The sequence below is a fragment of the Comamonas thiooxydans genome, from assembly GCF_002157685.2.
In the GTDB taxonomy this organism is placed as follows: Bacteria; Pseudomonadota; Gammaproteobacteria; order Burkholderiales; family Burkholderiaceae_C; genus Comamonas; species Comamonas testosteroni_H.
Genome location: NZ_AP026738.1, coordinates 1,945,484 through 2,060,826, shown reverse-complemented (window position 1 = coordinate 2,060,826; position 115,343 = coordinate 1,945,484). Strand labels below are relative to the sequence as shown.

The window sequence follows — 115,343 nt, the reverse complement described above, 5'->3', positions numbered from 1 at the left end:
CCCTGGCCGCTGAGCAGGTCCTCGAAGCAGTCCAGCATGATGTCGTCCACGGGCTCGCCAGTCTTTTTGCTGTCCACACCGAAGTCGGCGTTGAGCGCGGGGCCGGCCCAGGTGACCGAACCGGTCTGTGCCAGCATGGCCAGCTGAAAGGCCGTGAAGTCGCTGAGGCCGACAAACTTGGTGCCGCCCGCAATCGCCTTGGCCACGGTCTTGTACTTGATGCCCGGCAGGATGCGCGTGAGACCGTAGCCGCCGCGAGAAATCAGCGCCACATCGGCTCCGCTGGCGGCGGCGCGATGGATGGCCGCCAGACGGGTGGCGTCGTCACCCGCAAAGCGCTGGCTGCTGGCCAGCGCATCGGTGTCGACCTCCACCTCGTGACCCAGGGCCTCCAGCTGCTTGATGCCGCGCTTGAAAGCCGCCTTGTCGCGCACCGCCCCCGAGGGAGAATAGATATAGACATGCTTGCCGCCATGGCTGTGATCATGGCCGCAGCAGCTGCCATCGGCGCTGTGCACATGGTCGTGATGATCGTGGTGGCCGTGCTCGTGGCTGCAGTGCTCGTCATGCACATGTGCCTGCTGGGCTGGCTCCTGCCCGTGCGAGTGGGCATGGTGCAGCGGATCTTGGTGCTGGGGCGTTGTAGTGGATGCCGGGGATTTGCGCGAGGTTGCCAAAGCCTTTTCATGCGGCCATCGGCCGCATGCTCCGTGAAAAGTGGGTGAATCCGCAGATTCAGAAGTTCATACGACTTACGCAAAACAGGTTCAGACAGGACGACTGCCTCAGAAAGCGAGCCCTTGTTGCATTCTTGTTTGCGTAAGTCCTAGTTCAGATTCTTGCTCCGCCGGTCTGGCCGATCGGGCTACGGCGCAAAGTATTCCACAGCCGCCGCACCGCCGCCCTGCACTGCTGCAGGAACCGGAGCGCCAGGCCGGGTTTGCCGCCAGACCCCGGCTTGTGCCGCCAGCTGAGGCACGGCCTGCAGCCAGGCTGCCTGCCATTGCGCGGCAGACACGGGTTGCTGCGTGGCTGCAGGCTGCAGCCACAGACTGCCGGCCTGCGCCCATTGCTGCAGCAGATCGGCGGGCGGCGCAGCCAGCTCGGTCTGCAGGCGCGGCCAGGCCTTGAGTGCGGCCCGGTGGCCGGGTTGCGCAAACGGGGCATTCCAGGCGCGCGCCTCTTCAGGCCCTTGGGCATCCACGGCCTTGTGCAGCCCTTCCAGCTCTGTCATGGCCTTGGCCACATCCCAGCCCGGCTTGCGTGCAACCTGTTCAAACCATTGCTGACGCTGCTGTGGCTGCGTGTTCAGCGGCCAGGTATCGATCAGCCACGCGCCGACAAAGCGCTCTGGCAGGGCTTGCGCTGCGGCCAGACCCAGGCGGCCGCCATCACCCTGCCCGACCAGTATCAGGCGCCTCAGGTTGAGCGCTTCGATCAGCTCGGCGATGACTTGCAAATGCCATTGCGCGCTGTGCTGCTTGTCTTTCTTGGGCTGGTCGCTGCGGCCGAAACCCGGCAAATCGGGCACCACCACACGATGACCGGCGGCCAGCAAATCGGGCAGCAGATGCCGGAAGCCATAGCCCCAGCCCGGGCTGCCATGCAGACACAGCCAGGTCAGCGCAGCATCCTCCGGCCCTTCATCGACCACCGCCAGACGCAGGCCCTGCAGCGCCGGCAGATCGCTGCGCCACTGCGGCTGCCAGGGCCAGGCGGGCAGGCCGGCAAACGCCTCATCGGCATTGCGCAGCGCCCAGTCCCTGAGCGGATGCGGCTGCTGTGCCTTTTTTTCCTGGCGTCGCAGCTGGAAGAAGTCCGCCATCAGTGCCGAGCATTGCGCAGCCAGCACGCCGCGCACCACCCGCGTCTGGTGATTGATCGCGGAGTAGCCGAAGACATCGAGCACCGATCCCGCCGCACCGGTCCTGGGTTCGGCCGCACCATAGACCACGGCGTCCACGCGCGCATGCAGCATGGCGCCGCTGCACATGGTGCAGGGCTCCAGCGTCACATACAGCGTGCAGCCCTCGAGCCGGTAATTGCCGAGAGTCCGTGCCGCCTCGCGCAGGGCCAGCACCTCGGCATGAGCCGTGGGGTCCTGGGCCGAGAGCGGGCTGTTATGGCCGCGGCCTATGACCTTCCCGTCCTTGACGACCACGGACCCCACCGGCACCTCGCCGCAGGCGGCGGCGCAGCGCGCCTGCTCCAGCGCCTGGCGCATGAAGTGCTCGTGCACGGAAACATCAAGATTCATAGCTCTATGCGCCTGACAGACAAGGGCCGGATGACAATTGCTTGAAAAGACCAGCGCCGCTCAATGGCCGCTGATCACCAGCTCCTTGCGCTCGCCGGAGTCATAGCCGTAGAGCGTGACGCGAGGATTCTGCAACTCACCCTGCGAATCAAAGGCAATCGTGCCCGTCACCCCCTCGTAGCGAATCTGGCGCAAGCGGGGCAGATAGGCCTCGGCCTGGGCTGAATCGGCGCTCAGCATGGCCTTGGCCAGCACCATGGTCGCGTCATAAGCGTAAGGGCTGTAGACCTGATACTGGCCGGGAAAATGCTGGTCGTATTTCTGCTTCCAGAGCAGGCCGCCGGGCATATTGCCCAGGGAGCTGCCGCTCATCACGCAAACCACGTTCTTGAGCGCCGGCACCTTGTCGGCCATGGCGGGCAGGCGCTCCGAACATTGCGCATCGCCGCCCAGAAACTTCACCTGATTCATGGCCAGCTGCGACATCTGGCGCAGCATCAGTCCGGCCTGTGCATCGAGCCCGCCAAAGAAGATCGCATCGGGTTTGCGGCCTTTGATGGCGGTGAGGATGGACGAGAACTGCGTGGCCTTGTCGCTGGTGTACTGCTTGTCGACGATCTGCACATCGCGCTCGGCCGCTGCGGCTTCAAACAGCTTGACGATGCCCTGTCCATAGGCCGTGCGATCGTCCACGATCGCGATGCGTTTGACGCCCTGGTGCTTGACGGCATAGTCCAGCAAGGCATTGACCATGGCCCGGTCATTGGCGATGACGCGGAAGGTGTCGTCATAGCCAGCCTCGGTAATCGCGGGATTGGTGGCAGCAGGGGTGATATTGGGAATGCCGCAGTCGTTGTAGATCTTGGCCGCCGGCAAGGTCGTGCCCGACTGAAGATGCCCCACCACGGCCGCCACCTTCTTGTCGCAGAAGCGGCGTGCCAGCGCCGTGGCCTGACCGGGGTCGCCCACATCGTCGCCGGCCTCCAGCTTCCAGTGCACGGGACGGCCGCCCAACTGCAGCTTGCGGGCGTTGAGCTCGTCAATCGCCATGCGCACGCCATTTTCCTCATCCTTGCCCAGGGCTGCGATGGGACCCGAGACCGGGCCGCCATGGGCAATGCGCACCACCAGAGGCTTTTCCGCATCCGCCGCGTAAGCGGACGACAGGGTCAAGGCGACCAGCGCCAGGCTCAGGGCAGACGAGGTGCGAACACGGCGGCTCTGGGCCGAGCGATCAGTCATGGACATGCTTTCTCCTTGATGAAGCGGAAGGCTGTGGCATGCAAGCCTACGCCAGACCGGAGCCTGCTGCGTGTCGGCAAACCTTGCATACCACGTCAATGTGCAACCGAGAGGCAGTCCCTGGAGTGGATCTCCATGGCGGGAAGGCTGCAGAGCTGTATCTGGCTCGGGTCTGCTGGCACTGAGCACAGACTCCGGTTGCTGACGATAGGGCTGCTGAACCTGGCGACTTCGCTTGCGCGCCGCCGCTCCGTCAGCGCTTTGATTGTGCCCCGTTGACGGCGACGGCGTCTGCCGCAGCGGATTTTCCTGGCTGCAGGACAAGCTTTTTCACCCTCCTGCACGAGACAGGCAGCAGCCCCAGAGCGCGCAGACCCCGAGCCGCTTTCGCGATCTCCGCCGAGGCGGCATGGGCCTGTTCGCGGAATCTCGCGATCCAGATGCATCAACAAGGCGCCGCAGCATTTGCCGCCAGGAGCCTTTAGCCAGCCAGCACCTGACTCAGCGCATGAACGGACTGCGCCAGCGCGCGAATCTCGGCCTGCTGATGCAGTCTTTCCAGCCAGTGCGCAGGGATGCCGCTGCGGCCCCAGAAGGCACCCGCAATCTGGCCGGCAATGGCCGCCGTGGTGTCGGCATCGTCGCCCAGATTGGCCGCCTCCAGCACGGCGGCTTCAAGGCTCTCGTGTCGGTCGAAACACCACAAAGCAGCTTCCAGACTGTGCACCACATAGCCCGAGCTCTGGATCTGCTCACGGCTTTTGCTGCGCCAGCCGCCTCGCGCAATCTCGGCGATGCGCGGGCTGCCAAACGGCAGACCGGCCAGATCCAGCACCTGCGCCTTGTTGGCACCCAGCAGGGCGCGGCTCAATGCCACGGCAAACAGACGGCAGGCATCCAGACACTCCGCAGCCGCATGGGTGGTGCGAGAGCTCAGCGCCGCCATCTCCTGCACTCTCTGTTCATCATGGGCATACGCCATGGCCACCGGCGCCAGCCGCATCAGCGACCCATTGCCGGCGCTGCGCGCAGCTTCACTTCCCGCCAGCGCATTGCCGGTACGCAGGTATTGCTGTATCGCCTCGCGTGTTGCCATGCCGATATCAAAGCATTGTCCGGTGGAGCTCCAGTAACCCCACTGATACCAGTTGGCGTAGCGCGTCATCTGGTCCCCGGGGTCGCAACCTTCCTTGACGACCAGGCTCTCGGCCAGGCACAAAGCCATGGACGTGTCATCCGTCCATTGTCCGGCCCTCAGTGAAAACGGCCCGTCCCCCACCATGTCGGTCAGCGGCGCAAAGCTGCCGCGCGTCCGAAACTCCAGCGTCGTGCCCACGGCATCGCCGCAGGCCAGGCCCAGCAGAGCGCCTTCAAAATGGTCCAGCGTGTTCATTGTCCGCCCCTCAGCTGCGCACGCGCGGCCATCAGCGCGAAACCCAGCAGGTTCTGTCCGCGCCATTTGCGCGGCTGCTCGGCGTCGGGATTGGCCGCGCCCATGCCGATGCCCCAGATGCGGTCGCGCGGACTGGCCTCGACCAGTACACGCTCGCCGGTTCTCAGCAGAAACTCTCCCATGGCCGGGTTCTGGGAAAATTTGGCGACATTGGCGCTCACCACGATGTCGAAGCACTCCGCCTTCCAGCGTGCCTCGTCAAAATTGCGCACGCTGCGCCCTATCTGCTTGGCACTGGCCGGAGACGGCGCAGCCAGCACCTGAGCGCGCGCCTCTTCATCCCCGAACAGCCGCGCCTTGGCTGCCATCATGAAATGCTCTGCCGTGGCAAAGCGATCCCCCTCGACGGTGAATGGAGCAGAAAACCACTGGCTCAGGCAGCCTTTGCCCACCGAGCCATTCCTTTCGGCCTGATGGCCCCAGAAACAAAGGTATTTGGGACGGTAGCCCTGGTCAAGCTGAGCCACCAGATCGGCAACGGATCGAATTTCGTAATCTCGGTTCATGTCTGTTCTTCTTGATATTGGTTCAGCCACCAGCGGGAAAAGTCCGCCAAAGTGGCGTGAGTGGAGTCAATAGCCTGCAGACCCGGCCCCGTATTGGGTGACCCGCCTTGCTCGCGCAGCACCAGCGCCTTATGAATCCGGGCATCCACGCCGTCGAAATACGGCAGAAAGTCATCGACAAATGCCAGAGGTCTCAACTGCGCCAGGGCTTGCGCCTTGGGGCTGGGACCCGGATCGGCACGGCCGCTGGTGGCGATCACACGCGAGATCGGAAAACCCAGCCGCCGCAGATTGGTCTGCCGGGCCTCGGCGAACTGCGGCTGGATCGCCGACACACAGACCAGTTCATACCCCGCAGCGCACAATTGCTCGCAAGCCTGGAGCGCACCTGCAATCGCCGGTATACCGGACCAGAACTGCGCATCAAAACTGGCGCGAAAACGGTTCAGAGCCTCGCCCTGCAAGTTGGCGACACCCCATCGCTCCATGGCCCAGTAGGCGTCAGGTTGCCTCAATACAGGCCGCTCGCCAAATACCCGCTCCCAGGCTGAGGCATAGGCGAGGTTGTAGTCCAGCAGCACGCCATCTGCATCGAGGGCTATGATTTTTGAAACTTTCATGACGGCAGCTTCAGCAGATACCGGGCCGGGACGACATCGGTCAGCCACACACCGTTGTCGGAGCGATAGAACACATGGCCCTCGCCCTGCATACGCGCGGCGTCCACCTGCAGCAAGGCCAGCTTGCCGTGACGACTACCGACCTGAGCAGCCACTGCCTGGCTTTCGGACAAGTGGACATGGTGGCGTGACTGCCGGTTCAGGCCCTCATGAAAAATCGCGTCCAGAAAACGCGTGGCTGTGCCGTGGTAGAGCACTGCCGGAGGACTGCTGGCTTCAAGGCCCAGTTCGACCTTGATGGAGTGGCCCTGATTGGCGCGTATGCGCTTGCCATCCGCACTGAAGGAATAGCGTTGCTTGTTGTTGTCAGCCACCATGGTCTGCAAATCCATCAGACTGGTGGGTCGACCGGAACGTGCCAGGCAAGCCAGCAGCTCATCGGTCCAGGCCCAGCCCGCCTCGTCGAGCTTGAGGCCTATGGTCCCGGGACTGTGTCTCAGCACCAGGCTGAGGAATTTGCTGCGTGCGGTGGTGTTTGGATTTTTCATTTTCTTGTTTTCTTTTTCTCTTTGTTCCAGACGGCCTGTCTGGCTATCGGCAGGTGCTTGCACTGCAGGGCAGCCAGAGCCTGCCTGGGCTTCACTGCATAAGTTGCATTGAACAACTTATGTGAGTTGTACAATACAACCCAATATTCATCCCGTCAAGCCTGATTCATGAGCGTTACACAGCGTCACTCCAAGCCAGCGCCGGACTTTCCCCGTCCCTACACCACGGTGGATGTGGTGATCTTCACGATTGCGCAAGGTCGCTTGAATGTATTGCTGGTGCAACGCCCAGGCCATGAAGACGATCCATTTCCCGGCCTCTGGGCCTTGCCCGGAGGGTTTGTGAATGTGGATCTGGATGCCGATCTGCAAGCCTGCGCCGCGCGCAAGCTCAAGGAGAAGACGGGGGTGGACAGCCCTTATCTGGAACAGCTTGGCAGCTGGGGCGGCGCGGCACGTGACCCGCGTGGCTGGTCGGCCACCCATGTGTACTTTGCGCTGATTCCCGCCCATGAGCTGCAACTGACCAAAGGTGCCAATGCGGCCGATGTGGCCTGGTTCGAAGTGGATGAATTGCTGCACCGGCCCGCACTGGCGTTCGACCATGGCAGCATCCTGCAGGCGGCGGTGGAGCGACTGCGCAGCAAGGTCGAATACACCTCGCTGCCCGCTTTTTTGCTGAGAGAGCCCTTCACCCTACCCCAGTTGCAGCAAGTCTATGAAACCGTGCTGGGGCGCAGCGTGGACAAAAGCGGCTTTCGCACCCGCATGCTGGCAGCGAACTTTTTGGTCGAAGCCGGCCATGTGGAAGGCGTGTCGAACCGCCCCGCCATGGGCTACCGGCTGGCGGACCGCAGCGGGCCCGTGGTATTTCCGCGCACATTCAGCCCACGCGGTCATTGAACCAGGCGATTACCCGCCGCTGTGCCGAAACCGGGGCTTGCTGAGATAATCCTGCCCCTATGTCTCTCCTGCCCCACCAGCTCGAACTCCTGTCCCCGGCGCGCGACGCCGATATCGGCATCGAAGCCGTCAATCACGGCGCGGACGCCGTCTATATCGGCGGCCCGGCCTTTGGCGCCCGCGCGACGGCAGGCAACGACATCCGCGATCTGGAGCGGCTCATCAAGCATGCCCACCGCTTTGGCAGCCGCATCTTCATCACGCTCAACACCATCTTGCGTGACGATGAGCTGCAGGGCGCGCGCGATATGGCCTGGCAGATCTACAACGCCGGAGCCGACGCACTGATCATCCAGGACATGGGTCTGCTGGAGCTGGACCTGCCCCCCATTCAGCTGCACGCTTCCACCCAGACCGATATCCGCACGCCCGAGAAGGGCCGCTTTCTGCAGGACGCCGGTCTGTCGCAGATCGTGCTGGCGCGCGAGCTGGACCTCCAGCAGATTGCCGCCGTGCGCGCCGCGACAGACCCGAGCCGCACCACCATCGAATACTTTGTGCATGGCGCACTGTGCGTGGCCTACTCGGGCCAGTGCTTCATCAGCCATGCCCACACGGGGCGCAGCGCCAATCGCGGCGACTGCAACCAGGCCTGCCGCCTGCCCTATGAGGTGACCGATGCCAGCGGCCGCATCATCGCGCATGAAAAGCATGTGCTGTCCATGAAGGACAACAACCAGAGCGACAACCTGCGTGCCCTGATCGATGCCGGCGTGCGCAGCTTCAAGATCGAGGGCCGCTACAAGGACATGGGCTATGTGAAGAACATCACGGCCCATTACCGCAAGCTGCTCGACGAAATCATCGAGGAGCGCGAGTTCTCCGATCAGCCGCTGGCGCGCTCGTCGTCAGGCCGCACCACTTTCTCGTTCGAACCCGATCCGGACCAGAATTTCAACCGCGAGTTCACCGACTACTTCGTCAACGGCCGCAAGGATGACATCGGCGCCTTCGACACGCCCAAGACACCGGGTCGTGCCATAGGCTGGGTGACCCAGGTCGGCGACAAATGGTTCGAGATCGAAACCAGCGACAAGGCCACCGAGCTGCACAACGGCGACGGTCTGTGCTACTACGATCTGCAAAAGGAACTGGTGGGCGTGCACATCAATCGTGCCGAATGCGTGAGCGCCAAGAAAGGCATCTGGCGCGTCTTCCCCAAAAACGAGATTGCCGAGTTCAAGGATCTGCGCAAGGGCCTGGAGATCAACCGCAACCGCGATATGGACTGGGTGCGCACGCTGGAGAAAAAATCCAGTGAACGCCGCATCGGCCTGTGGGCCGAGTTCAAGGAAGCTGCTGCCGGCTTTGCGTTGACGCTGACCGACGAGGACGGGTTTGTCGGAGCTGCCGCCATCGAGCATGAGCACCAGAGCGCCACCGACCCAGCCAAGGCAGAAGCCACGCTGCGCGAGCAGTTGGGGCGCTTTGGCGCGACGGTTTTCGAGGTGAACGATATTTCACTGAGCCTGAGCCAGCCCTGGTTTGTCCCGGCATCGGTGCTCAACCAGCTGCGTCGCGATGCCGTAGCTGCATTGGAGCAGGCCCGCGCCGACGGCTTTGTGCGTCTGCCCCGCGCCAAGCCCGTGGAGCCGCCCGTGCCTTTCCCTGAAGACACGCTGACCTATCTGGCCAATGTCTACAACCAGAAGGCCCATGACTTCTATGTGAAGCATGGCGTGAAGATCATCGACGCTGCCTACGAGAGCAAGGAAGAAGAAGGCGAAGTCTCGCTGATGATCACCAAGCACTGCGTGCGCTTCTCGATGAGCCTGTGTCCCAAGCAGGCCAAGGGCGTGATCGGCGTTAAGGGCACCATCAAGGCAGAGCCGCTGCAGCTGATCAACGGCAAGGAAAAGCTCACGCTGCGCTTTGACTGCAAGCCCTGCGAGATGCATGTGGTGGGCAAGATGAAGAAGTCAGTGCTCAACCAGCATGCCAAGGAAATGCAAGAGTCTCCCATGCAGTTCTACCGCACACGCCCCACACCTCAGCAACTTTCCTGAGCACGTTTGAGCCCACAAAAAAGCCCGCTACCGGCAACGGTTGGCGGGCTTTTTTACAGCCTCAGAACCACTAGCAAAAACCCTCGATTCAATCCCTTTGCTCAAATCGTCTATTTTTTAGGCAATCCGTGCAAATCACCATCTGGCGCGGGTTTCAAGGCTTGAAAGCATAGTTTTCCACAAGAGCGTCCACATGATGCGGGGATAAAACTGAGGCATCCATCACACATGACTGTATACATGAACAGTTGCATGTATCAGGCTTGTCCAACAGCCGATATCTTGCCGAAAGACAGCTTCGCACAAGCCTCTTGCAGCAACTTTGCCACTGCCGGCACCAGGGTGCTGAAGTTGGCAAACCCATGCAACATGCCTTGCGCACGAAGGCTGGAAACGGCTACGCCGGCCTGCTGCAGGCGCAGGCCAAAGGCCTCTCCTTCGTCGCGCAATATGTCCAGCTCCGCCGTCACCAGCACCGCTGCCGGCAAGCCAGCGAGATCGGGGTACTGCATGATGGAGGCCAGTGGATGTGCAGGCATGGCAGGGTGATAGTGATGCCACATCGCGGCCATGGCTTCGGTGGTGAGAAACGGCATCTGCCCATAAAGCGCATGCGATGGCGCATCCATATGCGCATCGCAGACCGGATAGAACAGCAGTTGCTGGGATATGCCTCTCCAGCCGTCTTCTTTTGCGCGCAGGCAGGTGGCGACGGCCAGATTGCCCCCCGCGCTGTCGCCCGCCACCATCAGCTGCCGCGCATCGCAATGCAGCTCGGCCGCATGCAGTGCCACCCAGCGCGTGGCGGCATAGGCGTCGTCCAGCGCGGCGGGAAAGACATGCTCGGGAGCCAGCCGGTAATCGACCGACACAAGATTCATGCCGGTCAGGCGCGCCAGGTGGCGGCACAGGTTGTCATGCGTTTCCAGCGTGCCTATGCACCAGCCACCGCCGTGGAAATAGACCATGACCGGCGCTGCCTGCGCGGTGCCGGGACGGTACAGGCGCAGCTTGAGCGGCTGGCCATCGCCACCGGGAATGTCTATCTCGCGCACCTCATGCATGGGCAGGTCGGCAGGCGGGAAGGCCATGTGGTCCATGAGCTTGCGGATTTCGGGCACCGGAGTGGCCACAAAATCAATGGGCGGAGCATCCTTGAACTGCTCCAGCACGGCAGCCATTTCGGGGTGTATCTGCATTGGGACTCCTTGAAGTTGATGAAGCGCGCCCGACCGGGACAGGCCAGGACGGGCGCAAGAGGGCACTCAGGCCACAAGCTCTTCGGTCTGGTGGTGGATATAGTCCTGCCATACCGGCGCACTCATCTCCTGCCTGAAGCGCGACTGCGACCAAGGCCATGTGTTGGGCACACCGTTTCTGTCCAGGTACCAGCTGTTGCAGCCCGAGCCGAAGACCGAGCCTTTGGCGGCCTGCAAGCGCTCCTGGTCGTACTGAGCCAGGGCTTCGGGCCTGGCCGAAAGCCCTGCTACACCGGCTTGCTGACCACGCTCTATCAACTGCGAGATATAGCCCCACTGCATTTCCGAGGTATCGATCAGGGAGAAGTTGCCCACGGGAGAGGTCGGCCCGTTCATGAAGTAAAAGTTGGGAAAGCCCGGCACCGAGATGGACTTGTATGCGGTGGGCACATCGCTCCAGGCCTGCTCCAGCGTGGCTCCGTTCAGGCCTGTCACATTCATGGGGCGCACATAGCGGTCGGTCTTGAATCCCGTGGCTAGGACGATGATGTCCACCTCATGCAGCACGCCGTCGCTGGTACGCACTCCCTTTTTCTCGACCTTGGCAATAGCTTCGGTGATCAACTCGGAATCGGGGTGCTGGATCGCCTTGTAATAGTCGGGCGAATAAATCAGGCGCTTGCAACCAGCCCGGTAATGAGGCTGCAGCTTTTCACGCAAGGCTGCGTCTGCAACAGAGCCATCCAGGTTGTCCTGGCAGATTTTCTGAATTTCCTGAATCTGCTCCGAATTCGGATCCAGCACACCCTCGGTAAAGCGTTCAACATTGGCCACATAAGTAGGTTCGCGCTGCAGATAAATCAGCAGATCGCGGTTGCTGCGGAATTCGGCGCGCTGCTCTTCGCTGAAAGCTGGATTCTCGACCGGAAAAATCCATTGGGCCGTGCGCTGAAAATGCCTCACCCTGGCACGCGACGCCAGTGCCGAGACAATTTGCACGCCCGTTGATCCCGTGCCGATGACGGCGATCCTCTTGCCGTCCAGCGGTACCGAATGATCCCAGCGCGCACTGTGAATCGTGTTCCCCTCGAACTCCTCCAGGCCCTTGAGCTGCGGGTAGTTGGGGTGGTGCAGCACACCTGTGGCGGCAACCACCACCTTGCCCTGATATTGCTTGCCATGCTGATCCTGCAGCGTCCAGGCATCGCCCGTCCATTCGGCACGCGTGATTTCGGTGCCGAACTGCGAAAAATCGGCAATACCGTATTTCTGGAACACGCCTTCGAAATACTGCTGAATCTCGGCTCCGGGCGGAAGTACCCGAGACCATTCGGGGTTGGGTTCGAAAGAATAGGTGTAGGCGTGCGATGGCACATCGCAAGTCAGGCCTGGATAAGTATTATCCCGCCAGGTTCCCCCCAATGTCCCGGCCTTTTCAAGAATAATGAATTTCTTCCCGCTATTCTTCAGATGAATACCAGCCAGAATTCCGGACATTCCGCAACCAATCACTATGACATCATATTTCATTGGAATTCCTTAAATATTAATTACTTTTGCTGCAGAGAATCCGCCATCTACCGGAAGATTGACCCCGGTAATAAATGAAGAAATATCGGAAAGCAAAAATGCCACGGCATTACCCACCTCTTGCGGCCTGCCCGCCCGCTTGAGCAAATGCATGGCCTCGAAAGCCTGGCCTACAGGCAGTTCATCAAGCATGGTGGTCATGGGCGTATGGATATAGCCGGGGCTGATGCTGTTGACCCGCACCCCGTGAGGACCGAGATCCGCGGCCAGACTGCGCACCATCTGGATCACAGCCCCCTTGGAGGTGCAATAGGCCAGATTGGTCGGGTTGCCCAGCATGCCGTTGATGCTGGCGATGGTGACGATGGAGCCCTGACCGCGCTGTTTCATGTGGCTGGCCACGGCACGAGCACTGAGCATGGTCCCCGTCAAATTGACCTGCAGTACCTGCTCCCACTCCTGCAAGGGCATGCTCTCCAGATCACCCACGCGGGAAATGCCAGCCGAAGTCACCAGCCCATCAATATGCCCATAGCGGTCCAGCATGTAAGCAACCAACTCATTGGTCAGCTTCTCGCTGCTCACGTCAAGCTTGCGAAATTCGCAGCCCTGCGGCAAATCCTGGCTTTGCTGCAGATCGGCACACACCACCTTGGCTCCGCTGGCTGCCAGGGCCTGGGCGCTGGCCAGGCCTATGCCCGAGGCACCACCTGTGACCAGAACCACTTTTCCTTCCAAACCACTGATGAATGGATTCATTTTCAAACCTCAATACTGACTGACCGCCACCAATTGGCGATGAGGATTGAGATTCTTTGTTCTTTTCAAATTCAAATCACTCTGAGTTTTCCTCTTTACAAAATAAGTTTGTGTTTACAGTCCCTAGTGAAAACCATTAATTCATTCGGACGTACTGTGCCCGGATTTTTTATATGTCAAGCAGGTCTTTCCATTTAATCAATCAATAAAGACTGTAAACACCTTCAATAACTGTCAAGCGGGAATTCGTGAGAAATATAGATAAGCTGGAAATGCTTTAATCCATTCGTATTTAGCCAATGAGGAAATCATGAAAGTTGCAGTCATCACCGGCGCCGCCAGTGGAATTGGTGCAGGCCTTGCCAGAAAGGCAGTCACTCTTGGAATGAAGGTCGTGGTTGCAGACCGCGACCAGGCGGGTCTTGAGAAAGTCGCGCTGGAACTGGGAGATCAGGCATTGGCCGTGGCCACCGATGTCACCAGCCAGGCGTCGCTGGATGCGCTGGCCGACAAGGCCTATGCAGCTTTCGGTCAGGTCGATCTGCTGTTCAACAACGCAGGCGTTCTCAGCACCGGCAATAGCTGGGAGATCAGCGATGCCAAGTGGCAGCAGGCCTGGCAGGTCAATGTCAACGGCATCGTCAACGGCCTGCGCGCTTTTGTGCCGCGTCTGCTCAGGGCCAACCGGCCTGCCCGCATCATCAACACAGCATCGGTAGGCGGCTTTCTGCCCAGCGCCATGATGGCTCCCTACTCCGCCACCAAGTTCGCAGTGGTCGCGCTAACCGAAGGTCTGGCTGGCGAACTCGCGGCCATTGATCCGCAAATCAAGGTCTCGCTGCTGGCACCAGGCCCCGTCAGGACAGCCATCTTCCGAGAAGCACCTGACGCGGCGTCGGCAAAGTTTCACGGCATGATGACCCATTTGCTCGACGAAAACGGTATGGACACCGAGGAGTTCGCCAACCGCGTCTTTGCAGCCATTGACCGTGGTGAATACTGGATCGTGCCTCAGCCGGAGATGCTGGACCCGCTACTCAAGGCTCGCAACAAGCTCATCGAGACGCGCGCCGACCCGGTACTGTCCTGGGCGCAGGAGACCGCAGAGTGAAACCAGGGCCTGCTTTTGCAGGCCCTGGCAGCATTTGCGGGGCACGCCCGGATATCAGGTGCCCCAAAGCTCTCTGGCCACCTGCTCGAACTGGCGTCGCATCACGTTTTTCTGCACCTTGCCCGTCGCCGTGGACGGGAAGGCCTCCACGAAATGGACCAGTTTTGGCACTTCAAAGCCGCTGAGATGATTGCGGCAATGGGCCAGTATCGACTCCGAATCCACTTGAGCCCCCGGCTTGCGCATGACAAAGGCACAGACCGCCTCGCTCCAGTGGGGATGCGGCAGACCGAACACGGCGGCGGCCGCCACTTCCGGATGCGCCAGCACCACGGCTTCAACCTTCACGCTGGCCACGTTCTCGCCGCCGGTCTTGATCATGTCCTTCTTGCGATCTATGAACTCCATGCGCCCCTGCGCGTCCCACATGCCCAGGTCGCCGGTATGGTGCCAGCCAAACTTCTGTGCCTCTGCCGTCGCCTTGGGGTCCTTGAAATAACCCAGCATGGCATTGGGGCCGCGGTGCACGATCTCACCGACCTGGCCCGCTCCCAGCAGATTGCCATCGTCATCCATAACGGCGGTCTCGCAAGTGCTCAGAGAGCGCCCCCAGAAATTGGCATCGCATTCGGCGTTGAGCAAGGGGTAGAAAGTCATGGTAGCCGGATATATCTCGGTCTGTCCCGTGGCCAGGGAGATATTGCGGCACATGCGCTGCGCAATCTGGGCGATCAAGGGTTTGGGAATGGGCGCCATGGCATAGATGCACTGCCGGATGGTGGTGGGCGCAAAACCCGGATCGGCCAGCACCGCGGCATACATCAGGGGCAGTCCGACAAAGATCGTCACACCTTCCTTCAGCACCAGTTGCCCAACCTCCGCCGGTACAAACTGCCGCGTGAGCACGGTGCAGGCGCCTGCCGCCAGCGCAGTCTGCACCAGCGCATGCTGGGCGCAATGAAACAGAGGCAACCAGCCGCTGAGCACATCAGCCTCGCCATATTTCATCTCGTCGATATTGCCCTTGACCGCCGCATATACCGACAGATGGGAATGCACCACGCCCTTGGGATTGCCCGTAGTGCCGCTGGTGTACATGAGCAAGGCCGCCTGGTTGTCGTCAATATCAACCTCGGGCAAAGCATCGGACTGGCCTGCCTCGGCCTGTGTCAGCGATATGCCCGGCAGCACTTGCTGCACTTGCCGGCGAGTGATGATGAGCGGCACCTGCAATTGCTGCAGAATTTCGGCCAGCCCGGGCAGGGCCAGCAACTCCTGATCGACCACCACTGCCGACACCTCTGCATGCCGCAGGATGTAGTCGATGCTCGATACCTCCAGCTTGATATTGACAGGCACCCACACCTGCCCCGCCTTGTGAATGGCATTGCAGGCCACCACCATGTCTATGGAATTGGCGCACAGCATGCCGATCTGCTTGCTCGTCCCCAGCGTCGAGAGCAAATAATGCGCGAAGCGCGAACTTCGCGCATCCAGCTCGGCATAGCTGATGCGCTCAGCACCATCGACCAGCGCCGTACGGCTGCCAGACTTGCGCGCCGTGCGGTAGAGCAGGTCGCCCAGCGCAATGCGCCGGATGCGCCGTGCCTCCTTCGTCAGACTCATCTCGATCATGGTTTGTCTCCTTGATAGTGTGCAACCCGGAACCCATAACCCACGCTTTTTCTTGTTGTGTCTCTAATCCTGCTGCGGCATTGCCATGGCGGCGGCAACCATGGGCGAGAGCTGGCCCTGCGCCCCGCCGTCACAGGCAATGACCGTGCCGGAGATATAACTGGCCGCATCGCTGCCCAGAAACATGGCCAGTCGGGCAATATCCGCGGTCGTACCCATGCGCCCCAGCGGCACCATGCTGCGCACCAGAGCGTCTCCTTCTGCCCCCTGCGGGGCCAGCCGGCGCATGCCTTCCGTGCCCTCGATGGGGCCGGGGGAAATGGCATTCACACGAATGCCCCTGCCACCCCACTCCAGCGCCAGCACCCGCGCCAGATGGTCCACTCCTGCCTTGGCTGCACAGACATGGGCCTGGTACATCATGGGCACGGTGGACTGGGGCGCGGTGATGAAGATCAGGCTCGCCCCCGGCTGCCGCAAGTGCGCCAGAGCCTGACGCGCGACATGAAAGCTGCCCAGCAGATCGATGTCCACCACCACCTTGAAGGCGTTGGACGACATCTGCTCCGCAGGTGCGAGGAAGTTGCCTGCCGCACCAGACACCAGCACGTCAAGCGGCCCATGGCAGGCCACGGCCTGCGCCAACGCCGCAGCCACGGCCTGCTCATCGCGCACATCGGCCACCACGCCAAAGGCCTGCGCACCCAACGTCGCCAGGGCCGCATCCACATTGGCCTGCTTGCGGCTGACGACCGAGACTCGGGCTCCTGCCATCGCGTAGTGCTGGGCAATACCCAGGTTGATGCCTGTGGTGCCGCCAAACACCATCACATGGCGGCCCGAAAAGTCGAATTGCACATTCATGGACAGCACTCCTCTGTTCGCAACAAGGCTTTCTGGATCTTTCCTGCCGGGGTCAACGGCAGCTCGGTGCGAAACACCAGCTGGCGCGGCAGCTTGTAGTCAGCGAGCTGCTGACGGCAATGCGTGAGCAGTTCCTCCTCGCTCACGCTGGCATCAGATCTGATCACGATGTAGTAGCGCCCCACCTCGCCCAGCACGGGGTCCGGCACGCCTATGCCGGCGACCATCAGCACGCCTGCATGACTGGCAATCACGCCCTCCACCTCGCTGGGATAGACGTTGAAGCCGCCCTGTATGAACATGTCTTTTTGCCGCCCCTTGAGGTGGATCAGGCCCTGCTCATCGACAAGCCCCAGATCACCCGAATGAAGCCAGCCGCCGGCAAAAGCATCTTCGTCCTGCTGCTGCCCAACATAGGCCGGAATCACCCCAGCACCACGAAACCACAGCTCCCCCACCTCGCCGCTGCGCAGCTCTTCACCATCGACCCCGGCCACGCGCAGTTGCGCCCCTTGCAGCGGCTTGCCTATGCTGTGCAGCAGGGCTTGTTGATCTGTCTGCCAGGGCGTCATAGCGATGGCCCCGGAAGTCTCGGACAGACCATAGAGATTCATGATGTTCACGCCCGGAAACTGCTGCTGCAGCCGCTGCAGCAACACCGGCTCCACATTCGATCCGCCCACCACAATCAGGCGCAACCGGCTCATATCCACCTCTGCCAGAAGCGGATGCATGAGCAGCAGCGTCAGCATGGTGGGCACGCCCACCAGCCAGGTCGGCGGATGCTTTTGCGCCATCCTCAACACGGATTCGGGGCTGAACATGGGCACCAGCTCGCAGCAACCGCCCGCCAGCAACATGGTCAGCACGCCGCAGGTAATGCCGCCCACATGATTGAGCGGCATGGCCAGTTGCACCCTATCGTCCGCCGCAGCCCTCACATGCGCATGCTGAGCCAGCGCTGAACCCAGTTGAGAGCGATGCGTCAGCCCCGCTGCCTTGGGCCTGCCCGTGGTGCCCGAGGTGTAGATGATCATCAGCAGGTCATCCGGTGCAGGACCGACGCCTTCATGCAAGGCTTTCGCGCCGGACTGCAGCGCTTGCTCGAATCCTTCATCCACCCACAGCAGATGCTCCAGCGCCGCAAAACGCCGACGGGCCTGCGCCAGATAGTTCTGGTAGTCGAAGCCGGCAAACTCGCGCGGCGCAAGCACGGCCTTCACCTGGCTGTCCTGCAGCATGAAGTCCAGTTCGGCATCGCGATATCGGACGCTGAGGCCCACCACGATCAGCCCCGTCTTCGCCGCCGCAAGATAGCTCAGCACCCAGGGCAGACCGTTGGGCAGGATGATGCCGATGCGTTCACCGGGTCGCAGGCCCAGCGAGGACAGATGGGCAGCCCAGGCGCTGGCCATGACATCCACCTGCTGCCAGCTGTAGCTGCGTCCCTGGTCGATATAGGCGGTCCTGTCTGGATGCGCGGCCACGGTCTGCGCCAGTGCCTGTGCCACGGTCCGGGGAGGAATACAAGCGTTCATCTGTGACTTCTCCCCGATTCAGGCCGCCAGGTGCAGCATCTGCCTGGCCTCCCGGGGAGTGGCAACTTCACGGCCCACATCACGCGCATAGCGAGCCAGCTGCTCGATCAGCGGAGCGTTGGAGGTGACCTTGCTGCCGTCGGGCAGATAGAAAGTGTCTTCCAGTCCGCTGCGCAGATGTCCGCCGAGCTCTGCCGTGCGCAGATGGGTGGGCCAGATCTCGCTGCGCCCGATCAGCGTGGTCTGCCAGGGCGCATCCTTGATCTTGAGCCTGAGCAGTATGGGCAGCAGATCGGGGTCTGCCGGCATGCCGGACTCCACGCCCATCACGAAGTTGTATTCGGGCAGGCCGCGGTACATGCCGGTTTCCACATACATGCCCACGCAGCGCACGATGCCCACGTCAAAGCACTCGAACTCGGGCAATGTGCCGGTCTCTGCCATCACATCGAGAAAGTCCTGTACCTTGGCAGGCTGATTGTCGAACAGCATGGGCGGCCAGGCCCAGCTTCCGTTGCTGCGGGTCTTGAGATAGTTCAGCGAGCCCGCATTGCAGGCCGCCATCTCGGGTCGCGTGGCACGCAGGCAATCCAACGGTCCCTGGTAGTCGGGACCGACCACGCCGGTGGTCTGATTGATGATCAGGTCGGGGCAGGCTGCACGCATGGCATCCACGCAGGCCCTGGCCACTGCAGGGTCCCAGCTCGGCAGATGACCCTTGCCCTCTTCCTGGCGCCTGAAGTGCACGTGTACCACGGAGGCGCCCGCATCATAGGCTCGGCGGGCTTCCTGCGCCAGCTGCTCTGGCGTCACCGGCACATGGTGCTGATTCGGATCGGTCAGCACCCCGGTAATGGAACAGGTAATAATGGCTTTATCGGACATATCGCTCCTTAAATAGAAGCTGATAACGCTTTACACATAAGCGTTTCAGGCTGATTTCGCTCAAACTTCCCGGCAACGGCTGAGGCCGCTGCGACAGCCGCGCTAGATACGCCACTGGCGCGCGGCCAGCTCTTTCATGATTTCCTCGGTGCCGCCGCCAATCGTCAGCACCTTGACTTCGCGGTAGATGCGCTCGCTCAGCGTGCCGCGCATAAAGCCCATGCCACCCAGAATCTGCACCGCCGTATCGGCGCAGAACTGCATGGTCTGGGTGGCGTGGTTCTTGAGCACGCAGACCTCTCCCACCCAGTCCGCCCCGCTATCGCCGCCATCGGCACGTGCGCAGACCGCGTTGATCCAGGCTTCGGTGCTGCGCAGGCGCTGCTGCATGTCCACCAGCTTGTGACGTATGACCTGATGCTGATTGAGCGTCACGCCAAAGGTCTGGCGCTGCTGGGCCCAGGCCAGCGCCTCGTCATAGCAGGCCTGGGCAAAGCCCAGTGCAGCGCAGGCAATACCCAGGCGCTCGCCGTTGAAGTTGTGCATGATGGCGCGAAAGCCCTCACCCTCGGCTCCGAGCAAATGACTGGCCGGCACGCGCACGCCATCAAAAAACAGATGGGCCGTGTCCGAGCATTGCCAGCCCATCTTGTGCAGCGGGCTGCGGCGCAGTCCCGCGCTGTCGCCCGGCACCAGGATCAGCGAGATGCCGGATGCACCTCTTTGCTCGCCCGTGCGCACCGCCACCGTGATCCAGTCCGCACGCATGCCCGAGGTGATGAAGGTCTTCTCGCCCTCGATCACATACTCGTCACCCTCGCGCCTGGCCCGGGTACGCAGCGCCGCCACATCCGATCCGCCGCCGGGCTCGGTAATCGCCAGCGCCGCGATCTTGCGGCCCAAGAGAACATCGGGCACCACCTGCTGCTTGAGCGTATCGCTGCCCAGAGCCACCACGGGCGGCAGGCCGATGTTGTGCGACAGCAGACTGGCCAGCACGCCTCCACTTCCGCCGTAGCGGCACAGCGCCAGCCACAGGGCTGCGCGCAGGCTGTGCGTGGCCGGGGTACCACCGAGCGCCTCGGGATAGCCGATGCCCAGCAGCCCCAGCTCGGCGGCCTGGCTATAGAGCTGGCGCGGGAACTCGCCCGCCTCGTCCCAGGCCGTGACATGGGGGGCGATTTGCTCGCGCGCAAAGCGACGCACCAGGTCATAGAGCATTTCGCGTTCAGGGACATCCGTCATGCGGGACCTCCAGACATGGGCGCCAGTTTCAGCAGCACCTGACCCGGCGCCACCTGCTGGCCGGCATGGACCTGCACCGCCTCCACCCGGCAGTCGGCCTTCACGCTCAGGCTGTGCTCCAGCTTCATGGATTCGATGACCACGACCACATCGCCGGCCTTCAGCGCCTGCCCGGCCACCGCGCCCAGTTGCACCACACGGCCGTTGAACGGGGCGCGCAGCTCTGCGGTCTGGCCCGCTGCTGCGGCATTCTCGGGCGGGGCATAGCTTGCATCTTCGACCCACCAGTCCACGCCCCCGGCCTGCAGATGCCAGCGCGAGCCGCCCTGCCCGGCGGGCAGCTCTACGGCCTGCACGGTCTGGCTCAGGCCCGCCGATCTCGCGCGCCAGCCATGGGCCAGCAACTCGTCGACCTGCAGCAGCTCAGGCTCGGCGCCGTGCCGCTGCAGCAACCAGCTGTCTGCGGTCTCGGGCCGCAGCATCAGCTCCTGTGTCCGGCCCCGGTGCTGCAGCTTGCGCAACTGGGCATAGCTGCAGGCCAGCGGCCCCGGCCTTTGGCCCACGGCGCACAGTGCTCCCCAGTGCTGGTGTGCCAGAGCTTCCTTTTCCCGCAGCAGTTGCTGCAAGCGTGGCGCATCGCCCGCCAGATAGGAGATCAGAGCCTGGCCCCGCCTGAACACCTCGTCGTTCAGGCACTCAATCAGAAAGGCGCGATTGGTCGGCAAGCCCAGCACCGAGAGGCTGCCCAGCGCATGAATCAGCCGATCGATGGCTTGCTCTCGCGTTGGCGCATGGACAATCAGCTTGCCCAGCATGGCGTCGTAATAGGGAGTGACTTCGCTGCCGGTATGCAACGCGTGGTCAAAGCGTAGCGGCGCACGGCTGAAGACGGCGGCCTCGGGTGCCGAGAAATGCCGTACCACGCCGGTATGGGGCTGAAAGTTCTCGTCTTCGGCGCACAGCCGCACCTCGATGGCATGGCCGTCGAGCCGAACCTGCTGCTGCGTCAGCGGCAAAACCTCGCCGCACGCCACGCGAATCTGCCACTCGACCAGATCAAGGCCCGTCAATGCCTCGGTCACAGGATGCTCGACCTGCAGTCTGGTATTCATCTCCATCAGATAGAACTGCCGGCCTTCGACCAGGAATTCCACCGTACCCGCACCCACATAGCCTGCGGCCCTGGCCAGGGCCACGGCGCAGCTGCCCATCTGCTCTCGCAGCTCGACATTGACGGCCGGACTGGGGGCTTCCTCGATGATCTTCTGGTGGCGGCGCTGAACCGAGCAGTCGCGCTCCCCCAGATGAATCACATGGCCATGCCCGTCGGCAAACACCTGCACTTCCACATGACGCGGATGCATGACGGCACGCTCCACCAGCAAGTCACCATTGCCGAAACCAGCCAAGGCTTCGGAACGTGCACTGTTCAGAGCGGCATGCAGTTGCTGGGCACTTTCCACCAGCCGCATGCCGCGCCCGCCGCCACCGGCCACGGCCTTGACCATGACGGGGTAGCCAATCATGGCGGCTTCGTCGGCAAAGCGCGCATCGCTCTGGTCGTCGCCTTCATAGCCCGGCAGACAGGGCACTCCATGGGCCTTGGCCAGTTGCTTGGCGGCGGCCTTGCTGCCGAGCTGGCGAATCGCCGCCGGCGGAGGGCCAATCCAGATCAGGCCCGCTTCCTGGACGGCCTCGGCAAAGCCGGCATCCTCGCTGAGAAAGCCGTAGCCAGGGTGTACGGCATCGGCTCCTGTGGCCTTGGCGGCCGCCAGCAGCTTGTGCATGTCCAGATAGCTCTGGGCCGATGTCAGCCCGCCCAGTGCATAGGCCTGCGTGGACTGTTGCACATGGAGGCTTTGCGCATCCGCATCCGAGTACACCGCCACGGTCTCTATGCCCATGCGCCTGGCCGTGGCCATGATGCGCAGCGCAATCTCGCCACGATTGGCAATCAGAATGCGCTTCATGATGCACCTCCTGCAATGCAGGTCCAGGGAGCGGGCTGCTTGCTGGAAAAGGCCTTGAGCCCTGCCCCCGCTTCAGCGCTGCGCAGCGCACTGGCAAAGGCCTGCGCGCCCTGGTTCAGCGATGCATCCAGACTTTGTCCGCCAATGGCTGCCAGCAGCTTTTTGGTCGTAGCCACCGCCTGCGGTGCGGCCTGCGCGCAGATCTCGAGCTGCTGCTGCAGCTGCTGGCGCCAGTGGGCAGCATCTGCGGCCTGTATCACGGTCTGAACCAGACCTGCCTGCTGTGCCTGGCTTGCGGACCAGCGCTGGCCGCCCAGCAGCCATTGGCGCGCCAAGCCGTCGCCCAGCCTGCGCAGCACAAACGGCGCAATCTGCGCGGGCACAATGCCCAGCGTCACCTCGGGTGTGGCAAAGACGGCCTGCTGATCCGCCACCACCCAGTCGGCCACGCAGACCAGCCCCACACCGCCGCCCATGGCCGCGCCCTGCACGGCAGCGATCAGCAGTTGGGGCAGCTCTGCCAGTTGCTGCAGCAGCTGACCAAACTCGCGGTTGACCTGAACCAGCGGGTCCTGCGCCCCCGCAGGCAGCGGCGAGCCTATGCTGCTGGCAAAGCCGCCCAGGCTCCCACCCGCGCAGAAATGCCCGCCATTGCCGCACAGCACGACCACGCGCAGCAGTGAATCCTTCTGCGCTCTGGCGGCGTGATCGCGCAAGGCTTGCACCACCTCATCGGTCAGCGCATTGCGGGTTTGCGGCGAGTTCAGTCGCCACCATTCCACAAAGCCGTTGCCTAAGGGAAGACGTTCGATTTCAAGCACCTGAGTCATGCGCCGCTCCTCAGTGCGCCTGGCGCTTGATCAGCCCCATGGTCTTGCCAATGATGCCCAGCATGACCTCGTCGGCACCGCCGCCTATCGAGCCCAGACGCCCATCGCGGTACAGGCGCGAGACACGGTTGTCCCAGGTAAAGCCCATGCCGCCCCAGAACTGCAGACAGGTATCGGCCACTTCGCGCGTCAGCCGCCCCGACTTGAGCTTGGCCATGCTGGCCAGCTGCAGCGCATCCTGGCCCGCCATATACATCTGGGCTGCACGATAGGTCAGTGCGCGCAAAGCCTCGACCTCGGTCTGCAACTCGGCCAGCTTGAACTGCACCCATTGCTGATCGATCAGAGTGCTGCCGAACATCTGCCGCTGCTGTGCCCACTCAATGGTCTGCTGAATACAGTCCTCCATGGCGAGCAGGCCGCTGGCCGAGGCCCAGAGCCGCTCCTCCTGAAACTGCTGCATCTGATAGATGAAGCCCTGTCCCTCCTGCCCAACCAGATAGCGCTGCGGCACGCGCACCTCGTCAAAGAACAGCAGGCCCGTGTCCGAAGAGTTCATGCCGATCTTGCGCAGCTTCTGCGCCACTTCCACGCCCCTGGTCAGCTTGCCGCGCGGCCCCTCTCGCAGCGGCACCATGATGAGACTTTTGTTCTTGTGCACCGGTCCATCACCGGTGTTGACCAGCATGCACATCCAGTCCGCCTGAATGCTGTTGGTGATCCACATCTTCTGGCCGCTGATGATGTAGTCATCGCCATCCTTGCGGGCATGGCTTTTGATACCCGACACATCGCTGCCCGCACCGGGCTCGCTCACGCCTATGCAACCCACCATATCGCCCGCGATGGCGGGCGCCAGAAACTGATCGCGCAAGGCATCGCTGCCAAAGCGTGCCAGTGCGGGCGTGCACATATCGGTCTGCACGCCAATGGCCATGGGCACGCCGCCGCAGCGGATATGGCCCAGAGTCTCGGCCATCATCAGGCTGTAAGAGTAATCCAGACCCGCGCCGCCATAGGCTTCGGGCTTGGTCAGGCCCAGCAGGCCCAGATCGCCCAGCCCCTTGAACACCTGGTGCGCCGGGAAGATCTCCTCCTGCTCCCATTCATCGACATGAGGATTGATCTTCTCGTCGATATAGCGCTTGAGGGTCTTGCGCACTTCCAGATGTTCATGGGTCCATTGCATGGCTTGTCTCCGTCGAGTCCTGTTTGGAAGAAAAGGGAAAAGGTGCGGCACTACATGCGCGCGACCCCGAACTGCACGGGGCGCACCGTGCGCTGCTGCGCTTCGTACAAGGTCTGCAGGCAGAACGAGAGCACTTCTCGGGTGTCGCGCGGATCGATCACGCCGTCGTCCAGCAGCAGCCCGCTGGTCACCAGCGCATCGGCCTGGGCCTCGAACATGGCCACGATCTGGTCGTACTGCTTTTGCATCAGCTCGGCATCGACGGGCAGACCCTTGCGTGCCATGGCGGCCTCGGTGACCTGGCGCATGGTGCTGGCCGCCTGCTCGCCGCCCATCACAGCCGTCTTGGCGCCGGGCCAGCTGAAAAGAAAGCGCGGCGCATAGCCTCGGCCGCACATGCCGTAGTTGCCTGCTCCGAAACTGGCCCCGCACTGGATGGTGATCTGCGGCACGGTGGCGTTGGTCACGGCCTGAATCATCTTGCTGCCGTGCTTGATCATGCCGGCCTGCTCGCTGTCCTTACCCACCATATAGCCCGTGGTGTTCTGCAGATAGATGATGGGGTGGCCCAACTGGCACATCCATTGAATGAAGTGCGCGGCCTTGCTGGCACCGGCCACATCGATGGGGCCGTTGTTGGAGATCAGGCCCACGGCATGGCCTCCGATATGCGCCTGCGCGCACAGCGTGGCCGCACCGTAGCCGGACTTGAACAGCAGCAGCTCGGAGCCGTCCACCAATCGCGCCATGACCTCATGCATATCCACCGGCTCGCGGTGGTGCGCCGGCATCAGCCCCAAGAGCTCATCGGCCTCGTAACGCGGCTCGACAACTCCTGAACCAATAGCATCTCGTTTATATATATCAAGTGCTTCAGGCCTTTTCCACTGGGACAGCTGAGACACCACGGCGCGTGCCATGCCCAGGGCTTGGCGGTCGTCCTCCGCCAGATACTCGCCCAGCCCCGAGACACTGGTGTGCATCTCGGCGCCGCCCAGCTCTTCCTCGGTCGCGATTTCGCCTGTCGCCGCCTTGAGGAGAGGCGGTCCAGCCAGAAAGGCACGCGAGCGACCGCGCACCATGATGACCACATCCGACAACCCCGGCATATAGGCTCCGCCGGCCGTGCCCGAGCCATGCTGCACGGTGATGACCGGCAGACCTGCCGCAGACAACCGCGCCAGGTTGCGAAACAAGGCTCCGCCCATCACAAAGCCCTCGACGCGGTAGCGCATGAGGTTGGCGCCTGCACTCTCCACCAAATGAATGAAGGGCAGCTTGTTCTGCAGCGCAATCTCCTGCACACGCAGCATCTTGTCCAGGCCTTTTTCCTGGATGGCTCCCGCTTCGATGCCCGAGTCGCTGGCCACGACCATGCAGCGCACGCCGCTGACAAAGCCGATGCCCGCCAACATACCGCCTCCGGGAACCGACTTGGAGGGATCTTCATGGTCCAGCATGAAACCCGCCAGCGTGCACAGCGGCAGCCACGGCCGGCCAGCATCGAGCAGCAGGGCCACTCTTTCGCGCGGCAGCAACTGGCCGCGCTTTTCAAACTGCGGCTTGGCCCGCTGCGATGCCTGGGCCGCCCGCTGCTCCAGCTCACGCAGGGCGGCGATGCGCGCCAGCGTGGCGGCCCGGCGCTGCTGCGCCTGCTCGCCGGCGGCATTCCATTGCGATGCAAAGACGCTCATGACTGAAACACCTTGGGAGTCTGGTAGAGAGAAAAGCCATCAAATGCACGCACTGCGCCGCGTTGCTGCACCTCGGCACTGGCGGCTACCGGACCCATGCCCATGCGCACCTGGGGACGGGCACCATCGACGCGCAAAACCGTGCCGCTGATGAAACTGGCTGCGGGACTGAGCAAAAACACGATGGAGGCGGAAACCTCGGCCTCGTTGCCAAAGCGCCCCGCCGGCACGGTAGCAGGCATCTTGCGCAGCATGGCTGCCGCTTCGGGTGGGTAGTGATCCATGCCGCTGGAGGCGATGTAGCCGGGGGCGATGGCATTCACACGCACGCCATGGGGCGCCCATTCCGCAGCCGCCGTCTCGGTCAAGCTGACCATGCCTGCTCGCGCCGCACCGCTGTGCCCCATGCCCGGCATGGAGCCCCACATATCGGCCACCATGTTGACGATGGAGCCGCCATGCTCTGCCATGTGTTGCACAAAGCATTCGCGCGCCATGAGGAAGCCGCCGGTGAGATTGGTGTCCAGCACGGCCTGCCAACCCTTGGCTCCGATGCTGGCCAGGGGGGCGATGTACTGCCCACCCGCGTTATTGACCAGGGCGTCGATGCGCCCGTGGCGGGCCAGAACCTCGGCCACCAGCGCTTTGACGGCAGCCTCATCCCGTATATCCGCTCTGTGACGGCTGACTCTATCCTCCGGTACTCCGGCCTGCTGCAGCTCGGCTTGAACCGCAGCCAGCTTGTCCTGATTGCGTCCCACCAGGGCAACTGTGGCCCCCAGGGATGCCAGCTCGTGCGCAACGCAGCGGCCGATGCCCGAGCCGCTACCGGTCACCACAACCACCTGCCCCGCAAACAATGCGGCACGGAATACGGATTGGTACATCAACGCTCTCCAATGAATAAGGCCAGGGCCTGCTCGGTAAGCTCATCCAGCGTCAGCCCACGGCCTTCGGAAAACCATTGAGCCGTCCAGTTCAGCGCACCGAAGATCAACAGGCGCGCAATCTCGGGACTGGCCTTGAGCTTTCCCGTGTGGTGCAGGGCTTGCAGTGCGGGCATCCACTGCGCCTCGTATTCGTCTTTTTGCGCTCCCACATCCACGCGCTGCTCATCACTGAGCAGCCTCCATTCATAGAGCATGACGGGAATGAAGTCGCTCTCCGGACCGACCATGATCTGCAGGTGATTGCGCACCAGGGCCCGCAGGCGCTGCACACCGCTGGCACGCGCCGTCAGCCCATCGAGCGCAGCAGCCTGGCTCGCGGCAGCCTGTGCCATCCCATCGCGCATGACCGCATGCAGGATGGACTCCTTGCTCTCGAAAAAATAGAACAGGGAGCCTGGCTGCATGCCAGCAGCAGCAGCAATATCTCGTGTACTGGTGCCGTGAAATCCGCGCTGCCTGAACAGCTGCGCCGCGACCTTCACCAGCTCGCCACGACGCATGCTTTCATTGCGCTCATCGGCCGACTTCGGAGGCCTGCCACGACCGCGCTTTTTTACTATGACTGCTTCATGACTTGTTTGCATGAGACGCAGCATATCGGCCTTTTCTATTTTTACCAATCATTTGCTTTGTAAAAATAACTAGGGCTTGTACGCAAGGGTTTTCAAGCAATCAGCTCTCGACCGGCCTGGCACGGTAAAGGCCGGGCGAGCTGCCCGTCCAACCCTTGAATGCACGCTGAAACGCCGCTGCGTCGGCAAACCCCAGGTCTGCCGCCAGCTCTGTAAAACTGACTTTGCTGGTTCCCAGTCGGGAGACCGCTATGTCCCGGCGAAGCTCATCCTTGATGGCTTGAAAGGAGGTGCCCGCAGCAGCCAGCTTGCGCTGCAGCGTGGGGGCCGACATGTTCAGCTCGGCAGCCGTGGCTTCCAGCCCCGCCCATCGCGGACGCGACTGCAGCAAATGAGAATGCACGCGGGCATCCACACCTTCTCCGGTACGCGGCGGCATGATGGCCGCCGCCGGCCAGCTGGCCACAAAGGTCTGCAACGCCTGCTCGTCGCGACTGCAGACGCGGGCGAGCTTGCGCGCATCAAACCAGAATGCCGAAAACGGCAAACCGAAATGCAAAGGCGCCGGAAAGGTATCGCCATAGTCGTTGGCGTAATCAGGCTGCCCGAAGGCAAAGTCAAAGTGCTGCACCTTGAGCGTACCGCCCATCAGCCAGGCAGTAAGCCGCCACAGCACGCGCAGGGAAAACTCATAGAGGAAATTGGGCAAGGGCTCATATCCCACCGGGCGCAGCACAATGCCCGCCAGCGCTCCATCACGCACCAGTTGCACATCCACCTGATCCTGCAGCAGCACATGGGCCTGGCACATGCGCTGCAACGCTATCTCCATCCCGTGCCCGGACAGGGCCTGACGCGCAATCAGCTCCAGACTGCCGCGCTTGAGCGGTCTGGAGAACTGGCACATGGCCTCATCCCCCAGCATCTCCACCACTCGCCACATCAGCGCCACATACTGGTCTGCCGTGACTCTGGCGCCATCCTGCGCCAGCAGCAGAGGGGCTATGCCGGCACGCAGCAGCAGCTCCTCGCAGTCATGCCCGTGTCTTCTTACCCCGGCAGCAATACCCCGCACCAGCGCCATGGAGATCGTGAAAGGAACGATGGAAGCAGCAGCCATGAACAGATCACCTTGAGGTCTTTTGACATACGAAAGATGCGCTCGGCAATGGGTTTGCGCATCGGTAATTCCTACGATGGCTCTCATTGCTCGACACCTGTTTGCCACTTTCCCAAGGAGCCCCAATGAGTCGCGATGTGTTTGTTGCCGGCGTAGGCATGATTCCATTTGCCAAACCCGGAAAGAGTGATCCCTACTTCCAGATGGGCTCCAGTGCCACGTCCCTGGCGCTGGCAGATGCAGGCCTCGCGTATGACGCAGTGCAGCAAGCCTATGCAGGCTATGTCTACGGTGACTCCACCGCTGGTCAGAGAGCGCTGTATGAGGTGGGCATGTCCGGCATTCCCATCATCAATGTCAACAACAACTGTTCCACCGGCTCCACCGCACTGTTCCTGGCACGTCAAGCCGTGGCCAGCGGTGCTGCCGACTGTGTGCTGGCCCTGGGGTTCGAGCAGATGACCCCTGGCGCACTGGGCTCGGTCTTTAGCGACCGGCCCAGCCCTTTTGACCGATTCGAAGCGGAAACCGATGCCCTGGTCGGCGACAACGGCGTGCCACTGGCCCTGCGCTACTTCGGCGGAGCAGGCAAGGCGCATATGGACCAGTACGGCACGCAGCTTTCCACCTTTGCCAAGATCCGCGCCAAGGCCAGCCGCCATGCAGCGCGCAATCCCCTGGCCCTGTTCCGCACCGAGGTGTCAGAGGAGGAGGTCATGGCCTCTCCCGTGATGTGGCCGGGCGTCATGACCCGGCTCATGGCCTGCCCACCGACCTGCGGTGCGGCGGCGGCCCTGCTGGTGTCCGAAGCCTATGCGCTCAAGCATGGCCTGGACCACAGCGTGCGCATCCGCGCCCAGTCCATGACCACGGACAGCCTCAAGACCTTCGAGGCCCACGATATGCGCGAAGTGGTGGGCTTCAGCATGGCTCAGGACGCTGCGCGTCAGGTCTACGAACAGGCCGGCATCAGTCCCCAGGACGTTGATGTAGTGGAGCTGCACGACTGCTTTGCACAAAACGAATTGCTGACCTACGAGGCCCTGGGCCTGTGCCCTGTGGGCGGTGCGGAAAAATTTGTCTGCGACGGCGACAACACCTACGGCGGCAAGTTTGTGACCAATCCGTCGGGCGGTCTGCTATCCAAGGGACACCCGCTGGGCGCCACCGGTCTTGCCCAGTGCACAGAATTGGTGCAACAGCTGCGCGGCCGGGCCGATCAGCGCCAGGTTGCCAATGCCCGCCTGGCGCTGCAGCACAACCTCGGCCTCGGTGGCGCCTGTGTGGTCACCCTCTACGAGCGCGTTTGAAGGAGCGGCCAATGATTGACACCCAATGGATAGGGCATGCCCTGCCCTCTTCCGAACTCAGCCTGGATCGTAGCCGCCTTCGTTTCTTTGCCAAGGCCATCGGCGAAAACAGCGCCGTCTATACCGACCTGGAAGCCGCCCACGCAGCGGGCTACCCAGACCTACCTGCGCCCCCCACCTTTTTGTTTGCGGCGGAGATGGACAGCGGTGCGTCCGACCTGCTCCTGCAAACCCTGAACATCCCGATCGCCAAGATCCTGCACGGCGAGCAAAGCTTTTGCTATCACCGAAGCGCCTGCGCCGGAGACCGTATCACAGTGCAGTCCAGGATCGATGACATCTACAGCAAGAAGAACGGTGCACTGGAGTTTGTCGTGAAGTCATCGCGCGCCGTCAATCAGAACAACGAATTGGTGGCCGAGATGCGCTCCGTCATCGTCGTTCGCAACTAGAAAGGGCTGGCAATGAACACCCCTCGCTACGAGAAGGTCCAGGTTGGAGATGCACTGCCGGCCCTCGACCTTCCCCCGATCAGCCGCACCACGCTGGCCTTGTTTGCCGGAGCCTCTGGCGACCACAACCCGATTCATATCGACACCGACTTTGCGCGCAAGGCCGGCGTGCCCGATGTGTTTGCCCACGGCATGCTGGGCATGGCCTGGCTGGGGCGGCTGCTGACGAACTGGGCGCCACAGTCCAGGCTGCGCCACTTCGACGTGCGCTTTCAGGGCATTACCCATCTGGCCAATGCGATCTCATGCACGGGCCGCGTTATGGAAAAACGCGATGCGGACCGCAGCGTCCGCGTCGAGGTGCAAAGCACCAACCAGCATGGCCAGACCAAGATCGCGGGCGATGCCTGGATCAGCCTGCCCTGAGAACGTATTGATTCGCCCAAGGAGACAGCAATGACAAGAAAACTCGACGGCAAAGTGGCCCTGGTTTCAGGATCGGGCCGCGGCATAGGCCGCAGCATCGCCCTCAAGCTGGCCGGCGAAGGCGCACGCCTGGTCATCAACGACCTCGATACGGAACCCGCCAATGAGACCCTGGCCTTGATACGCGAGATGGGCGGCGAGGCCATTGCCTGCGTGGGCAATGTCACCCACACCGACTTTGCCGAGCGCTTTGTCGGCGCCGCCGTCCAGCAATACCAGGGACTGGACATCATCGTCAACAACGCCGGCTACACCTGGGACAACGTCATCCAGAAGATGAGCGATGAGCAGTGGTACGCCATTCTCGACTGCCATCTGACGGCGCCGTTTCGCATACTGCGTGCGGCCCAGCCTGTTATCAGGACCTTATCCAAAACCGAGCTGGAAGCTGGCCAGCGCGTCATGCGCAAGGTGGTCAATATTTCCTCGGTGGCTGGCCTGTTCGGCAATGCGGGCCAGACCAACTACTCCGTGGCCAAGGCCGGCATCACGGGCATGACCATGACGCTGGCCAAAGAGTGGGGACGCATGAACGTCAATGTGAACTGCGTGGCATTCGGGCTCATCAAGACCAGGCTGACCAACTCCGCCGCCAATGGCGAGACGGCCCACATCGAAGGCCGCGACATCAAGGTAGGCGTGAACCCCGGTCTGATGGCAGCCATGGAACAGACGATTCCCCTGGGTCGCGCCGGCACGCCCGACGAAGCGGCGGGTGCGGTCTACCTCTTTTGCCAACCTGAGTCGGACTACATCAGCGGCCAGACCTTGATGTGTACCGGCGGCCTGACAGGGGTCTGAACATGCTGCTGCCCAAACCCTTTCAACATGCCTGGATGAATGCAGATATCGATGCTTTCAGAGAGCAGGTACGCCGCTACATAGAGCGCGAACTGGCACCCTATGTACCCGCCTGGCGCGCTCAAGGTTACGTGCCGCGCGAGATCTGGCGCGGCTTTGGCGCATATGGCTTTCTGCTGCCCGAGATGGACGAGCAATGGGGCGGCGGTGGCGGCAATCTGGCTTACCAGCTGGTAGTGCAGGAAGAGCTGACCAAGGCCGAGGTACATGCCATCACCAGCGTGCACACCATCGCCTCGCACTATCTGCTGGCCTACGGGACGGAGGAACAGAAGCAGCGCTGGCTGCCCAGGCTTTGCAGTGGCGAGTTGCTGGCCGGAATTGCCATGACCGAACCCAGCGTGGGCTCCGACCTCAAGGCCATGCGCACACGGGCCCAGCGCGATGGCGAGCACTACGTCATCAATGGCTCCAAGACCTTCATCACCAATGGCTACACGGCCAATTTGCTGGTGGTGGCCGTGCGCACCGGAGATGCCGGAAGCGGCGGCGTATCGCTGGTGGTGCTGGAGACGGAGAACCTGCCCGGCTTTCGCGTGGGCCGCAGGCTAGGCAAGATCGGCCAGCATATTTCGGACACCGCCGAGCTGTTCTTTGAAGACCTGCGCATACCCGCCAGCCACTTGCTGGGAGGCACCGAGGGGCAAGGCTTCAAGCAGCTGATGAGCCAACTGCCCTATGAACGCATGCTACTGGGGGTCAGCGCCGCTGCAGCCATCGAGATGGCTGTTGCACTGACCGTGGACTACACCCAGCAACGCAAGGCATTCGGCCAGACGATTGCAGACTTCCAGAACACGCGCTTCAAGCTGGCCGAATGCGCCACCACGGCCCATGTGGTGCGCAGCTTTGTCAACGACTGCATACAGCGCCTGCTCGACGGCACTCTGGATAACGAGGCCGCCTACATGGCCAAGTGGTGGTGCAGCGAGCAGCAGTGCAAGGTGATGGATGAATGCCTGCAGCTGTTCGGCGGCTACGGCTATATGGAGGAATACCCCATCGCGCGCCTGTACACCGATGCCCGGATCCAGAAGATCTACGGCGGCGCCAATGAAATCATGAAGGACCTGATCGCCAGACGCCTTTTCGCCCAATAGCCTCGCATTGATCGCTTTCTCTGTTTCAAGAAAGGCCACCCATGTATCTCACGCAAAGCTTGCGTCGCGCCATGCAGCAGACGCCCCATGCCACAGCCAGCATCTACAACGGTCGCAAACGCAGTTTTGCGCAGCTGGGGGAGCGGGTCGCCCGCTTCGCTGGTGCGCTGCAGGCGCTGGGCGCCCAGGCCGGGGACCGGGTCGGGATTCTGAGCCTCAACTCAGACTGGTATCTGGAGTACTACATGGCCTGCTACTGGGCAGGCGTGGCCGTCAACCCCATCAATATCCGCTGGAGCGCCAACGAGATCGCCTACTCCCTCGATGATTGCGACACCCGCCTCCTGCTGGTGGATGACAGCTTCGTGCCGTTGATGCCCGAGATACTCAAGCTGTCCCGCTCTCTGCAGACGCTGATCCATCTGGGCGATGGTCCCGCCCCGCAGAACATGCTTTCCTACGAAGCACTGGTGGCAGACAGCAGCCCGGTTGAAGACGCCATGCGCAGCGGCGACGACCTGGCCGGCGTCTTCTATACCGGCGGCACCACGGGTTCCCCCAAAGGGGTCATGCTCTGCCACCGCAATCTCTATACCAATGCCATTTCGGGTGTGTCGTCACAGATCGTGCGCGCAGGCAGCATCGGTCTGCACGCAGCCCCCATGTTCCATCTGGCTGACGGTGCGTTCATGAATGCCCTGTTTGCCGCAGGCGGCTGCCATGTCATGGTGCCGCGCTTCGACCCCATCGCGGTGCTGCAGGCCATCGCCAGCACCGGTGTGACCGATACGCTGCTGGTGCCCACCATGATTCAGATGCTGGTGGACCATCCCGATGTGCACAAATACGATCTGAGTTCGCTGCGTCAGATGACTTATGGTGCATCTCCCATTTCCGAGGGTCTGCTGGACCGCGCCATGCGGACCATCCCCGATGTGAGCTTTTTGCAGGCCTATGGTATGACGGAGGTATCCCCTATTGCCACCATTCTTTCCCCCGAGATGCACCGCGAACCAGGCCGGGCCAGGGGCCGTCACCGCAGCGCCGGACGCGCCACGGCCTGCACCGAGGTGCGTATCGTCGATCCCGAGGGGCGGGAAGTGCCGCGAGGCGAGGTAGGTGAAATCGTGGTTCGAGGTCCCGGCGTGATGTTGGGCTACTGGAACAAGCCCGCCGAAACCGAAGCTGCCATCCGCGATGGCTGGATGCATACGGGTGACGGCGGTCGCATGGACGACGAAGGCTATGTCTTTGTGGTGGACCGCATCAAGGACATGATCGTCACAGGTGGCGAGAACGTCTACAGCGTCGAGGTGGAAAGCATCATTGCCACCCACCCTGCCGTGGCCTCATGCGCTGTCATAGGCATTCCCCATGAGCACTGGGGTGAGCAGGTCCATGTCTTCATCGTGCTTAAGCCCGGACAGAGCCTGGAAGCCCAGGAACTGATCCACTTCTGCAAGGAGCGCATCGCCGGCTACAAATGTCCCCGTGATGTTTCCTTTGTCGAGGCCATGCCGCTATCCGGTGCAGGCAAGATCCTCAAGACCAGCTTGCGGGCCCCTTTCTGGGCCCATCATGAAAGAAAGATCGCCTGATGTCTGATTTGGTTCTCTGGAAAGTTCGCAACGGCGTAGGTCATATGGTTCTGAACCAGCCCGAGCGGGGCAACGTGATCAGCACGGACATGGCTCACAACCTGAAGACGGTGGTAGAGCGGGCCTGCAACGCGGATATCGGTGCCCTGCTCATTTCCGCAAGCGGTAAGCAATTCTGCGTCGGGGGAGACATCAGCGAGTTTGGCGAACATCGCGAGCGACTGGCACCGCTGATCGACGCCATGCTGGATGTGCTCAATCCGGTCATGCATCAGCTGGCCAGCCTGCCGCTGCCAGTCATCAGTGCCGTGCAAGGCCCTGTCGGAGGCGGCGGCATCGGGCTCGCACTGTGTGCGGACCTGGTACTGGCCAGCCGTCACATGTTCTTGCGCGGTGGCTATTCGGCCATCGGTCTGAGCCCGGATCTGGGTGTATCGGCCTATCTCACCCGCCGTGCCGGTGCTGCCAAGGCCAAATACATTCTGATGAGCAACCGCGCCATCGCGGCCGAGGACTGTCTGCGCATGGGCCTGGTCGACGAGCTGCACGAGCCCGAACAGCTGCTCACTGCGGCAACCGCACTGGCCGAGGAGCTTGCCGGCGGCCCCACCAACTCCCTGGCGGGCATCAAAAACCTCTGTGACTCGGCACATCGGCAGGACCTTCAGCAGCAACTGGGTGCCGAGCGTGAAGCCATGCTGGCCTGCGCCCTCTCCGGCAACAGCCTCGAAGGCGTGACTGCCTTCTTGCAAAAGCACAAACCCGTGTTTCAGCGTCGCTGAATCGATTGCCTATTTTTTAGGCGCCACATGCAAAGCCTTGCCAGTCAAGGCTTTGCGCATTTATTCCGATATTTACCCACAGGCCAGACCACATGTTCTGGGGATAAGCACGAAGCTGGTGTGTAATCACCGGCATGCCCCGATTGATTGCACCCAGCAAGGACGAAAGTGCCCTGCTCCCTCCGTTTCTGGAATTGCCCGAGCATGCAATCCACATACCGCAGTCCGAAACCGAATTTGAAGCCGCCTTCAAGGCCATGAATGCCGAGCCCGTGCTCGGCTTTGACACTGAAAGCAAACCCATCTTCAATATTGGCCAGCAAGACAGCGGCCCTCATCTGGTGCAGCTTGCCACGGCCAGTCAGGTCTGGCTGCTGCAACTGCACAGGCCCATGGCTCTGGAAGTGTCGCGCATGGTGCTGGCTGCAGAACATATCTGCAAGGTCGGCTTCGGGCTCGATAACGATAAACACTCCCTGCCCCGCAGGCTGGGGGCGCCGCTGATCAATATTCAGGATCTGGACAGCCGCTTCAAGCGGCTCGGCTACGGCCCATCAGTGGGTGTGCGCGCCGCCGCGGCGCTGGTACTCCAGCAGAGCTTTCGCAAGTCCAAGCGCACCACCACCTCCAACTGGGCTGCCACGGAACTCAGCCCGGCCCAGCGGCGTTATGCCGCCAATGACGCCCATGCTCCGGTCGTGATCTATGCCCACCTGCCCGCCTGGGAAAGCACACAACCCGTCCTTCCCCGACGCGGCCCCAGGAGTCCGAGGTCGTGAATGTTCAGCCCTCAAATCGCGAAAAGAAGCCAATCGTCAAAGCACCATAGACTCGGCCCCCGACAACGGGATTCAGGCAATCATTCTCCATTGCAGCTCGCTCTCGTCCTGCGCAGAGCTCATGACACAGTCCCGCCCTGCCTTCTTGGCCTGGTATAGCAGCGCATCGGCCCGAGCCAGTGCCTGCTCGAAATCCTGTGCGGAACTGAGTGCAGCAATGCCAAAACTGGCTGTTACCCTGAGTTGCTCAGCCAATCCTCCGAGCATCTGGCTTTGCAAGCGCTCACGCACACGCTCCACAATGGCTTGCGCTTCGAACAGCTGCACTCGGGAGAGCAGCAAGACAAACTCCTCTCCGCCGAAGCGGGCAACCAGATCGCAGTCTCTGACCTGCTGAGTCAGCAACTGTGCCAGTTGCTGTAGCACCTGATCGCCGGCCGCATGGCCCCAGTTGTCGTTGATGTATTTGAAATGATCGATGTCCACGGCAACCACGGCCCAGGGCATCAGCCGCTGATCGGCCAAGCGCGACTCTGCGGCCTCCATGAAGGCGCGGCGATTGAGCAGGCGCGTCAAAGAGTCCCGGTTGCGCTCTTCGCGCAATGTCGTCAACACATCCCTGACCGAGCAGGCCAGCAGTCCTACGGCAAACCACATCGCAAACAGAAGTGCTATGGCCTGGGTGAGCAGCCAGTATCCGGACCGGGTCAGCTCCTGCACTTCGTGAACGGGCAACAGACTGACGGCTGCCGGCCTGAACAAGGCATAGCAGACGTTGAGCCCATAGGCCCAGCGCACGCCACGCTCCAGCCAGTCCTTTGACGAATCGGCCTTGAGAAACGCCGGCATGGCTAGGGTCAGCTGAAAGGCCATGGCCAGAGCCAGGCACTGCACGCGGACCCACAAATCATTCTCGATCCGGGAAAAATAGAACAGCACGGACAGAGCGACGACGGCGACCAGAATGCCGCAGGGCACACTCGCCCCGGCAGCCCCCAGCCTCAGGGATACCCCTTGCGCCAGCGACCAGGTCCCCAGCAGATACAGACATGCCGTGGCGATTGCAAACTGGCTCAGCTGCGCATTGCTCATCAGGCTTTGCGCAGCCAGAGCCGTCGCGAGCAGCACATAACCGCCCACCAGCCAGAGCAAAAACAGCGCACGCGGCTGTCGGCGCTGCACATACCAGCAAGCCAACAAGGCAAACCCGAACAACACCACGCAAGCCGGCGCGATCAAGGCAAAGTACAAATCTGCAGGCTGGCCCAATTGAGGTTCTCCGCGCAGGAAACTGTGAATTCAACGTCTTCCATTCTCCGGCGAGAAGTATCTCCAATATTCCGATACAGCGCTCGCTTTCACTCTGGCATAAGCACATAGCCATTAGGTCGTTCTCCTGAGTCAGCGTCCTGCCCATAATCAATGACGCCAAAGCCCGGGCTGTGGCGTTCGAATAACTTGCCAAAGAGACACACACATGCGCATAGAGACACTCGCCGTACATGCCGGCTATTCCCCCGACCCCACCACCAAGGCCGTGGCCGTACCCATCTACCAGACGGTGGCCTACGCGTTTGACAGCGCCCAGCATGGCGCCGATCTGTTTGATCTGAAGGTCCCGGGCAATATCTACACGCGCATCATGAATCCCACCACCGACGTGCTGGAAAAGCGCGTCGCGGCGCTCGAAGGCGGCATTGCCGCACTGGCCGTGGCATCAGGCATGGCTGCCATCACCGCCGCCATCCAGACCCTGGCCGAAACGGGTGACAACATCGTGTCGGCCAGCACACTCTACGGCGGCACCTACAACCTGTTTGCCCACACCTTCCCGCAGCAAGGCATCGAGGTGCGCTTTGCCGATCCACGCGACCCAGCCAGCTTCGGCAAGCTGATCGACGCCAAGACCAAGGCGGTATTCATCGAGTCCATCGGCAACCCATTGGGCAATGTGACCGATATCCGCGCTCTGGCCGATGTGGCCCACCGGCACGGCGTGCCGCTGATCGTCGACAACACCGTTCCCTCTCCCTATCTGCTGCGCCCGTTCGAGCATGGCGCCGACATCGTCGTGCATTCGCTGACCAAATACCTGGGCGGCCACGGCACCAGCGTGGGCGGGGCGATCGTGGACAGCGGCAAGTTCCCCTGGACGGAGCACAAGGCCCGCTTCAAGCGCCTGAACGAACCCGACGTCAGCTACCACGGCGTTGTCTATACCGAGGCCCTTGGCCCCGCCGCATTCATTGGCCGCGCCCGCGTCGTGCCGCTGCGCAACATGGGCGCTGCCATCTCGCCGCAGAACGCCTTCCAGATTCTGCAAGGCATCGAAACCCTGGCCCTGCGCATGGACCGCATCTGCGAAAACACACAGAAGATTGCAGAAACGCTGCAAAAACACCCCAAGGTGGAATGGGTGCGCTATGCAGGCCTGAAAGACCACCCCGACCATGCCATCGTGCAAAAACAGTCTGGAGGCCGTGCATCGGGCATTCTGTCGTTCAGCCTCAGGGGCAGCGAAGGCCGTGCCGCCGGAGCACGCTTCCTGGACGCCTTGCAGCTGTTCACGCGCCTGGTCAATATCGGCGATGCCAAGTCGCTGGCCACCCACCCTGCCTCCACCACGCATCGCCAGTTGGACGCCGACGAGCTGGCCAAGGCCGGCGTCACCGAAGGCATGGTGCGCCTGTCCGTGGGCATCGAACATATTGACGATCTGCTGGCCGACCTGACCCAGGCGTTGGAACAGGTCTGAAGCGGACTGGGACTCCGGCGCGCGACTTCAGACATCGCGCGCCAGGCGCAGCCCCGTCATCTGCCAGCGAGCCGTTGCCGGAAAGAAGTTGCGATAGGTCAGCCGCGCATGGCCGGCAGGCGTGAGGCAGGAGCCTCCGCGCAGCACATACTGGTTGACCATGAATTTCCCGTTGTACTCACCCACGGCACCCTCGGCCACGCGAAAGCCCGGGTAGGCGGCATAGGACGAATGCGTCCACTCCCAGACCTGGCCTGTTGCCACCCCATGATGAGCGCCTGAGACTTCAGGATGCAGGCTGGCATGACCCACTGACGAGGACACAGGCCAGTCATGCGCACCCATTGCCACCTCCCACTCCATCTCCGTCGGCAGGCGCGCGCCGTCCCAGCGCGCATAGGCATCAGCCTCGAAATAGGAGATATGGCAGGCAGGCCTGAGCGCATGCAGAGCCGTCACGCCATACAGGCTGAACTCCTGCCAGCCCGTATCTCCCGCACCATCTTCAGCTTGCCTCCAGTACCAGGGGTGGCCCAGTTGCTGGGCCTGGCACCAGTCCCAGCCTTCGGCCAGCCACCATTGAGGCTGACTGTAGCCGCCATCCAGCACAAAGCGCAGAAACTCGCCATTGTTCACGGGCCTCGATGCAATCTGCGCAGCTTGCACATAGACGCTGTGCCTGGGCATTTCATTGTCAAACGCAAAGCTGCCGCCGCCATGACCTATGCTGTAGATGCCCGCCTCAAGTGGCAGCCATGTGAGATCGGCATAGGCCTGCACGGAATTCTCCTCTGCGACCCCATCTGACGCATAAGCAGGCCAGAGCGGGTGACAAGAGAGCAAATGCTTGATATCGGTGAGCATCAACTCCTGATGCTGCTGCTCGTGCTGCATACCCAATGTAATGAGTTGGGCCACCGCCTGCTGCGTCGCCAGCGCTCTCTCTTTCATGGCCGCCATCAGCGCCAGCATCTGCTCATCCACCGCAGCGCGATAGGCCATGACCTGCGTCAGAGCAGGTCTGGTCAGCAAACCCCGTTGGGCTCGCGGATGGCGTGCCCCCACCTGCTGGTAGTACGAGTTGAACAGCATCCGATAGCTGGCATCGAAAACCTGATGCCCTTGCTGATGCACGGCCAGTACAAAGGTTTCGAAGAACCAGCTGGTATGGGCCAGATGCCATTTGGCAGGACTGGCGTCCGGCATGGATTGCACGCAGGCGTCTTCTGCAGACAAGGGTGCAGCCAGCTTTTGTGTGCAGGCCCTCACCCGCTCGAACTGCTGCGCCAGCACTATCCAGTCCCTGGCAGCAGGTGCCATGGAAAATGACCGCGCCATGGTTTCAGGCATGGGCATGAATGACGGCAAACCATTGCTGCTCATCGGTCCAGACCCTGGGTTCGGCAAATCCCGCGCAAGCCAGCATGGAGAGAAAGTCGGACAGCGGGTATTTGTAGCTGTTCTCCGTATGGATCGTCTCGCCCTGAGCAAAATAGCGCAGGCCCTGAGGCCAGCACACCATGACGGGGCGACGGGCGCGCAAATGCATCTCTATCCGTGATGTCCGGCTGTCGAAGCGCGCCTCATGCGCCCAGTCCTGAAGATTGAAATCGCTGCCAAGCAGACGGTTCACATGATTGAGCACATTGAGATTGAATTCGGCTGTGACGCCCTGCTCATCGTCATAGGCGGCTATCAGAACCGGTACCGGCTTGGGCAGATCAATGCCAATCAGCAGCCCGCCGTCGCCACCCAGAAGTGAATGCATATGTCTGAGCATATGCAAAGCCTGCCGCGTATCGAAGTTGCCGATCGAGGAGCCAGGATAGAACAGCTCACGCCGCGTCTGTGGCACGCCTGACGGCAAATGCCAGTCCCCCGTGAAATCCGCCGCAACTGCACGAGCCGTAAGCCGCGGGAAGTCATGCTCCAGCCTGGCCACAGCGGCCTGCAGAAACTCGACCGCAATATCCACTCCCAGAAACTGCTGCGGCCCCACGCTGCGGCACAGGCGTCGCACTTTTTCGCAATTGCCCGCTCCCAGCTCTATCAACACCTGGCAACCCGCCATGGCCTGGGCGATCTCCAGGTCGTAGCGGGCCATGATGGCAGCCTCGGTTCTTGTGGGGTAGTACTCGGGCAGCTCGGTTATCTGCTCAAACAGGGCGCAGCCATGCGCGTCATACAGGAACTTGGGAGAAATCTGCGCCTGCCGCTGCATCAGCCCCTGCGCCAGTTCATAGCGCAGATGCGTCGGGGGGGTATACGCGTCCATGAAGGTGCAACTCTCGCCCTGAAGCGGTGGAGGTCTCAACGAGGACGCCAGAGGCAATGGAATACGCCCTGCGCGTGATGCAAACTCTATCGGTGCTGCCTGCCTGTCCGGTGTCGCGCGCATGCTGATCCTCCTGATGAGCTGATCGCGCGCTGCAGCCATTGCCCGCGCCATCACTGCCAAGCCTGCTTTAGACCCTCAGCCTAGCGCGGCCGGCAATCGGCAGAAGTAGGACTGAAGCCAGCGATTCTTTTACTGCATGCGCATGCAGCAATGCTGACAAAGTCAATACTGGTCAAAGAATTCAGCAAAAAAAATCGGTACCCCGCGCAGGCGGAATACCGATCTAAACATACACCCTAGCCTCCGAAATCATCAGGCCATGCCGACCTGCTGACTCCGATGCACCGCAGAGCCTGCGGTGCGTGACTCACCTGCGGGAAGAAGGCCGCAGATGAGAGCACTCTTTGCCGTGAAGCTATCAGAAGCGATAGCCCACGCCCACACCCACCAGCCATGGGTCAACCTTGAACTTGGTATTTTCAAAAACGCCTGCACCTGTGACCTTGGTACCCAGATACACCTTCTTGATGTCGAAGTTCAGTGACCAGTTCTTGTCCAGCGCATAGTCGAAGCCAACCTGCAGCGCACCGCCAAAGCTGTTCTTCTTCACGGTCACGGCACCATCCAGGATGTCCACGTTCGAGAAGCGTGTGTAGTTCACGCCTGCCCCCACATAAGGCTTGAAGGCCCCGAAGTTGGTGAAGTGGTACTGCGCCAGCAAGGTGGGGGGCAGATGCTTGAGCGAACCGATCTTGCCGCCATTCAGGCGCACATCATGCTTTTGAGGATAGGTCAGCACCAGCTCTGCCGCGATGTTGGGCGTGAAGAAGTAGGACACGTCCAGCTCGGGCATCCACTTGTTGTTGATGCTCACACCTGCGTCTCCGGCAGCGCCACCGTTGTCGCTGTCCAGATGCAGAGCGCGCACGCGAACCTGCCAAGGGCTGGAGCCGTCAAACGAAGATTGGGCAAAAGCGGAACCGGCCGTCAGGGCGCTGGCAACAGCAGCAATCGCGATCAGAGTCTTTTTCATGGGTTCTTTCCTTGAAGAATTGGGTGAGTGCAATGCTTTGCATCCCTTGGCATCCATTGAAACAAAGCCCCTGCCACACGGGTTTGTCCCAGGTCAACCCCCACACCAACACCGCAAAGAAAAAAGCGGACGTTGCCCATCGGCCACGTCCGCCCAGGATACTGATGAAGCGCAAAAATCTGCGTCAGCAGTGATGGTAGTCGTCAATTCGGATGAGCCACCCTGGCTGGTCGCAGCTTGTGCCACAACGCCACGCACACCACAACCGCACCGCCAATGACGGCCCCAACCAGCACATGCACCAATACCGGTCCCAGCGCTGCAACAATACCGCCCGTGGGCACAATCACCTGCTCTATCCAATGTTCGACCGGCTCTATGCCGTGCACCAGCAAGCTACCGCCCACCATGAACATGGCAGCCGTGCCCACGATGGACAGCCCGCGCATCAGCCACGGGGTAAAAGCAATCAGACCACGGCCCATGGCCTTGGCAGCGCTGCTGCTCTTGGCCATCAGCCAGCCGCCCACATCATCCATGCGCACAATGCCGGCCACCAATCCATAGACGAACACGGTGATGGCCAGAGCTACAGCGATCAGCACCGAGGCCTGCTCCCAGATGGGTTTGGCGGACACCGTACCCAGCGCAATCGCCATGATTTCGGCCGACAGGATAAAGTCCGTGCGCACGGCCCCCTTGACCTTCTGCTTTTCGTACTCCATCGGGTCCATCTGCTTTTCACGCGCGGCACGCACCGATGAAGGCGCAACACCTTGATGGGCCGCCTCCTCGGCATCCACCACGGCGTCATGCGCATCATGCTTTTGGTGCCTGTGAAACAGCTCAAGGATCTTTTCCACGCCTTCAAAGCACAGAAAAGCGCCCCCCACCATCAGCAAAGGCGTGATCAACCAGGGCACAAAGGCGCTGATCAACAGCGCAGCCGGCACCAGGATGGCCTTGTTCAGCAGCGAGCCCTTGGCCACAGCCCAGACCACGGGCAGCTCCCGGTTGGCCTTCACTCCCGTGACCTGCTCGGCATTGAGTGCCAGATCGTCGCCCAGCACGCCGGCCGTCTTCTGCACCGCCACCTTGGTCTGTGTGGCCACGTCATCGAGAATCGCCGTACTCTTGCCTGCCGCGGTCTTGGTCATCAAGGCCACGTCGTCCAGCAAGCTAGCAATATCGTCTAGCAACATCAAAAGGCCGGCACCTGCCATCGCTTCTCCTGGTGGTTTGCAAAATCGCCATCATGCCTGCAAACCGTGCCACGATTGCGACAGGAAATTGCCAATCAGCTGCGCGCTCGGCACGGCACTGGCTTTGCAGCGACAATGAGCGCCCTCATCGAACGGAAACCCTGTGACTCAAGCCATCGCCCATGCCGAACTGATTGCCAGCTACCGCAAACTTGCCGCAGAGGCCGCCAAGAAGGCGGAGCTGGTCAAGGCCGCAGCGGGCAAAGGCCCCAAGACCATTGCAACGGTCAGCGAAACCGCTGCCAAGGCCGCGCGCCGCCGCGATGTGATGGCCGCCAGGCTGGCCAAGCTCGGCGTCGCTCTGCCGGACTGAGCCTCAACAAGCAGTCTTCTTCGGGCAATCTTCCTATTTGCTGGTCTTGAAGCCCTGCGTCGCGGCCCAGGCGGCCACATCGTCGCGGCGGATGGCAGCGGCCATGAGCTGCGGAAAGGCGTCGGGGGTGCAGGCAAACGAGGGCACGCCCAGTGCTGCCAGCTTGGCCGCCAGTTCCGCGTCATAGGCCGGCGCACCCTCGTCGCTGAGCGCCAGCAGCGTGATGAACTGCACGCCTGCTTCCACCAGTTCGTTGGCGCGGCGCAGCAGGCCCGACTCCACACCGCCTTCGTAAAGGTCGGAGATCAGCACCAGGATGCTGTTGCGCGGCTCGCTGATCAGCCCCTGGCAATAGCCAACCGCACCATTGATATCGGTGCCGCCGCCCAGTTGCACGCCAAACAGCACATCGACGGGGTCGTCGAGTTTCTCCGTCAGATCGACCACGGCCGTATCGAACACCACCAGCTTGGTGGCCACGGCCGGCAGGCTGGCCATCACCGCACCGAAGATGCTGGAATAGACCACCGAGTTGGCCATGGAGCCGCTCTGGTCAATGCACAGGATCACCTCGCGCTGTGGGCGGCGCGCCTTGCGCCCATAGCCAATCAGCGTCTCTGGAACAATGGTCTTGTACTCGGGCTGCCAATGGCGCAGGTTGGCGCGTATGGTGCGATTCCAGTCGATCTCGGCATGGCGCGGACGTCGGTTGCGCTGGCTGCGGTCCAGTGCACCTGCCACGGCACTGCGCATGGGCTCCTCGAGTTTCTTCATCAGCTCGTCAACCACCTTGCGCACCACCAGCCGCGCCGTGGCCTTGGTGTTCTGCGGGATCACCGAGCCCAGTGAAATCAGGTCCGCCACCAGATGTACATCGGGCTGCACGTTCTCCAGCATTTCGGGCTGCAGCAGCAACTCGCGCAGATTCAGACGCTCCATGGCATCGCGCTGCATGACCTGCACGACCTGGCTCGGAAAGTACTTGCGGATATCGCCCAGCCAGCGCGAGACCGAAGGCGAAGAGTTGCCGCGCCCGCCCTTGCGCGATGCCAGCTTGCTGTCTTCCTCATACAAGGCGGCCAGCGCCTGGTCCATCTCCTGCAAGCGGCCCGTCACACCGCCGCAACTGGCATCAGCGGGGCTGCCCAGCACCATGCGCCAGCGCTGCAGCCGCGTGGTGGGCTGCAGCTCTTCGGACTCCTGTTGCGGCTCGGTCGCCAAATTTGCTGTTTGCTTCATCGTCACACCTTGGCCGCGGCCGCATCAAAATCGGTAGCTGCCTGGGCTTGTCCCATCAGCGCCTGAGGCAGATTCAAGCCCAGCAACTCATTGAGCACGGGCAAGGCCAGCAAGGCACGCGACTCATCCCAGGGCGCGGCATCGTCCGCAGCGCCCACAGCAGGATCGGATGCCGCTGCGCCTCCCACAGGCGTTCGCCTGACCTTGTCGCCCAGGCTTTGCCGCTCGTGATTGCTGAAGCTCGAGAAGCTGCGCCGCACCAGCGGCAGAATCTGTGCAAACTGCACCTCGCCCAGACCGCTGAGCCAGGCATCGACAGCCCCCCAGATGGATTCGTCATGCAGCAGCACCAGCGCCTGCCGGTTCAGGAAACCGTCCAGCCAGGCCGCCACATCCATGGGAGCCGCACCCAGCGAAAGATTGCGGTTGAACTGACGCACGATTTCAGCGCTTTCCAGCAACTGCTCGTCCAGCAGCAAACGGCAGGCCATGCCGCGCAGCAACGCCGCTGCGGCATCCCCCATGGCCAGGCTGCGCAGCGCCAGGCGCCAGGCATCCACCGCCTGCTGCGCCTCGCCGTCGCTGGTGCGCAGCCGCAGGGCCTCGTGCGCCGCCAGCACCTTGGTCTTCATGGCAGCCGCAGCATCCTCATCCATGGCCATGCAGGCAACAGGCAGACCGATGGCGGCGCGCAGCACCAGCGAATCGATCACGCCGGCCAGCAAGGCGGTATCCGTCTGGCGCACACTGCCATAGCGATAGACATTGGCCAGCGGCGGCAAGGCCTGCAGCAGCTGGGCCACATCGCCCGTGGTGGCTGCACGCTGGGCCAGCGTGGCGATCAGTGCCTCGACCAGCTGCGGCAAATCGGCCAGCAGCGCATCGTCGATGGCCTGCGCTATTTCGGGCAGCGAGGTCTCGGGCGTCAGGCTGGAGCGCAGCTTGGCCGTGGTGGCCTGGGCCACGGTGGCGCCGTGCACGCTGGCCTCGATGATGCGCACCGCCAGCTCGGGCTCCCACTGCACCTGCCAGCTTTCGCGGAAAGTGCCTCGATTGCGTTGGGCATCGGTGGCGCGCACGCCCCAGTCGATGCCCAGCAGGCGCAGACGGTGCAGAAAATGGCTGCGCGCCAGATCCGTGTCCTTGCGCAAATCCAGCGCCAGCAGCTTGCTTGCCGCTTCGGGCTTGAGGCGCAGCGACTTCTGTTGCTGCTCGATATCGCGCTGCAGCGGCACCTGGGGAACATCGGCGGGCACCTGGCCCAGCACATGACCGACGGTCAGTTCCTCATCGATCAACCTGAGCGGTGCGTCCTCGCCCATGCAGATCACGGTGACGATGGCTTCGTTGATTTCTTCCAGGCCGGGCATGGGCTGACCGCGCAGCGCCGCCAGGCCCTCGGACAGCCGCGTGGCCTCGATGATGTGAGCGCTGGAGCAGTCCAGATCCTTGTCGCGCAGCAGATGGGCTACGCGTGTCAGCCAGCCCGCCGTGCGCAGCGTGGCCGGAGAAACCACGTTTTTGATAGCTGCTTGCGCTTTACCATCAAGCATTTGAGGCTGATATGACTCCAAATCCGGAGGCGGCTGATAGCACTGCCACAAATGCTGGTACCAGCCCGGCGAAGTCACGCCCGCGCCATAGCCGCTGCTGCTGGCCAGGTTGCGATAAGTCCAGGGAGCCCAGGTCGCCAGCACCTTGGCCTTGGGCAAGCCCTTGAGCAGGGCGCTGTCGGCCTTGGCCGTCACGCTGGCCTTGAGCGCCGGCACATGCCAGGCACCGCAGACCACGGCAATGCGCTGGTGACCGGCCTTGCTCGCCTCGCGAATGCACTGGCGCATATGGGCTTCGCGCAGTGCTTCGCGCTTCATGTATTCCTCGCCGCGCCAATGTTCGCCGTCCTTGGACAGTTCTTCGCGCGCCGCAGTCATCACCTCGCCAATGCTTTCAAACAGCGCTTCGCTGTCGCCGCGCTCCTCGACCAGACGGTTCCACCAGCTCTCGCCATCGTCAAAGCCTGCGGCATGGGCCAGCCAGTCCAGCGGATCGCGGTACAGGTGTTGAGGAGCCGATGCCGGGAGGTCCAGTTGCAGCTCATGCTCGTCGCCGTCCTGCATATCGGCAAGCGTCGCGGCCTCCGCGACATCCGGTGCTTCTGCGGCAGCCTCCTCGGAGTCCGGGACAGCTGCCGACAGCACCGCCTCCTCGGCTTCCTGTGCCGCCTTCTTCAGCGCTTCGCGTCGTGCGAACTCGATGGCCATGCCATGGGTCTGGGGCAGGTCGATGAAGCGGGTGGCAACACCCTGGCGACTGGCCCACTGCAATGCCTGCCATTCGGGTGAAAACTCGGCAAACGGATAGAACGCGGCCTGGCTGGGCTCGTCCTGCATATAGACCAGCATGGCCACGGGCGGGCGCAGCTCGGCACTTTGCAGCATGGGCAGCAGCGCCTCACCCTCGGGCGGACCTTCCACCAGCAGGCAATCGGGCTGCAAGGCCTCAAGCGCCTGCAGCAGACTGCGAGCACAGCCCGGGCCGTGATGGCGTATGCCGAAGAAATGGACGTTGTCAGCGGAAGTGGCCATGGGCTCGATCAGCAGTCACATGAGAAAAGAATGGGAAAGTCCTGAGAAGCACGTCAGATCTGCTCGCGGCAGGCGCGGTACAGATCCTTCCAGTCACTGCGTTCCTTGACCACGGTTTCCAGATATTCCTTCCACACCACCGTATCCTGCACCGGGTCCTTGATCACGGCTCCCAGCAGGCCCGAGGCCACGTCGGCCGCGCGCAGCACGCCATCGCCGAAATGGCCGGCCAGCGCCATGCCGCTGTTGATGACCGAAATGGCCTCTGCCGTGGACAGCGTGGAGCTGGGCGACTTCACGCGCACGGTCTTGCCGTCCTCGGTCTGGCCTTGGCGCAACTCACGGAAGATCTGCACCACACGGCGCACTTCCTGCAGCGCAGGCGGCTCGGTTGGCAGCTGCAGCGCCCGCCCCTGCTCGGCCACGCGCTTGGTGACGATCTGCACCTCCTCGTCCTGCGAGGCGGGCACAGGCAGCACCACGGTGTTGAAGCGGCGCTTGAGGGCGCTCGACAGCTCGTTGACGCCCTTGTCGCGGTTATTGGCCGTGGCAATGACCGAAAAGCCCTGCACGGCCTGGAACTCCATGGACAGCTCTGGCACGGGCAGCGTCTTTTCGGACAGCACGGTGATCAGCGTGTCCTGCACATCGGCGGGAATACGTGTGAGCTCCTCGATGCGCGCGATCTTGCCCAGCTTCATGGCGTTGACCAGCGGGCTGGGAATCAGCGCTTTCTCGGACGGGCCGTGGGCCAGCAACTGGGCATAGTTCCAGCCATAGCGCAGTTGCTCCTCGCTGGTGCCGGCCGTGCCCTGGATCAGCATGGTCGAATCGCCGCTCACGGCCGCAGACAGATGCTCGGACACCCAGGACTTGGCCGTGCCGGGCACGCCGTACAGCAGCAAGGCACGGTCGGTGGCCAGCGTGGACACGGCAATCTCCATCAAACGCGGATTGCCGATGTACTTGGGGCTGAGCTCGAACCCGTTGCTGAGCTTGCCACCCATCAGGTACTGGAGCACGGCCCAGGGCGAGAGCTTCCAGTTGGGCGGGCGCGGACGGTCGTCCACCTTCTTCAGGGCATCGAGTTCTTCGGCAAATTGCGCCTCGGCGTGCTGACGTAGTACTTGGCTCATGATGACTTTCGGGTTGAATGCAGAAAAATTCGAAGGCTTAGGCGCTCAGTGCGGCATGCAGGGCCAGGCGCAGATCGACGATACGGTTGAGTTGCTGGAGCACGCGCTCGTCATCCCAGGGGCGAAGACGGGCGCGCTCCAGCCGCGCCTGCTGCTCGGGCGTCAGGGTGCTTTCCTCAGCCACTGCGGCGACCTCTTCGGCCGCATCGGCCACCTTGGATACCAGCTTTTTCCAGAGCCCGGCCAGCCCCGACGGCGCTGCTGCCTCGGGCTGCTGCGGCACGGCAAGCTCCTCAGCCTGTGGAAGCTGACGCCAGAGCCGCACAAAGCGCGGCAGAACGGCCGGATGCAGGCGGCGCGCGCAGGCCAGCACGGCCTGATCGGCCTGCCAGCTATGCCAGCTGCCTGTGGCCTGCTTGCCGCCCAGCGCCTTGTCCAGTGCGTCCATCAAGGGCTCAGACATGGATTGAGAAAACACGCCAACCACCGGCATGCTGCTCTCGATGGTGTTGATGCGGTCCACTAGGCTGCCCTTGGCCTGCTGCAGCTGGGTCTGCCACAGCGCCTCGCGCTCCTGCTGGCTCAGCCGGTCCAGCAGGGCCGACAGCAACGCCTGGGCCCGTGAATCGCGCTCCATGGTCTGCAGCAGCGCAATCCAGCGCACATCGGGCTGATCGCGCAGTGCCGCCAGCCAGCCCTGGCGCAAAGCGGTCTTCCAGTCGCTGCGGCGGCTCCAGTCCCAGAGCTGCTCGGGCGTCATCTCCAGGGTCTGCAGCCAGAAATCGATGGGCGCAAGCTCTACCATCTGCTGCAGCCACCAGGCTTTCACGCCCTTGATGTAGGCCGGCGGCTGCAGCGCAATGCCGTCGCGCTCCCAGTCCTTGCTGCCCTCCTCGGGCGGCTCGATCTGCCATTCCCCCTTGGCATTGCGGCTCAGCATGGACTGCAGCCAGCCCGTGATGCGCAGGCTGTGCGCGCTTTGCGGCAGACGCGACAGCAGACGGGCCGCGTTCTCGCGCACCTCCTTGCTGCGATCGGTCAGCAGCTTTTCCAGAAGCGGCTCGTCCGCCATGGACAGCCCCACGCCCAGGGCCGGCACCATGGGTGCACGCTCCTTGGCATTGAGTTCCTTCAAGCTGGCTTCCAGTCTGGCGCGCGCCTGGTCGGCATCGGTCTCACGCTCGCTGTGCAGCAGCGCCACGCGCTGCTCGATGGAGCCCTCCTGCCAGATCAGCTCGGCATTGGCCGTCTCCTGCACGCCGCTGGCATAGCTCCACTGCGGGTTGAGCCCGGCCAGCCAGCGTCCTCGCTCGCCCAGCACCGGCGTCAGCCAGGTACGCAACTCCACCGAACGGCGGCCTTCGTTCAAAGCATCGACAAGGAGCGCATAAGGCAAGCGCTGTCCGGCCTGATCGAGGGCATGGAACATGGGAGCCAGCATGCTCTCGGGCCCATGCTGCAGCACATCACGCATCATGCCCTGCAGGCGTTCATCCTCGGGCCCGCGGCGAGACTCGTCGGCAGGCAGTGCCGGAGAGCTCAAAGGTGCGCCGAGCCGAACCTGCGCGCCGGGTTGCCAGCCCGCCCGCTCCAGGACGGCGGCGACGGCGCTGGCTCTGAGCAGCTGTGCAGCCGTTGATGCAGCCGGCTGCAGCCAGGCAGCTTGCATGGCTTGCAAACCGGGACTGGCTGCGGCATCGACCTGCGCGGTCAACACCGCAGGCACGGCCAGCCTGTCCGAGCCGACCAGACTTGACTGCTGCAGCGCAGCCCATAAATTGGCGCTGCTCATCGCATCTCTCCTTGGTTCTGCCAGATGGGGGACAAGGCCTGGCTGTGAGCATCCTGCTGCCAGGCACTGAGCAAGCGCCAGCGCCCCAGTTGCGGCCCGGACTCCCACTCGCCAAACAGGGCCAGAGGTGTGCCGCCGCTCAGCGCCAGCAGCCGCCAGGCTTCGTCATCGGCAATCACCGCAGGCACCGGCACCGCCTGGCTCTGCCCTGTGGGCCAGCCCACCAGCCATTGCCCTTCGGCATACAGCAACTGGGCATTCGCACACCACAGCGGCTGCACCGGCTGCAGCGCATTGGCGGCAATGCGCTCGCCCAGCTGCTGCAACGGTTCGCCCAGAGCCTTGAGCGTCAGGGCTGCGGCATCGCAGTGGTCGAGTGCTTCAGCCCCATTGACGGCGACCGCCCGAAGGCTCGCCCTGCCCGGATAAAAGCTCAAGGCTGTGCGATAAGCACCGCCGCTCACCCAGGCCGTCTCGAAGCCGCGCCCGCCCTGGGCATAGTCCAGCATCAGGGCCGCGCGGCCGGTATTGAGGCCCTGCAGCCAGACGCGGCGCTCCAGCAGGCGACCCTCGCGCTCGATCAGGCGCTGGCCCAGCACCCGCCAGTCGTCGCTGATGGTCTCGCCACGGGCCTGTACTTCGGCCTTGTCCATGGGCCAGCCCAGGGCAGCCATGACGTCGGCCTTCACCTCGGGGCTCAGCGAATCACGGCGCTGCACCGCGTCCACCAGCAGCTGCCAATGGCCGAGTTGCACCAGCAGGTCACGCGGCCAGGTCGGATGGCTGTCCACCAGCTCCCAGGCCTCCCTGATACGCGCGGCCATGCCCGTGGCCTGGGCATCCACCATGCGTGCCGCCATGGTGTTCCAGTGCTGGCGCGCCTGGCTGTCGCCGGCCTGATTGGCCAGGCCGGTGCGCACCATGTCCTGCATCCATAGCGACAGCTCCTGCATGCCGCCAGCAACCTTGTCCCAGCGTTTGTCCTCGCGCTTGGCCTGCTGTCTGGCCAGAGCCTCCTGATCCGCAACCGGCGCAGCGGCAATGGCGGCCGCCTTGGCCTCTTTCTGCTCGGCTTTTTGCAGACGACCACCCAGCCAGTTGCTGACCCATTCCGGGGGCTCGCCGCCCTCCGGCACCTGGCCGCCTGCGCGCAGCAGCATCAACGCCAGCCCGTGCTTGCAGGGGAACTTGCGGCTGGGGCAGGAGCACTTGAAGGCCGGCCCGCTCAGATCGACCTGAGTCTGGTACGGCTTGCTGCCGCTGCCCTGGCATTCCCCCCAGACCGCAGCATCATTGCTGCCTGTGTTCGGCCATTTGCTCAGGGACTGCAGTCCCTTGGCCGCCTTGGATGACGCAGCATCCGGCGACAGCGCCAAAACTTCCGCTTCCGTTGCTAATACACGCGACACCAATGTCTCCCGTCCCGAATCGACGCAATATCCTGATAGTTCGAGGCGCTTACGCACCAAGGGCGAGTGCGAGACTACCCTCGGAAAACCTCGTCCGCACTTTGCTGAAACTGTGCTTTCAGCGCGGCAAAAACTGTGGTTTGACAGACCGCGCAAACCCTTGCGCGCAATGCATCAGCCTATCACCGCCATGGCACTGCGCCGATGAAAACGTACAAAAAATCAGAACGCAAAGAAGCCGGCTGACATGCATCAACCGGCTTCCTCGCCAAGCTGCGGCGCTGCTGTTCCAGGCAATCATTCAGTCCGCCGATGCTGCTGCAGATGCGAGTACCGACTCCGCAGCAACCAGGTCACGGCATTCTTGCTACTTTTGCTTACCAATAGCTCGGTCTGGCTTCGGCGCTCATACCATGCAAGCTGCCAGCAACTCCACCTGGCTGCCTATCCGGCTGTCGAATTGCTACCATGAGTCTGGCTGCTCTGGGTCAAACCGGCCAGGCCACTTGCGAGGCTGCACACGCCCTGTGTCAAAGTCTTGGCTGCCGGCTGCGGGTCGGAGACGCGACCACTGACGATGCCTCATCTGGCAAACCCGTTGCCAACAAAATAGAGGACTGCAAGAGATTCTGTCTGGCGGCCAAGGAGCAGCGTCGAAAGTTCTCCAGCAGAAGCTGTTCGCTGGCATCCCCCGCGGGCAGACCTGACTGGCGCTGGCCGGTCAACACAAACAGCACATCAACACCTGCAGCGGCAACCGCAGCAAGGTACTCGCTATCCGGCTTTCGTTCGTCTTTTTCATAGAGCAGTTGCGCCTGCTTGCGCACACCGCCGAGTTGGCCAAACCCTTCCTGATTCAAGCCAAGGCGTTCTCGTTCCTCACGCAAACGCGAACCAATACCCATATGCGTAACTTAATATTGACAAATATACGCATTTGCGTACTATTGTCATACCCAAGCCAAGCTGGTGCCGCCTCACGACGCTGCACCAGCGGCAAACAGCAGCAGCCCTTTGCACAGAGCTGCTGCACCTATTCACACCAATCGATGGATTTTGACATGAAGCAGCTACATCCCTGCGCCCGGGCGCACGCCTGACTTGAGAGTCAAGGCATTCGATCGCCTTGTGCGCATGCAGCAAACCAGATCGCTGCGTTGCCCGATCGACAGTCGGCGTCATGGCGGCAACAGGTCATGTCAGCCTCTACAACAGTCACTCTAGGAATGTCTGTTGTAGAGCCTGACATTCTCTGCCTTTGCCTGGCTCCGGCATGTTTCAGGCTTGACGCTGTCAAAGCATCAGCGACCGCGGCGAACCGACCAGTGCAGCTGAAACATGCGCTATTCAACACCTACGCCAGGGCCTGGCAAGCAGGCCCTGCCTGGAGCTTTGAGTCATGTGCCAAGACATTTTCGATCAGCGCGCAGAAGGCGAGGCGGTTGCAGCTTCATTGCTGCCGGCAACCGTGCCGCAGGCCCAGATGGCCTGCCACGAAGCGCAGTTGATTGGCTATGCGCTGAGCCACCATGTGCCGGACATGCGGCGAGGCTTCGAGATCCTTACCCGCTACGGCCGCTGGCATGTGGATGCAAAGCCAGCCTCACAAATGGCCGAGCTGATGCGCCAGCATCTGATGCAGCAGCTGGAAACGATCTAGGCTTAGGCCTCCAACAGAACGCGCAAGCGGCTTACCCTCGTTCTGCACCCGGTCCCTGTGAAAGCCAGAATGAAAAAAGGCTCTGCAGAATGCAGAGCCTTTTGATTGCACTAGCAGTGCCAGGGAATCAACCCAGCCACTTACGTGCGTTGCGCCAGACGCGCATCCAGGGGCTGAATTCGGACTTGTCGCCCGAAGTCCAGCTCATCTGTACATTGCGGAACACGCGCTCGGGGTGAGGCATCATCGCGGTGAAACGGCCATCGGCCGTCGTCACAGCCGTCAAGCCGCCAGCCGAGCCGTTGGGGTTGAAAGGATACTGCTCGGTAGGCTGGCCGTGGTTGTCCACATAGCGCATGGACTTGACCACCTGCTGCGCGTTGCCGCGGAACTGGAAGTTGGCAAAGCCCTCGCCATGTGCCACGGCGATGGGCAGGCGGGAGCCGGCCATGCCTTGCAGGAACAGGCTGGGCGACTCCAGCACTTCAACCATGGACAGACGCGCTTCGAAGCGGTTGCTCTGGTTCTGCGTAAAGCGTGGCCAGTCCTGCGCACCGGGGATGATATCGGCCAGCTCGGCAAACATCTGGCAGCCGTTGCACACGCCCAGACCGAAGGTGTCGTTGCGACCGAAGAAGGCCTGGAACTGCTCGGACAGACGGTCGTTGAAGGTGATGGAACGCGCCCAGCCAATGCCCGCACCCAGGGTGTCGCCGTAGCTGAAACCGCCACAGGCCACCACACCGGCGAAGTCCTTGAGCTGCGCGCGGCCGGACTGCAGGTCGCTCATGTGCACGTCCACCGCATCAAAGCCGGCTTCGGTGAAGGCGTAGGCCATTTCCACATGGGAGTTCACGCCCTGCTCGCGCAGCACCGCCACGCGAGGCTTGGCAGCCACGTTGATGAAGGGCGCTGCCACGTTCTCCTTGGGGTCGAACGTCAGATGCACATGCATGCCGGGGTCGGTGGGTTCGCCCGCGGCAGCATGCTCGCTGTCGGCGCACACGGGGTTGTCGCGTTGCTGGGTGATCTTCCAGCTCACGGCATCCCAGACCTGGTGCAGGTCGGACAGGGTTGCGCCGAACACCTTGTTCGCATCGCGCCAGACTTGCAGCTCGCCCTTGCCTGCATCCACAGGGGAGGAAGCAGGACGGGTCTTGCCGACGACATGGCTGCACTGGATCAGGCCATGTTCGCGCAGCACCTGCAGCACTTCGGCACGGTCCTCGGTCCTGATCTGCAGCACGGCGCCCAGCTCTTCGTTGAACAGCGCGCGCAGGGTCAGGTCTTCGCGACGACCGGAGACCTGCTTGCCCCAGTTCTTGCCTTCGCCGCTGTCCATGCGGCTGTCGGAGATGCCATCGCCCTCGGTGATCAGCATGTCCACATTCAAGGCCACGCCCACATGGCCGGCAAAGGCCATTTCGGCGGCCGTGGCCAGCAGGCCGCCGTCGCCCCTGTCGTGGTAGGCCAGGATCAGTCCCTTGGCGCGCAGTGCATTCACTGCATCCACCATGGCGATCAGATCCTTGGGCTCGTCCAGATCCGGCACTTCGTTGCCCGACTGGTTGAGCACCTGACCGATGATGGAGCCGCCCATGCGCATCTTGCCGCGACCCAGGTCGATCAGCACCAGGGTGCTGTCTTCCACCTCGGCGTCGAGCTGGGGCGTGAGCGTGGTGCGCACATCGTCGATGGCGGCAAAGCCGGTGATGATCAGGCTCACGGGCGAGGTGACCTTCTTGGTCTGGCCGTTCTCGCTCCACTGGGTGCGCATGGACAGGGAGTCCTTGCCCACGGGAATCGAGATGTTCAGCGCAGGGCACAGCTCCATGCCCACGGCCTTGACGGTGGCATACAGCGCAGCGTCTTCGCCGGCTTCACCACAGGCGGCCATCCAGTTGGCCGACATCTTCACCTTGGACAGCTCGATGGGCGCGGCCAGCATATTGGTGATGGCTTCGGCCACGGCCATGCGACCCGAGGCGGGGGCGTCGATGGCGGCCAGCGGCGTGCGCTCGCCCATGGCCATGGCTTCACCCTTGAAGCCCTTGTAATCGGCCAGGGTCACGGCCACGTCGGCCACCGGCACCTGCCAGGGACCGACCATCTGGTCGCGATGGGTCAGGCCACCGACGGCGCGGTCGCCAATGGTAATCAGGAAGCGCTTGGAAGCCACCGTGGGGTGGGCCAGCACTTCGATCACGGCCTTTTCCAGCGGCACGCCGGTCAGGTCCATGGCGGGCAGCTCGCGCTCCACGCTGGTCACATCCTTGTGCACCTTGGGCGGCTTGCCCAGCAGCACGTTCATGGGCATGTCCACAGGGAACTTCTGGTCACCGGACTCGACCGCCGTGTCCTCCAGCACCAGCTGGCGCTCTTCGGTGGCCGTGCCGATGACGGCAAACGGGCAGCGCTCACGCTCGCAGAAGGCCGTGAACTGCTCCAGCGATTCGGGAGCGATGGCCAGTACGTAGCGCTCCTGCGATTCGTTGGACCAGATTTCCTTGGGCGACAGGCCGGACTCTTCGAGCTTCACGGCTCGCAGGTCAAAGCGAGCACCGCGCCCGGCATCGTTGGTCAGCTCGGGGAAGGCATTGGAGATACCACCGGCACCCACGTCGTGGATGGCCAGGATGGGGTTCTCGGCGCCCTGCTGCCAGCAATGGTTGATGACTTCCTGTGCACGGCGCTCGATCTCGGGATTGCCGCGCTGCACCGAGTCAAAGTCCAGTTCCGCGGCATTGGTGCCCGAAGCCATGGAGCTTGCCGCACCGCCGCCCATGCCGATGCGCATGCCGGGACCGCCCAGCTGGATCAGCAGCGTGCCCGCCGGGAACTCGATCTTCTTGGTCAGCTCGGAATCGATCACGCCCAGGCCGCCGGCGATCATGATGGGCTTGTGGTAGCCACGGGTGATGTCGCCGACCTGCTGCTCGTACTCGCGGAAATAGCCGGTCAGATTGGGACGGCCGAACTCGTTGTTGAACGCCGCGCCGCCCAGAGGGCCTTCGATCATGATCTGCAGCGGGCTGGCGATGTGCTCGGGCTTGCCCACTTCGCTGCCCCAGAGCTTGGAGACGGTGAAGCCGGTCAGGCCGGCCTTGGGCTTGGAGCCTCGGCCGGTTGCGCCTTCGTCACGGATTTCACCGCCGTTGCCGGTCGAGGCACCGGGGAAGGGCGAAATCGCCGTGGGGTGGTTATGTGTTTCCACCTTCATCAACACATGGTTGGTAGCCGCCTGCTTCTGATAGCTGGGCGCGCTGATTGCGTCTGCCTTGGCATCGAACCTGGCGACAAATCGCTCGACCTCATGGCCTTCCATGATGGAAGCGTTGTCGGCATAAGCCACCACGGTGTGCTGGGGGGAGCAGGCTTCGGTGTTGCGGATCATGCCGAACAGCGACTTTTCCTGCTCCACGCCGTCGATGGTGAACTTGGCGTTGAAGATCTTGTGGCGGCAATGCTCGGAGTTGGCCTGCGCGAACATCATCAGCTCCACGTCCGTGGGATTGCGCTTGAGGTCGTTGAAAGCGTTGACCAGATACTCGATCTCGTCTTCGGCCAGGGCCAGGCCCCATTGCTTGTTCGCGGTTTCCAGCGCAGCGCGGCCACCGCCCAGCACATCCACAAACTCCATGGGCTGTGCAGCCAGGGTGGTGAACAGCTGCTCGGCCTCAGCGCGTGTCGCAAACACGGACTCGGTCATACGGTCGTGCAGCAAAGCGGCAACCTGAGCAGTTTGCTCTGTCGACAGCTCGGGCTTGCCGCCCAGCAGGCCGGACTTCATGTCCACGCGATACTCGGTCATGCGCTCCACACGGAACACATTCAGGCCGCAGTTGCGGGCGATATCGGTCGCCTTGGAAGCCCAGGGAGAGATGGTGCCCAGACGGGGGGTGACGATGAAGGCCAGGCCTTCAGCGCTGCCCGTATAGGGGTCTCCATAAGTCAAGAGCGCCGACAGGCGCTCTTGCAATGCGGGCGCAACTGCGCCCTCGGTGGCAACCAGGTGCACAAAGCGTGCAGATACGCCGGTGATCTTGGGGTGGATGGCGACCAGATCGGTCAGAAGCTGTTGGGCGCGGAACGAGCTCAGGGCGTTTCCACCCTCAAACTGTGTCAGATGCAATGTCACGTGGCGGCCTGTTTATGTGAAGGCTGTTGAAAAGCGTCCTGGCCAATCCCCTGCCTGAGAGGACCGGGCCAAAGCGCTGAATTCGGTGAGCCTCGGATTTTACCGTGCCTCGGGGTTAGTCCGAATGCTCACACCCACAAGCCCTGCATGTTCAAGCGCGCAATGGGATAATTGCGCCCATGAGCATCACACTGAAGACCCCCGAAGACATCGAGCGCATGCGCGTTGCAGGCCGCTTTGCTTCGGATGTGCTGGACTACATCACCCCCCACATCAAACCCGGCATCACCACCCAGCAGATCGACGATCTGTGTGCCAAGCGCATGGCCGAGCAAGGCACCAAGACGGCCTGCCTGGGCTATCAGCCTCCAGGCATGACGCCCTACCCGGCCTATGTCTGCACCTCGGTCAACCATGTGGTGTGCCACGGCATCCCCAACGACAAGCCTTTGAAGAAGGGCGATATCGTCAATGTCGACGTGACCATCATCACCGAAGACGGCTGGTTCGGCGACAACAGCCGCATGTTCATCATTGGCGAAGGCACGATTGCCGCCAAGCGCCTGTCCAGGCTCACGTTTGAAGCCATGTGGAAGGGCATCGCCCAGGTCAGGCCCGGTGCCACGCTGGGCGATATCGGCCACGCCATCCAGACCTATGCGGAGAGCAACAATCTGTCCGTGGTGCGTGAATACTGCGGCCACGGCATCGGCAAGGTGTTCCACGACGAGCCCCAGGTGCTGCACTACGGCCGCCCTGGCGAAGGCGTGGTGCTGGAAGAAGGCATGGTCTTCACCATCGAGCCCATGCTGAATCTGGGCAAGCGCGACATCAAGGCCATGCCCGACGGCTGGACCGTGGTCACCAAGGACCGCAGCCTGACCGCCCAGTGGGAGCTGATGCTGGCCGTCACCAAGACCGGCTATGACGTGCTGACCTGGTCCGATGGCTCGCCCACTCCGCCCGACTTCATCACGGCCATCCGCACCTGAACGCGCTGCTGCCGCTGATCTGCATGCCGCATCCGGCCAAAGCCGGATGCGGCATATTTTTTGCTTGTAGAGCTTATGCTGCAAGCGCCAGGCGCTCATCTTTTTGCCATCACAGGCCTCAAGCCCAAGTCAGTTGGGTTAAGGTGACGCTCAAGCACTTGCCCTGTTGAAACGCTTTTTTCTACTGCGCATGACCTCCTCTGCCCACTCCTACGCCAACCCTGCCGACGCCTCCGACCTCTCCTCGCTACAGAGCCTGCGCGAGCAATACCGCGAGGCCAAGGCCCGGCAGATGGAGTTGCTGCGCAACCCCACACTGGGCAGACGCAGCGTGCGCGGAGTGCTGCACCATTTCAGTGAACTCGCCGATGGTCTGCTGCGCACCCTCTGGCAACGCGCGCAGATGCCGCAGGGCTCGGCCCTGCTGGCCGTGGGTGGCTATGGACGCGCCCAACTCTTCCCATACTCGGACATCGATGTGTTGGTGCTGCTGCCCCAAAGCAGTGCACAGCCAGCTGTGGAATTTGCGAGCAGCATCGAGCAGTTCATCAGCAGTTGCTGGGATGTCGGCCTAGAAATCGGCTCCAGCGTTCGCAGCATCGCCGAATGTCTGCAGGAGGCCGCGCAGGACCTGACGGTGCAGACCGCCATGCTGGAGTCACGTCGCATCACCGGCAGCAAGACCTTGTTTGCCGACTTCGAGCTGCAGTTCCGCGCGCAACTTGATCCCAAGGCTTTTGTCGAAGGCAAGCTACTGGAGATGCGCCAGCGCCACGCCAAATACGACTTCACGCCCTATTCGCTTGAGCCCAACTGCAAGGAATCGCCCGGCGGGCTGCGCGATCTGCACACCATGCTCTGGCTGGCCAAGGCCGCAGGCTTCGGCAACAGCTGGCATGAGCTGGCTGAGCAAGACCTGATCACCCATTTCGAGGTCCAGCAGCTCGAATCCAACGAGTCCCTGCTCAGCCTGATCCGTGCACGCCTGCATGCTGCTGCCGGCCGCCATGAGGACAGGCTGGTCTTTGACCTGCAGACCGCCGTGGCCGAAGCCTTTGGCTACCGCTCCACCACGCCGGAGGGCCGCAAGCTGGCCATGCGCGCTGGCGAGACCCTGATGCGCCACTATTACTGGGCCGCCAAGGCGGTGACCCAGCTGTGCCAGATCGTGCGCATGAGCATCGAGGAGCGCCTGAACCCCGGCTCGCACGAACTGATTCAGCTCAATGATCGCTTTTGCGAGAAGGCCGGCACCATCGAGGTAGTCAGCGACGATCTGTACGAGCGCGACCCGCATGCCATTCTCGAAACCTTTCTCATGTATGAGCAGCATGAGGGATTGACGGGACTGTCGACACGCACCCTGCGTGCGCTGTATGCCAGCCGAGATGTGATGGACAGTGCTTTCCGTCGCGATCCGGTCAATCGCGCCACCTTCATGAAAATCCTGCAGCAGCCGCGCGGCATCACCCATGCCATCCGGTTGATGAATCAGACCTCGGTACTGGGCCGCTATCTCTGGCCCTTCCGCCGCATCGTGGGACAGATGCAGCATGATCTGTTCCACGTCTACACCGTGGACCAGCACATTCTGATGGTGCTGCGCAATGTGCGCCGCTTCTTCATGGCCGAGCATGTCCATGAGTATCCGTTCTGCTCCCAGCTCGCCGCAGGCTGGGACAAGCCCTGGATCCTGTATCTGGCGGCCCTCTTCCACGATATCGGCAAAGGCCGAGGTGGCGATCACTCCGTGATCGGCGCCGTCGAAGTCAAGCGTTTTTGCCGCGCCCACCAGATCGACAAGGCCGATGCGGAGCTGGTCGAGTTTCTGGTACGCGAACACCTGACCATGAGCCAGGTGGCCCAGAAGCAGGACTTGTCCGACCCCGATGTGATTCGCGCCTTTGCCGAACGCGTCGGCAACGAGCGCAAGCTCACTGCCTTGTACCTGCTGACGGTGGCCGACATTCGCGGCACCAGCCCCAAGGTCTGGAGTGCCTGGAAAGGCAAGCTGCTGGAAGACACCTACCGCCTGACCCTGCGCGTGCTGGGTGGTCGCGCCCCGGATGCCGCCGCCGAAATCGAAGCCCGCAAGCGTGAGGCGCTGGTGCAACTGGCCCTGTCTGCCCAGCCCTTCGAGTCCCACAAGAAACTCTGGGAGACACTGGATGTGAGCTACTTCATGCGCCATGAAGCGGCCGACATCGCCTGGCATACCCGCCATCTCTCACGCCATGTGGGTCAGGGCAAGCCCGTGGTGCGCGCCCGGCGGTCGCTGGCCGGCGAAGGCCTGCAAGTGCTGGTCTACGCACCCGACCAGCCCGATCTGTTTGCCCGCATCTGCAGCTACTTCGACCGGGCCGGATTTTCCATTCTCGATGCGCGCGTGCACACGGCCAACAACGGTTACGCACTGGACACCTTCCAGGTCGTCGCCCCCACCATGCAGGAGCAGTACCGCGAACTCATGCACATGGTGGAAAGCGATCTGACCCAGACCCTGCTGCAGGGCGGTCCTCTGCCCACGCCATCGCAAAGACGGCTGTCGCGCCGCGTCAAAAGCTTTCCATTCGCTCCGCGGGTCATCCTGCGCCCCGATGAAAAAGCCCAGCACTGGCTGCTGTCCATCTCCGCGTCAGACCGCGCCGGCCTGCTCTACATCATTGCCCGCATCCTGGCCCAGCACCATATCAGCGTGCATCTGGCAAAGATCAGCACCCTGGGCGAGCGCGTGGAAGACACCTTCCTCATCGAAGGCCCAGAGCTGCAGGACAACAACAGCCAGTTGCGCATGGAGACCGAGCTGCTCAAGGCCCTGGCCCAGCCCGGTTGAACCTGCCCCGGTAATTCGGGCTTTAGTTTGATGATTCGCTGCCGATAAGCACTCACCACTACTACGGAAAGCCCATGCAGCTCGCCTCCAATGAAGTTGCGGCATCGCCGCCCACCACACGCAGTGGCCTGTTTCATATGCCGTTGTTTCGGCCCGGCACCGAGGTCACTCAGAATGGCCGACGCGAAATCGTCAGCCATGTCATCTTGCGCAGACGCGAACTGATGGTCTACCTCCGAGGTCACGACGACCCGGTCAAGCCCGATCGCCTGAGTCTTGCCCCCACGGTGTTCACCACCGAACGCCGGCCCGAGCCGCTGACCTGGTTTCTTTGATCCCTCAAAACAAGAAAGCCGCTGAGCTCATGGCATCAGCGGCTTTTTCTATGGAACCCGGCTGTCAGCCCAGTTTGATCTGGGCATTGCCCATGACCTGACCCAGTTGCACCGGCGCCGCCGGCTGCCACTGCGGATTGAACTGCAGGCCTGCAGCTTGAGGAAACAGCATGACCACTGTGGAGCCGAGCTGAAAGCGGCCCATCTCCTCGCCTCTAGCCAGCGTCACCGCTTCGGCACCTTCGTAATTCCAGGTCTTGATATGGCCTGGGCGCGGCGGGTTGACCAGGCCGTGCCACACCGTTGCCATGCTGCCCACGATCGTCGCACCCACCAGCACCAGCACGAATGGCCCATGGTCGGTATCGAACACGCAGACCACGCGCTCGTTGCGCGCGAACAAGCCGGGTACGCCACGTGCGGTAACCGGGTTCACCGAGAACAGATCCCCTGGCACATAGGTCATGCTGCGCAACTTGCCGGCACAGGGCATATGAATGCGGTGATAGTCGCGCGGGCTCAGATAGATCGTGGCAAAGCTGCCGTTATCGAACTGACGGGCCAGAGCCGCATCCCCTCCCACCAGGGCAGTCGCACTGTATTGATGCCCCTTGGCTTGAAAGATCTGCTCGCCTTCGATCCTGCCGAACTGACTGATCGCACCATCTACTGGGCAAATCCAGTCCGCCTGCGCCAGAGGACGAACACCGTCCTTGAGCGCACGTGTGAAAAAGGCATTGAAGGTCTTGTAGGCAGCAGGGTCGGGATTGGATGCCTCGGCCATGTTCACCTTGTAGCGCTGGATAAAGCGACGAATGACTGCTGTCGTCAATCCGCCGGCCTCGGCTTGCGCCAGTTTTCCCATCAGCGCGGTCAGCGCCTGCTTGGGCAAGAAATATTGGGAAAGTACGGCGAGTCGATCAGACACAATGGAATTTTGCTATCAAAGTTATAGAGCTGTCGAACAGGATTCTAGCCAAGACCACGGCAGCGGCGGCTGTCTTTGAGGGCTACAGGCGTTTTACCCCATCCAGGCCACCGCCCAGACACGACATCTCAATGATGCAAGCGTCATGACAAAGAGCCATGCACCCGTCTCATCGCTGCGACGCTTTACCCCTTTATGAGGGCATAAGCGAAGGCGAGACGCTACAATTCCAATGTTTAGCTGAATGCTGTTTCACAGCATGGCTTGATTGGATATCGGCCTTTTGTTCGGTCTGCGCAAACAGCGCAGCGCCCTTGCCACACTGAGGCCTGAGCAGTTGTACTGCTCAGGCCTTTTCCGTGGTGATGACGAGCAAGCGCCGCAACTGACCTTTTCTGAGAGATTGAACAAATGGCCAAGGAAGAACTGATTGAAATGCAAGGTTCCGTGACGGAAGTCCTGCCTGACTCGCGTTTTCGCGTCACGCTGGACAACGGTCACCAACTGATTGCCTACACCGGCGGCAAGATGCGCAAGCACCACATCCGCATTCTGGCTGGCGACAAGGTGTCGCTGGAAATGTCGCCCTACGATCTGACCAAGGGCCGTATTACCTTCCGCCACCTGGCCAACCGTGGCCCTGCCCCCACGACACCTCGTTCAAAATAAATAGCGCCTCATCATCAAAAATTCGCCACTTTCAAAAGATGTGCAATTTTTTGTAGTTAGAATAGAGGCTTCGGAGCGTAGCGCAGCCTGGTAGCGCATCTGCTTTGGGAGCAGAGGGTCGCGAGTTCGAATCCCGCCGCTCCGACCAAATGACAAGGGGTTAGATCGAAAGATCTAACCCCTTTTGTCTGTCTACGCTTCGCGACCTTTCCGGCTATACGCGCCATCATATTTATTGGCGGCCCGGCAGGCTAAGAACCGCCTTAACCCCCTTTCCCTTTGAGGCCGGCACGGAACATCGATACTTTGCGCCCTCATGGCAAGAAGGCTGCCCCCTGATTCCAGCTTGCACGCCTTCGTCCAAAAGTAACACATGCAAGAGCTCTCCGTGAGCGATGAAGCAGCCCGCATCATCCGCGCGACATGCCACCCGGGGCGTGGCCTTGGCTGGCCCAAGGAAATAAGAAAAGCCGACGAGGCAGAACCAGGGCCGCAGCAACCAGCTTTCGGCAGGCAGAAGGCAAAAGAAAAAGCCCCGGCTGCTACGGCCAGGGCTTTGGAATTGGCGCCAGGGGTTAAGCCATCTTTCAGTGCTACAACCTGAACCTAGCGATGCGTATCTTGCTCTCGAAATATGACAGGCAGATGGCAAAAAGCCCTGACCGTTTCCGGCCAGGGCTTTATTGGTTGCGAGGGCCGGATTTGAACCAACGACCTTCGGGTTATGAGCCCGACGAGCTACCAGACTGCTCCACCTCGCGATATTCCGCGTCGGGGGCCGACCACCATTCCTAGGCGCCTGCATGATTTCCCCGACGTTTGCATTGTAGCACACATGTATAAATTCACAGCATGAATAGATATTCAGTAATGAATCCTTCAGTAAGCCACACAAAAGTCAGCTGACAAGCCTGGCGGGCTTGCTCGTTAGAGCTCTTGCAGCTTACTTTTTGGCCGTCTCTTGAATCGCTTCTTTCAGATCACCCATCTTCTTCTGAGCGGTGCCTTCAACCTGCTTTGCGATCCCCTTGGCTTCTTGCTCAGGACTGTCTATGTGTTCACCAAGCCTCTCCTGAATCCTACCTGCCACATCCTTCAACGTGCCCTTGACTTGATCAGCATTCATGATGTCCTCCTCATGAACAAAGCCACGAAATGCGGCTTGGGTCAAAGTTAAGCGCTAGTGAGGCCTGCGGCCGTGGGACCTGCCAGGGCATCCATGTGATGCAAACCCTTGCGCGCTATCAATTGCTCACAACGGCAAACGCAAAACGAAGGTGCCAGTTGATCATGCCTGGAACGATGGTCACACCACTGGCAGCCAGGGCATACGCCTCAGTGTTGCGATGAATGGCCGCTATTGGGGCGTTCCTTATCAAGAATAGAAGGCAATGGCTCACCTTCCTGCCACAGAGGCCGGTACCGTTCCTCGGCACTGACACATCGCTGTCTCTTCCAACGCCCCTGAACCCAGCGTCCGCATCTGTCCGGCAACTCTTGGTGCCATTCAGTTTCATGCCTCTAGGCATGGATCCTCTCTTTCTATAGTCCTGAGAATCACACGGTTATTTGCAAACGATTCTCAATTGCGTTTATGATTCCTTCCATGGTGCAGCGAGTCGTTGTACCACCTCTTCATCGTGGGGCGCTGACAAGCAGGGGCTTGCAGCGTTTTAGCTAGCCAGCGGCCCTCTCCTATTAGCCAAGCCTTTTTTCCACGATCAAGCCAGTCAAGTCGCCAGCCACCACAGCAGCACGGCCAAATACCGTTGAGCAGTCACAAGCCTGTCTCCCGTCTGGAGCACCGGCGCAGAGCTTCTCGACTGCACCATCACGCGCCACACAGGGCTGGCAGAGTCCTGCACCAGATTGACGGCAAGCATCCGGCAAAACCCGGCTATCGCCGCGACTGATCCCCGCCGCCCGGCGTTGAGGCAACGAGCCCGAAGAGGATGAAAAACCATGGCTGAACCACTTGGCGCCATCGTGCTTGCTGCCGGCCCCTCCGCCGCAGCGATACCCTGAGCCACTGGCCCGGCTTGGGCCGATGCCCCTCCCGTAACTCCACGCCCCTCTGGCAGTGCGATCCGAATCGCTGCACCCTCGGCCGTTTCCTGCCCGCGCAGACACGCCTAACGACCGGACAACAAAACCGCGCAATGCCTGTTTGAGAATTCGGGAGCACCCCTCACAACTTACATTCCTGTCAACGAACTGACACAGTCAAACGTTAAAAAGGGACACATCAGCTTTCATCCACCTTCAAGGAGTAGCCATGACCTACCTGTACGCCGCCTATCCTGAATTCAAAGCGACGAATCAAGAGATCATGACGCCAATGCCTGACCCGCACTCTCCCGAAGAGGTTCTGCGGATACTGTCCCAGACCCCGCCCGAAGGCGAGTACAGCGCCGACGCTTTCTAAACGGTCTTCAGATAAACCAAGCCACCCGAAGGTGGCTTTTTTGTTGGCATTTCAGGTCTAGCGCCGACCGTTCCCACGCCCGCCGTGGTGCTTATGTCCCCCTCCATGACCACTTGGCCGATGACCATGATGCTTGTGACCGTGCGGATGCCCATAGTACCCATCATGGTGACGGTGCCCATAACCATGTCCGTGATGTGCATAGCAGCCAGACAAGAACAGCGCAAATGCCGAGACTCCAAGTAACTTTTTCATAGCAATAAGTCTAGGTTATTCAATCGCTTACGGGTATTCGATGTGTAAGCAAGTGAAGCCCCTGCCATGCCTAGCCAGCCTTGAACTGGTTGTTGTTTCTGCAGCTTCAGTGGCCCGACTTTAGTGAATCACGGCAACTCCTCTTTCCAGGACCAGGGTGGCTGCGATACGAACCCAGAAATGAGGCTCAAGCGTCAGAAGTGCCTTGTCACCAGGGCCGGTGCCGCGCCGCTGGCGCGTCTCGTGTATCAAGCCCTGGAGGCAGAAGGACACAAGGCATGCCCAAGAGCGGCGTTGCCGAATAGTTCAAAAGACAGGCGGAGTAAAGGGCTGATTGCAGATGAAAGCCCCCTCATGACGGCTATTGCAATTCCAGAAATCAAGAAGATGATCGCCTGGAACCGAAACCGACTGCGTCGTGTTCGAACCAGCAGATAAGGACAACGCATTCATCTGTCGGATGGCCAGACGCAAGACAGTTAACTCATCAGATAGAGAGCCCCATAGAGTTTCAACCTCTCCATACGAAAAAGTAAAAGCAAAAGGCGAGAGAGCTGCCAGGACAAATTGCAATCTCCAAAGATTTGGAAAATTAGATTGCCTGTAAACAGGGTTTACTCCTGTTTTCCATATCATCATTACGTGAAAAATAGAACGAAGATTCATTCTATTTTTACGATGCAAAAAGAAACTTGGACATTTTTTCCAAATTCCGGCTCCCGCCATATTCAAACGCTTAGTGTGGCTCTGAGGCTTTTTGTAAGGAATGGCTTCTTTAACACTTCAATCCAAGAGTTATGCACCGAGGCCGGAGTTTCTATCGGCTATTTCTACAACCATTTCACGGATAAAGAAGGCATTGCCAGGGAACTTTATCGACACCTGCTCTCCCGCATGAATGTGCTGCTGGATGAAATTGAAGTGCAGCACGCAAGCAGCCGCGAACGCTGTGAAACAGTACTGCGCATGCTGTTCACCTTGGCTGAAGCCGAGCCTGATGCAATGGGATTTGTGGTCAACGCACGCCATCGCGAGTTCCTGCCAGAGGAGCAAGCGATCTGTTCCGCTTCCGCATTTGTCCGTATGCGCGGCTTTGTGTTCTCAGGCATGAAAGACGGCGAGATTCGCTCAATGGAACCCATGGTTGCCGCCAGTTTGATGTATGGCAGTGCAATCCGCATTATCTGCCTGCGCCTTGACGGGTTGGTGGACACACCACTCGAACAACTCTTTGACTCCTTGTGGGAAGGAGTATGGCGCTCACTTCGGCCCGATTGATTTTGGTTTCACGAACCGACATCCATCAGGTACCGGCCATTTTCTGAGTGAATGTAGAAAGGAGTAGCAGGATGACGCATCACATATTGATCATTGGCGGCGGCATTGGCGGAACCATGACAGCCAACCATCTGGTCACCAAGTTATATCCGGAATTGCTAAGCGGCAAGGTGCGCATCACCATGCTCTCCAATTCTCCTTGGCACTATTACAAGCCAGCCTTTATGTATGTGGCTTTCAGTGCATTCTTCCGGGACGAACTGAGACGTAAACAACGCGGACTGCTGAGGCCTGAAATCGACTTTCAAGTCGAGGAAGTGGAGAGCTTTGATTTTTCGGCTCAATCAGTCCAATGCAAAAGCGGAAAACGCTTTAACTACGACCATCTTGTGATATCCACGGGCTGCGTTCCTTCCCCAGAGCGCATTGCTGGTTTGGCCGAGGGTGGTGACCATTTCTACCAGCATGGGCCCGCCCGCAAATTGGCCGACAAGCTGACTCGTATCGAGAAGGGTCGAATATTCATCACCGTGACCTTCCCCAAGACCCCGAACGTCCCCCACCAGTGCGGCATCGCACCGATCGAGACGACTCTGATGCTCGACGATCTGTTGCGCCGCCGCGGAGTGAGAGACAAGGTGGAGATCATCTATACCTACCCCACGGTATCGCAATTGCTGCGCAACTGCCTGTTCCTTCAGAGGGATACCTGCGAGATCCTCCCCACGGTGTTCGAGCAACGCGGTATACGCTATCAGCGCGGGTTCACGTTGTCGCACGTGGACCCCGACGCAAAGATCGCCCATTCTGAAGAGGGCAAATCAGAAGAATTCGACATTCTCATGGCCACTCCCCCCATTCGCGCAGTACAGGCCGTACGCGATAGCGGCATGTCCCAGGCACAGGATGGCGAAGGTTGGCTCCCCACTGACCACGAGACGATGCAAATGCTAGGCACCTCGAATGTCTACGTGCTCGGCGACACCGTGGATCTTCCTGTCAGCAAGGCCGGTGGCTCTTGCCACAGCCAGTCACCTGTTGTCGTCAACAACATCGCATCGCAAATCCGCTTCGACCGTACTTGCGACGCATACGACGGCCGAGTTGTAGCCATCGCGCAGATGGGACTCGATGACGGAATGCCTCTTTGGTATGACTACAAAGTAGATGTCAAGCCAACGCCTCCCACCAAGATCGGCGGAATGATGCGCAAGGGCTTCAATCGAGGCCTGTACTGGGCGGTAGCACGCGCTCTGGTCTAAGCCAGCTATGGATACACGCAAGGAGATTCGAGATGAATAGCACTACCGATATTCCAATGGCCGAGCACGCATCTGCCATGAAACTCAATGCAGGCCTGCTGAACGACGATGCCGCTCTTCAGGGTTTGGCCGAACTCATGACCAAACTCGAGCCTCTATTGGCAGGGCGCCGCCTGAACCGTGTCGTAGACATGCTTTCCGTGGCTGCCGATGCGGTCGATATGAGCGATGCGTACATGGTCGAAAAGCTGGCCAGAGCTTTCGAAGAAAGCGTATCTGCAGCGTGGTCAGCCGGCAACGCGGCCCGTATGGCCGCAGCCCGCATGGAGCAACTCGAGACAACGCCTACTTTAATTGGCCTTCTTCGCATGGCAGGTGAGCCAGATGTACGCCGTGGGTTGGCGTTCCTGCTATCCATGGCTGGAGCATTGGGCCGGCAACATGCCTATGACCCTATCGACTACACAGCGGACTGAAGGCAAGTCCTTAGCAGTTCTGGTCCAGCCCCTTACGCCGCAGCCGGTCTTTCTTTTCTGGAGAGCCAATCCCATGCAATGCAAAATTCTCACCTCTGGCCAGATCGATGAAGTCCTGAAATTCTCAAGCGCCGCCGACATACAGCTGACAGAAATGCGCTTCGGCTCGCTCGAGAGCCAATCAATCCATGAGGCCTTGCCTCCTGAATAGTTGTGCCGCCTGCGCAACGCCAAGCCTTGCGCCGCCGAACCCCTCGGACAGATCAGCAAGGCGCTGGCAGAGCACGTTGCCCCCATTTGCAGTTGTTGAAGCAGATGAGCCAAACGCCTTTGCAATCAAGCCTCCATGTCCACCGATTGCATTCGCCGAGGTACTGCCACACATTCACAAAGCCACAACGGATAACGGATGACGAGAGAGCGACCATCTGGGCCGCAGGAAAGGATGGCTGACATGGCGCTGCGCTTGCCGTAGTGTGCAGCTGACAAGGAAGCCGCAGCTCTGCTCTGGCAGCACTTGAAGGTGCGCCACGCTAACGGCATGCAGATAGCGCACTGCAAAAGCCCGACCACTGTCACGAGGCCTTCAAGCACCGGGCAGCCTGTTTGGCGAGAGAGTAAAGCTTCAAAGCCGCCTGTGCACCCTGCTCAGCCGGGCTGCAAAACAAAAATGCCTCACAAGAAAACCTGTGAGGCATTTTATAAACTGGGGTGGCTGATGGGACTCGAACCCACGACAACAGGAATCACAATCCTGGACTCTACCAACTGAGCTACAGCCACCGTAGAAGTCTCTATTCTACTTCAGAATTTGAGCTTTCAAATCAAAATTGAGAGCAATAAACACTGAACTAGCAATGATTCAAGGCAAATACCTCTCATCAAGTAAAAACGCTCTGCGCTGCAGAGCGTTTTCAAAATTCTGGGGTGGCTGATGGGACTCGAACCCACGACAACAGGAATCACAATCCTGGACTCTACCAACTGAGCTACAGCCACCGTAGAAGCATCTATTGTAATGCATAAATCAGACCGCAAATAAACTCGCGCCTGATTTAAATGCCTTACTGAGGACGCGGCACCTTGATCTGGACCTTGAAGGTCTTCTTCAACTGCTCATAGTAGGCCATGACTTCAGCCATGGAAGACCACTGCGTGAACTGCGCCTTTTGCTGCTCCAGCACCTGGGCATCTTGCGCAGGCCGCGGGGCAATGCGGTTGACCTTGATCACCGCGTAACCTGCATTGCCAAGGTCGACACCCTCCCATGCAGGCAGGGCATTCGTGGGGGCGCGCAATGCCGCATCCAGCACTTCACGCGGCAGATCCCTGGCTTGATCGCGACCCACCTCGACAGCCGCAGGCAGCTGAGCTGCTTCAGGCTTGGCCTTCCATTCGGCCATCTTGGCCTTGCCTTCCTGCTTGGCCAACTCTGCGGACTGGTGCGCCACATATAGCTGCTTGAGCTTCTCACCCACTTCATCCATAGACTGGGTGTGCGCAGGAGCATAGCTCAGCACACGACCAGCCACCAGATTGCTGGGAGCCAGCTCCACTGCGTCGGTATTGCGCTTGTTTTCCAGAGAGTCTGCGGAGAACAGTGCCTCAAGGAAACGCTTGTTGGCCAGAGGACCTTGCGCACCAGGGGCAGGCTCACGTGTCACGTTCTCGGCCTTGTGAATGCTCAGCTTGAACTTCTCGGCCACAGGCTTGAGGCTTTCGGACTGCTCGTAAACGGCATTGGAGAAAGCTTCGGCCGCCTCTGCAAACTTGCGCTGAGCCTGTTGCTGCTTGAGGTCTGCTTCCAGCTTGGGGCGCATTTCCTCGAACGAGGGCACCTTGGGCTGCTTGATGCCGGTCAGCTCGATGATGTGAAAGCCAAAGTCGGACTCGACCACATCGCTGATGTCGCCCTGCTTCATCTTGAAAACGGCTTCTTCAAATGGCTTGACCATGGCATCGCGGCCAAAGTAACCCAGATCACCACCATTGGCCGCAGAGCCGGGATCCTGCGAGTTGGCCTTGGCTACCTGGGCAAAGCTCTTGGGATCTTTGCGTACTTGAGCCAGCAATTGCTCAGCTTTGGCCTTGGCTTTTTCACGCTCTGCGGCCGGAAGATCCTTGGCCGCATTGATCAGGATATGGCTGGCACGACGCTCTTCGGGACCAGCAAGACGGGCAGCATTTTCCTTGTAATAGGTGCGCAGGTCGTCTTCGCTCAGAACAATGCCTTGCTGTACAGCGGCCAGGTCCAATTGGACATATTCCACCGTTGCGGCCTCGGGCTGTTTGAACTGGTTGGTGTGTGCTTCATAGAAAGCCTTGAGCTCGGCCTCCGTGGGTTGGACCTTGCCTGCAAAGGCACTGGCATCAAACCGGGCAACTTGAATTTCTCGGCGCTGATACAGAGCGTCCATGGCCTGCTGCAACTGCGCAGCAGTCGTGAAGCTGGTAGAAGAGACGGAACCCAGTACCTGATTGAGTGCCAGTTCACGACGCAGATTGGCTTCAAACCCTTCAGGAGTCATGCCCTGCGAACCGACCAGAGCCTTGTAGGCTTCCGCATCCAGCGAGCCATCGGGCTTTTGCAAAGACGCAATCGCGGGGATTTCACGCAAGGTACGCACCAACTGTGCATCGGGCGTTGTCAGGTGCATCTTGGCGGCAGCAGCTGCCAGCACGCGATCACGCACCAGCTTCTCCAGCGTGGCATAGCGCGCCTCTGGCGAGTCAAGCAGCTTGGCATCCATGGTCGGATTCTGCGCACGCAGGCGGTCGCTTTCAGTCCTGTGAGCGTTGTCCCAGTCCTGCTGGGTAATGTCATGCCCATCCACGCGGGCCACAGTCTGGCTGGACTCGGTGAAGTAGTTCTGGTTGACTCCGACAAAAATGAAAGAGGGAATGATCAGCAAGAACAACAAGATCATCACGAACTTGGAATGCTTGCGGATGGATTCGAACATGGTCAATCTTTCTGCGGCAGCAAAAATAAAGGCGAACTTGCGTTCGCCTCATTAACAATGGTGAAAGCCGTGCGACCCGCTTGCGCCACCGACCGGGCCTCTACAGGGCACTGATGCTCTACAGAACTGCCATCCAACCTCCACCAACAGGGTTAGGCTAATCCTGTCCATTCTAACTGCCAGCTTTTCCATTGCCGCTGTCTAGCCAGGGCATCTTGCATAGAAATACCTCGAACAACCGTCACCTCCAGTAGCAATAAACGCCAAAACGCAAAGAAGGCCTAGAGCTCTCTAAGCCTTCTTGCGCTGTAGCGGCGGGTACTGAATGTCTCGAACCGCCTAGCCACTCTGCGCAAAGGTTTATATCTTCATAAATATCCGCAACTTGCAGTAGTCTCCAACTTTCCTGCCCAACCACACTCGAGGATGACGCACACGCATGCAACTGCTGCTGCATGCGCTGTTTGACGCCCGATCCAGGCACCGAAACTGTTCGCAGAACGCTCTAGTCCAATACCGTCCGGCGTCCTCCTTGGCCTCGTCGTCGGCCTCTCAAAGACGATACCCTGAGCACCCGATGTGAAGAGCTGGCTTCGACAACGTGATCGTGCGCAGTCTCTACGGCACGTTCGCCCCGCAGCTACCCTGGGAATGGTTCTTTGACCGCGACATGCGAACCATCCTCAACCTTCACCCCGCAGCAAAAGATATGGGCGACTTTGTGGACGTAAAGAACTACGCCCTGCATGACGCACGCCACGAGGCCAGGCAACTGGCAAAGTCACTCACCCTGCTCCAAAGCCTGATTGCCAAGGGGATCTGTGCAATGGCCGCATACCCGCACCCTAGCCCTCGCGTTTCTGATAGCACCGTCCCTGGAACAAAGCTACTGATCGCGCTTCAGTGGATGCGCCCCCTCTTTGGCTTCTTCTGCCTGATTGGCGTGCCCGTGGTGATCGCCAAGACGCCAGATGCCTGGCCGATGTGAGTGCGATCGACTCGATTGAGATAGCTGCTTGCGCTTTACAGACAAGTGCTACGCAGCGAAATCATGAAAAATCTCGTTGCAGGACTGATCCTGATCGCCACCATCTGCATGGGCTGACCAGCACTCCCGCACAAGCAGATGAGCCAAACTTCCCCATCAAGACGCTGAGCGATGAATTCGCGTGCCCCGGCATGCACATCAAGCGGCTGGATGAAAAGACCGCTCAATGCCTGAAAGTGAAGCAATGACCAGAATCCCCAGTGAAGCAAGGTGCTCGGCTGGCCGGTCCTGTCACCTGACGAGAAGACCAACCGCCGCAAGCCTGGCAAGAAAGAGCTCTACGATCTCACGGGCGAGCCTACGCTGGATCTGCTGCCCATGGTCTTCGCCAGTGGCTGACATGCGCGCCCAAGGAGCTGAGCTCTAGCGCCCGCGTCGCCTGGCAACCAAGGCGGAACCTGTGTCTGTTCACAAAGACTGGAAGGGCTCCAGCATCCGGCCCGGGAAGCTGGATGAGGCAAGGCAGGCCCATGAGCGGCTTTGCCAGATGGCACAGAGAGCAGGCGGCAAGCCACCGGAGCCCTTCACGAAGCCCCATGGCTTCGCACTGCGGTGCGCAGCAAGCCATACATCCTTCAAGAGGCCGCCCAGCAATGCAGGGAGCTGGCAGGCAGGCTCACTATTCAGATTCAGGAGATTAAAACGGTCACTGCATAAGCTTCAAAGATCGCACGGAAGTTACATGCCAGCGATGAATGCAAATCAATAACCTGGAACGATTTTCATTCATGAAAAAAAGTCTTGGCATTGACAATTTTTGACTGATTTACCACTCCAAACAAGAAGCAGGCTGACATAGATGTGGGAGGACGCGCGCTGTAATAAATTGTGACGCCAATAGCGAAACACATGTACGGTGAAAGCAGATCGTCGCTTTGCGCTCAAGGAACAGGCGTTACCGCTCTTCGATCGAGGAGGCTCTGGTCATATGTTCGCGAATAACGACCTCTTGGTTCTGACGCCACCTCTGGCGATCTTTGTTCTGGCAGTCATATTGGTCGCTGCCTGGTTCGCCCAACGATCTCAGCGCTTTCTGCTTTGGCAATCTTGCGCCTATTCACTCACCGCACTGCCTCTGGCAGCTCAAACCTTGATCCCCCTGGAGGAGCTTACTCGCTACGCACTCTTGATTGGCAGTTTCTACCTGCTGAGCGCTTGGTGCCTTGCGAAAAGTTGGGCCGAGAGGTGGCGTGTATCGGCCCAGCCACTTGTAGCGCTACTGATTGCCAGTGTCACGTTAGCTGCACTGTATTACTTTAGCCGGATCAGCCCCAACGTCTGGGCTCGAGTGAGCTCCTTCAGTGTAGGTTCAGGCCTTGTTTTACTGCTACCTATCCTCCAGGTCTATTCAAGGAAGAACTCATTTGACTGGCTCGACAAGTCACTGCTCTGGCTGAGCATCATTTTCACAGCCTACACCCTTACTCGACCCATGATTATTTCGCTGATGGGATACCCAGATCCGCGGTCATTTCCAAGATCGCCGTATTGGCTCTTGACACTGGTGAGCATATTGAACTTCGCGATACTCTTTACCTTGGTCATGACCGCCATTGCCGCAAAGGAAACTGTTGGCAAACTGCAAAAAGAACGTGACCTTGATACTTTGACCCAGATATTGAATCGCAGATCCTTCCATGAATATGCCCTGAAGCTTTTAACCGACATGAGGCTCTATCCCATGGCGGTGCTGGCCTGTGATATAGACCACTTCAAACGAATCAACGATACCTGGGGCCACGAATGTGGCGATAAGGTGCTGCAGCTTGTCTCCGCGACTCTGCAAAACCATGTGCGAGAGCGCGACCTCGTCGCACGATTCGGCGGTGAAGAGTTTGTGATTCTGTTGACTGACATCACACTGCGAGATGCAGAAGAAATTGCTCAACGCATCCGACGAGACCTCCGGTCGAATAAAGACACTCTTCTCTCTGGCACAAAATTGACCATGAGCTTTGGGATTTCATCGATCACCGATCCATCCCAGCTGGACCATGCCTTGAGAGAAGCCGATCAGCTTCTTTATCAGGCAAAAAATGCTGGACGTGATCAAGTGCATGTATCGGGAATGAGTTATCCAGATATCTCTATCGAGAGCACTGATCCCAGCCTCGACCCGTAGCATGAAAACCCTGTAGCGTGAGCTTTCCCAGCCTGCCACTGATCGGGCTTTTGGCGTTCTGGAGCGCAATGCTCAAGAACATGATCATTCAATGCATTGCCATCGACTGGCAGGGTGATCTACAGGCGCAGGAGGATGCACCCCGCAACAGACTTTCTTTGCCGACTTCTGATCCACACAGGAACGCTCGGAGCGTCGACCATCTTCGCAACCGCTTGGTGGTCAAAGCCAGGAAGCCTGCATCACTTCAATATTCGACCGTATTTTCTCAAGCACCTCCTTAAAGCGCTTGCCCTCCTCGGCCAGCTTCTCGTAATCGGACTCTTGCTTGCTCTTTAGGGCCGCGAGATGCAGATCTAACTTAGCGCGCTGCCTCATGGCTTGATCCAGAAGCCTCTCAGCTTCCACTTGATCGGCAGCGTTCGCACTCATTTTCTGTGCACGCTTCATCAACACATCTATATGAACCAAGTCCGCTTCAGACTCGCGGATGTGTCTTTCAGCCATCTGTTCGATCGTTTCCATGGCGACCTCCTAGTTAGGGACCGTCGTGTGAAGAGTCCTGTCAAATTGGTTGACATTCCAATCCTCTCGGAACACACCAATCACCCCTCGCAGTCGCCCCAATCTATAAGGTACCGCTTCTGACCAGCCCACAACAAGTGGGTGCTACCCAACACGATGAGCCCAATGAGCAAAACCGCTGGACTGGAATCTTCAGCACCAGCAATTTCTCACTTTTCAAGCTGAACAGCCAGCCACCAAGCGGGCTTGTTTTCTGGAGCCCATGCTTGCATCTCAATTCGAGCGGGCACTGTCTGCCAAGCTGATGATTGACCTGTTGACCGGCGCCTGTGATGCCAGCACAGGCATTGAGCATGCCAGCGGCCGCTCCATTGACACAGGGGTCAACCACGACCACGACGCAATCGGCACGCACGATGCCAGCACCGCCCCCAAAGACCCGCCACTATCGCGCGGACATTCGGGAGATGTGCCACGCGAAGCTACAGGCGGATAGCCGCAGACCTGCTGAACGTATCCGGCCCAAGGGCGAGCGCGAGGTAACCTTAGACATAGTGCTGCGCATACTCATGCAACGTGAGCGCTATAGCGCCCAGGACTTCCCGCCGAGCTACATCATCGATCGCCCGGCTGCAGACTAGCCTTCCACAAAAACGGCCCGGGAGCGAACGGCCGGCAACAGCGTCAACCCCCTGGCTGATCGTGGCCGAGAACAACAACGAAGCGAGCCCGCACAAACAACCAAATAAGCAGACTTCCCAGCAGTCCTGTCCAGGTTCCAACCTTTAAGGCCGTGGATTTGGATTCGCAGGAGATGGCTCAGGCCTCGGCACTGCGGCTCCAGGATCTGATTGTGGTTGCTCTATTCCCTCCATTGCCGGCGGCCGCGTTTCCAGTTCAGGCTTTGGTGCTTTGTCATCACAGGCGCTCAACGCGCCAGCGGCCACCAGCAACGCGATAGCGGATAGAGATTTCATGATTGACCTCCTGCCATCGCAGCACATGAGCATGCCAAGCTGACCAGTTACGCGAAATGGAGCCAATTTTGCAAGACTCACACCCTGAGACACTCATCGGCATTCGCTCTGATTTCACCTTATCTGTGCCTATCCGATGAGCGAGACAGCAATCCAGAAAGCTCAAGAGACACTTTAAAAGCAGGCATGAGAGCGAGAGCGTAAGAATCCCGAGAAGATGCAACCCCGGCCCGCCTGCGCGAGCTTTTCTCAAGCTGCCATGAGATCTTCTGCCGGGCGCTACGCCAGGCTCAGGCAGGTTGGCAAGCAACGATTTCCGGTTGGTAGAGAGGGCAAAGAAAAAGGGCTTAGATCGCTCTAAGCCCTTGATTTCTTTAGTTTTTAGTGGTGGGTCCTGACGGTCTCGAACCGCCGACCTACTCCGTGTAAAGGAGCCGCTCTACCAACTGAGCTAAGGACCCACTGAAACTGGGTGTCAGTTCAGAGCATCTTTCAATGCTTTGCCCGGACGGAATTTAGGCACCTTGGCCGCCTTGATCTTGATGGAATCACCGGTACGGGGATTACGACCGGTGCGAGCTGCACGCTTGCCAACAGCAAATGTGCCAAAACCAACAAGCGATACTGTACCACCTTTTTTCAGTGTTTTCTTCACTGCGTCGATCGTGGAGTCCAGTGCACGCGCAGCTGCGGCCTTGGAAATATCGGCGTTGTTAGCGATGTGCTCAATCAGTTCGGTTTTATTCACAAGATGCCTCTCGAGAAATAAGTGAATGGAATGTCTCTGCAAACGCAAACCTTGCGTAGCAAGAAACCAGTCGCGATAAAGACGGAAGCCAGCCTATCAGTTTTTGCGTATGGGCAAGCCCATTTTTACCTGAAGCCGCTGACATTTTTGACGCCAACTCGCGCTGCGCATTCCAGCGACAGAACCAGATTCTATGCGGTTTTTGAGCGGGTTCGGCCATCCACAGCGGCTTTTTTCAAGCTTCTTCCGTGTCGGCTTCACCGATTGACAACAATTGACAAAATCTGCAGTCCGATCAAGTCATGCGAGGCAGCGCCGCAAAGTCTTTTTGCCGCTTTGAAAACAGCCCGCCAGATAGCAAAAAGCGCTTGATGAACAAGCGCTTTCAGAGAGGTCCACTTCGGGTTTCAGAGCCTGGCACGAATTTCGGGCAATGCCTTTTGCAGGTAGTAGACCATGGACCAGACGGTCAGCACCGCTGCAATCCAGATCAGCCACTGTCCCCAGACGCCGGTATCGATCACTCCGAACGCCACTCCGTCATAGAGCAGGAAGGGAATGGCCACCATCTGGGCCATGGTCTTGGCCTTGCCGATCATGTGCACGGCCACGCTCTTGCTGGCACCGATCTGGGCCATCCATTCACGCAGTGCCGAGATGGCGATCTCACGTCCGATGATGATCAGCGCCACGAACACATCGGCGCGTTGCAGATGAACCAGTACCAGCAGCGAGGCGCAGACCAAAAATTTGTCGGCAACGGGATCCAGAAAAGCACCGAATGCCGATGTCTGGTTGAGCTTGCGCGCAAGATAACCATCGAACCAGTCGGTGGCGGCAAACACGATGAACATCACGGTAGCGATGAGATTGCGGGTTGCCTGATCCAGCGGCGCGTAAAACACCCCCACGATGAGCGGAATCGCCACGATCCGCGTAAGGGTCAGCACAGTAGGGATGGTGAAGAACATGGGTGTCATTGTGTCACGAGCACGCAGCGCCAGCGCGGATTCGCGCTCGCGCAGCCTGCATCAATGCAGTGCCTTGTAGATTTCTTCGGCCAGCGTTGCGGAAATGCCCTCCACGGTCATCAGATCGTCCACGCTGGCATCGGCCACGCCGCGCACGCCGCCAAAACGCTGCAGCAATCGCGCCCGTTTCTTGGGCCCCACGCCGGCAATATCTTCCAGACTGCTGCTGCCCGTGCGCACCTTGGCGCGGGCCGCACGCATGCCGGTGATGGCAAAGCGGTGTGCCTCGTCGCGGATCTGCGCCACCAGCATCAGGGCCGCCGAGTCATGGCCCAGATAGACCTTGTCGCGTCCGTCGGCAAACACCAGCTCTTCCAGGCCGACCTTGCGGCCCTCGCCTTTTTCCACGCCCACGATGCGCGACAGATCGAGGCCCAGTTCCGTGAAGACCTCGCGCGCCATGCTGACCTGGCCCTTGCCGCCGTCGACCAGCACCAGATCGGGCAGATGCGGCTGCTTGCCGGTCAGCTCGGCGCCACCCGCCTCGCGCTGCGCCTCGGCCACGGGTTTGTAGCGGCGTGTGAGCACCTGGCGCATGGCCGCATAGTCGTCGCCGCCGGTGATGCCTTCGATATTGAAACGGCGGTAGTCGCTGCTCTGCATCTTGTGGTGATGGAACACCACGCAGGAGGCCTTGGTGCTTTCGCCGCTGGTGTGCGAGATGTCAAAGCATTCGATGGTCAGCTCGTCGAGGTTCTCGACCGGCAGGTCCAGCGCCTCGGCCAGGGCGCGCGTGCGCGCCTGTTGCGAACCTTCTTCGGCCAGCAGCCGGGCCAGCTGGATGTCGGCATTTTTCTGCGCCATCTCCAGCCAGATGCGGCGCTGCTCGCGCGGTTGCTGAACCACGGTGATGCGCACGCCGGTCTGCTCGGTCAGCAACTCCACCAGCCGCTTCTCCACGGGATGGCTGACGATGAGCGTGGGCGGCACGGCCACGCCGACATAGTGCTGGGCGATGAAGGCCTCCAGCACCAGCTCCTCCACGGGCCGCGCCTCGGCTGCGGCATCCACCTCTTCCTCGCTGGAGTAGACCGACGCGGCATCGCCCAGATTCGCCGGAAAGTACGGCCTGTCGCCCAGGTGGCGACCGCCGCGCACCATGGCCAGGTTCACGCAGGCGCGGCCGCCCTGCACGCGCACGGCCAGTATGTCCACATCCTTGTCGTCGGTGGTTTCGATCGCCTGCTGATGCAGCACGCGCGACAGCGCAGTGAGCTGGTTGCGCACCTCGGCCGCCTGCTCGAACTCCAGCTTGTCGGAGTGCGCCATCATGCGCGCTTCGAGCTGCTGCAGCAGCTCGCTGGTTTCGCCGCGCAGCATGGCCTCGGCATTGCGCACATCCAGCGCATAGGCCTCGGGCGATATCAGATCCACGCAGGGGCCGGTGCAGCGCTTGATCTGATAGAGCAGACAGGGGCGGCTGCGGTTGGCAAACACCGTGTCCTCGCAGGTGCGCAGCCTAAAGACTTTCTGCAGCAGCTGAATGCTTTCCTTGACCGCCCAGGCACTGGGATAGGGGCCGAAGTAGCGGTGCTTCTTGTCCACGGCGCCGCGGTAGTAGGCAATGCGCGGAAACTCCTGAAACGCAGGTTCGCCCTCCTTGCCGTCACGGTGGGCTACGCCGGTTATCTTGAGATAGGGATAGCTTTTGTCGTCCCTGAACAGGATGTTGTACTTGGGGTACAGCGTCTTGATGAGATTGTTTTCCAGCAGCAGCGCCTCGGCTTCGGAGCGCACCACCGTGGTCTCCAGCCGCGCGATCTTGCTGACCATATGGCCTATGCGCGTGCCGCCATGCTCCTTCTGGAAGTAGCTGGAAACGCGACGCTTGAGGTTGATGGCCTTGCCCACGTAGAGCAGGACACCGGCAGCATCGAAATAGCGATAGACGCCGGGCAATGGCGGCAGCGCGGCCACCTGGGCCAGTAGTTCGGCGGAATGCGTGGAAGACATGGGCGCTATTGTCTGCGCATGTGGACGAATCCGGCAGCAAGCGGCTCAAACGACCGGGCTGCGTGTCGCACCTCAGCAAAAGGAGCTGCCAGCGCTTGATCAGATTGAATTTCAGATAGTTTCCAATCTGAAATCCTTGTTGAACAAGCGCTAACAGCTCCTTTTTTAGAACCAAGAGATTTCAGGCAATCCCTGCGGCCTGCCGCTTACTCGGCTTCGATCCTGGACGACTTCACCACCTGCGCCCAGTTGCCATACTCGGTCTTGACCATGGCCGCCAGTTGCTGCGGGTTCATATAGTCTGCCGTGGCGCCCTGCTCTTCGGCCTTTTTCTTGAAGGCGGGGTCCTCCACTACTTTCTTGATATCGGCAGCCAGCTTGTCGATCACGGGCTGCGGCGTGGCCTTGGGCGCAAACACGGCAAACCAGGAAGTGGCGTTCACGCCCGGGTAGCCGGCTTCCGCCGTGGTGGGCACATTGGGCAGGCTGGGCAAGCGCTGCTTGCCCGTCACGGCCAGCACGCGCAGCTTGCCGCTTTGCACATGCGGCATGAAGGGAGGTGCGGTGCCGAAGGTCAGGTCCACCTGACCGCCCAGCAAGTCCTGCAGCGCCGGGCCCGTGCCCTTGTAGGGCACGTGCACCATCTTCACACCAGCCTGCTGCTCCAGCATGGCACCCGTCACATGCTGCAGCGAGCCGTTGCCCGACGAGGCATAGTTGAGCTTGCCGGGGTTGGCCTTGGTGTAGCTCACCAGCTCGGCCAGCGTCTTCACCGGCAGCTCGGAGCGCACGACGATGATCTGCGGCGCCGACAGCACATTGGCCACAGGGGCAAAGTCGCTTTGCTCCCAGCTCTTGGCCTTGGTCAGGTGGGGCGAGATGACGTGGTAGCCCGAGTACTGCATCAGCAGCGTGTAGCCGTCGGCATCGGCACGCTTGACCAGATTGGCGGCGATGGCGCCGTTGCCGCCGCCCTTGTTGTCCACCACCACCGATTGCCCCATCACCGGCGCCAGCGCCTGCGCGGCCATGCGGCCGGCCAGATCGGTGGTGCCGCCTGCGGCGGCGGGCACGATCATCAACACGGTTTTGCTGGGATAGCTGCCCTGGGCCATGGCTGGGGCACTGGCAAGGCCGGTCGCAGCAGCGGCCGCCGCGAGCAGAAAATGAAGGCGTTGACGTTGAATAGTCATGTTTGTCTCCTGATTGGAATGGGGACTTGCGCAAACAAGGACTGACAGCGGGCATCTGTATTGGCCAGACACCATGCCTGATCCGGATTTGCGCAAGCCGTGGGGCTGTAAACCGCACCAGCTCCTTCCCCCGAAAGAGCCGATGCAGCGGGGCGAAAACCGTCTCAGGCCCTGGCCTGGGCGCGTTCCTTGATCTCGGCAAAATCCGCTGGCGGCTGGTGCAGGTCCCAGCGCGCACCGGCCTTGACGATCTGGCTGGGCGTCTCGTGACCGATCAGTGCCGGCAGGCTGCGAGCGGCCGCCACGATGCGGGCCAGGTCCGTGCCTGTGTCATAGCCCATGAGCTGCAGCGCATGCACGATCTCTTCGGTGCAGGCATTGCCCGAGGCGCCCGGCGCATAGGGACAGCCGCCCAGACCGCCAATCGAGGCGTCGAAGCGATCCGCTCCCGCGTCGATGGAGGCCAGCACATTGGCCAGCGCCATGCCGCGCGTATTGTGGAAATGCAGGGTCAGGCCCAGCTGCGGCCAGCGCGACTTGAAGGCCAGGCCCATGGAATGCACCTGGCCCGGATAGGCCATGCCCGTGGTGTCGCACAGCGTGATGCCCTGCACGCCCAGATCGGCAAAGCGCTGCACCCAGGCCAGCACTTCGGCCTCGGCCACATCGCCCTCCATGGGGCAGCCAAAGCAGCAGGAGAGCGACACGTTGACGGGCGTTGCCGCCTGCTGCGCCGTGGCGATCACCTGCCTGAGTGCCTCGAAAGACTGGCTGCGCTGCATGCGCAGATTGCAGAGGTTGTGCGTCTCGCTGACCGACATCACCAGATTGAGCTCGTCGGTATGCGCATCGATCGCACGCTCCGCGCCGCGCACATTGGGCACCAGCGCCGTATAGACCGTGCCCGACCGACGCGTGATCTCGCGCATCACGATCTCGCCATCTCGCAGCGCCGGAATGGCCTTGGGCGAGACAAAGGCCGTGACTTCGATCTTGGACAGGCCCGCCTCGGACAGCGCATTGACCAGCGCGATCTTGTCCTCGGTAGGCACAAAGGCCTGCTCCATCTGCAGACCGTCGCGCGTGCCGACTTCGTTCATGAAAATGCGGCGACCCGCACCGGTCCACACCTTCGTATTCAGGTCGGCAGCCATCATTGGACAATCCCCTTGGCGCGCAACTGCGCGATCTGCTCGGCGCTCAGGCCGATCTCGGCCAGCACGGCATCGGTGTCGTCGCCCACATGGGGGGCGCTGCTGCGCACCGTGCCCGGCGTCAGCGAAAGCTTGGGCACCACGCCGGGCACCTGGAGCTCGAAACCATCGCGGGTGCGCTGGGTCAGGATCATCTCGCGCGCCTGGTAATGCGGATCTTCGGCAATATCCTTGGCCGTGTAGACCTTGCCGGCCGGCACGCGTGCCGCGCCCAGCTCGTCCATCACCGTCTGCACGCTGCGTGCCTGCGTCCAGGCGCCAATCGCGGCATCGATCTCGGCCACGCGCTGGACGCGGCCCGCGTTGTCGGCCAGATCGGGCGCATCGGCCAGATCCTGGCGGCCGATGGCCGTCATGAGTCGCTTGAAGATGGAGTCGCCATTGCCCGCCACCAGCACCCAGCCATCCTGACAGGGGTAGGCATTCGAGGGCGCAATGCCCGGCAGCGCACTGCCGGCGGCCTCGCGCACGGCGCCAAAGGCGCTGTACTCGGGGATCAGACTTTCCATGATGTTGAACACGGCTTCATGCAGGGCCACGTCGATCACCTGGCCGGGACCGCCGTTCACCTTGCGGTGGTACAGGGCCATCATCACACCGATCACGCCGTGCAGGGCCGCCAGCGTATCGCCGATCGACACGCCCACGCGCACCGGCACCCGGCCCGGCTCGGCCGTCAGGTGGCGCAGCCCGCCCATGGCTTCGCCGATCACGCCGAAGCCCGGCAGATCGCGATAAGGGCCGGTCTGGCCGTAGCCAGAGATGCGCAGAATCACCAGACCGGGATTGATGGCGTGCAACTCCTCGGGCGACATGCCCCAGCCTTCCAGCGTGCCGGGTCTAAAGTTCTCGACCAGCACATCGGCCTCGGCAATCAACTTGCGGGCAACTTCCTGGGCTTGCTTCTGGCGCAGATCAAGAGCGACCGAGCGCTTGTTGCGCGACTGCACCTGCCACCAGACGGAGGTGCCTTCCTTGATCAGGCGCCAGTTGCGCAGCGGGTCGCCGGCACCGGGCGCCTCGATCTTGATGACATCGGCACCAAACTCGCCCAGGGTCTTGCCACAGAAGGGGCCGGCAATCAGCTGGCCCATTTCCACCACTTTCACCCCTTCCAGCGCGCGCGGCGTGGCGGTCTGCGTGGCGGGGTCTTGGATATTCATCGTCGTCATCCGTTTGTCTCTTGATGGCCTTCTTGCTGTGCCGCTTTGCGTTGACCAACGCCAGGCAAAGCGGCTTTTCAATCATCTTGCCCTTGAAGAGCAGTCCTGCAAAACGCTGAAATGCGAAGCTGCCATCGCATTTGGGCATAGCCAGGCGGGATAATGCAGTCCTCATGAAACTGGACCCGATCACCCTGCGCCTGTTTGTGGCCGTGATGGAAGAGAACGCCATCGCGCGTGCCGCGGCACGCGAGCACATTGCGCCCTCGGCCGCCAGCCGCCGCCTGGCCGAGCTGGAAGGCCAGTTGCAGCTGGAGCTGTTCACACGCAGCAACCGTGGCAGCCAGCCTACGGCCGCCGCCTACGCCCTGCTGAACATGGCGCGCGGCGTGCTCAACGAGCTGGACGGCATCGCCACGCAGATGAAGGACTACGCCCAGGGCGGCGAGCAAGGCCTGCGCGGTCATGTGCGCGTGATGGCCAATATTTCCAGCATCACCCAGTTTCTGCCGGCCCAGCTGCAGAGCTTTCTGAGCCGGCACCCGTTGGTGGACGTGCGGCTTCAGGAACGCGTGAGCACCGATATCGCGCGCGCCGTGGCCGACAACGAGGCCGATATCGGCCTGCTCAACAACGGCAGCTACGGCAGCAAGATCAGCCTGCGTCCCTATCGCCGGGACCGGCTGGCCGTGGTCATGCCCCGATCCCATCCGCTGGCCGGCGAGCACAGACTGCGCCTGGAACAAGTCCTCGAGCATGATCTGATCGGCATGCATGCCGACAGTGCGCTCAACCATCTGATCACCCGCTCTGCCGCCGACCAGGGCCTGCAGCCGCGCCTGCGCATGAAGGTGACCGGCTATGACGCCCTGTGCCTGATGGTGGCCGCCGGCCTGGGCGTCGGCATTCTTCCCGAAGGCAGCGCCCATATCTACATGGGCGCCCTGCCCTTGCGCTGCATCCGCCTGGACGAAGTCTGGGCCGAGCGCCAGCTCATGCTCTGCGTACGCTCCCAGGACGCACTCTCGCCCGTCGCACAACTGCTGGTCGAGCACCTGTGCCAGAGCGCCCCCACCCATCAAGACTGAAGCCATGCCCGATTTCGCACCTTTACCCGTATCCGCCAGCACGCCACAACATCCGTCGCTGTGCTGGGACATCTTCTGCCAGGTCATAGACAATTTTGGCGACGTGGGAGTGTGCTGGCGCACGGCCGCAGAACTGGCCGCACGCGGCCAGCAGGTACGCCTGTGGATGGACGATGCCAGCGCACTGCAATGGATGGCGCCCCAGCCCTGGCCGCCGGGCCTGAGCGTGCATGCCTGGCCCGCGCAAGCCGCGGATGTGCCTGCATCGGTTGGCGACGTGGTCATCGAGGCCTTCGGCTGCGAGATTCCCGTGGCATTCGTGAGCGCCATTGCAGACAAGGCGTCGAAGAGCAAGCCTGCTGTCTGGATCAACCTCGAATATCTCTCGGCCGAGGACTATGTGGAGCGCTGCCATCGCCTGCCCTCACGCATCATGAGCGGCCCCGCTGCCGGGCTGACACGCTGGTTCTTCTACCCCGGCTTCACGGCAGCCACCGGCTCGCTGGTACGCGAGCAGAACCTGGCCCAGCGCCAGCAGACCTTCATGGCCCAACGTGACTCGTGGCGCCGCGCAGAAGGCATTCAGCATGACGAATGCGCCGTCTCGCTGTTTTGCTACGAGCCTGCCGCCCTGCCCCAGTTGCTTGCCCAGCTCTCGGACAAGCAGGCTCTCAACGCCAGGCTGCTGGTCACCCCCGGACGCGCCACGACTGCCGTGCAGGCGCTGCCCCAAGCGCAGCCGATGCAGCCGGTCTATCTGCCAGCCCGCCCTCAGGCCCGGTTCGACGAAATGCTCTGGGCTTGCGACCTGAATCTGGTGCGTGGCGAGGATTCCCTGGTCCGCGCGCTCTGGGCGGGCCAGCCCATGGTCTGGCAGATCTACCCCCAGCATGACAACGCCCATCACGACAAGCTGAATGCCTTTCTCGACTGGCTCCAGGCCCCGGACAGCCTCAGGCGCTTTCACCACACCTGGAACGGCATGACCGCACCGCAAACATTGCCTTTGCTCGATCGGCAAATGCTGGACGAATGGGCCTACTGCATCAGGGCTGCACGCGCCAGATTGATGGAACAAACCGAACTGATTGCGCAGCTTCAAGCTTTTGTCGCCGAAAAAAGCTAAAATCCACGTTTTGCCTCTCTGAGGGCAGTCGCAGCCGGTATGCCGAGCGATCTTGCTTTCGGGGTCGCGCCCCGCCGCGGTACATGCGGCAGGCCCCGCCGCCGCACCTTTGATGCGTTGCTTTCTCCAGCGACCATTGCGAACAGCTTGCCTGCCGTGTAGAGCGGCTCCAACCTTTCAAACGCAAGCAAGCCATGAAAATCGCTCAAGAAATCCGCGCAGGCAATGTGATCATGTTCGGCAAGGACCCCATGATCGTTCTGAAGACCGAATACGCTCGTGGCGGCCGTGGCGCTGCTACCGTGCGCATGAAGCTCAAGAGCCTGATCGGCAACTTCGGCACGGAAAACGTGTTCAAGGCCGACGACAAGATCGACAACGTGATCCTGGACAAGAAGGATTGCACCTACTCCTACTTCGCCGACCCCATGTACGTGTGGATGGACGAAGAGTTCAACCAGTACGAAGTCGAAGCCGAAAACATGGCTGACGCACTGAACTACCTGGAAGACGGCATGACTGCCGAAGTGGTGTTCTACGACGGCAAGGCCATCTCCGTCGAACTGCCCACCACCATCGTTCGTGAAATCACCTGGACCGAGCCCGCCGTCAAGGGCGATACCTCCGGCAAGGTTCTGAAGCCCGCCAAGATCGCCACCGGCTTCGAAGTGGCAGTGCCCCTGTTCGTGTCTCAAGAAGACAAGATCGAAATCGACACCCGCACCGGCGAATACCGCAAGCGCGTGTAATGTGGCGGCAGCTGCCGCAGCTGCTCCCCGGCAAAAAGGCTTCCCTGTGGAAGCCTTTTTTCATTTCCGCCTCCAACAGCGGGATTACGCCAGCCCCCTTCGTCTGCCGCGACACTCAAAACCGCTTCAGTCTGTGCAAGACTAAGGGCAGTCCATCCACTCCCACTGCCAATGACGCACTCCCTGCCCTGGCTGCAGCCCGAACAAGAATTCCCCCCCATCGATCAGACCTGGGGGGAACGGGACCCCATTCCCGGGTTGCTCGCCGCCGGCAATACGCTGGATGCAGCACGTCTTCGCGCTGCTTACAGCCAAGGTATTTTCCCGTGGTTCAGCGAGGGACAACCTGTTCTCTGGTGGTCTCCCAACCCGCGCATGGCCCTGCATCCCGACGAGTTTCGCCTGCACCGCAGCCTGCGCAAAAAACTGCAGAAATTTCGCAATGATCCGCGCTGTGAAATTCGCATCGACAGCGCTTTTGCCACGGTGATGCAGCATTGCGCCCAGACCCCGCGCGATGGACAGAATGGTACGTGGATTGTGCAAAGCATCGTTGATGCCTATACCGAGCTGCATCAGCAAGGCGCTGCACATAGCGTGGAAACCTGGATTGATGGCCAGCTGGTTGGCGGCCTCTACTGCGTGGCGCTGGGCAGAGCGGTTTTTGGCGAATCCATGTTCGCACTGCAGACCGACGCCTCCAAGATTGCGCTGTCGGCACTGGTGGCCCTGTGCAGGGCTCATCAGGTTCCACAAATCGACTGCCAGCAGGCCACCGCCCATCTATCTTTCATGGGCGCTCGAGAAGTCACAAGAGCGCAGTTCGCCCGGACCGTTCAAGCCCAGGCCCAGCTCCTCGATATGCAGTGGCAATTCAGCCCCATATACTGGGAACAGTTGCTGAGCCATACTGAGGCTTGACGCACCGCATCTGCAGCCGAGTCCGATCATGACGCACCCGAACGACCTCCCGCTACATGCCCTGCAGTTCTATGCCACGGCAGCCTATCCCTGCAGCTATCTGCCGGGCCGGCTGGCACGCTCTCAGGTCGCCACACCCAGTCACCTGATTCAGAACACCACCTATTCGGAACTGGTCACGCTGGGCTTCAGGCGCAGCGGCATGTTCACCTATCGCCCCTATTGCGATGGCTGCAAGGCCTGCGTTCCCCTGCGAATTCTGGCCCAGGAGTTTCGCCCCAGCCGCAGCCAGCGGCGCGCTGCAAAACAGCATGGGCAACTGGTCGCATCCATTCAGCGCCTACACTACTCCGACGAACACTACCAGCTCTACCTACGCTACCAGCAGCACCGCCATAGCGGCGGCGGCATGGACAACGACAGCGTGGACCAGTACACGCAGTTTCTGCTGCAAAGCAGAGTCAACTCACGATTGGTCGAGTTCCGCGAGCCGGGCACAAACGGTCAGCCCGGCACACTCAAAATGCTCTCCATTCTGGACGTACTGGAGGACGGGCTGTCGGCGGTCTACACCTTCTACGATCCGGAAGACCACGCCAGCTACGGCACCTTCAATGTGCTGTGGCAAATTCAGCAAGCGAAAGCCATGAACCTGCCTTATGTCTATCTTGGTTACTGGATCTCCGAGAGCCAGAAGATGCGCTACAAGGCCAGCTTTTTGCCACATGAGATTCGCCAGGGCGAGCTATGGCAACGCATAGACAGGCAAAGCATTGTGCGCTCGCAAATTGAAGAGTGACGCTGCAAAAAACAGCACATGGATATATGAGCGGATGACATGGCTGCACGGCTGCAGCACCGCTAGAATGCCCTCATCCCGCAAAGTATCTCCAACGCATGAAAAAAGACGACCTATCGGCCTCCGCAAAGCCCAGCGTCCAGGTTCTGGAACGCATGTTCACGTTGATCGACGTGCTGGCATCGCGTGAGGAAGCGGTTTCTTTGAAGGAGATCAGCGAACGCACGGGCCTGCATCCATCGACCACGCACCGCATACTCAATGACCTTGCACTGGGCCGCTTTGTGGATCGCCCCGAATCGGGCAGCTACCGCCTGGGCATGCGCTTTCTGGAACTGGGCAACCTGGTCAAGGCCCGGCTGAACGTGCGTGAAGTGGCGCTGACCCCTATGCGTCAGCTTTACAAGCAGATTCAGCAGCCCATCAGCCTGTCCGTGCGTCAGGGTGACGAAATTGTGTATGTGGAACGCGCCTACAGCGAACGCTCCGGCATGCAGGTGGTACGCGCCATCGGTGGCCACGCGCCTCTGCACTTGACCTCCAACGGCAAGCTGTTCCTGGCTGCCGACGATTCCCAGCAGGTGCGCGCCTACGCCATGCGCACCGGCCTGCCAGGCAAGACCCATTTCAGCATCACCCAGCTGGGTGACCTCGAACATGAGCTGGCCAAGGTACGCCAATACGGTATTGCCCGCGACAACGAAGAGCTGGAGCTGGGCGTGCGTTGCATGGCAGCCGGCATTTACGACGACCAGAGCAAGCTGATTGCAGGCCTGTCCATCTCAGCCCCCGCAGACCGCCTTGATGAGAGCTGGGCCCCCAGATTGCAGGCCACGGTGCAGGAAATTTCCGTGGCGCTGGGTTTCAGCGGCACACGCCCGGCGCCGGCTCAAGCAGCGGCCAACCCCTATAGCCGCAGCCAGCACGGCTGAATCTCTTCGCTCCAATGAGAGGGGCGAGCTCATCTCGCAATCTGCAAAAGAGCTGGAAGGCCATTTCAGGTATTGATCCAATAAAAAAGCGCTACCGAGGTAGCGCATTTTTTGTTGACGGGCCTGGCCCTCGCCAGGCTCAACCGCGGATACGGCTGGCAATCGTGTTGCTGGCCGTGGGGCCCTTGCTTTCCATCCAGTGGCGTACACGCTCGGCATCTGCCAGGCGGCTGAACTTGCCCGCCGAGTCCAGGAACACCATGATCAGCTTGCGGCCGGCCACATGGGCTTGCATCACAAGGCAGCGACCGGCTTCGGAGATATAGCCGGTCTTTTGCAGGCCGATATCCCAGTTGTCGCTCTTGACCAGACGGTTGGTGTTGTTGAACTGCAGCGTGCGGCGACCGACGGCCACTTCATAACCGGGCGATGTGGAGTATTCGCGCATCAGCGGATCCGCATGGGCCACTGCCACCAGGCGCGCCAGGTCGCGCGCACTGGACTGGTTGCTGCTGGACAGGCCGGTGGGCTCCACATAGCGCGTGTCCTTCATGCCCAGCTGCAGCGCCTTGGAGTTCATCAGCTGCACAAACTGCGCCAGACCGCCGGGATAAGTGCGTCCCAGGGCATGGGCAGCACGGTTCTCGCTGGACATCAGCGCCAGATGCATCATCTCGGCGCGCGTCAAGGTGGTGCCGACACGCAGACGGGAGCTGCTGTGCTTTTCGGTATCCACATCGTCCTGCGTGATGGTGATCATCTCGTCCATGGGCAGACGGGCCTGGGAGATCAGCAGACCGGTCATGAGCTTGGTCAGCGAGGCAATCGGCAGCACGGCCTGATCGTTCTTGCTCAGCAGCACCTCATGCGTGTCCTGGTCGATCACATAAGCCACGCTGCTTTGCAGATCCAGGGGATCCGAGACGGAGTGAAGACCCGCCATCTGCCCGTAGGACAGGCGTGCAGGCTCGACCGCCGTGGCAGCTGCTGCCGCAGCAACCGCAGCACCGGTAGCTCCTGCCCTGGCCAGACGCTTCTTGCCGCCGGTCTTCTCTTCTCTTTCGGCCTTGGCCGCTAGAGCAGTCTTTCCGCCCTTCTTGCTTGCAAGCTTGGCGTCCGCCTTTTCGGGCTTGCCTTTGGCGACCTTTGCGCCTTTAGGCTGCGCTGCGGCACGAACCTTGCCAGCCGGCTCCTTGGCCGCTTTCTTAGCCGAAGCTGCAGCAGCCACGGGCTTTTTGGAGTCTTTCTTAGGCGCCGCCGCATGCGCTGCCGGGGCAGCCAGAGCGCAGCTCAACAGAGCCAAAGACACCACCTGGGTGAGTTTTGCAAGGCGAAATGGACGCAGCAGCTGCATGCGATACTCCAGACAACAAGGTGTAAGGATTTAATTCAATCAAAAAAGTTGTGCAGTGACAAGCACTTGCACAACCTTCTCGATAATCTGAGTGAAATTATAAATCCAGCAGTCAACCTTGTGCTGCAACAACTTCCTGATTGCTATGCAATTTGTTCAAAGCGCTCAGATAAGCCTTGGCCGATGCGACCACAATGTCGGGGTCAGCACCCACTCCGTTGACGACGCGACCACTGCGTTGCAGGCGCACCGTCACCTCGCCCTGACTCTCGGTTGAACCGCTGATGGCATTGACGGAATACAGCACCATTTCGGCACCGCTCTTGACTTCGGACTCGATGGCCTTGAACGAGGCATCGACTGGACCATTGCCCTCGGAGCTGGCCTTGATTTCCCGGCCTGCATTGCTGAAGACCACGCTGGCATGTGGGCGCTCACCTGTTTCGCTCTGCTGGGCCAGCGAAATAAACTGAAACTGATTGTCCTGGTGCTCCGCGCCTTCGGCATTCACCAGCGCCAGAATGTCCTCGTCAAAGATTTCGCTCTTGCGATCCGCGAGTTCCTTGAAGCGCGTGAAGGCCTGGTTGATGGCAGCTTCACTATCCAGCTCCACCCCCAGCTCCTGCAGACGCTGCTTGAAGGCGTTGCGACCACTGAGCTTGCCCAGCACGATCTTGTTGGCCGCCCAGCCCACATCCTCGGCACGCATGATTTCGTAGGTATCACGCGCCTTGAGCACGCCATCCTGATGAATGCCGGAGGCATGAGCAAAGGCATTGGCCCCCACCACCGCCTTGTTGGGCTGCACCACAAAGCCCGTGGTCTGGCTGACTAGGCGGCTGGCGGCCACGATATGCTGGGTATCGATATTCACATCGAGACCAAAGTAGTCCTTGCGCGTCTTGATAGCCATGACCACTTCTTCAAGTGAGCAGTTACCCGCACGCTCGCCCAGCCCGTTGATGGTGCATTCGATCTGGCGCGCGCCGCCGATCTTCACGCCCGCCAGCGAATTGGCAACCGCCATGCCCAGGTCGTTGTGGCAATGCACGGACCAGACGGCCTTGTCGCTGTTGGGAACGCGCTCGCGCAAGTTGCGAATGAACTCGCCATAGAGCTCGGGAATCGCATAACCCACGGTGTCGGGCACGTTGATGGTGGTTGCACCTTCCTTGATGACGGCCTCGATCACGCGCGCCAGAAAATCGGGTTCGCTGCGATAGCCGTCCTCCGCGCTGAACTCGATGTCTTCGATGAGATTGCGCCCGAAGCGCACCGCCTGCTTGGCCTGCTCCAGCACCTGCTCGGGTGTCATGCGCAGCTTTTTCTCCATGTGCAGCGGACTGGTGGCGATGAAAGTGTGAATGCGAGCACGGTTGGCGTCCTTCAAGGACTCGGCCGCACGCGCAATGTCGCGGTCGTTGGCGCGTGAGAGCGAGCAGACCGTGGAATCCTTGATAGCACGCGCAATGCTCTGGATGGACTCGAAGTCGCCATTGGATGCCGCAGCAAACCCCGCCTCGATCACATCGACCTTGAGGCGCTCCAGCTGGCGTGCAATGCGCAGCTTTTCATCGCGCGTCATGGAGGCGCCAGGCGACTGCTCGCCGTCACGCAAGGTGGTGTCAAAAATAATGAGCTGATCGGACATGGTGGGGACTCTCTATGTAATGGCGCCGGTAGACGCCTGTTTTGACTGGAGGATTGCCGACAAAAAAGCCGGCGCGCTTTTGGCGACACCGGCTTTGAACCTTTTATGCGGCTACCGCCTCTTCGGCGACAGCAGGGACGCGCTGCACTCCCGAGATGATGGCGCGCAACGAGGCAGAAAAGATACTGGCATCGACCCCGACGCCATAGCAGACCTGAGCGTCATCCACGCGCAGCTCCACATAGGCAATCGCCTTGGCATTCGCTCCCTCGCCAATCGCATGCTCGGCATAGTTGAGCACGCGCACATTGCGACCGACGTTAGCCGACAGCGCCTGCACGAAGGCATCAATGGGGCCCGTACCTTCGCCTTCCAAAAAATACTTTTCTCCAGCGATCTCTATGTGGGAACTCATATTGACCACGCCATCTGCCTCGCTCAGGCGATATTGAGGTGCCTTGACAGTGTTGACCCCATATTCGCGCTGGAACAGCTCCCACAGATCAGCAGCCGACAACTCCTTGCCGCTGGCATCCATCTCGCGCTGCACGACCTGGCTGAACTCGATCTGCAGGCGGCGGGGCAGCTGAAGTCCGTATTCGCTCTCGAGCAGATAGGCAATGCCGCCCTTGCCCGACTGGCTGTTCACGCGAATCACTGCCTCATAGCTGCGACCCAGGTCCTTGGGATCGATGGGCAAATAAGGCATATCCCAGATATCGCCTTCCTTGTGGGCGGCGAAAGCCTTCTTGATGGCATCCTGGTGAGAGCCGGAGAAGGAGGTGTAGACCAGGTCACCCACGTAAGGATGACGAGGATGCACGGGCAACTGGTTGCAATGCTCGACCGTTGCACGGATATCGTCGATGTCGGAGAAATCCAGGCCGGGGTTCACGCCCTGGATGTACATATTGAGCGCCACATTCACCACGTCCAGATTGCCGGTGCGCTCGCCATTGCCGAACAGGCAGCCTTCCAGTCGATCTGCGCCGGCCATCAGGGACAGCTCGGCAGCCGCCGTTCCGGTGCCGCGATCGTTATGCGGATGGACCGAGATCACCACGCTGTCACGGCGCTTGATGTTGCGATGCGTCCACTCCACCATGTCGGCAAAGATATTGGGTGTGGAGTGCTCCACGGTGGTGGGCAGATTGATGATGCACTTGTTCTCGGGCGTGGGCTGCCAGACATCGGTGACGGCATCGATCACGCGCTTGGAGAACTCCAGCTCGGTGTCCGAATACATTTCGGGCGAGTACTGGAAGGTCCACTTGGTGTTGGGGTGCTGGGCCGCGATGTCCTTGAACATCTGGGCATTGGTCACCGCCAGCTCCACAATCTCGTCTTCACTCATATTCAGCACCACGCGGCGCATCACGGGAGCCGTGGCGTTGTAGAGATGGACGATGGCGCGGGGCACGCCTTCGAGCGCCTCGAAAGTGCGACGAATCAGGTGCTCACGCGCCTGGGTCAGCACCTGTACGGTCACATCGTCGGGAATGCGGTTTTCCTCGATGAGCTTGCGCATGAAGTCGAACTCGATCTGCGAGGCCGAAGGGAAGCCGACTTCGATTTCCTTGAAACCGATCTTCACCAGTTGTTCGAACATGCGCACCTTGCGCTCGATGTCCATGGGCTCGATCAAAGCCTGGTTGCCGTCACGCAGATCCACGCTGCACCAGACCGGGGGCTTGGTGATGACCGCGTCGGGCCAGGTGCGATCGGTCAGACGCACGGGGGCGAAAGCGCGGTATTTGGTGGAAGGGTTTTGCAACATGGTGAGTCTCTTTAGTCGAAATTAGAGGAAATTGAACCCAGCTCCAGCGACGCCCAAAAGCAAAAACGGCCCGTCGCTGATGCTACGGGCCGCCAAGTAGGGTGTGTTTGTACGCGCGCGCTACTTTCTCTGCCCGTTGGACATTAGTAGTAGAGCTAGCGACAGGTTTTGCATGCGGCTCACTTTAACACAAGAAAAGTTGACAGGGCCAGGATTTTTTCGCAGCAGCGCTTCAATCGTCGTGCAGACCGCGCTCGTCGGGCTCGTCCTTGGAGGTCGCCACAATGCTGACCTGCTCGCCCTTGGCACGGCGCCAGGCGTAGATCACATATCCCGAGATCGAGTAGCCGACAAACACCAGGAACAGCATGGTTGCAGGCTCGATGCTGACCACGGCCATCAGCAGGGCCACCACCACCAGCGAGACGAACGGCATGCTCTTGGCACCGCCGATATCCTTGAAGCTGTAATAGGGAATATTGGTGACCATGGTCAGACCTGCGAACAGCGTGATGGCGAACATGATCCAGGACAGATCGGCCCTGTCCGTGGGATAGCCGCCAAACCAGGAAATCACATCACCGAAGATGGGCACGTCGCGATGGGAAACCATCAGAGCACTGGTCAGCCAGATAAAGCCCGCCACCAGGGCCGCTGCCGCAGGCGAAGGCATGCCCTGGAAATAGCGCTTGTCCACCACGGCCGTATTCACGTTGAAGCGTGCCAGGCGCAATGCTGCGCAGGCGCAATACACAAAGGCGGCAATCCAGCCCCAGCGCCCCAGAGGACGCAAGGCCCATTCATAAGCAATCAGCGCAGGCGCGGCACCAAAGGACACCATGTCCGAGAGCGAATCCATTTGCTCGCCGAACGCGCTTTGCGTATGTGTCATGCGCGCCACGCGACCATCAAGACTGTCGAGCACCATGGCGCAGAAAACGCCCACGGCCGCCAGTTCGAACTTGTTGTTCATGGCCATGACGATGGCGTAGAAACCGCCAAACAGCGCTGCCAGCGTAAACAGATTGGGCAGCACATAAATGCCTTTGCGCGGCTTGCGCGGCATTCCACTCAGATCGGCAGAATCATTGCTGTTTTGCATCAAACAGACCTCCAGTGCTTGCATGTCAAATGCATGCAGCTATTAAAACGATAGTATTTCAAGCATGGCCATCACGGCCATGTCCCTGCCACCAGTGTACCCGCCACACAGATCGCCTCCGGAATGAAAAAAGGCCACCTCGAAGGTGGCCTCTTGCCCAAGTGCAGTCTTCCGGCTCGCGCCGAATGACTTGCCTGGATTAGTTGCGGGTCTGGTCGACCAGCTTGTTCTTGGAGATCCAGGGCATCATGGAGCGCAGCTGGCCGCCCACTTGCTCGATGGCATGGTCGGCGTTCTGGCGACGACGGGCAGTCATCGAAGGATAGTTCAGACGGCCTTCGCTGATGAACATCTTCGCGTATTCACCGCTCTGGATGCGCTTGAGGGCGTTGCGCATGGCCTTGCGGGATTCTTCGTTGATGACTTCGGGGCCGGTCACGTACTCGCCATACTCCGCATTGTTGGAGATGGAGTAGTTCATGTTGGCGATGCCGCCTTCGTACATCAGGTCAACGATCAGCTTCAGCTCGTGCAGGCACTCGAAGTAAGCCATTTCGGGAGCGTAACCAGCTTCGGTCAGCGTCTCGAAGCCCATCTTCACCAGTTCCACGGCACCGCCGCACAGCACGGCCTGCTCGCCGAACAGGTCGGTCTCGGTTTCTTCCTTGAAGTTGGTTTCGATGATGCCGCCCTTGCCACCGCCGTTGGCGGAAGCATAGGACAGGGCCACGTCACGGGCCTTGCCGGACTGGTCCTGGTAGATGGCGATCAGGGAAGGCACGCCGCCGCCCTTCAGGTATTCGGAGCGCACGGTGTGGCCGGGGCCCTTGGGGGCGACCATGATCACGTCCAGATCGGCGCGAGGCACGACCTGGTTGTAGTGCACGTTGAAGCCGTGAGCGAAAGCCAGGGTAGCGCCGGACTTGATGTTGGGCTCGACGTTGTTCTTGTACACCTCGGGGATGTTCTCGTCGGGCAGCAGGATCATGACCACGTCGGCAGCCTTGACCGCATCGTTCACTTCCATCACGGTCAGGCCGGCCTTGCCAACCTTGTCCCAGGAAGAGCCGCCCTTGCGCAGACCGACCACAACCTTCACGCCGCTGTCGTTCAGGTTTTGAGCATGTGCGTGGCCTTGGCTGCCGTAGCCGATGATGGCAACAGTCTTGCCCTTGATCAGGCTCAGGTCACAGTCCTTGTCGTAGAAAACTTTCATGATGGCTCCAGGTCTCTTATCTTGAGGGGGTTAAAAAGGTTTGTTCAGATTCAAATTGGGTGCAAACAGCAGCCATTAGACACGCAGAATGCGTTCGCCACGACCAATACCCGAGGCGCCCGTACGAACGGTCTCAAGGATGGCAGTGCGATCAATGGCTTGCAGGAAGGCATCGTTCTTGGACTGGTCGCCGGTCAGCTCCACGGTGTAGCTCTTCTCGGTCACGTCGATGATGCGGCCGCGGAAGATGTCCGCCATGCGCTTCATTTCCTCGCGCTCCTTGCCCACGGCACGCACCTTGACCATCATCAGCTCGCGCTCGGTGTAGGCACCTTCGGTCAGGTCCACCACTTTAACCACTTCAATCAGTCGGTTCAGGTGCTTTGTGATTTGCTCAATCACATCGTCCGAACCCGTGGTGAGGATGGTCATGCGCGACAGCGAGGGGTCCTCGGTCGGTGCGACAGTCAGGGATTCGATGTTGTAGCCACGGGCGGAAAACAGGCCCACGACGCGCGACAGTGCTCCAGGCTCGTTCTCGAGCAGCACGGCAATAATGTGTTTCATTGGGAGATTCCTCTTTTCGCCGCCCTCCCCTGACACCGGTAAGTGCCAGGCTCGGCGGACAATAGATTCGTCAAAACGCTATTTAAAATATAGCTACTTGCGCTTGATATGTAAGTACTTGAGGCCGATTTCTTTCAAAACCGGCTGCCCGGCATCACAGATCGTCGGCGCCCAGCAGCATTTCCGTGATGCCACGGCCGGCTTGCACCATGGGGAACACGTTCTCGGTCGGATCGGTGCGGAAGTCCAGGAAAACCGTCTTGCTTTCCTCGCGCACGATACGGCGCGCCTCGCGCAGCGCAGCCTCGACATCGGCAGGCTTCTCGATCAGCAGGCCACGATGACCAAAGGCCTCTGCCAGCTTCACGAAGTCGGGCAGCGAATCCATATAGCTGCTCGAGTAGCGACCCGAGTATTCAATTTCCTGCCACTGGCGCACCATGCCCAGGAAACGGTTGTTCAGCGCGCAGATGACCACCGGGGTGTTGTACTGCTTGCAGGTGGCCAGCTCCTGAATATTCATCTGGATCGAGCCTTCGCCCGTGATGCAGAAGACTTCGGAGTCGGGCTTGGCCAGCTTGATGCCCATGGCGTAAGGCAGACCCACGCCCATGGTGCCCAGACCGCCGGAGTTGATCCAGCGACGGGGTTCATCAAAGCGGTAATACTGCGCCGCCCACATCTGGTGCTGGCCCACATCGGAGGTGATGTAAGCGTCGGCATCCTTGGTCATGTTCCACAGTGTGTCAACCACGTACTGGGGCTTGATGACTTCGGTGTTGGACTTGTCGTAGCTCAGACAGTCGCGGCTGCGCCAGCCTTCGATGGTGTTCCACCATTGGCCCAAAGCTGCCTCATCAGGGCGCTGTGCCGACTCGCGCAGCATGGCGATCAGCTCGTTCAGCACATCCTTGACATCGCCCACGATGGGCACGTCCACCTTCACGCGCTTGGAGATGGAGGAGGGATCGATGTCGATATGGATGATCTTGCGCTCCACCGACATGAAATGCTTGGGGTTGCCGATCACGCGGTCGTCAAAGCGGGCACCCACGGCCAGCAGCACATCGCAGTTCTGCATGGCATTGTTGGCTTCGATGGTGCCGTGCATGCCCAGCATGCCCAGGAACTTCTTGTCGCTGGCCGGGTAGGCACCCAGGCCCATCAGCGTGTTCGTGACCGGGTAGCCCAGCATGTCCACCAGCTGACGCAGCTCGTTGCAGGCATTGCCCAGCAGCACGCCACCGCCGGTGTAGATATAGGGACGCTTGGCCGTCAGCAGCAACTGCAAAGCCTTGCGGATCTGGCCCGCATGACCCTTTTTGACGGGGTTGTACGAGCGCATTTCCACTTTTTCAGGATAGCCCGTGTACAGCGCCTTCTTGAAGGACACGTCCTTGGGAATATCCACCACCACAGGGCCGGGACGACCGGTGCGGGCGATGTGGAAAGCCTTTTTCATGGTCTCGGCCAGCTCGCGCACATCCTTGACCAGGAAGTTGTGCTTGACGATGGGACGAGTGATGCCCACGGTGTCGCACTCTTGAAATGCGTCGGTACCGATGTAATTGGTCGATGTCTGACCAGCAATCACCACCATGGGAATGGAGTCGGTATAGGCGGTGGCGATGCCAGTCACGGCATTGGTCAGACCAGGGCCGGATGTCACCAGCGCCACGCCCACCTCGCCGGTGGCACGCGCAAAACCGTCGGCAGCATGCACGGCCGCCTGCTCGTGGCGCACCAGCACATGCTGAATGCTGTCCTGCTTGTAGAGCGCGTCGTAGATATAGAGAACTGCCCCGCCAGGGTAACCCCACAGGTGCTTGACACCTTCAGCCTGAAGAGACTTGATGAGGATTTCGGAGCCCATCAATTCCTGGGCGCCCTTGGGGGACGATGCGGCGGCTGCGGAGGCCAGCTCGGCTTTGGAGATTTCCATGATCAACCTTTGTGAATTTCTCTAACGAAAAACCTTCGGTGCCCTTAGCCTGAAGCCCTTGTGAGGCCGGTTTAGGACTTAAGACCACATGCCATGGACGTTTGTGTGTACGCCGGACCGTGATCCGTTTGCTTCTTTAAGTTGAAGATCATTATCGCACTGCAACAAGACCTTCAAATGCAGTACACAAAAAAACATCATCGGATGCGATAATCTGCCGCTTTCGCCACTACCTAACTCCCGCTTTCTCCAGGGTTACTCTCTCTTGGCCACAGAACAAGAACTGTCTGCATTCCTCAAAGACGTTGAAAAGCGCGCCTTCAAACGCAGCGTTTTCCATGTCCGCGACGAGGAGGCCGCCCTGGATATCGTGCAGGACAGCATGCTCAAACTGGCCCAGCACTATGGGGACAAACCGGTCAATGAGCTGCCCATGCTGTTCCAGCGCATTCTGTCGAACAGCACCCTGGACTGGTTTCGCCGCCAGAAGACCCAGAAAGCCATTTTCACGCACTTCAGCGACCTGGAGTCTTCCGTAGACGGGGACAGCGACTTCGACTGGCTGGAAACCTATGCCACCAACAGCGACGAATCCGCCGCCAGCAACGCCGAGAGCCTGACCGAACGCAAGCAGACACTGCAAAGCATAGAAAAAGAGATACAGGAGCTGCCTGCGCGTCAACGCGAGGCGTTTCTCATGCGTTACTGGGAAGAGATGGATGTCGCAGAGACCGCTGCCGCCATGGGTTGCTCTGAAGGCAGTGTCAAAACCCATTGCTTCCGCGCCATTCAAACATTGAGCAAGGCACTCAAGGCCAAAGGAATCGAGTTATGAAATCCGCGCCCACCCTCCGGCAAGAACAGACCGCCGACCGCATCGCCCGTCAAATCACTGCCCGACTGAGCGAGGGCGAAGCCTTGCTCCCCTACGAAATTACCGAACGCCTGCGCGCCTCCCGCGAGCAAGCCGTGTCTGTACGTCGCCGCGAAGCGTCTGTGCTGCGCGTTCAGACCAGTACTGCAGCATCTGCCCAGGGCAGCACCCTGACACTGGGTAGCCCCGACGAGGGTAGCGGCTGGTGGCGTACCCTGGTCTCTGCCATCCCCGTTTTTGCACTCATTGCGGGCCTGGTAATCTACAACTCCGACACCGAACAAAGTATGCTAAGCGAAGTCACCGAGGTCGATACCGCCTTGCTGACCGATGATCTGCCCCCTGCTGCCTACTCTGATCCTGGCTTCATCCAGTACCTCAAGACCTCGGCAGCCACTCCATCAGAACACTAAACCGCCTGCTACCTCTGCCTTGATGCCCACTGAGAAGCACTCCCTCCTGAAACCCGACAACACCGCCGCCATCATGGCGGCGCTGTTGTTGGTGGCCTTGAGCTGGACAGGATGGAATGTCGTACAGCAAGTCAGGCTGGCACCCAGCTCCGTGCCCCCCGCCACGGTAGCCGCATCCAGATCCATGCATGCAGATCCGTCCACGCGCCAGAGAGCCTCGGCACAGGCCTCGGGCCCACGCTGGGGCGAACTGAGCAGCCACCAGCGCGAGATTCTGCTGCCGCTGCAAGAGCGCTGGGCCATGATCGGCTCGGTACAGAAGCGCCGCTGGATTGCCCTGGCGGATGGCTTTGACAAACTCAGCGAGCGCGAACAGCAAAAGCTTCATGACCGCATGGAAGCCTGGTCTGGCCTGAGTGCCGCCCAGCGCAACCAGGCCCGGCTGAATTTCGCCATTACCAACAAGCTCGCGACTGACAAGCAGGCCCAGTGGGAGGCCTATCAGGCTCTGAGCGATGAAGAAAAGCGACTGCTGGCCGCCCGCGCCACTCCCAAGGTGATAAGCGCCGCACCGGCCATCAAGCCCGTACCTTCCAAGAAGCTGGCGCGCATTCCTGCTGCCACGGCCTCCCCCAATACGGTGCCCAATCTGCCCAAGATTCCACCCGCAACCATTCATCACCCACCACCGCCCGTGCCTGCAACACCAGCCATGGTGGAGACGCACCCCATCCGTACGCCCTCGGTGATTGTGGAAACGGCTCCCGTGGACATTCCTCGCGCCACGCCCATCACGCTGCCGCCGCTGGATGCGCCAGGTCAAGACTCGCACCAATGACAGTGCCGATGCTGCAGGCCCAAACTCTGGCAGGCTGAGCTGAGCCCTACAATGCCCTCATGCAGCAAGACACCCCGCCGGCAGCCTCATCGACTCCTGACTTCATAGCACCAAGCCTTCGTCGCCGCATGGCTTGCTGGCTTTATGAAGGCATGCTTCTGTTTGGCGTGGTGTTCATCGCCGGCTATTTGTTCGGCACGTTGTCTCAGACGCGCAATGCACTCGACAATCGGCATCTGCTGCAGGCCTTCATGCTGGTGGTGCTGGGGATTTACTTTGTCTGGTTCTGGAGCAAGGGCCAGACGCTGGCCATGAAGACCTGGCATATCCGCGTGGTCGATACACAAGGTCGCCCCCTGACGCAAACCCGCGCCCTGCTGCGCTACGCAGCCAGCTGGATGTGGTGGCTGCCACCGCTGGCCCTGCTCTACCCGCTGGGCCTGCCGCCACTGGAGGTGCTGGTGCTGCTCATGGGCTGGATTCTGATCTGGGCGCTGCTGAGTCGCTTTCACCCCAGAAAGCAGTTCTGGCACGACGCCTGGGCCGGCACCCAGTTGGTGCATCAGGCCCCCACTCCCAAACGCATCCGCTGACCCATCCTCTCCATGAGCACCTCCTCACCCGACCCCGTCAACCCGCAAAAAAGCCGTACCGGACTGTCCCGGGTGCTGCATGCCGGCGGCTACTCACTGGCTGGCCTCAAGGCCGGCTGGCATGAAAAAGCATTTCAGCAAGAAGCAATCTGTGCTGCTGTCATGATTCCTCTGGCGCTCTGGCTGGGCCAGAGCTGGGAGCAGACAGCACTGCTGGCCGGCACCGTCATCCTGGTGCTTATTGTGGAATTGCTCAATACCGGCATAGAGGCAGCCATAGACCGTATCGGCCCCGAATGGCACGAGCTGTCCAAGAAAGCCAAGGACATGGGCAGCGCCGCTGTATTTCTGGCCCTGTGCCTTTGCGGCGCCGTCTGGGCTGCCGCTCTTTATCACCGCTTCATCGTATGACTCAACCCGCTTTTTCCATTTGCGTGTACTGCGGCTCACGCCCCGGCACCAACCCTCAATTCACCGAAGTCGCCAAGGCCGTGGGCCAGTGGATAGGCTCTCGCGGCGGCCAGCTGGTCTATGGCGGTGGACGCAGTGGCCTGATGGGCGTGGTGGCCGAAGCCACGCAACAAGCTGGCGGCCGTGTAGTCGGCATCATCCCTCAGGCACTGGTCGACAAGGAACTGGCCAACCAGGCCTGCGACGAGCTGCACATCGTCAAGAACATGCACGAGCGCAAGGCCATGATGGCCGAGCGCAGCGATGCCTTCGTGGCCCTGCCCGGCGGCATCGGTACTTTTGAAGAGCTGTTCGAAGTCTGGACCTGGCGCCAGCTGGGCTACCACGACAAGCCCGTCGGCATTCTCAATGTGGATGGCTATTACGACACCATGCTGCAGTTTCTGCAGTCCTGCGTGGGCAACGGCTTCATGGGCGAGTGGCAGATGGGCCTGGTCGAAAGCAGTAGCGACACCTCGGCCCTGCTGCAAAATCTCGTCCAGAATGCCGGCAGCCAGCTGGATACACCGCCTCTGCGCTCGGTGATCTGAGCCCTGAAAAACCAAACCCAGCAGGACGGCATCCACCGGCCTGCTGGCAGTGCGCACGCCCGGCCCCGGGCCAAGAAAAAAGCCAGACTCAAGGTCTGGCTTTTTGACTGGGGCGCATGACTGGGGCGCAGCATGGCGGCTTAGACCGCAGTGTCGTCCAGCTCACCCGTGCGGATGCGCACTACCCGCTCCACGGGGGTGATGAAGATCTTGCCGTCACCAATCTTGCCGGTGCGCGCGACGTTGACGACTGCATCCACGCAGCGGTCCACGTCTTCATCTCGCACCACGACTTCGATCTTCACCTTAGGCAGAAAATCCACGACATACTCGGCGCCACGATAAAGCTCTGTATGGCCTTTCTGGCGGCCAAAACCCTTGACTTCGGTCACGGTCAGACCATTCACCCCACACTCTGCCAGGGCCTCGCGCACTTCCTCGAGTTTGAAGGGCTTGATGACGGCGGTAATCATTTTCATGGGGCTGGTTCCTCAATGGATTGAAATCGGCAAACACCGGAGGCAGAACCTCAGGCGCGAAATTTGTTGGTGATGGGGTAGCGCCAGTCCTTGCCAAAGCTGCGCAATGTCAGGCGTGGACCGACCGGCGCCTGGCGACGCTTGTACTCGTTGATTTGTATCAGACGCGTGACCCGCTCCACATCCGCTGGCGCAAAACCCTCGGCGACGATGGAGCTTATGCTCTCATTGTTTTCCATGTAGCGGGACACGATGGCATCCAGCACCTCGTAGTCCGGCAGGCTGTCCTGATCCTTCTGATCGGGGCGCAACTCGGCACTGGGCGGACGCGTGATGATGCGCTCGGGAATGGGATCGAGCCCCGTGCCGAAGGGATCGTTGGCATTGCGCCAGCGGGCCAGCGCAAAAACCTCGGTCTTGAACACATCCTTGATGACGGCAAAGCCGCCGGCCATGTCGCCGTACAGCGTGCAGTAGCCGGTGGACATCTCGCTCTTGTTGCCCGTGGTCAGCACGATGGAGCCAAACTTGTTGCTCATGGCCATCAGCAGGGTGCCGCGAATACGGGCTTGCAGGTTTTCCTCGGTCGTGTCTTCGGCGCGTCCGGCAAAAGTGCCAGCCAGCGCTGCCTTGAAGGCCTCGAACTGCGGCGCGATATCGATTTCTTCGTGCTGCACGCCCACGCGCTCGGACATCTCGCGCGCATCCAGCCAGCTGATATCGGCCGTGTAGGGCGAAGGCATCATGACCGTGCGCACCTTGTCCGCCCCCAGAGCGTCCACGGCGATGGCCAGCACCAGGGCCGAGTCCATGCCGCCCGACAGGCCTATGAGTGCGCCGGGAAAGCGGTTCTTGCCCACATAGTCGCGCACGGACAGCACCAGCGCAGACCAAAGCGCATGGTGGTGGTTCAGCTGGAGCCTGACTTGCCCCTTCAGCGTCACGCCCCCATCCACCAGCTGCGCAGCCACCATGGGCAGCTCTTCCTCGAAAGCTGCCGCGCGAGCCGCCACCTGGCCGCTGGCGTCCACCGCGAACGAGCAACCATCGAACACGACCTCATCCTGGCCGCCTACCAGATGGGCATACACCAGGGGAACCGCATTTTCCATGGCGCGCTGCGCAATCACCGCCTCGCGCTCGGAGGGCTTGCCGCTATGGAACGGCGAGGCATTGATGACGGCCAGCAACTGGGCGCCTGCGGCCACAGCCGCCCGCGCAGGGCCGGCATGCCAGGCGTCTTCGCAAATCAGCAGTCCGATCTGGATGCCGTCCAGCTCGAAGACACAGCTTTCCGCACCGGCCGCAAAGTAGCGCTGTTCGTCGAACACGCCAAAATTGGGCAGCAGTTGCTTGAAATAGCACGCAATCTGCTGACTATCGCGCAACACGCTGGCAGCGTTGAACAGTTTTTCACCTTGCGCATCGCGCTGCGGGTGACCGATGACCAGCGCCAGCCCCGGCCATTGGGCACTGGCTTGCTGCAACTGCTGCAGGGCCGCATCGCAGGCTTCCAGAAAAGCCGGACGCAGATACAGGTCTTCAGCCGCATAGCCGCACAGGGCCAGCTCGGGCGTGAGCAGCAGGCGGGCACCGTTGGCATAAGCTTCAGCAGCAGCGGCAATGATTTTCTGGACATTGCCAGAGAGGTCTCCCACAACAAAATTGCGTTGGGCACAGCAAATGGAAAGCGTCATGAAAAGCAAGCTAGGCGGTGAGGCCACCAGCCCCCGCGACAATCAGGGCATGGCCGAAAACAAGATTATCACTCGCGTGCTTGCCAGCGTGCAGCAGCTGGACGCACAAACCTGGAATGTGCTGCTGGCCTCTCAATCCACGCCCACACCCTTCATGCGCCACGAATACCTGGCAGCCATGGAGCAAAGCGGCAGCGCCACGCCCGATACGGGCTGGATCGCCCGGGTCATCACCGTCTGGGACGGCGATGAGCTGCTGGCGGCCTGCCCCCTCTATATCAAGACCCACTCCTACGGCGAATATGTGTTTGACTGGGCCTGGGCGCGCGCCTATCAGCAGCATGGCCTGCCTTACTACCCCAAGGGATTGCTGGCCGTCCCCTTCACGCCCGTGCCAGGCTCCCGCCTTCTGGCACGCAGCCAGGCATTGCGCGTAGCGCTGGTGCATGCCGTCCAGGCCTGGGCAGCCGAGCAGCAGCTGTCATCGCTGCACCTGCTGTTTGGCGATGCCGACGATCTTGCCGCCTGCGCCGCAGCCGGCTGGATGCCGCGCAGCACAGTGCAGTTTCACTGGACGAACACGCCGCCCGCCAGCATGCAGACCTGCGCCGGCACTGCGACAGCACCGTCCCGCTGGAAGGACTTCGACGACTTTCTGGGCTCGCTGAACCAGGAAAAGCGCAAGAAAATCCGCCAGGAGCGACGCAAGATACGCGAAGCCGGCGTGAGCTTCAAAGCCATGCAGGGTAGCGACATCGGTGCGCAGGACTGGTCCTTCTTTTACCGCTGCTATGAGCGCACCTACCTGGAACATGGCAACCCGCCATATCTGACACCGGAGTTCTTTGCCGCCATGGCCTCGGCCATGCCCGAGAACTGGGTGATGTTCATCGCCGAGCGCAACGGACAGCCTGTCGCCTCAAGTTTGATAGCTATTACCGATTTTCAGCAAACGATTTCAGAATCAGAACCATTGTTTCTTGAGGACAGACAAGCGCAAGCTGCTATCAATAGCAAGATCGCCTATGGCCGCTACTGGGGCGCTCTGGAGCGGGTCGACAGCTTGCATTTCGAAGCCTGCTACTACCAGCCCATCGAATGGTGCATCGCCAACGGCTTTGACCGCTTCGAAGGCGGCGCCCAGGGCGAGCACAAGATGGCCCGCGCGCTGCTGCCCGTGGAAACACCGAGCGCCCACTGGGTGGCCCATCCCGCTTTTGCCGATGCCATCGAGCGCTTCCTGCAGCGCGAGAGCGAAGGCATGGCCCAGTATGTGGAAGAGCTGCAATCCCATAGTCCGCTGCGCAAGGCCTGAAGGCGGAGACAAAAAAAAGGCCGCTTTGCAGCGGCCTTGACGCTCAGTCTCCAGGAGACATTCAGAAGGTTTCCCAGTCATCCTCATCCAGCGAGGACTTTTGCACATTACGGGCAGTAGCGGATTCGCCAGCAACAGCCCCCCCCATCAAAGAGCGCGGGGCTGCCGGCATGGGGGCAGGACGGGCGGCCACACGACGGACAGGTGCCTGACGCGCCGGGGCGGCAGCAGCAACCACAGCCGGCGCCGCAGCACGGGCTGCAGCCTTGGGCGCCTGGTCATAAAGCGCACTGGCAGGCAACTGGAAGACCGCCACTGCCTGAACCAGATCCTGCGCCTGCTTGCGCAGCGCACCGGCGGCGGCAGCACTTTCCTCCACCAGCGCCGCGTTTTGCTGCGTCGTCTGATCCATCTGCGTCACCGCCTCGCCAACCTGGGCCACACCCTGGCTCTGCTCCTGGCTGGCGGCACTGATCTCGGCCATCAAATCCGTCACCCGGCTGATCGCCGACACGATGTCGGCCATGGTGGCACCGGCCTTGTCCACCAGCTGCGTGCCCTGCTCCACCCGCTGCACGCTGGTGCTGATCAAGGCCTTGATTTCCTTGGCGGCCTCGGCACTGCGCTGGGCCAGGGTGCGTACCTCGCCCGCCACCACGGCAAAACCACGACCCTGCTCACCGGCTCGCGCCGCTTCCACGGCCGCATTCAGCGCCAGGATATTGGTCTGGAAGGCGATGGAGTCGATAACGGTGATGATGTCGGCAATCTGCTGGCTGCTGTTGTTGATGCCCTTCATGGTTTCCACCACTTCGGCCACCACGGCACCGCCCTGCGCAGCCACCTGGGAAGCATTCACCGCCATTTGATTGGCGGCACGGGCGTTGTCGGCGTTCTGGCGCACGGTAGAGCCCAACTGCTCCATGGAGGCGGCGGTTTCCTCCAGCGCACTGGCCTGCTCCTCGGTACGACCGGAGAGATCGGCATTGCCCGAGGCAATCTGCGAACTGGCCGAGGCCACGCCTTCCGCGTTCTGGCGTACCGAGCGCACGGTCTGCACCAGACTGCTTTGCATACGCTCCAGGGCGCTGAGCAAGCGGCCTGTTTCGTCCTGTCGCTCCACGCGGATGACGCCGCTCAGATCCCCATTGGCCACACGATCCGCGGCCTGCACCGCCTGCTCCAGCGGCGTACGGATGGAACGCACCAGCCAGATGCCTGCCCCTGCAGCCACCAGCACCGCAATCACGGCAGCCAAGGCAAGCATGCTCACAGCCCGGTCGTAAACCCCCTCCGAAGCCAGAGTCTCGCCCCTTGCCACATCGCTGTTGAACTTGATCAGTTTTTGCAGCGTCGCCGAAGACAGGTCATAGAGCTTGAGAGATTCGCCTCCCAGCAATTGCTTGGCCTGCTCTTTATCGCCTCGACGCGAAATTTCGAACAGTTGCTTGTTCAACTCGACGTAACGTTCCCGTTCGCGCAGGAACTGAGCGTAGAGCTCGCGCTCCTCGGCAGTGACAATCAAAGGTTCATAGAGCTTTTTTGCCTCTGCCAGGTGTTTCTGCAATTGCTCGAATTGAGCTTCCACCTGAGCCATATAGCTGGGCTCGTCATTATTGACATGTCGCAACTCGAGCAAGCGGGTGCGCGCCAGGTCAGTATTGAGTGTATTGATCACTTCCACACTGGGCAGGGCATTGCCGGTGATGGTTTCAGCGCTGGAGCGCATGGAGCGCAGCTGCAGCAATGCCATGGCAACCACCACGACCAGCAGCAAGACCAGAACTCCGAACGTACCAAGAATCCGCGTGGAGATTTTGATGCTTTTCATTGATTGCACCTCCCTCTATTACCAATTAGTTTTTATAAATACTTCTTTTGAATCCATGCCCACGAAGCACAAGGATTCAATTTTCTGCTCTATCGGGAAATATCTCTCTGAATGGCATACCAGAGATGGAATGCTCCTTGATACCGGTTTATATGTTTTCAATTGTTTCCAGTTTCATATTCCTTGCCTATCTTCAAGAGCCTACAGTCATGTAGGCAGTCACTTACGCCGCACTCGAGTTACTGAAAGTTACCAATCAGTGACAACAGAGATTCTCGATGCCATAGCAACCTACATAGCCTTGAAAAAGCATCAAGCCACCCCTCTTCTTGATCAATATCAAGACAGTTTGAAGAAAGCTTGTAAAAAACCCCGACAGCATTCGCTATCGGGGTTTTGAGACGGAAGTCGTTGAAACCGGCAATACCTCGACCTCAGAACTGCTCCCAATCCTGGTCATTGGTCAAAGCGGGCTGAGCCGTTTTGACCGGGGCAGACATAGCCTTGCCCAGGCCTTGATCGGCTAACGCTGCAGCCCGCGGGCCAGCGCTCATGCCGGCCTTTGCAACCGGCTCGACCCGATTTTTCAGCGTCGCAGCGGCAAAGCTCTGTGCCTGATTCCCCAACTGAAAAATCGCCACCGAATCGACCAGCGCCTTGGCCTGGCGCTGCAAAGAATCGGCGGCCGCCGCGCTCTGCTCCACAAGGGCCGCATTCTGCTGCGTGGTCTGATCCATCTGAGTGACGGCTTCACCCACCTGGGCCACGCCCTGGCTCTGTTCGCGGCTGGCCGCGCTGATCTCGCCCATGATGTCGGTCACGCGGCCTATGGCCGTCACGATTTCGGCCATGGTGGCACCGGCCTTGTCCACCAGCTGCGAGCCTTGCTCCACGCGCTCCACGCTGGCATGGATGAGCTGCTTGATTTCCTTGGCCGCCTCGGCGCTGCGCTGGGCCAGCGTGCGCACCTCGCCCGCCACCACGGCAAAGCCACGGCCTTGCTCGCCGGCACGCGCGGCTTCCACGGCCGCATTCAGGGCCAGGATATTGGTCTGGAAGGCAATCGAGTCGATGACGCCGATAATGTCGGCGATCTGGCGGCTACTGTCGTTGATGCCCTTCATGGTGTCCACCACCTGGGCAACCACATCCCCGCCGCGACCCGCGACATCGGAGGCATTCTTTGCCATTTGATTGGCTGTCTGGGCGTTGTCGGCGTTCTGGCGCACGGTCGAACCCAGCTGCTCCATGGAGGCCGCCGTTTCCTCCAGGGCACTGGCCTGGCTTTCGGTGCGCGCCGAAAGATCCGCATTGCCCTGAGCGATTTCGCTGGACGCCAGGGCCACGCCATGGGCATTGCCGCGCACATCCTGGACCACGGAGGACAGTTGCCGACGCATGTCTTCCAGCGCATTGAGCAGCAAGCCCATTTCATCGCGGCGCTGGTTCTTCACCACCATGCCCAGCCTGCCGGCAGCCACGGCCTGCGCCAGCTCAACGGCCGTGGCCACGGGAGCCGTGATGGCGCGTGTCATCGCAATGCCGACCACGGCGGCAAACAGCACCACCAGCGCCAGCGTACCGACCAGCCAGTAGCGGGCCAGCTCGAAACTGGACTTCTCGGCCTGCTGGGCCAGAGCCGCGTTCTCGAGCTGCAGCGTCATCAGCTTGCCCGTGCTTTCCGCCAGCTGGCTGAAGGCCTGTTCGGACAGCCCTGCAAAAAACAGCCCCAGCTCGTCGGCCATGCCTGCCTGGCTGTCCACGGTGTTGTAGTCGCCATCGCGCGCCCGCGCCAGCAACTGCTCGTGCAGCTTCAGGAAATTCGCCTTGTTGGTCCGATAACCCTCGTAGGCCTCGCGCAGCGGCTGGCTGGCAATCAGGTCGCTGACCACTTTCTCCTGCTCGGCAATGGTTTTCAGGCGCTGCTGGATCTGCTGCTCGTAGCCTTCGATCTCGACCAGGGTGCGGGCAGTGGCGATGCCTGCCTCATGGCGGCGCAGCCGGTTGTACTCGGAGCGCATGGAGGCAGCGTTGTAAACGCTGGGCAGCGCCACTTCGGAAACCTCACGGCCCGCTGCATGAATGCTGGACAGCTGCAACCAGGCCACCAGGCCGAGCAATGCAGACAACAACACCAGCGCCGTAAAGCTGATGCCCAACTTGGTCCCCACGCGCCAGTCCGAAATCTTCCAACTCATGCGCATCCCCTCGTATATATCGATACAGGCAATAAAAAACGCACCAAGCGAGGTCCGCCGGGTGCGTTTCAAATTGTATAGATGCAGATAGCGAGGCTTCTCTGCAAGTAAAGGTTAGAGACCCTTTACTAGTTTGGATCAGCCCTTGTAGTTGGCGATACCGTCCACGATTTCCTTGTGTGCCGCATCCACACCCTTCCAACCCAGAACCTTGACCCACTTGCCCTTTTCCAGATCCTTGTAGTGCTCAAAGAAGTGAGCGATCTGCTGCAGGGTCAGCTCATGGATGTCGCTGAGGTGGTTGATCTTGTCGTAGGAAGGCAGCAGCTTCTGTGTGGGAACGGCCAGAACCTTGCCGTCGACGCCGGACTCGTCTTCCATCTCCAGAATGCCGATGGCACGGCAGGGCACCACCACGCCGCTGGGCAGGGGGAAGGGAGTCATCACCAGCACGTCCACGGGGTCGCCGTCGCCAGACAGGGTCTGGGGCACATAGCCGTAGTTCACGGGATAGTGCATGGCAGTGCCCAGGAAACGATCCACGAACAGGCAGCCGGATTCCTTGTCCACTTCGTACTTCACGGGAGCCGAGTTGGCCGAGATTTCGATGACGACGTTGAAGACTTCAGGCGTCTTGGAGCCGGGGGTCACATTGTTCAGAGACATGATGGTTGGGAGAAGTAATACAAAAAGCCCGCCAGAGCCAACAAAGCATCGGCACCTGAGGGTCAGCCCGCGATTTTAGGCGCATGACCCTAACGCTGGCATTACATGTTTGAAAGATGCGCGTGCAGTCGTGTATTCCCGCCGAGCAGCCTCGCCCGCTGCAGCCATGAAAACCCACTCAAACCAATACCCATAGAGAAGTGTCAGCTCTCAGAACAAGAGCATGTCAGGCGCTCACCGGATGCCGGCGACGCACGGGCCCGCTGCGCTGCTCCACCGCCGCCTGCACCTCTTTGCGCAGCCCCAGGGCAAAACCCAGCTCGGCCGCCACAAACAGCGGGCCTATCAGCAGACCCATCACATCATCAAGAAAAGCGGGCTTGCGACCTTCCCAGTAGTGACCGATGAACTGGATCACCCAGCCCAGCGCAAACAGGCCCAGCCCCCAGGCCAGCCAGCTCCCCACGGGCTGGGCGGCGATGGGAGTGGCAAGCGCCAGCATGGCGGCCAGCAACACGCTCATGAACAGGCCATAGCGCCCGTCGAGCCGCCAGTAATACACTGCCGCAGCAACCGCTGCCAGCAGGGCCAGCGAGATCGGCATACCGCCAGGCGCTCCCCATTGCAGCCTGGCCAGCAGAATCACCACCGCCTGCATGATCATGGGCACACCGATGTAGTGCGTGACGATATTGCGCGGGTCGCGGTGATAGTTGGCGTAGTTGGACAGTTGATCGATTAGGGTTTTCATCGCTGTATCTCCTGGTCGCTTGTCAGAGCATGGTGGCGCAGCATCAACCTTGCCGTCTGTCATGCCACCGACACAAGCGCTAAACCCTTCACCCAGGCCTGTACTGGCCTCAGTGCCCACTGCACGCAAGCGCGGCAGCTTCGAGCATGTCAACTCCAATGATCTCTGGGCCATCGTGCAGGCCGGCCGCTGGTTCCGCTCGCTGCCGCCGGAATTGACCGCCCAGATGCAGCAACTGGCCCAGCCAAGGCTGCTGACCGCCGGCGAATGGCTGTTTCGCCGCGGCGATGCCCCCTGCGGCCTGTATGCGGTGGCCAGGGGCTCGCTCAGCATCTCCGGCACAGCAGCGCTTCAGGAAAACACCCGCACGGCTTTGCTGACCTTGATCGAGCCGCCGAGCTGGCTGGGAGAGATCGCCCTCTTCGATGGCGAGCCCCGCACCCACGACGCCTGCGCCAACACCGCCTGCGCCCTGCTGCATATCCCTATACCGCCGCTGCGCGAATGGCTGGATGCCAACCCGCATTGCTGGCGCTATATGGCCCTGCTGCTGACCCACAAGCTGCGTGCCAGCCTGATCGCGCTGGAGGAGCAGACCGTGCTGCCTGCACCGCAGCGCGTGATGTGCCGTCTGGTGCAGATGGCCATGGGCCATGAGCAATGGGCCGACCGCATGCGCACCCACCGCGAGCTGGCCGTCTCCCAGGAGCAGATCGCACGCATGCTGGGCCTGTCACGCCAGACCACCAACCAGATCCTGCAGGAGTTGCAGCAGGCCGGCTGGCTGCAACTGCGGCGCGGCAAGCTGGAAGTTCTCGACCTGGCCGCACTCAAGGCCGCAGCACTCACCGGGCAAATCCCCACGAGCAGCTAGGCGCTTTCGGCCTGGCTCGGGGTTGCCCCCGCCCCGCTGTCCGCCTGGTGCTGGACAAGCCTGCTATCTCTTTGATAATGAAATCGGGTCTGATGCACCAGACCCGGCTCAAGATCATCGCGGGCGACCCAGCCGAGCTCCGACATGCCGTCGTTGTCGCCCGCCATAACAACGGATACCCCATGCCCCTGCCTCCCAGTGCCAGCCGCAAGCCAGTCCCCATCAATATGCGCGACGTCAAATACCGGGGCTATGCCCGTGATGACGGCATGTGGGACGTGGAAGCCGAGCTGATCGACCAGAAAACCTATGACATCGAGCTTCATGGCCGCCGCAAAGTGCCAGCGGGCAAGCCGATTCATCACATGTGGATCCGCCTGACCATCGATGCCGACATGGTGGTCCATGGCATAGATGCCGCCATGGACGATCACCCTCTGGGCCACTGCCCCCAGGCCACAAAGTCCATGCAGAAGATGGTGGGCTGCTGCATAGCCCGCGGCTGGCGCCGCGCCATTGCCGACAATCTGGGCGGGGTAGTGGGCTGCACGCATCTGCGCGAGCTGCTGTTCAATATGGCAACGCCCGCTTTTCACACCGTGCTCAACCAGTTCGGCCCCAATGGCTCGGGCCTGCCGCCACGCCATCTGGGCCAGTGCCTGGGCTGGGACTTCAACGGCCCTGGCGTCGCCGAGTTCTACCCCGAGTTCAAGGGCTGGAAGCCGCTCGCTCAGCAACCCGTGGAAACCACTGTAAAAGACTGATCCACAATACCATCAAGCGCTACCAGCTATCAATTTTGATAGCCCACAACAAGCCCGCAGCCGGCCCGGACTTCGCTCTTGCGGCACAATCGAGCACATGGCAGAACGTGTGATCCCCTTGGTCGATGAGCGTGCGGCAGCCCGCAGCGCAATCGTCCCCAGCCCCCTGCAGGCCCCCACCGGGCTGCTGCAGGATCAATGGGGACGGCCTTTGCGCGACCTGCGCATCAGCGTCACCGACCGCTGCAACTTCCGCTGCAACTACTGCATGCCCAAGGAAGTCTTCGACAAGAACTACCAATATCTGCCCCACAGCTCGCTGTTGAGCTTCGAGGAAATTACGCGCCTGGCCAGGCTTTTTGTCGCCCATGGCGTGCGCAAGCTGCGCCTGACTGGCGGCGAGCCGCTGCTGCGCAAGAACATCGAAGCCCTGATTGCCCAGCTGGCCGAGCTGCGCACGCCCGATGGCCAGCCGCTGGACCTGACACTGACCACCAACGCCTCGCTGCTGGCGCGCAAGGCACGCGCCCTGAAGGACGCCGGCCTGAATCGCGTGACCGTCAGCCTTGACGGTCTGGATGACGCCGTGTTCCGGCGCATGAACGATGTGGACTTCCCCGTGACCGATGTGCTGGCCGGTATCGAGGCTGCACAGACCGCGGGCCTGTCGCACATCAAGGTGAACATGGTGGTCAAGCGCGGCACCAATGACGACCAGATCCTGCCCATGGCCCGCTATTTCCGCGGCACGGGAATCACACTGCGCTTCATCGAATACATGGACGTGGGTGCCACCAACGGCTGGCGCATGGACGAGGTTCTGCCCTCGGACGAGGTCATAGCGCGCCTGCGTGCCGAGCTGCCGCTGATCCCGCTGGCGCCCAGCGCCCCCGGCGAGACCGCCGTGCGCTGGGGCTATGCCGACGCCAGCGGTCAATATGATCAGCAGCTGGGCGAGGTGGGCGTCATCAGCAGTGTGACCCACGCTTTCTGCGGCGACTGCAACCGCGCACGCCTGTCCACAGAGGGCCAGCTCTATCTGTGCCTGTTCGCCAGCCAGGGCTGGGACTTGCGCAGCCTGCTGCGCACCGGTGCCAGCGATGCCGAGATTGCAGCCGCCATCGCCCCCATCTGGCAACAGCGCGACGATCGCTACTCCCAGCTGCGCAGCGAGATGCCGCCCGATGTGGCGCCGGTGCGGCAAGGTCGGCGCATCGAGATGAGCTATATCGGTGGCTGACTCACGCATCACCCCTGAACAGATCACCGGTTGCGTGCTGGCTGGAGGGCGCGGCGCGCGCATGGGAGGCGTGGACAAGGGCCTGCAGAGCTTTCAAGGCTTGCCACTGGCATTGCATGCATTGCAACGCCTGGCACCGCAGGTCGGCCCCCTGCTCATCAATGCCAATCGGAATGCAGCAGCCTATGCCGAGCTGGGCCAGCCACTGGCTGCCGAGGTCTGCCCCGACAGCCTGCCCGACTACCCCGGCCCGTTGGCGGGCTTCATGGCCGGCCTCGCGCATTGCCGCACGCCATGGCTGCTGTGCGTGCCCTGCGATACGCCGCTACTGCCCCTTGATCTGGCGACGCGAATGCTGGCGTCGCGCGGCGATGCCGATATCGTCATCGCTCACGGCTGGGATACCGAGCATGCCCGGCCGGGTCAGCCGCCACAGCTGCGCCCCCAGCCCGTGTTCTGCCTGCTTCGGGCAGGGCTCGCC

104 protein-coding genes and 5 tRNA genes (2 of these 109 running past the window's edge) are annotated in these 115,343 nt (G+C 61.0%); 46 read left to right on the top strand and 63 right to left on the bottom strand.

What is annotated here, in order from left to right:
• The 7 genes from CTR2_RS09475 to CTR2_RS09445 form a co-directional block, all read right to left on the bottom strand.
• Positions 1-572, bottom strand: the 5' portion of a protein-coding gene (locus CTR2_RS09475; RefSeq protein WP_176391730.1) for an LD-carboxypeptidase. Its footprint begins 478 nt before the window's first position; only the first 572 of its 1,050 coding nucleotides appear in the window; it begins with the start codon at positions 570-572; its stop codon lies off the left edge, out of view.
• 293 nt (positions 573-865) lie between these two features.
• Positions 866-2,257, bottom strand: a complete 1,392-nt coding sequence (gene tadA, locus CTR2_RS09470; protein WP_087084280.1) for a tRNA adenosine(34) deaminase TadA — start codon at positions 2,255-2,257, stop codon at positions 866-868.
• 60 nt (positions 2,258-2,317) lie between these two features.
• On the bottom strand, positions 2,318-3,505 hold the full coding sequence (locus tag CTR2_RS09465) for a branched-chain amino acid ABC transporter substrate-binding protein (protein ID WP_087084281.1): 1,188 nt from the start codon (positions 3,503-3,505) through the stop codon (positions 2,318-2,320).
• Positions 3,506-3,980: 475 nt separating this feature from the next.
• Entirely contained in the window at positions 3,981-4,892 is a 912-nt protein-coding gene (locus CTR2_RS09460) for an ADP-ribosylglycohydrolase family protein (RefSeq protein ID WP_087084282.1), read from the bottom strand.
• On the bottom strand, positions 4,889-5,458 hold the full coding sequence (locus CTR2_RS09455; RefSeq protein WP_087084283.1) for an NADAR family protein: 570 nt from the start codon (positions 5,456-5,458) through the stop codon (positions 4,889-4,891). The genes CTR2_RS09460 and CTR2_RS09455 overlap by 4 nt, the downstream gene beginning before the upstream one ends.
• Positions 5,455-6,078 (bottom strand): 5' nucleotidase, NT5C type, encoded by a 624-nt coding sequence (locus tag CTR2_RS09450; RefSeq protein WP_087084284.1) that lies wholly within the window; start codon positions 6,076-6,078, stop codon positions 5,455-5,457. Before CTR2_RS09450 ends, CTR2_RS09455 begins: the two co-directional genes overlap by 4 nt.
• Positions 6,075-6,626, bottom strand: a complete 552-nt coding sequence (locus tag CTR2_RS09445; RefSeq protein ID WP_087084285.1) for an RNA 2'-phosphotransferase — start codon at positions 6,624-6,626, stop codon at positions 6,075-6,077. The genes CTR2_RS09450 and CTR2_RS09445 overlap by 4 nt, the downstream gene beginning before the upstream one ends.
• A gap of 168 nt (positions 6,627-6,794) precedes the next feature.
• On the opposite strand from CTR2_RS09445, the gene CTR2_RS09440 reads away from it, so the two are divergent.
• Both CTR2_RS09440 and CTR2_RS09435 read left to right on the top strand, forming a co-directional pair.
• A complete protein-coding gene (locus CTR2_RS09440; protein WP_087084286.1) occupies positions 6,795-7,529 on the top strand; it encodes an NUDIX hydrolase in 735 nt (244 codons plus the stop codon).
• Between the two features lie 59 nt (positions 7,530-7,588).
• Complete coding sequence (locus tag CTR2_RS09435; protein ID WP_087084287.1) at positions 7,589-9,595, top strand: peptidase U32 family protein; 2,007 nt, start codon at positions 7,589-7,591, stop codon at positions 9,593-9,595.
• Between the two features lie 257 nt (positions 9,596-9,852).
• Here CTR2_RS09435 and CTR2_RS09430 read toward each other — a convergent pair whose 3' ends face one another.
• From CTR2_RS09430 to CTR2_RS09420, 3 genes are all read right to left on the bottom strand, one after another.
• Positions 9,853-10,794, bottom strand: coding sequence for an alpha/beta hydrolase (locus CTR2_RS09430; protein WP_087084288.1), 942 nt, complete (start codon positions 10,792-10,794; stop codon positions 9,853-9,855).
• A gap of 66 nt (positions 10,795-10,860) precedes the next feature.
• Complete coding sequence (locus tag CTR2_RS09425) at positions 10,861-12,324, bottom strand: flavin-containing monooxygenase (protein WP_087084289.1); 1,464 nt, start codon at positions 12,322-12,324, stop codon at positions 10,861-10,863.
• A 9-nt stretch (positions 12,325-12,333) separates the two neighbouring features.
• Positions 12,334-13,083 carry an SDR family NAD(P)-dependent oxidoreductase gene (locus CTR2_RS09420; RefSeq protein ID WP_087084290.1) on the bottom strand — a complete coding sequence of 250 codons (750 nt, stop codon included), beginning with the start codon at positions 13,081-13,083 and terminating at the stop codon, positions 12,334-12,336.
• Between the two features lie 310 nt (positions 13,084-13,393).
• Here CTR2_RS09420 and CTR2_RS09415 point away from each other — a divergent pair, with 310 nt between their 5' ends.
• Positions 13,394-14,194, top strand: a complete 801-nt coding sequence (locus CTR2_RS09415; protein ID WP_087084291.1) for an SDR family oxidoreductase — start codon at positions 13,394-13,396, stop codon at positions 14,192-14,194.
• A 54-nt stretch (positions 14,195-14,248) separates the two neighbouring features.
• On the opposite strand, the gene CTR2_RS09410 is transcribed toward CTR2_RS09415, so the two are convergent.
• From CTR2_RS09410 to CTR2_RS09355, 12 genes are all read right to left on the bottom strand, one after another.
• Positions 14,249-15,829, bottom strand: coding sequence for a class I adenylate-forming enzyme family protein (locus tag CTR2_RS09410; RefSeq protein ID WP_087084292.1), 1,581 nt, complete (start codon positions 15,827-15,829; stop codon positions 14,249-14,251).
• Positions 15,830-15,892: 63 nt separating this feature from the next.
• Positions 15,893-16,693 (bottom strand): SDR family oxidoreductase, encoded by an 801-nt coding sequence (locus CTR2_RS09405; RefSeq protein ID WP_087084672.1) that lies wholly within the window; start codon positions 16,691-16,693, stop codon positions 15,893-15,895.
• A complete protein-coding gene (locus CTR2_RS09400) occupies positions 16,690-18,231 on the bottom strand; it encodes a class I adenylate-forming enzyme family protein (RefSeq protein WP_087084293.1) in 1,542 nt (513 codons plus the stop codon). The genes CTR2_RS09405 and CTR2_RS09400 overlap by 4 nt, the downstream gene beginning before the upstream one ends.
• Before the next feature lie 18 nt (positions 18,232-18,249).
• On the bottom strand, positions 18,250-19,116 hold the full coding sequence (locus CTR2_RS09395; protein WP_087084294.1) for a beta-keto acid cleavage family enzyme: 867 nt from the start codon (positions 19,114-19,116) through the stop codon (positions 18,250-18,252).
• Positions 19,117-19,218: 102 nt separating this feature from the next.
• A complete protein-coding gene (locus tag CTR2_RS09390) occupies positions 19,219-20,361 on the bottom strand; it encodes an acyl-CoA dehydrogenase family protein (RefSeq protein ID WP_087084295.1) in 1,143 nt (380 codons plus the stop codon).
• On the bottom strand, positions 20,358-22,331 hold the full coding sequence (locus CTR2_RS09385) for an acetyl/propionyl/methylcrotonyl-CoA carboxylase subunit alpha (protein WP_087084296.1): 1,974 nt from the start codon (positions 22,329-22,331) through the stop codon (positions 20,358-20,360). The genes CTR2_RS09390 and CTR2_RS09385 overlap by 4 nt, the downstream gene beginning before the upstream one ends.
• Positions 22,328-23,161 (bottom strand): enoyl-CoA hydratase/isomerase family protein, encoded by an 834-nt coding sequence (locus tag CTR2_RS09380; RefSeq protein WP_087084297.1) that lies wholly within the window; start codon positions 23,159-23,161, stop codon positions 22,328-22,330. Before CTR2_RS09380 ends, CTR2_RS09385 begins: the two co-directional genes overlap by 4 nt.
• 10 nt (positions 23,162-23,171) lie before the next feature.
• A complete protein-coding gene (locus CTR2_RS09375) occupies positions 23,172-24,350 on the bottom strand; it encodes an acyl-CoA dehydrogenase family protein (RefSeq protein WP_087084298.1) in 1,179 nt (392 codons plus the stop codon).
• A 50-nt stretch (positions 24,351-24,400) separates the two neighbouring features.
• A complete protein-coding gene (locus CTR2_RS09370) occupies positions 24,401-26,044 on the bottom strand; it encodes an acyl-CoA carboxylase subunit beta (protein WP_087084299.1) in 1,644 nt (547 codons plus the stop codon).
• Entirely contained in the window at positions 26,041-26,931 is an 891-nt protein-coding gene (locus CTR2_RS09365; protein ID WP_087084300.1) for an SDR family oxidoreductase, read from the bottom strand. Before CTR2_RS09365 ends, CTR2_RS09370 begins: the two co-directional genes overlap by 4 nt.
• Positions 26,931-27,578 (bottom strand): TetR/AcrR family transcriptional regulator, encoded by a 648-nt coding sequence (locus CTR2_RS09360; RefSeq protein WP_238707667.1) that lies wholly within the window; start codon positions 27,576-27,578, stop codon positions 26,931-26,933. Before CTR2_RS09360 ends, CTR2_RS09365 begins: the two co-directional genes overlap by 1 nt.
• Positions 27,579-27,666: 88 nt before the next feature.
• A complete protein-coding gene (locus CTR2_RS09355; protein WP_087084302.1) occupies positions 27,667-28,686 on the bottom strand; it encodes an AraC family transcriptional regulator in 1,020 nt (339 codons plus the stop codon).
• A gap of 125 nt (positions 28,687-28,811) precedes the next feature.
• Here CTR2_RS09355 and CTR2_RS09350 point away from each other — a divergent pair, with 125 nt between their 5' ends.
• From CTR2_RS09350 to CTR2_RS09315, 8 genes are all read left to right on the top strand, one after another.
• Positions 28,812-29,996: a lipid-transfer protein gene (locus CTR2_RS09350; protein ID WP_087084303.1), complete on the top strand. Its 1,185-nt coding sequence runs from the start codon at positions 28,812-28,814 to the stop codon at positions 29,994-29,996.
• An 11-nt stretch (positions 29,997-30,007) separates the two neighbouring features.
• On the top strand, positions 30,008-30,448 hold the full coding sequence (locus tag CTR2_RS09345) for a MaoC family dehydratase N-terminal domain-containing protein (protein ID WP_087084304.1): 441 nt from the start codon (positions 30,008-30,010) through the stop codon (positions 30,446-30,448).
• 12 nt (positions 30,449-30,460) lie between these two features.
• The gene (locus tag CTR2_RS09340) at positions 30,461-30,874 is read left to right on the top strand and encodes a MaoC family dehydratase (RefSeq protein ID WP_087084305.1); all 414 of its coding nucleotides are present in this window, start codon (positions 30,461-30,463) and stop codon (positions 30,872-30,874) included.
• 30 nt (positions 30,875-30,904) lie between these two features.
• Positions 30,905-31,735: an SDR family NAD(P)-dependent oxidoreductase gene (locus CTR2_RS09335; protein ID WP_087084306.1), complete on the top strand. Its 831-nt coding sequence runs from the start codon at positions 30,905-30,907 to the stop codon at positions 31,733-31,735.
• A gap of 2 nt (positions 31,736-31,737) precedes the next feature.
• Entirely contained in the window at positions 31,738-32,895 is a 1,158-nt protein-coding gene (locus CTR2_RS09330; protein ID WP_087084307.1) for an acyl-CoA dehydrogenase family protein, read from the top strand.
• A gap of 41 nt (positions 32,896-32,936) precedes the next feature.
• Positions 32,937-34,493: an acyl-CoA synthetase gene (locus tag CTR2_RS09325; protein ID WP_087084308.1), complete on the top strand. Its 1,557-nt coding sequence runs from the start codon at positions 32,937-32,939 to the stop codon at positions 34,491-34,493.
• Entirely contained in the window at positions 34,493-35,275 is a 783-nt protein-coding gene (locus tag CTR2_RS09320; protein WP_087084309.1) for an enoyl-CoA hydratase/isomerase family protein, read from the top strand. The genes CTR2_RS09325 and CTR2_RS09320 overlap by 1 nt, the downstream gene beginning before the upstream one ends.
• Positions 35,276-35,409: 134 nt before the next feature.
• Entirely contained in the window at positions 35,410-36,054 is a 645-nt protein-coding gene (locus tag CTR2_RS09315) for a 3'-5' exonuclease (protein WP_176391685.1), read from the top strand.
• 72 nt (positions 36,055-36,126) lie between these two features.
• Here CTR2_RS09315 and CTR2_RS09310 read toward each other — a convergent pair whose 3' ends face one another.
• Positions 36,127-37,323, bottom strand: coding sequence for a GGDEF domain-containing protein (locus CTR2_RS09310; RefSeq protein ID WP_087084311.1), 1,197 nt, complete (start codon positions 37,321-37,323; stop codon positions 36,127-36,129).
• A gap of 208 nt (positions 37,324-37,531) precedes the next feature.
• Here CTR2_RS09310 and CTR2_RS09305 point away from each other — a divergent pair, with 208 nt between their 5' ends.
• On the top strand, positions 37,532-38,809 hold the full coding sequence (locus CTR2_RS09305) for an O-acetylhomoserine aminocarboxypropyltransferase/cysteine synthase family protein (RefSeq protein WP_087084312.1): 1,278 nt from the start codon (positions 37,532-37,534) through the stop codon (positions 38,807-38,809).
• Positions 38,810-38,836: 27 nt separating this feature from the next.
• On the opposite strand, the gene egtB is transcribed toward CTR2_RS09305, so the two are convergent.
• From egtB to CTR2_RS09285, 4 genes are all read right to left on the bottom strand, one after another.
• Positions 38,837-40,165: an ergothioneine biosynthesis protein EgtB gene (egtB, locus tag CTR2_RS09300; protein WP_087084313.1), complete on the bottom strand. Its 1,329-nt coding sequence runs from the start codon at positions 40,163-40,165 to the stop codon at positions 38,837-38,839.
• Positions 40,152-41,084 carry an L-histidine N(alpha)-methyltransferase gene (egtD, locus tag CTR2_RS09295; RefSeq protein ID WP_087084314.1) on the bottom strand — a complete coding sequence of 311 codons (933 nt, stop codon included), beginning with the start codon at positions 41,082-41,084 and terminating at the stop codon, positions 40,152-40,154. The genes egtB and egtD overlap by 14 nt, the downstream gene beginning before the upstream one ends.
• Positions 41,085-41,565: 481 nt before the next feature.
• The gene (locus CTR2_RS09290) at positions 41,566-42,180 is read right to left on the bottom strand and encodes an OmpW/AlkL family protein (RefSeq protein WP_087084315.1); all 615 of its coding nucleotides are present in this window, start codon (positions 42,178-42,180) and stop codon (positions 41,566-41,568) included.
• Between the two features lie 203 nt (positions 42,181-42,383).
• Positions 42,384-43,403 (bottom strand): DUF808 domain-containing protein, encoded by a 1,020-nt coding sequence (locus CTR2_RS09285; RefSeq protein WP_087084316.1) that lies wholly within the window; start codon positions 43,401-43,403, stop codon positions 42,384-42,386.
• Between the two features lie 142 nt (positions 43,404-43,545).
• Between CTR2_RS09285 and CTR2_RS09280 the strand changes: the two genes are divergently transcribed.
• Positions 43,546-43,755 carry a hypothetical protein gene (locus tag CTR2_RS09280; RefSeq protein ID WP_087084317.1) on the top strand — a complete coding sequence of 70 codons (210 nt, stop codon included), beginning with the start codon at positions 43,546-43,548 and terminating at the stop codon, positions 43,753-43,755.
• Positions 43,756-43,788: 33 nt separating this feature from the next.
• Here the strand turns inward: CTR2_RS09280 and CTR2_RS09275 are convergent, their stop codons facing one another.
• The 6 genes from CTR2_RS09275 to CTR2_RS09250 form a co-directional block, all read right to left on the bottom strand.
• The gene (locus tag CTR2_RS09275) at positions 43,789-44,994 is read right to left on the bottom strand and encodes a VWA domain-containing protein (protein ID WP_003056497.1); all 1,206 of its coding nucleotides are present in this window, start codon (positions 44,992-44,994) and stop codon (positions 43,789-43,791) included.
• Between the two features lie 2 nt (positions 44,995-44,996).
• Positions 44,997-47,579 carry a DUF5682 family protein gene (locus CTR2_RS09270; RefSeq protein ID WP_087084318.1) on the bottom strand — a complete coding sequence of 861 codons (2,583 nt, stop codon included), beginning with the start codon at positions 47,577-47,579 and terminating at the stop codon, positions 44,997-44,999.
• 53 nt (positions 47,580-47,632) lie between these two features.
• The gene (locus CTR2_RS09265; RefSeq protein ID WP_087084319.1) at positions 47,633-48,715 is read right to left on the bottom strand and encodes an ATP-binding protein; all 1,083 of its coding nucleotides are present in this window, start codon (positions 48,713-48,715) and stop codon (positions 47,633-47,635) included.
• Between the two features lie 37 nt (positions 48,716-48,752).
• On the bottom strand, positions 48,753-50,507 hold the full coding sequence (locus tag CTR2_RS09260; RefSeq protein ID WP_087084320.1) for a DUF5691 domain-containing protein: 1,755 nt from the start codon (positions 50,505-50,507) through the stop codon (positions 48,753-48,755).
• Positions 50,504-51,883, bottom strand: coding sequence for an SWIM zinc finger family protein (locus CTR2_RS09255; RefSeq protein WP_087084321.1), 1,380 nt, complete (start codon positions 51,881-51,883; stop codon positions 50,504-50,506). The genes CTR2_RS09260 and CTR2_RS09255 overlap by 4 nt, the downstream gene beginning before the upstream one ends.
• 563 nt (positions 51,884-52,446) lie before the next feature.
• Positions 52,447-52,821: a helix-turn-helix domain-containing protein gene (locus tag CTR2_RS09250; RefSeq protein WP_087084322.1), complete on the bottom strand. Its 375-nt coding sequence runs from the start codon at positions 52,819-52,821 to the stop codon at positions 52,447-52,449.
• A 494-nt stretch (positions 52,822-53,315) separates the two neighbouring features.
• Between CTR2_RS09250 and CTR2_RS09245 the strand changes: the two genes are divergently transcribed.
• Entirely contained in the window at positions 53,316-53,576 is a 261-nt protein-coding gene (locus CTR2_RS09245) for a hypothetical protein (protein WP_087084323.1), read from the top strand.
• 127 nt (positions 53,577-53,703) lie between these two features.
• On the opposite strand, the gene purL is transcribed toward CTR2_RS09245, so the two are convergent.
• Positions 53,704-57,714 carry a phosphoribosylformylglycinamidine synthase gene (gene purL / locus CTR2_RS09240; RefSeq protein WP_087084324.1) on the bottom strand — a complete coding sequence of 1,337 codons (4,011 nt, stop codon included), beginning with the start codon at positions 57,712-57,714 and terminating at the stop codon, positions 53,704-53,706.
• Between the two features lie 179 nt (positions 57,715-57,893).
• Here purL and map point away from each other — a divergent pair, with 179 nt between their 5' ends.
• From map to CTR2_RS09225, 3 genes are all read left to right on the top strand, one after another.
• Positions 57,894-58,706 carry a type I methionyl aminopeptidase gene (gene map, locus CTR2_RS09235; protein ID WP_003056520.1) on the top strand — a complete coding sequence of 271 codons (813 nt, stop codon included), beginning with the start codon at positions 57,894-57,896 and terminating at the stop codon, positions 58,704-58,706.
• Between the two features lie 190 nt (positions 58,707-58,896).
• Entirely contained in the window at positions 58,897-61,539 is a 2,643-nt protein-coding gene (locus CTR2_RS09230; protein WP_087084325.1) for a [protein-PII] uridylyltransferase, read from the top strand.
• Between the two features lie 74 nt (positions 61,540-61,613).
• Complete coding sequence (locus CTR2_RS09225) at positions 61,614-61,874, top strand: hypothetical protein (RefSeq protein ID WP_003056528.1); 261 nt, start codon at positions 61,614-61,616, stop codon at positions 61,872-61,874.
• Positions 61,875-61,938: 64 nt separating this feature from the next.
• On the opposite strand, the gene asd is transcribed toward CTR2_RS09225, so the two are convergent.
• Positions 61,939-62,802 carry an archaetidylserine decarboxylase gene (gene asd / locus CTR2_RS09220; protein WP_087084326.1) on the bottom strand — a complete coding sequence of 288 codons (864 nt, stop codon included), beginning with the start codon at positions 62,800-62,802 and terminating at the stop codon, positions 61,939-61,941.
• A 411-nt stretch (positions 62,803-63,213) separates the two neighbouring features.
• Here asd and infA point away from each other — a divergent pair, with 411 nt between their 5' ends.
• Positions 63,214-63,471 (top strand): translation initiation factor IF-1, encoded by a 258-nt coding sequence (infA, locus tag CTR2_RS09215; RefSeq protein ID WP_003056533.1) that lies wholly within the window; start codon positions 63,214-63,216, stop codon positions 63,469-63,471.
• Positions 63,472-63,542: 71 nt separating this feature from the next.
• A tRNA-Pro gene (locus CTR2_RS09210) sits at positions 63,543-63,619 on the top strand.
• Between the two features lie 536 nt (positions 63,620-64,155).
• Here CTR2_RS09210 and CTR2_RS09205 read toward each other — a convergent pair.
• A tRNA-Met gene (locus CTR2_RS09205) sits at positions 64,156-64,232 on the bottom strand.
• A 182-nt stretch (positions 64,233-64,414) separates the two neighbouring features.
• Positions 64,415-64,597, bottom strand: a complete 183-nt coding sequence (locus CTR2_RS09200) for a CsbD family protein (protein WP_087084673.1) — start codon at positions 64,595-64,597, stop codon at positions 64,415-64,417.
• A 1,149-nt stretch (positions 64,598-65,746) separates the two neighbouring features.
• Here CTR2_RS09200 and CTR2_RS09195 point away from each other — a divergent pair.
• Positions 65,747-65,896 (top strand): hypothetical protein, encoded by a 150-nt coding sequence (locus CTR2_RS09195; RefSeq protein WP_176391686.1) that lies wholly within the window; start codon positions 65,747-65,749, stop codon positions 65,894-65,896.
• Here CTR2_RS09195 and CTR2_RS09190 read toward each other — a convergent pair.
• A complete protein-coding gene (locus CTR2_RS09190) occupies positions 65,893-66,078 on the bottom strand; it encodes a hypothetical protein (protein WP_140401063.1) in 186 nt (61 codons plus the stop codon). The genes CTR2_RS09195 and CTR2_RS09190 overlap by 4 nt on opposite strands.
• Before the next feature lie 379 nt (positions 66,079-66,457).
• Complete coding sequence (locus CTR2_RS09185) at positions 66,458-66,817, bottom strand: hypothetical protein (RefSeq protein WP_310223821.1); 360 nt, start codon at positions 66,815-66,817, stop codon at positions 66,458-66,460.
• 12 nt (positions 66,818-66,829) lie between these two features.
• On the opposite strand from CTR2_RS09185, the gene CTR2_RS09180 reads away from it, so the two are divergent.
• The 3 genes from CTR2_RS09180 to CTR2_RS09170 all read left to right on the top strand — a co-directional run bounded on the left by CTR2_RS09180 (position 66,830) and on the right by CTR2_RS09170 (position 69,167).
• Complete coding sequence (locus tag CTR2_RS09180) at positions 66,830-67,429, top strand: TetR/AcrR family transcriptional regulator (RefSeq protein ID WP_087084328.1); 600 nt, start codon at positions 66,830-66,832, stop codon at positions 67,427-67,429.
• A gap of 71 nt (positions 67,430-67,500) precedes the next feature.
• Positions 67,501-68,691, top strand: a complete 1,191-nt coding sequence (locus CTR2_RS09175; RefSeq protein ID WP_087084329.1) for an NAD(P)/FAD-dependent oxidoreductase — start codon at positions 67,501-67,503, stop codon at positions 68,689-68,691.
• A 32-nt stretch (positions 68,692-68,723) separates the two neighbouring features.
• Positions 68,724-69,167, top strand: coding sequence for a helical membrane plugin domain-containing protein (locus tag CTR2_RS09170; RefSeq protein WP_087084330.1), 444 nt, complete (start codon positions 68,724-68,726; stop codon positions 69,165-69,167).
• A 707-nt stretch (positions 69,168-69,874) separates the two neighbouring features.
• On the opposite strand, the gene CTR2_RS09165 is transcribed toward CTR2_RS09170, so the two are convergent.
• The 3 genes from CTR2_RS09165 to CTR2_RS09155 form a co-directional block, all read right to left on the bottom strand.
• Positions 69,875-69,950: transfer RNA gene (locus CTR2_RS09165), tRNA-His, on the bottom strand.
• 140 nt (positions 69,951-70,090) lie between these two features.
• Positions 70,091-70,166: transfer RNA gene (locus CTR2_RS09160), tRNA-His, on the bottom strand.
• A 65-nt stretch (positions 70,167-70,231) separates the two neighbouring features.
• On the bottom strand, positions 70,232-72,130 hold the full coding sequence (locus CTR2_RS09155; protein ID WP_087084331.1) for a SurA N-terminal domain-containing protein: 1,899 nt from the start codon (positions 72,128-72,130) through the stop codon (positions 70,232-70,234).
• A gap of 601 nt (positions 72,131-72,731) precedes the next feature.
• Between CTR2_RS09155 and CTR2_RS09150 the strand changes: the two genes are divergently transcribed.
• The 4 genes from CTR2_RS09150 (at position 72,732) to CTR2_RS09135 (ending at position 75,300) form a co-directional block, all read left to right on the top strand.
• A complete protein-coding gene (locus tag CTR2_RS09150; RefSeq protein ID WP_087084332.1) occupies positions 72,732-73,118 on the top strand; it encodes a 3'-5' exoribonuclease domain-containing protein in 387 nt (128 codons plus the stop codon).
• Complete coding sequence (locus CTR2_RS09145; protein WP_254913403.1) at positions 73,115-73,366, top strand: hypothetical protein; 252 nt, start codon at positions 73,115-73,117, stop codon at positions 73,364-73,366. The genes CTR2_RS09150 and CTR2_RS09145 overlap by 4 nt, the downstream gene beginning before the upstream one ends.
• Before the next feature lie 22 nt (positions 73,367-73,388).
• Complete coding sequence (locus CTR2_RS09140) at positions 73,389-73,517, top strand: hypothetical protein (RefSeq protein ID WP_254913404.1); 129 nt, start codon at positions 73,389-73,391, stop codon at positions 73,515-73,517.
• Between the two features lie 589 nt (positions 73,518-74,106).
• Positions 74,107-75,300 (top strand): GGDEF domain-containing protein, encoded by a 1,194-nt coding sequence (locus CTR2_RS09135; RefSeq protein ID WP_087084333.1) that lies wholly within the window; start codon positions 74,107-74,109, stop codon positions 75,298-75,300.
• Positions 75,301-75,522: 222 nt separating this feature from the next.
• On the opposite strand, the gene CTR2_RS09130 is transcribed toward CTR2_RS09135, so the two are convergent.
• Positions 75,523-75,825, bottom strand: a complete 303-nt coding sequence (locus CTR2_RS09130; RefSeq protein ID WP_087084334.1) for a hypothetical protein — start codon at positions 75,823-75,825, stop codon at positions 75,523-75,525.
• Positions 75,826-76,087: 262 nt separating this feature from the next.
• Between CTR2_RS09130 and CTR2_RS09125 the strand changes: the two genes are divergently transcribed.
• The gene (locus CTR2_RS09125) at positions 76,088-76,321 is read left to right on the top strand and encodes a hypothetical protein (RefSeq protein ID WP_087084335.1); all 234 of its coding nucleotides are present in this window, start codon (positions 76,088-76,090) and stop codon (positions 76,319-76,321) included.
• An 866-nt stretch (positions 76,322-77,187) separates the two neighbouring features.
• Here CTR2_RS09125 and CTR2_RS09120 read toward each other — a convergent pair.
• From CTR2_RS09120 to CTR2_RS09090, 7 genes are all read right to left on the bottom strand, one after another.
• Positions 77,188-77,263, bottom strand: a tRNA-Val gene (locus CTR2_RS09120).
• 14 nt (positions 77,264-77,277) lie between these two features.
• On the bottom strand, positions 77,278-77,550 hold the full coding sequence (locus CTR2_RS09115) for an HU family DNA-binding protein (RefSeq protein WP_003056615.1): 273 nt from the start codon (positions 77,548-77,550) through the stop codon (positions 77,278-77,280).
• A gap of 407 nt (positions 77,551-77,957) precedes the next feature.
• Complete coding sequence (pgsA, locus tag CTR2_RS09110; RefSeq protein WP_003066269.1) at positions 77,958-78,521, bottom strand: CDP-diacylglycerol--glycerol-3-phosphate 3-phosphatidyltransferase; 564 nt, start codon at positions 78,519-78,521, stop codon at positions 77,958-77,960.
• Between the two features lie 60 nt (positions 78,522-78,581).
• The gene (uvrC, locus tag CTR2_RS09105) at positions 78,582-80,534 is read right to left on the bottom strand and encodes an excinuclease ABC subunit UvrC (RefSeq protein ID WP_087084336.1); all 1,953 of its coding nucleotides are present in this window, start codon (positions 80,532-80,534) and stop codon (positions 78,582-78,584) included.
• A 206-nt stretch (positions 80,535-80,740) separates the two neighbouring features.
• Positions 80,741-81,727 carry a Bug family tripartite tricarboxylate transporter substrate binding protein gene (locus CTR2_RS09100; RefSeq protein WP_087084337.1) on the bottom strand — a complete coding sequence of 329 codons (987 nt, stop codon included), beginning with the start codon at positions 81,725-81,727 and terminating at the stop codon, positions 80,741-80,743.
• Between the two features lie 164 nt (positions 81,728-81,891).
• Complete coding sequence (locus tag CTR2_RS09095; protein ID WP_087084338.1) at positions 81,892-82,884, bottom strand: hydroxymethylglutaryl-CoA lyase; 993 nt, start codon at positions 82,882-82,884, stop codon at positions 81,892-81,894.
• Positions 82,881-84,113, bottom strand: a complete 1,233-nt coding sequence (locus CTR2_RS09090; RefSeq protein ID WP_087084339.1) for a CaiB/BaiF CoA transferase family protein — start codon at positions 84,111-84,113, stop codon at positions 82,881-82,883. Before CTR2_RS09090 ends, CTR2_RS09095 begins: the two co-directional genes overlap by 4 nt.
• 164 nt (positions 84,114-84,277) lie before the next feature.
• Here CTR2_RS09090 and CTR2_RS09085 point away from each other — a divergent pair, with 164 nt between their 5' ends.
• The 6 genes from CTR2_RS09085 (at position 84,278) to CTR2_RS09060 (ending at position 89,719) form a co-directional block, all read left to right on the top strand.
• Positions 84,278-85,192 carry a LysR family transcriptional regulator gene (locus CTR2_RS09085; RefSeq protein WP_087084340.1) on the top strand — a complete coding sequence of 305 codons (915 nt, stop codon included), beginning with the start codon at positions 84,278-84,280 and terminating at the stop codon, positions 85,190-85,192.
• A 4-nt stretch (positions 85,193-85,196) separates the two neighbouring features.
• Complete coding sequence (gene earP / locus CTR2_RS09080; RefSeq protein ID WP_087084341.1) at positions 85,197-86,318, top strand: elongation factor P maturation arginine rhamnosyltransferase EarP; 1,122 nt, start codon at positions 85,197-85,199, stop codon at positions 86,316-86,318.
• A 194-nt stretch (positions 86,319-86,512) separates the two neighbouring features.
• Positions 86,513-87,067 (top strand): elongation factor P, encoded by a 555-nt coding sequence (efp, locus tag CTR2_RS09075; protein WP_003056627.1) that lies wholly within the window; start codon positions 86,513-86,515, stop codon positions 87,065-87,067.
• A gap of 171 nt (positions 87,068-87,238) precedes the next feature.
• Complete coding sequence (aat, locus tag CTR2_RS09070; protein WP_087084342.1) at positions 87,239-87,988, top strand: leucyl/phenylalanyl-tRNA--protein transferase; 750 nt, start codon at positions 87,239-87,241, stop codon at positions 87,986-87,988.
• Positions 87,989-88,016: 28 nt separating this feature from the next.
• The gene (locus CTR2_RS09065; RefSeq protein WP_087084343.1) at positions 88,017-88,787 is read left to right on the top strand and encodes an arginyltransferase; all 771 of its coding nucleotides are present in this window, start codon (positions 88,017-88,019) and stop codon (positions 88,785-88,787) included.
• Positions 88,788-88,885: 98 nt separating this feature from the next.
• On the top strand, positions 88,886-89,719 hold the full coding sequence (locus CTR2_RS09060; protein WP_087084344.1) for an IclR family transcriptional regulator: 834 nt from the start codon (positions 88,886-88,888) through the stop codon (positions 89,717-89,719).
• Positions 89,720-89,858: 139 nt separating this feature from the next.
• Here the strand turns inward: CTR2_RS09060 and pbpG are convergent, their stop codons facing one another.
• From pbpG to CTR2_RS09025, 7 genes are all read right to left on the bottom strand, one after another.
• Positions 89,859-91,073 carry a D-alanyl-D-alanine endopeptidase gene (gene pbpG, locus CTR2_RS09055; RefSeq protein ID WP_087084345.1) on the bottom strand — a complete coding sequence of 405 codons (1,215 nt, stop codon included), beginning with the start codon at positions 91,071-91,073 and terminating at the stop codon, positions 89,859-89,861.
• A gap of 112 nt (positions 91,074-91,185) precedes the next feature.
• Positions 91,186-92,724 (bottom strand): 2-isopropylmalate synthase, encoded by a 1,539-nt coding sequence (locus tag CTR2_RS09050; protein ID WP_087084346.1) that lies wholly within the window; start codon positions 92,722-92,724, stop codon positions 91,186-91,188.
• Between the two features lie 103 nt (positions 92,725-92,827).
• The gene (gene leuA, locus CTR2_RS09045; RefSeq protein ID WP_087084347.1) at positions 92,828-94,501 is read right to left on the bottom strand and encodes a 2-isopropylmalate synthase; all 1,674 of its coding nucleotides are present in this window, start codon (positions 94,499-94,501) and stop codon (positions 92,828-92,830) included.
• Positions 94,502-94,733: 232 nt separating this feature from the next.
• Positions 94,734-95,603: a CDP-diacylglycerol--serine O-phosphatidyltransferase gene (gene pssA / locus CTR2_RS09040; protein ID WP_087084674.1), complete on the bottom strand. Its 870-nt coding sequence runs from the start codon at positions 95,601-95,603 to the stop codon at positions 94,734-94,736.
• 199 nt (positions 95,604-95,802) lie between these two features.
• A complete protein-coding gene (ilvC, locus tag CTR2_RS09035) occupies positions 95,803-96,819 on the bottom strand; it encodes a ketol-acid reductoisomerase (RefSeq protein ID WP_003080801.1) in 1,017 nt (338 codons plus the stop codon).
• Between the two features lie 75 nt (positions 96,820-96,894).
• The gene (gene ilvN, locus CTR2_RS09030; protein ID WP_003056638.1) at positions 96,895-97,386 is read right to left on the bottom strand and encodes an acetolactate synthase small subunit; all 492 of its coding nucleotides are present in this window, start codon (positions 97,384-97,386) and stop codon (positions 96,895-96,897) included.
• Between the two features lie 154 nt (positions 97,387-97,540).
• A complete protein-coding gene (locus CTR2_RS09025) occupies positions 97,541-99,328 on the bottom strand; it encodes an acetolactate synthase 3 catalytic subunit (protein ID WP_003066236.1) in 1,788 nt (595 codons plus the stop codon).
• Between the two features lie 265 nt (positions 99,329-99,593).
• Between CTR2_RS09025 and CTR2_RS09020 the strand changes: the two genes are divergently transcribed.
• Genes CTR2_RS09020 through CTR2_RS08995 form a run of 6 tightly spaced genes read left to right on the top strand, consistent with a single transcriptional unit; the run spans position 99,594 to position 103,047 of the window.
• Entirely contained in the window at positions 99,594-100,163 is a 570-nt protein-coding gene (locus CTR2_RS09020; protein ID WP_087084348.1) for an RNA polymerase sigma factor, read from the top strand.
• Positions 100,160-100,615 (top strand): DUF3619 family protein, encoded by a 456-nt coding sequence (locus CTR2_RS09015; RefSeq protein WP_087084349.1) that lies wholly within the window; start codon positions 100,160-100,162, stop codon positions 100,613-100,615. Before CTR2_RS09020 ends, CTR2_RS09015 begins: the two co-directional genes overlap by 4 nt.
• A gap of 22 nt (positions 100,616-100,637) precedes the next feature.
• Positions 100,638-101,453, top strand: coding sequence for a DUF3106 domain-containing protein (locus tag CTR2_RS09010; RefSeq protein ID WP_087084350.1), 816 nt, complete (start codon positions 100,638-100,640; stop codon positions 101,451-101,453).
• A 59-nt stretch (positions 101,454-101,512) separates the two neighbouring features.
• Entirely contained in the window at positions 101,513-102,046 is a 534-nt protein-coding gene (locus tag CTR2_RS09005) for an RDD family protein (protein ID WP_087084351.1), read from the top strand.
• A gap of 12 nt (positions 102,047-102,058) precedes the next feature.
• Positions 102,059-102,457 carry a diacylglycerol kinase gene (locus tag CTR2_RS09000; RefSeq protein ID WP_034356988.1) on the top strand — a complete coding sequence of 133 codons (399 nt, stop codon included), beginning with the start codon at positions 102,059-102,061 and terminating at the stop codon, positions 102,455-102,457.
• A complete protein-coding gene (locus tag CTR2_RS08995) occupies positions 102,454-103,047 on the top strand; it encodes an LOG family protein (RefSeq protein ID WP_087084352.1) in 594 nt (197 codons plus the stop codon). The genes CTR2_RS09000 and CTR2_RS08995 overlap by 4 nt, the downstream gene beginning before the upstream one ends.
• A gap of 140 nt (positions 103,048-103,187) precedes the next feature.
• On the opposite strand, the gene CTR2_RS08990 is transcribed toward CTR2_RS08995, so the two are convergent.
• Together CTR2_RS08990 and CTR2_RS08985 are read right to left on the bottom strand one after the other, a co-directional pair.
• Positions 103,188-103,526: a P-II family nitrogen regulator gene (locus CTR2_RS08990; protein ID WP_003056652.1), complete on the bottom strand. Its 339-nt coding sequence runs from the start codon at positions 103,524-103,526 to the stop codon at positions 103,188-103,190.
• Between the two features lie 50 nt (positions 103,527-103,576).
• The gene (locus CTR2_RS08985; protein WP_087084353.1) at positions 103,577-105,223 is read right to left on the bottom strand and encodes an NAD+ synthase; all 1,647 of its coding nucleotides are present in this window, start codon (positions 105,221-105,223) and stop codon (positions 103,577-103,579) included.
• Here CTR2_RS08985 and CTR2_RS08980 point away from each other — a divergent pair.
• Positions 105,222-106,538: a GNAT family N-acetyltransferase gene (locus CTR2_RS08980; protein WP_176391687.1), complete on the top strand. Its 1,317-nt coding sequence runs from the start codon at positions 105,222-105,224 to the stop codon at positions 106,536-106,538. The two genes, CTR2_RS08985 and CTR2_RS08980, sit on opposite strands and share 2 nt — an antisense overlap.
• A 61-nt stretch (positions 106,539-106,599) precedes the next feature.
• Here the strand turns inward: CTR2_RS08980 and CTR2_RS08975 are convergent, their stop codons facing one another.
• On the bottom strand, positions 106,600-108,369 hold the full coding sequence (locus CTR2_RS08975) for a methyl-accepting chemotaxis protein (RefSeq protein WP_087084354.1): 1,770 nt from the start codon (positions 108,367-108,369) through the stop codon (positions 106,600-106,602).
• Here CTR2_RS08975 and CTR2_RS08970 point away from each other — a divergent pair.
• Positions 108,359-108,769, top strand: coding sequence for a hypothetical protein (locus CTR2_RS08970; protein WP_140401064.1), 411 nt, complete (start codon positions 108,359-108,361; stop codon positions 108,767-108,769). The genes CTR2_RS08975 and CTR2_RS08970 overlap by 11 nt on opposite strands.
• A gap of 34 nt (positions 108,770-108,803) precedes the next feature.
• Here CTR2_RS08970 and CTR2_RS08965 read toward each other — a convergent pair whose 3' ends face one another.
• The 3 genes from CTR2_RS08965 to CTR2_RS08955 form a co-directional block, all read right to left on the bottom strand.
• Entirely contained in the window at positions 108,804-110,567 is a 1,764-nt protein-coding gene (locus tag CTR2_RS08965) for a methyl-accepting chemotaxis protein (protein ID WP_087084355.1), read from the bottom strand.
• A gap of 138 nt (positions 110,568-110,705) precedes the next feature.
• Entirely contained in the window at positions 110,706-111,233 is a 528-nt protein-coding gene (gene ppa / locus CTR2_RS08960; RefSeq protein ID WP_003056663.1) for an inorganic diphosphatase, read from the bottom strand.
• Between the two features lie 226 nt (positions 111,234-111,459).
• A complete protein-coding gene (locus tag CTR2_RS08955) occupies positions 111,460-111,984 on the bottom strand; it encodes an Mpo1 family 2-hydroxy fatty acid dioxygenase (protein ID WP_087084356.1) in 525 nt (174 codons plus the stop codon).
• A 61-nt stretch (positions 111,985-112,045) separates the two neighbouring features.
• On the opposite strand from CTR2_RS08955, the gene CTR2_RS08950 reads away from it, so the two are divergent.
• From CTR2_RS08950 to mobA, 4 genes are all read left to right on the top strand, one after another.
• Positions 112,046-112,858, top strand: a complete 813-nt coding sequence (locus tag CTR2_RS08950; RefSeq protein ID WP_254913405.1) for a Crp/Fnr family transcriptional regulator — start codon at positions 112,046-112,048, stop codon at positions 112,856-112,858.
• A 77-nt stretch (positions 112,859-112,935) separates the two neighbouring features.
• Complete coding sequence (locus CTR2_RS08945; RefSeq protein ID WP_087084358.1) at positions 112,936-113,622, top strand: DUF2889 domain-containing protein; 687 nt, start codon at positions 112,936-112,938, stop codon at positions 113,620-113,622.
• Between the two features lie 97 nt (positions 113,623-113,719).
• Positions 113,720-114,862, top strand: a complete 1,143-nt coding sequence (gene moaA, locus CTR2_RS08940; RefSeq protein WP_087084359.1) for a GTP 3',8-cyclase MoaA — start codon at positions 113,720-113,722, stop codon at positions 114,860-114,862.
• Positions 114,855-115,343: the 5' portion of a molybdenum cofactor guanylyltransferase MobA gene (mobA, locus tag CTR2_RS08935; protein ID WP_087084360.1), read on the top strand. The gene runs 177 nt beyond the window's last position; the window shows 489 of its 666 coding nt (coding positions 1-489); its start codon is at positions 114,855-114,857; its stop codon lies off the right edge, out of view. The genes moaA and mobA overlap by 8 nt, the downstream gene beginning before the upstream one ends.

Coding starts and splice junctions, on each gene's coding strand:
- tadA (WP_087084280.1), bottom strand. CDS start 2,257: ATGAATCTTGATGTTTCCGTGCACGAGCACTTCATGCGCCAGGCGCTG.
- CTR2_RS09465 (WP_087084281.1), bottom strand. CDS start 3,505: ATGTCCATGACTGATCGCTCGGCCCAGAGCCGCCGTGTTCGCACCTCG.
- CTR2_RS09460 (WP_087084282.1), bottom strand. CDS start 4,892: ATGAACACGCTGGACCATTTTGAAGGCGCTCTGCTGGGCCTGGCCTGC.
- CTR2_RS09455 (WP_087084283.1), bottom strand. CDS start 5,458: ATGAACCGAGATTACGAAATTCGATCCGTTGCCGATCTGGTGGCTCAG.
- CTR2_RS09450 (WP_087084284.1), bottom strand. CDS start 6,078: ATGAAAGTTTCAAAAATCATAGCCCTCGATGCAGATGGCGTGCTGCTG.
- CTR2_RS09445 (WP_087084285.1), bottom strand. CDS start 6,626: ATGAAAAATCCAAACACCACCGCACGCAGCAAATTCCTCAGCCTGGTG.
- CTR2_RS09440 (WP_087084286.1), top strand. CDS start 6,795: ATGAGCGTTACACAGCGTCACTCCAAGCCAGCGCCGGACTTTCCCCGT.
- CTR2_RS09435 (WP_087084287.1), top strand. CDS start 7,589: ATGTCTCTCCTGCCCCACCAGCTCGAACTCCTGTCCCCGGCGCGCGAC.
- CTR2_RS09430 (WP_087084288.1), bottom strand. CDS start 10,794: ATGCAGATACACCCCGAAATGGCTGCCGTGCTGGAGCAGTTCAAGGAT.
- CTR2_RS09425 (WP_087084289.1), bottom strand. CDS start 12,324: ATGAAATATGATGTCATAGTGATTGGTTGCGGAATGTCCGGAATTCTG.
- CTR2_RS09420 (WP_087084290.1), bottom strand. CDS start 13,083: ATGAATCCATTCATCAGTGGTTTGGAAGGAAAAGTGGTTCTGGTCACA.
- CTR2_RS09415 (WP_087084291.1), top strand. CDS start 13,394: ATGAAAGTTGCAGTCATCACCGGCGCCGCCAGTGGAATTGGTGCAGGC.
- CTR2_RS09410 (WP_087084292.1), bottom strand. CDS start 15,829: ATGATCGAGATGAGTCTGACGAAGGAGGCACGGCGCATCCGGCGCATT.
- CTR2_RS09405 (WP_087084672.1), bottom strand. CDS start 16,693: ATGAATGTGCAATTCGACTTTTCGGGCCGCCATGTGATGGTGTTTGGC.
- CTR2_RS09400 (WP_087084293.1), bottom strand. CDS start 18,231: ATGAACGCTTGTATTCCTCCCCGGACCGTGGCACAGGCACTGGCGCAG.
- CTR2_RS09395 (WP_087084294.1), bottom strand. CDS start 19,116: ATGTCCGATAAAGCCATTATTACCTGTTCCATTACCGGGGTGCTGACC.
- CTR2_RS09390 (WP_087084295.1), bottom strand. CDS start 20,361: ATGACGGATGTCCCTGAACGCGAAATGCTCTATGACCTGGTGCGTCGC.
- CTR2_RS09385 (WP_087084296.1), bottom strand. CDS start 22,331: ATGAAGCGCATTCTGATTGCCAATCGTGGCGAGATTGCGCTGCGCATC.
- CTR2_RS09380 (WP_087084297.1), bottom strand. CDS start 23,161: ATGACTCAGGTGCTTGAAATCGAACGTCTTCCCTTAGGCAACGGCTTT.
- CTR2_RS09375 (WP_087084298.1), bottom strand. CDS start 24,350: ATGCAATGGACCCATGAACATCTGGAAGTGCGCAAGACCCTCAAGCGC.
- CTR2_RS09370 (WP_087084299.1), bottom strand. CDS start 26,044: ATGAGCGTCTTTGCATCGCAATGGAATGCCGCCGGCGAGCAGGCGCAG.
- CTR2_RS09365 (WP_087084300.1), bottom strand. CDS start 26,931: ATGTACCAATCCGTATTCCGTGCCGCATTGTTTGCGGGGCAGGTGGTT.
- CTR2_RS09360 (WP_238707667.1), bottom strand. CDS start 27,578: ATGCAAACAAGTCATGAAGCAGTCATAGTAAAAAAGCGCGGTCGTGGC.
- CTR2_RS09355 (WP_087084302.1), bottom strand. CDS start 28,686: ATGGCTGCTGCTTCCATCGTTCCTTTCACGATCTCCATGGCGCTGGTG.
- CTR2_RS09350 (WP_087084303.1), top strand. CDS start 28,812: ATGAGTCGCGATGTGTTTGTTGCCGGCGTAGGCATGATTCCATTTGCC.
- CTR2_RS09345 (WP_087084304.1), top strand. CDS start 30,008: ATGATTGACACCCAATGGATAGGGCATGCCCTGCCCTCTTCCGAACTC.
- CTR2_RS09340 (WP_087084305.1), top strand. CDS start 30,461: ATGAACACCCCTCGCTACGAGAAGGTCCAGGTTGGAGATGCACTGCCG.
- CTR2_RS09335 (WP_087084306.1), top strand. CDS start 30,905: ATGACAAGAAAACTCGACGGCAAAGTGGCCCTGGTTTCAGGATCGGGC.
- CTR2_RS09330 (WP_087084307.1), top strand. CDS start 31,738: ATGCTGCTGCCCAAACCCTTTCAACATGCCTGGATGAATGCAGATATC.
- CTR2_RS09325 (WP_087084308.1), top strand. CDS start 32,937: ATGTATCTCACGCAAAGCTTGCGTCGCGCCATGCAGCAGACGCCCCAT.
- CTR2_RS09320 (WP_087084309.1), top strand. CDS start 34,493: ATGTCTGATTTGGTTCTCTGGAAAGTTCGCAACGGCGTAGGTCATATG.
- CTR2_RS09315 (WP_176391685.1), top strand. CDS start 35,410: ATGCCCCGATTGATTGCACCCAGCAAGGACGAAAGTGCCCTGCTCCCT.
- CTR2_RS09305 (WP_087084312.1), top strand. CDS start 37,532: ATGCGCATAGAGACACTCGCCGTACATGCCGGCTATTCCCCCGACCCC.
- egtB (WP_087084313.1), bottom strand. CDS start 40,165: ATGCCCATGCCTGAAACCATGGCGCGGTCATTTTCCATGGCACCTGCT.
- egtD (WP_087084314.1), bottom strand. CDS start 41,084: ATGGACGCGTATACCCCCCCGACGCATCTGCGCTATGAACTGGCGCAG.
- CTR2_RS09290 (WP_087084315.1), bottom strand. CDS start 42,180: ATGAAAAAGACTCTGATCGCGATTGCTGCTGTTGCCAGCGCCCTGACG.
- CTR2_RS09285 (WP_087084316.1), bottom strand. CDS start 43,403: ATGGCAGGTGCCGGCCTTTTGATGTTGCTAGACGATATTGCTAGCTTG.
- CTR2_RS09275 (WP_003056497.1), bottom strand. CDS start 44,994: ATGAAGCAAACAGCAAATTTGGCGACCGAGCCGCAACAGGAGTCCGAA.
- CTR2_RS09270 (WP_087084318.1), bottom strand. CDS start 47,579: ATGGCCACTTCCGCTGACAACGTCCATTTCTTCGGCATACGCCATCAC.
- CTR2_RS09265 (WP_087084319.1), bottom strand. CDS start 48,715: ATGAGCCAAGTACTACGTCAGCACGCCGAGGCGCAATTTGCCGAAGAA.
- CTR2_RS09260 (WP_087084320.1), bottom strand. CDS start 50,507: ATGAGCAGCGCCAATTTATGGGCTGCGCTGCAGCAGTCAAGTCTGGTC.
- CTR2_RS09250 (WP_087084322.1), bottom strand. CDS start 52,821: ATGGGTATTGGTTCGCGTTTGCGTGAGGAACGAGAACGCCTTGGCTTG.
- CTR2_RS09245 (WP_087084323.1), top strand. CDS start 53,316: ATGTGCCAAGACATTTTCGATCAGCGCGCAGAAGGCGAGGCGGTTGCA.
- map (WP_003056520.1), top strand. CDS start 57,894: ATGAGCATCACACTGAAGACCCCCGAAGACATCGAGCGCATGCGCGTT.
- CTR2_RS09230 (WP_087084325.1), top strand. CDS start 58,897: ATGACCTCCTCTGCCCACTCCTACGCCAACCCTGCCGACGCCTCCGAC.
- CTR2_RS09225 (WP_003056528.1), top strand. CDS start 61,614: ATGCAGCTCGCCTCCAATGAAGTTGCGGCATCGCCGCCCACCACACGC.
- infA (WP_003056533.1), top strand. CDS start 63,214: ATGGCCAAGGAAGAACTGATTGAAATGCAAGGTTCCGTGACGGAAGTC.
- CTR2_RS09200 (WP_087084673.1), bottom strand. CDS start 64,597: ATGAATGCTGATCAAGTCAAGGGCACGTTGAAGGATGTGGCAGGTAGG.
- CTR2_RS09195 (WP_176391686.1), top strand. CDS start 65,747: ATGACCTACCTGTACGCCGCCTATCCTGAATTCAAAGCGACGAATCAA.
- CTR2_RS09190 (WP_140401063.1), bottom strand. CDS start 66,078: ATGGGCACCGTCACCATGATGGGTACTATGGGCATCCGCACGGTCACA.
- CTR2_RS09185 (WP_310223821.1), bottom strand. CDS start 66,817: ATGAATCTTCGTTCTATTTTTCACGTAATGATGATATGGAAAACAGGA.
- CTR2_RS09180 (WP_087084328.1), top strand. CDS start 66,830: ATGCAAAAAGAAACTTGGACATTTTTTCCAAATTCCGGCTCCCGCCAT.
- CTR2_RS09175 (WP_087084329.1), top strand. CDS start 67,501: ATGACGCATCACATATTGATCATTGGCGGCGGCATTGGCGGAACCATG.
- CTR2_RS09170 (WP_087084330.1), top strand. CDS start 68,724: ATGAATAGCACTACCGATATTCCAATGGCCGAGCACGCATCTGCCATG.
- CTR2_RS09155 (WP_087084331.1), bottom strand. CDS start 72,130: ATGTTCGAATCCATCCGCAAGCATTCCAAGTTCGTGATGATCTTGTTG.
- CTR2_RS09135 (WP_087084333.1), top strand. CDS start 74,107: ATGTTCGCGAATAACGACCTCTTGGTTCTGACGCCACCTCTGGCGATC.
- CTR2_RS09130 (WP_087084334.1), bottom strand. CDS start 75,825: ATGGAAACGATCGAACAGATGGCTGAAAGACACATCCGCGAGTCTGAA.
- CTR2_RS09125 (WP_087084335.1), top strand. CDS start 76,088: ATGCTTGCATCTCAATTCGAGCGGGCACTGTCTGCCAAGCTGATGATT.
- pgsA (WP_003066269.1), bottom strand. CDS start 78,521: ATGTTCTTCACCATCCCTACTGTGCTGACCCTTACGCGGATCGTGGCG.
- uvrC (WP_087084336.1), bottom strand. CDS start 80,534: ATGTCTTCCACGCATTCCGCCGAACTACTGGCCCAGGTGGCCGCGCTG.
- CTR2_RS09100 (WP_087084337.1), bottom strand. CDS start 81,727: ATGACTATTCAACGTCAACGCCTTCATTTTCTGCTCGCGGCGGCCGCT.
- CTR2_RS09095 (WP_087084338.1), bottom strand. CDS start 82,884: ATGATGGCTGCCGACCTGAATACGAAGGTGTGGACCGGTGCGGGTCGC.
- CTR2_RS09090 (WP_087084339.1), bottom strand. CDS start 84,113: ATGACGACGATGAATATCCAAGACCCCGCCACGCAGACCGCCACGCCG.
- CTR2_RS09085 (WP_087084340.1), top strand. CDS start 84,278: ATGAAACTGGACCCGATCACCCTGCGCCTGTTTGTGGCCGTGATGGAA.
- earP (WP_087084341.1), top strand. CDS start 85,197: ATGCCCGATTTCGCACCTTTACCCGTATCCGCCAGCACGCCACAACAT.
- efp (WP_003056627.1), top strand. CDS start 86,513: ATGAAAATCGCTCAAGAAATCCGCGCAGGCAATGTGATCATGTTCGGC.
- aat (WP_087084342.1), top strand. CDS start 87,239: ATGACGCACTCCCTGCCCTGGCTGCAGCCCGAACAAGAATTCCCCCCC.
- CTR2_RS09065 (WP_087084343.1), top strand. CDS start 88,017: ATGACGCACCCGAACGACCTCCCGCTACATGCCCTGCAGTTCTATGCC.
- CTR2_RS09060 (WP_087084344.1), top strand. CDS start 88,886: ATGAAAAAAGACGACCTATCGGCCTCCGCAAAGCCCAGCGTCCAGGTT.
- pbpG (WP_087084345.1), bottom strand. CDS start 91,073: ATGCAGCTGCTGCGTCCATTTCGCCTTGCAAAACTCACCCAGGTGGTG.
- CTR2_RS09050 (WP_087084346.1), bottom strand. CDS start 92,724: ATGTCCGATCAGCTCATTATTTTTGACACCACCTTGCGTGACGGCGAG.
- leuA (WP_087084347.1), bottom strand. CDS start 94,501: ATGTTGCAAAACCCTTCCACCAAATACCGCGCTTTCGCCCCCGTGCGT.
- pssA (WP_087084674.1), bottom strand. CDS start 95,603: ATGCAAAACAGCAATGATTCTGCCGATCTGAGTGGAATGCCGCGCAAG.
- ilvC (WP_003080801.1), bottom strand. CDS start 96,819: ATGAAAGTTTTCTACGACAAGGACTGTGACCTGAGCCTGATCAAGGGC.
- ilvN (WP_003056638.1), bottom strand. CDS start 97,386: ATGAAACACATTATTGCCGTGCTGCTCGAGAACGAGCCTGGAGCACTG.
- CTR2_RS09025 (WP_003066236.1), bottom strand. CDS start 99,328: ATGGAAATCTCCAAAGCCGAGCTGGCCTCCGCAGCCGCCGCATCGTCC.
- CTR2_RS09015 (WP_087084349.1), top strand. CDS start 100,160: ATGAAATCCGCGCCCACCCTCCGGCAAGAACAGACCGCCGACCGCATC.
- CTR2_RS09010 (WP_087084350.1), top strand. CDS start 100,638: ATGCCCACTGAGAAGCACTCCCTCCTGAAACCCGACAACACCGCCGCC.
- CTR2_RS09005 (WP_087084351.1), top strand. CDS start 101,513: ATGCAGCAAGACACCCCGCCGGCAGCCTCATCGACTCCTGACTTCATA.
- CTR2_RS09000 (WP_034356988.1), top strand. CDS start 102,059: ATGAGCACCTCCTCACCCGACCCCGTCAACCCGCAAAAAAGCCGTACC.
- CTR2_RS08995 (WP_087084352.1), top strand. CDS start 102,454: ATGACTCAACCCGCTTTTTCCATTTGCGTGTACTGCGGCTCACGCCCC.
- CTR2_RS08990 (WP_003056652.1), bottom strand. CDS start 103,526: ATGAAAATGATTACCGCCGTCATCAAGCCCTTCAAACTCGAGGAAGTG.
- CTR2_RS08980 (WP_176391687.1), top strand. CDS start 105,222: ATGAAAAGCAAGCTAGGCGGTGAGGCCACCAGCCCCCGCGACAATCAG.
- CTR2_RS08985 (WP_087084353.1), bottom strand. CDS start 105,223: ATGACGCTTTCCATTTGCTGTGCCCAACGCAATTTTGTTGTGGGAGAC.
- CTR2_RS08970 (WP_140401064.1), top strand. CDS start 108,359: ATGCTTTTCATTGATTGCACCTCCCTCTATTACCAATTAGTTTTTATA.
- CTR2_RS08975 (WP_087084354.1), bottom strand. CDS start 108,369: ATGAAAAGCATCAAAATCTCCACGCGGATTCTTGGTACGTTCGGAGTT.
- CTR2_RS08965 (WP_087084355.1), bottom strand. CDS start 110,567: ATGAGTTGGAAGATTTCGGACTGGCGCGTGGGGACCAAGTTGGGCATC.
- ppa (WP_003056663.1), bottom strand. CDS start 111,233: ATGTCTCTGAACAATGTGACCCCCGGCTCCAAGACGCCTGAAGTCTTC.
- CTR2_RS08955 (WP_087084356.1), bottom strand. CDS start 111,984: ATGAAAACCCTAATCGATCAACTGTCCAACTACGCCAACTATCACCGC.
- CTR2_RS08950 (WP_254913405.1), top strand. CDS start 112,046: ATGCCACCGACACAAGCGCTAAACCCTTCACCCAGGCCTGTACTGGCC.
- CTR2_RS08945 (WP_087084358.1), top strand. CDS start 112,936: ATGAAATCGGGTCTGATGCACCAGACCCGGCTCAAGATCATCGCGGGC.
- moaA (WP_087084359.1), top strand. CDS start 113,720: ATGGCAGAACGTGTGATCCCCTTGGTCGATGAGCGTGCGGCAGCCCGC.